The organism is Serratia sp. NCCP-200 (genome assembly GCF_059697885.1).
Genome location: NZ_BAAKUJ010000003.1, coordinates 398,919 through 514,261, shown reverse-complemented (window position 1 = coordinate 514,261; position 115,343 = coordinate 398,919). Strand labels below are relative to the sequence as shown.

Genomic DNA, 115,343 nt, shown 5'->3' with positions numbered 1-115,343 from the left:
TGATAAATTCGGGAGTATCTCCGTAATATTTATACCCATTGGGGTGCCTAGTTATCCCTTTGCAAAGCTCTAATTTATCCCCGGACACAGTCATTAAGACTGATGGCGTCACGCGATAATTAGGCTGACTACCAATACCTCGTAACCAGACAGCTACCTTACCTCCCGGAGCCAGACCAATTTGTATGTTGTCGTAATACCCGATATTACCATGATAATCCTTATACACGCTGGGGTTGCGCATTTTCTCTACAACGGCGTCAGACAGGGTCAGGCGAGTTTCATACACTCTTTTATCAATCACGGAGTCCCAGCAGAAAAGAATATGCCTGGGGGGATTTTTAACGTGATTCCAGTGCCCTCCGGGTGCTCGATCGGTATCATTCCAATTACCGATCACTTTATCGAGGTCTGGGGTGCTGTCCAGCGTATTAAACCGGTAATCAGTACCGTTAGCATCAAGGATAGCGACAAACGTTACCAGTGCGGGTAGCGCCTTGGGCGTGAAAAAATTAAATTTCCACTCAGTGGGCACATCGTTTTGGACTGAAGCCTCGGGCTGGCCCGCACTGTGACTGTGGCACGCCGTCAAAAGCAGTACCGGAAAAAGCCCCGCCAAACGGATTATTTTCATATTCTATTTCCCGCCATATCGTAAACTGTCCGCTGCCAGCGCTCATCCGGACGGTTGGTAAAGTTCACCATCTTCGCCGGTTTGACTGCCCCAGCGATCATTCCCTCACCGTCTCTGACCACGCTGTTCCAGTTGGCTGAACAATGGATATATTTCTCTGCCAGCATTTCGATTTCCTGACTGATGAATCCGAGATCCGATGCCCCATTCCGTACCGCGCGGCCCATCACAATCGCTTTTTCACAAAGGCAGTTTAGTTCTACTGGTAATGAAAAGTCTGGAACACTGTCATCAATAGGAGCAAAGACCACGCCTGCATCTTGCGCCGCATCGAGCATCACCCGTAGCACCACCCTCGACCAGTCGTTGCGCGTCGGGCGCTCAATGACCGCTGCCGCCCCGCTGCGTTTTTGCGGCATGCCGTAGCGATCGGCTGGCATCCGCTCGTCGTGCCAGGTATCAATGTTAATGTCCAATGCCTGCAACAAAGGGCCAATCGCTGGCCAGGTATCCATCGCACTGAGTTGCTCACAGGCCTGCTGATAAACCCGCGTTTTCGTATCAGGTGTGGAAAAGGGTACGGTTTCAAACTGCGGACGGGTGATGAAATAGGCTTCGTACTCGTCAGGGTTGTAACCGCCACCAATGTCAGAGTGCGCACCGGGCAAAGCCAGTTCCGGCCATGCAGGTTTCACGCTGTTCAACGCAAAGTTAAATCGGCATTCGTGCTGTGCGGTGATATGAAAAACCTTCTCGGCTACCCCCGGACGCAGCACTATATTCACCTCGCCCGTATCGGCGCTGTGCGGATTGAACCCGTTGACCGGCGTACCGATGCCAGCCACCGTATCAAATATCCCCAGAAAACGGGTTTTACCGCCGGGAGTGCCTGAGAACTCAATACTTCCCAGACCGGACTTGATAGCAGTGATAATCGCCTGGTCCTGACTGAAAACTCGGTTGGCAAAATGCCGTGCCGCAGCAGCTCCCCGGCTGAACCCGAAAATATCAAATTGCAATTCTTTGATGATCCAGGAACTGGCGTCAGGCAGGTTATCCAGATAACCTTTGATAGCAGCAACCAGCATAGCGACTGCCTTATCGGTTTTTCTCACCACTCCGGAGTTACCTCTGCCGGTGCCCATCCCGTAAGTACTGTCGCCTTCCCCGCTTTCCGTACCAATCCCCTCGATATAAATTGCACGCTGGCCGTATCCCGTATCGGCAGTGAGTTTTTGGTTATATAGAATATTGAGCCAGTGCACATTGGTGTAATACCCGAGATGACTTCCTGCCGCGAAGCCGCTGTGTCCGCTTTTTAGTTGAACGCATTGGAAATAAGCTGACTGAGCATCGGCATTGTTCATCCCAAAATGCTCTCCGGAGCAGGCATCAAGGCTGGCTGCGGTATTATCCGCATTATTGCCGGTGCCGTCGAAAAACACCCCGATGGTCAGGGTAATTTCCCGCTTCTGCCTTTCCTTTTTGGCCGCCTGCGCGTGCTGCTCTGGTTCTGCTGCCTGTTTCTTAGCGCTTTGAGCATACTGTGCTGGCGCCGCTGCCGGTCCGCTATTCATCGGCATTGAGCTCGGAGATATGGATGGGGCAACCGAGAGCGGCTGACTGCTCGCAACAAGACGATGGCTACCAGCCGTGCAACCACACGCCACACGGTGGCCGTCAAGTGCCGTTGGTACACCATAAAAACTTAAGTTTGCTTCCCCTTCGGCAATAACCCCAATTTTCCCGCAAGCCGGGCACGAAACCTTATGCCCTTTCAGAGCGACAGGAATACTATCACACGTGTAATGATTTCCCGGTACCCCCTCCAGTACCCGCCCCCCTGTGGTGGTCGTATCACCTTGGCAAATAACTGATATTCCCTGATAGTTCATCCCTCGGCTCATACCCTACGAACCTCTTTGTCAGCCTCTTCCATGACATTACTCCATGTTTTATTATGGGTTGCATCCGGAACCAGACTAAACTCTCTACGGCAAACTGTCAAAAATTGACCAACATGAAGAAGCAAAGGGACACCATCATGTTTAACGTCAATATCACGAAATTGACGCCAATGCGTATCATCGGCCTGCCTAACACAGGGGCTTACAGGTGGTTCTATCGGGCTTTCACTGAGCGATACCAACGGATAACCAAGGCAGGGAATCCCTGCCTTAAAACCTCCTGAAATTCATTACGGTGCTACAGGCTTACCATCGACGGTCACATTTCTGATCGCATTGAAATGCCAAGGTGTATCCCCACGTAATTGGCTAAAAGTCACGTGGTCAAACTGACTGTCTTCTAAATCGCTGATGGCAGTTGGGGGCACATTATTGAAATGCACATTGTTGAAGCGAATCTGCCGGTGCCAGGCATTCTTGTCGCTATTCCCTTTGATTTCGATTGCTGGCTTATCCCCCAACGTTCCCTGTACCGTGACGTTCTGCACCAGGAAATTATAAAATTGAGCCGGTTTTTTCGCCGCAGGGTAATCAATCTTGGCGTTAGGATCCGAATAATTCAACGTCAGGATCACCGGCTGGCGGAGAATATCCTTCATGGCATTATTGCGGAATGTGATGTTACGAGCACCACCGCCGATATCCGTGGTGCTCTTGGCGCGTAAACCTACATCGGTAAGGTAGATGACATTATTTTCGGCCAGAATATCCTCAATCCAGGCCCCAGTGTGGCTGCCCGTCACCACAGCGCCATGCCCCCGGCGTAGATAGTTGTTGAATAACCAAGCCCCTTTCATTGAAGGTTGCTCATCCGCTTTTTCCCCGGTTCCTGCCGCGAAGTTAATACAGTCATCACCCGTATCAAAGAAGTTATTCATGACTATCACATTCTGGCTGTTACCAAACTCAATGCCATCGCCATTGTTGGCATCAAAGGTTTGATGGATCAGGTTATTGGCCGTCACATTGTGATTCTCCAACAGCATAATGCCGTGGAAAGCCGGATTGCGTGCGGTGAAATCGGCCAGATACACATTCTCAACGCCACGCAATGTCACCAGGCTAGATCGGCGCTGCCCATAAGCGACTTGTAGCGGCACGCCTTCGGCCACCGCTTTAGCGACCTGATGCTTAGCCAAGATGCCATCTTTATGGACTTCACTATTTCTACTGGAAATATACTGTGGCAGACGGTTTCCCACCTCATCGACAATCTCAGCGGTTTTCTGGCGTAACCAGCCATTGCCGTCAATCACTCCTGGCCCAACAATGCGTATATTGCGGAAAGTTCCCGGCTCTACGTGTTCTGAATCGATGGCATTAAGCAGAGAGGCTGGCCGCATTTCGGTAGAATAGCTATACAACCGGTAAGCTGGCGGGTAATCAGCCGGGTCATCAGAACCCAGCAAGGTAGAACCCGCTTGCAGGTTAAGTGTCATATCACTTTTCAACCACAGCGCCCCGGTTTTATAAACTCCCGCAGGGACATCAAGCCGGCAGCCAGGTTGGCAAGCATCAATCGCCCGTTGAATCGCTTTCGTATTTAACGTGGTGCTATCCCCTATAGCGCCAAAATCCGTGATATTGACCACGGTCGGTAACGGGGTGGTTTTTATCGTAATGCTTTGGCTCGCATCTGATAGCGTACCATCGGCATAGAGCGCTTTAACGGTAAACGAATACTGACTCTCGGGCTTTAAATCCGTTACTTTGAAATTCTGGATCACAATCCGCTGCGAAAAAGTATCTTTGTCATTCGCATAAAAATGATTGATGTAAGGCTTGGCAGGTGAAAACCGATCGTTGTTTTCACTGGCTTTCCCCAGCAGTTTCCCTGCTGAATAAACCAGATAGTCAGCGATATCTCCGGTATCTTCTGGCGCTTTCCACACCAACATCAGGCTACTGTCGTCAGCAGACAGGGCTGGAACATGCAATTGCTGCGGTGCTTGTTTATTTAGTGGAGCGGCAGATACCTGCGGAGTGGTTGCAATCAAACTGGTTGCCATACACAGAAACATAGTCTTAATCGTTATAGAGGAAGGAGAGAGCTGTATTCTCATGGGGATCCCTTATCACTGGAAGAACAGTCAAGGTTGCTGTACCCAAAGAATCGCAAGTTGCAGGCAAACAACAGCTGAACGGCAAACCGCCCCGCCGGCTCAGTTTAGATAGCGTCTATAGCGACTAGAGCAAGGCAAACGAAAACTCGCAGATTGAAAGGCTAATAGGTATACAGCGCATTGAATACTAACCCTTTTGCTGTTAAATTCAAATAAAAGAAACGCTGTATTAAAATAGACACCATGGTTTATTTATTTGTGACAGGTGTCAAAAATGGATCACATAGTGTGAGTCCCCTCACCCCAAAAACCTATGTAGAGAAATATTGAAGTGGCATTCAGCACTGGAATGCCACGGAGTGAGCCCTAGCGATACCGGCTAGCCTACCTCAGCGCCAATTCGGATCCTTCATTACCGAATAGCGACCGCTGCCAAGGAAGGCGATGGCCAGCCCGGCAAAGAAATACACCGCCATATCTTCTGCTCCCCAAGCCCCTACCTTCGTCAGCATCAGCGCCTTGCCGGGATCGATCAGCAGGTAAGCCGCCAGCATGGTAAATGAAAACACCAACGCCGCCGGGCGGGTAAAAATCCCCAAAATAATCAACAGTGGAGCTACTAGCTCACCGACGAAAACGCCGTAACCGATAAATCCAGGCAACCCATGTTGAGTCAGCAATCCCTGGATATAATCGATGCCGCCGATCAGTTTATGCCACCCATGGAATATCATCATAATGCTGAACGCCAAGCGCAGTATCAGTTTGCCCAGATCCGGACGATCCATGACACGATTAAACCAATTCACCATGTTGCACCTACTGAGAGTTAATGATAATCGCAATCAATCTAATCCTAAGTTGCATTTTTACAACGAAATTCGTAGTAAACCTTGATCTAACACATTAAATAAACTTTCATAAAAACCGACGCCACCTGCATGCCCGCCTCCTTAGATCGCGGCGTTATAGTAAGCTTGAGAAGAATTATCTTTCTATCTATAGGAATTAAATGTTAATAATTGGCATTTTATGCTGACATTGGTTTTTTGGTAGCTAAACATATTGCCCTCGTGGGGATTATATATCATTAAATACTTTATTAATGCTTAAGCTTGCGGAATATGGCCTCTCATACCATATTTATTACACTCTGAAGAATGTGGTGGATTAAGTGAAATAAAAAACTTAGCCACGTACTTTAACCCGTAACATTCGGAACGAGCTTTTATTTTAATGAGATACCACGCGCCTGCGCAATGCTGGCCCGCTCTGTGTATTTCATTTTATTTAGCATAGCAATTCACCGCTAATATCATTAGCCCGGGAAGTAAACTTTGTGAGCCTCACGTAACTGTTCGCCACCAGCGGCGTTCTTGCTTGCGCGCAGCACACACTATTCGCTTAAATTCAAAAGGTTAACATGCATTAAATTACCGTTATTGTTTTTACAATAGCGTTATTTTTAGTGCATCTAAAAAACAAAAATCATGAACATCCACGTTACTGGAGGCTCAGGGATTAATACGCCCTATTAATCCATAGCAATAAATAAAATGACTAATGCAACCTGTTTTATTGATTTTTCCCGGTGGCAGTATTAAGGCCACCATCATAAAAACCTATACAGGCAGCACCTTATGAGCGATGAACAACTTGCATCCGATGCGGCACTACAGCAATTTATCGATCTTTCCCGTTTATTAACCGGTTTCGACCGCTTTGAGTTACTCGGTACGGGTCAGGCAGCCTTTTATTTTGACTGGGTACAAACGCACGCGGCAGAACGTTTTGCCACGTTGTTGGCAACGTACGGCGATCTCCCGGCAGATGCTGCACAGCACTCGTCCTTTGTAGAAACCCAACTGCTGGGTTCTGAGAAGTTGTCAACGCTGGTGCGCAGCATTATTAAACTGTGGTATCTGGGCCAGTGGTATTCGCCAGACAATCCCAATGATACGCAGATCCCCAGCGCTAACAGCTATCAGCAGGGCTTGGTGTGGGATGCGATCCATGCCCATCCGCAAGGTGCCAAACAACAAGGTTTTGGTGCCTGGGCTGAACCGCCAGTAACCACCTCCACAGTGGTGAAACTATGAATATCATCACTCCTGAACAAGCAGAGACAACCGAGTACGACGTGGTGATCGTGGGCGGAGGGATCTCTGGTGCCATCGTTGCCAAAACCCTGACGCAGGCGGGAAAACGCTGCCTGATCGTCGAAGCCGGTACCGGATTGGGGACGGACTATCAAGGCTATCTGGACTACCTCAACACCTTTTATACCGCAACCATCAAAATCCCCAATGCGCCCTACCCAAGCAATCCTAATGCCCCGGAACCGCTGGAAACCGAAGTCAGCAAAACGCCAAGCGATAAAGGTTACTTTGTCCAGCGTGGACCACTGCCCTTCAGTTCAACCTACACCCGCTATCTGGGGGGAACGACCTTGCACTGGCTCGGCACCTCGCTGCGCATGCTACCAGAGGATTTTCGCCTGAAGTCGCTGTATGGCGTGGGTATCGATTGGCCGATCGATTATCAAGAGCTGGAGCCGTGGTACCGTAAGGCGGAGCTGGAGCTTGGGGTTTCCGCCAATGTGGAAGAACAGTCCTACCTTGGTGTCACCTTCCCGCCTGGTTACGTCTACCCAATGCACGGCCTGCCCGCGAGCTGGAGCGACAAGCAACTGGCCAGCCGTATCGATGGCATGCAGGTGGAAGATGACGGCAAGTCTTACACCCTGAAAGTGCGCGGAACGCCCGCCTCACGCAATAGCGTTCCCAATAGTGCTTACGATCAAGGGCGGGGCTATACCCCAAAAGGTGCCGTGGGTAACGACAAAGTGGGCCACCGTTGCATGGGTAACTCCAGTTGCGTGCCTATCTGCCCTATTCAGGCCAAATATAATGCACTGAAAACGCTGAACACCGCCAACCACGAAATGCTCGATATCGTGTTGCAGAGCGTGGCGTTCCAATTGGATATCGACCCACACAGCAAGGCGATCAACAGCGTTCAGTTCAAACACTATCGATATCCTGGCGATGACTCCTACAGCCTGCATACGGTGAAGGGCAAACGCTATGTGCTCGCCGCCCACGCTGTCGCCAACGCGGTGCTATTACTGGCCTCCGGTGCCTGTAAAGGCAACGATCTGGTTGGCCGCCATCTGATGGATCACCCAGAGCTGTTGACATGGGGCCTAACCAAGAAAACGCCATTGTGGCCGCTACGTGGCCCATTAGCGACCTCCGGCATCGAGGATCTGCGCGGTGGCAGCTTCCGTAAACACCACGCACCGTATCGGTTTGAAATGGGCAACGACGGTTGGCTGTGGCCAGCTCAGGCGCCGTCGAAAGATGTGATCACTCTGGTAGACGATGAGCAACTGCACGGTAAAGAGTTACGTCAAAGGCTCAAAGACCAGGTTTCACGTCAATTCCGCTTTGGCATCTTGGTGGAACAGCTGCCGGAGTACGATAACCGCGTCACCATCGATCCGAATTATCTAGACATAATGGGTAACTATCGCCCGGTCATTCACTACGATTTATCGCCCTATACCCGAGCCGGTTTCGCCAGCGCCTACGATATGTCGATGAAAATCTTCGACCAGGCCGATATCAAGAATTACTCGTCCTACTCAAAAGAGGATGCCGGAGCCTTCGTCTGCCCAGACGGCAGAACCCTCACCTTTAACGGTGCCGGGCATTTTGCCGGAACCCACTGCATGGGCGGTTCACCAGAGAGCTCCGTGGTGAATAAATACCAGCGCACCTGGGAGCATCCCAACCTCTATCTGGTGGGCTGCGGCAACATGATCAACATGGGTACCTCAAACCCAACGTTAACCATGTCGGCGCTCACCTGTTGGGCTGCACACAATATCCTGCAGGATCTGAACGGGGGGCATCATGCGGCAGATTGATTGGCAGCAAGCCACCGCCCAACCCTATGATGCGGTGATCGTAGGTTCAGGATTTGCCGGTTGTATCATGGCCAAGCAGTTGACCCGCGCTGGTCGCCGGGTGCTGATCGTCGAAGCCGGGACGGGCAACGACAGCTTTGGCCAGCACCTGGATCATGTGCAAACCTTTATGCAGGCCGTGGCAAAAACACCTAACGCGCCCTATCCCGACTCCCCTAACGCGCCACAGCCGGAAGTGACTGACGTTGAACCCATCACGCCCGGTAAGCCTTCGCACAAAGGGTATTTCGTGCAGATGGGGCCCTATCCCTTTGAAAGTAACTATACCCGCCGGCTGGGTGGCACTTCGCTGCACTGGTTTGGCAGCTGTCCACGGATGCTGCCGGAGGATTTTGCCATGGCCACGCTGTTTGGTCGTGGCGTGGACTGGCCGCTGAGCTATGAAGAGTTACTGTCGTATTATCAACGCGCTGAACTGGAAATTGGCGTTTCCGCCGATGTGCAGGATCAGCAATACCACGGCATCCATTTTGCGCAGGGCTATCAGTACCCGATGCAAAAGATCCCCCAGAGCTATCTGGATCGCTGGATGATCGCCGGATTGGCCCAGGCCGAATTACCCGGTACGGCAGACAAAGCCCAGATCCGCTCTATCCCGCAAGGCAGAAACAGCGTGCCCAATGCAGGTTATACCCCGCGTGGTGCGGTGGGAAATCCGGCCGTGGGTCGCCGCTGCATGGGCAACTCCAGCTGTATTCCGATCTGCCCGATCCAGGCTCGTTACAACGCGTTAAAAACCCTGGTGGAAACGGATGCCGATTTGCTGACCCAGGCGGTTGCCTCTCGTCTGCATATCGCGCCAGAAACGGGGAAAATCAGCGCGTTGGACTGCAAGGTGTGGAAGAACGACAGCAGCCATGACTTTGAGCCGATCACCTTACACAGCGAGCTGTTTATTCTGGCCGCCAACGCCATCGAAAATGCCGTGTTATTACAGGCATCACAGGCCTGTCAGTCCAGCGGAGAGCTGGGACGTAACCTGATGGATCACCCCGCCATCTTGTCTTGGGGGTTAGCGCCAGAAGCGATAGGCGCATTTCGTGGGCCGGGTTTGACGTCAACGCTGGTGAACTACCGGGGTGGCGAATTCCGCCGCGATCGCGCCGCCTTTGTGCTGGAGATCGGCAACTGGGGCTGGAGCTGGCCACGCAACGAACCGGTGGACAGCACGCTGGATATGGTGGATGACGAGCGATTGTATGGCAAGGAGTTACGCCAGCAGCTTGGGCAGGTACTGCCCCGGCAAATCCGCCTGGACATGATGACCGAACAGCTGCCGGATGCCGCCAATCGCGTCACCATCGACGATCGCTGGCGTGATCCGCTCGGTAATTACCGGCCAGTAATCCACTACAACGTGGACGACTATAGCCAAGGCGGGATGGCGTTTGGTCGCGAAGTGGCCAGCAGCCTGTTCAGCCAACTGGGCATCAAGGATTTTACCCACTACCAGTCGGACAACCCCGGTTATTTCACCTGGCAAGGTAACGGTTACATCTGGGCGGGCGTTGGCCATGTGGCAGGCACCCACCGGATGGGAACGCGGCCAGAGAATTCGGTAGTCAACCGGCACCAGCAAAGCTGGGATCACCCCAACCTTTACGTTATTGGCTGCGGCAGCATGCCAACGCTGGGCACCTCAAACCCCACGCTCACCATGACGGCCCTGACCTTCGCCACTGCCGACCATATACTCGGACGGAAACATTGATATGAACATGACCGCAAAAGCCAAGACCTTCCAGCTTGCTGAAACCTCGTTTGCCCAACTCGGCTATGTGCAGTTTGCCGACGAAAAAAGCCTGGCGCAGGATCTGACCGAACTGCGCAATCTGCTGCAAAACGCCATGCAGTTGGAGCATGCGACCATTCCCCCCTATCTGACGATGCTCTATACCCTGGATGACGACGTTGACTGGCGCATCATCGAAACCCTGCGTTCGGTGGTGGTGGAGGAAATGCTGCACTTCACCCTGACGGCCAACCTGCTCAACGCCATCGGCGGGACACCCGCAGTCGATTCGCCCGATTTCCTGCCCAGCTATCCAGCGCGGCTGCCTTACGATATTGATGATATTGAAGTGAATCTGTACGGCTTCTCCAAAAACGGCATCTTCCAGGGCATGGTGATCGAGCATCCGAAAGATGTCCGGCCGCGCGCCATCGCCAATGAAGTCCCCAGCGATATGACCATCGGTGAGTTTTATCTTTACATCGAATCGCGGCTGCGGGCAGCGGTGGAAACCCATGGAGAACGGGCGATTTTCTGCGGCGATCCGCAGCGCCAGATCCCGCCGGATGTTTTCTACTACGGCGGCGGGGGCAACGTACTGAAAGTGAGCGATCTGAAATCCGCGATAGCCGCCATGAAACTGATCACCGATCAGGGCGAAGGTACAGAAAACGATATCTGGGTCGTGGATGAAGATGAGTTGGCCCACTATTTCCGTTTTAGCCAGATCTACAATGAACGGCTGTATCAAAAAGGCGATACCGTGGCCAGTGGCCCTACCGGCGCCCCCTTCCCGGTGCCGTGGAACAAAAGCGTGCTGATCGACAGCAATGCCAAGGTCAGTGATTATCCACCCGGTGAAGTTCGTGACGCCATCATCCGGTTTAACCAGCGTTATTGTCAGTTACTCGGCGATCTGCAAACTGCATTTACCGGTGCCCCAGACAAGTTGATGGCCGCCGTGGTGGCAATGTGCGCGCTGCGGGATGATTTCCGCGCCATAACCGCCAACCCGTTCCCCGGCAAGGAGTTATTCCACTGCGCCCCCACGTTTGAGTACAGCGTGGCTAACCACCAGCCGCTGGGTAAACAGGTGTTGATGGCTGCTCCGGCCAACGCAGCCGTAACCATAACCGACAGTGCTGATGCCAGTGCCAGTGCCAGTGCCAGTGCCAGTGCCAGCAATGAGGCCACTCTGGATAAACTGCAGCAAGCCTATTCCACCGGTAACCTGCAGTTGGCACTATCCTGCATGAGTGACGAGGTGATCTGGGATATCTCCGGCCCCAGCGAATGCCCCTATCTGGGCGTGTTCTACGGCCATGAAGGGTTTACCCGTTTTTGGACGCTGCTCGGTGCAACGGTTAATTTTGGCAGCGCGGGCGTCGAGAAATCCTTCTTTAGCGGCGATCAGGCAATGTCCTACGGAGGCGAACAAGGCACGACCAAATGCGGCCGCGTGCCCTATCGCTACGACTGGGCGATCCGTTATCAATTCAATGAACAGCATCAAATCACCCTGATGCGTCAGTACTTCAACCCACTGAACATTCTTTCGGCGCTGAAGGCCGCGCCTTATCCGGTACCGGCGGCTTGCCCACACTCGGCCAAACCTCAATCCCAACAACAGTAGGAACCACGCACATGTCTAATCAGCAAAATGATTTACCCAGCATCCCGTCGCCGTTCACCATGCCGTTCTACTACGCCTCACTGACCAACGTTGGCGTGTATTATCTGGTGCCGTTGAGCCGCGTGGAACCTTATTTGCAGGGAACCGGGCTTAGCCCGGCGCGGTTTGGCGATAAGGCGATGGTGAGCTTTAACTTCCAATTGTATGCCGGGCAGTTTGCCTCTGGCATCAATACCCCGCCGGAGCAATGGGGCAGCAGCGGTGCGGCGATCACCCAGGAGCTGGAGCTCAACATTGTCGCCTATCCCGAGCACCGTAAAGACCAGTTGGCCCCGATTGGCTATCAGGAGTTTATCCAGGACGGCGATCAAACCAAGCTGTACGGCAACCATCGCGTCTGGGTGCCTTGCGATGCCCCCATCGCTATCGCCGCCGGTGAGCAGCTGTTTGGCGAGCCTAAATTCCAGACCACTTTCAAGGTCAATTTGGCCTCGCAAAATCCGGTGCGGACCAACTCTGCGGTCTATCAACCCGAGTGGGTGGAAACCTGGGGCTTCCGGGTGGACGATCCCAAGGATGCCAACACCGCGATCTTCACCTGCATCGTCAACACCCTGGGCATCAAGGCGATCCCGGGCAACATCTCGCCAATCACCGAATACGGCGTTCACGACAACAAACTGATCGGTTGTCGCTGGAACATCCTGCAGGCGATGGATACCTATTTCCTCAACGGCGGCCACGCTGAGGCGGTAAAACTGGTGTTGGGGACCAGCAGCCACCCCATGCGTAAAGATCTGGATCAGTTGATCGGCGGTTGTGCCCCGGTGGCGGTACAAACCCTCAACTCAGCCCCGGCGGCCATCCAAAGCCGCGCCTATTACCCATAGCCGTTTGCCCCGCCGCCGGTTCGGGGCGGGGATGATTTTTCGCATGTCACGTTCCGGGAGCCAACTATGAGTGAAGTCGACAATATCTACTTTTCCCGCTTTGCCCAGATCAAGGGGCAGTCTTTTGACTATATCGTGATTGGTGGCGGTGCCTATGGCACCAGCTTTACCCACCGGGTGCTGCAACATAATCCCCAGGCCCGCATTCTAGTGCTGGAGAAAGGCGATTACCTGATCCCCGACCATATTCAGAACATTCCACCGGCCTACATCAAACTCAACACCAGCGTGGGTATCCGGCCATGGACCTATCATGGCTCTGCCGATATGAAACTCAGCCTCAACTTTATGCCGCAGATCCCTTATGTGGGCGGCCGCGCGCTGTTTTGGAACGCCTGGACCCCGCAACCCGATAGCAGCGAAATGCCGGACTGGCCACCACAGGCGATCGAACGTCTGGATAATCAGTGGTATCCCACCGGCGAATTTATGGGGAGGCGCTACTCCCTGGACATCCCCGGCAATCGCAACCAGTCGCTGAATCGTTTTATGGGTGAACGTCTATTCTCGCAGTTGGCCAATATCAGCGGAGCCAAGCCGCAACCAAGCCCGAGCGCGTTGGACTCCGCCATGGCAACTGGCCAGGGAGTGGCACCAGAGGATTGGGCCAAGTTCTCGCCTATTTCGGTACTGGTGAATGATGTGCAGGCTTACGCCTCACTCAAGGTAGTGGTTAATGCCGAAGTGGAAAAATTGATTACAAAAGGTGACGTTGTCACCGAGATCATCACTAAAGAAGGGTCACTCAGCGTCGGCAACGCCAAAGTGATTTTGGCCTGCAATACCCTGGAAGCCGGGTTTATCCTCACCAAGTCTTTCCCAGACGATAAGCTGGTGGGAAAAAACCTGTGCGGCCATATCCGTTCCTGGCTGGCCGCCCGTATCCCCGCCAGCAGCCTGCCGGCATTGACCAACCAGTTGCAAACCGTGGCCTATTACCTGCCCGGCATCGATAAAACCACTAACCGCCTGATGCACACCCACATCAGCGTGGTCCATAACCCGCAACCGGCAGAAAGCTACGACGTGTTGTACCGTATCCTGCCAGATGCTTCTTCACCAGAAGCCGTTGCCACTTATCAGGACCCTGACTACGTGGTGATCATGCTGCATTCCATGGGGGAGTTCCTGGGGGAACGTTCGGCAAACTCGTGGAATTACGTCACGACTAACCCGCTGGGTGAGGCCGAGGTGTATATCCAGATGAAAGAAACCGACCGTCAGTTCTGGGATGCGATGGATAAAACCACCTATGACGTGATGTACGCTCTTGCCGGAGATGCCCCTCTGGAGTACCAGCACAATAACCCGGACGGCAGCTTCACCTGGGAACCTTCACCGCCAGACAATATTCGCAATCAGGGATTGGTGCACGAAGCTGGCACCTTATGGATGGGGGATGATCCGGCCACCTCGGTCACCGCCCTCAACGGTCAGATGCACCGTTACCCGAACGTATATGGGCTAGGCAGCATGTTGTTCCCCCGCCCAGGCTCGTGGAATCCAACGCTGACCGGCGTAGCCCAGTCTTTCGCCCTGGCCGATGAACTCAGTGGCCCACATCAGGATCAAAATCAATGAAGCGACGTAAACTGAAAATTGATGTGCAGAAAGTCCCCAAATCCTACCGCGCCTATCTGGAACTGTTGGCCAGCAAGGGCGAAGTGGTGGCGATCCCTGACGAGGTGGATTGGTATCTGGAGATCGGTGCCATTCTGCGCCACTCCTGCGAAACGGAAAGCCCGATGCCGCTGTTTAGCAAGGTGAAGGGCGCACCCGGTTTTCGGGCAGCAGAAATGGGCCCGACGGTCAGCCGCGTGCCGGGTAAACGCTGGCAGCGTCTGGCGCTGATGCTCGGTTTGCCGGACGATGCCCAGTTGCTGGAGATCCAGGATGCCTTTCTGGATGCCATCGGTCAGGAGCCGCATCCACCAGTGATGGTCGACCCGGCCACCGCCCCGTGCAAGCAAAACAAATGGGTGGGCGATCAGGTGGATATGACCAAAATCCCGGCCCCTATCCTGCACGACGGCGACGGTGGCCGCTATTTCCAGACAGCCGGAGCCATCATGGTGCGTACCCCACCGGGTGAGCCTGTACCGGAAGACGCCTACACGGTAGATAAGGACGCCTGGACCAATTGGTCATTCAGCCGGGCGATGATCGCCGGTTCGCGGCCGCAGAATAACCCAACGCCAAAACCGCCTCACGCCAGTTCGGTCGGCGTACCACACGGTAATGGCCCGCATTATTCGAAGAACAATATTGTCGGCCTGTGGTTGCCTTTCCAGCATAACGGCATGATCTACAATATGTGGACGGCCCAGGGGAAAGACTGCCCGTTTGTGATTGCCCTTGGGGTGCCCCCGGCGGTCACCATGCTGCTTTCTGCGGCTCCGCCTGCCTGGCATGATGAATACAACTATGCTTCGGCGTTCCTTGGCCACGGCATCGAGATGGTGAAAGCGGAAACTTGCGATGTGCTGGTGCCTGCCGAATGTGAAATCATCATCGAAGGCTACGTCAGCGCGGATAAATCCGTGGCTGAAGGCCCGTTTGGCGAGTTCCCCGGCTACCTTTCCAACCAGTCCAGCCTGAAACCACTGGCGAAAATCACCTGTGTCACCTTCCGTGATGAGGCTATCTTGCCGATCTGCATTCCGGGTGTTCCGATCGACTCTACGTTGATGCTCGGCTGCTTCTGTTTATCTGCCACCGCCAGAGTGTATTTTGAAAAGTCCGGTTTGCCGATCATCGACTGTTTCAGCCCGCTGGAGGCCTCTTCCCATTGGCTGGTGATCCGGGTACGTGACGACTGGCATAAAATCACCGGCCTGACGGTCAAAGCCTTTATCGACAAGATTGCCGAAGTGTTCTGGACCAACCATATCGGTAAAACCACCGCCAAGTTGATCATCGTGGGCGAAGATATTCCCCCTGATGACAGCAACAAAGTGACCTGGGCATTGGCGACGCGCAATAATCCGGTGCAAGGCGTGTTTCACTATCCGCAATATGACTCCGACGGTACCGGGTTACAGATTTACCTGGATGTGGCCACCAAACTACGCGGGCGCGGCGGCTTGGTGGCCTACAGTTGCCTGCAGATCCAGCAGCAGGTTAACCAGCCGTTGGAGCAGGTATTGAGCTTTGCCACCAATTATCCGCTGCCGCTTCAGGAGAAAATCAAAAGCAAATGGTCCGAATGGGGATTTGATCGCTAAAAAACCGTCCCCGCACCTTTTAGGTGGTGCGGGGATCGCTGTGGCAAGTAGACTTACTGCACCACGCATTTGGCAGCCACTTTTGGGTAATCCTGCAGGGTGGCTACGTTGGCCGGTAAACGGTACTGCAGTGAACAACGCTGATTGGCTCCCTGCCCCCATTTCACAGTCAGTCGCCCCTCCTGTGCCAAACCGCGCGTAAAAATCAGGTCACCCTGGCCGACCATCGCCAGGTATTGGCCCTTGTCGTCCAGCACTTCGGCACCCAACGGGATCGGTTTCCCATCCGTACGGCTAGCCTGCAACATCACCGGCGCGCCGGTCTCAGTTTCGTACTTCAGCATGGTGATGGCCCCGGCGCTGGGAGCCACCTGCTGAGAACTGCCCTGGATCTCGACGTTCTGCGAAGTCCCTTTCGGATCGAGCGCAATTTCGTTCTGACGGTAAGGCATCAGCCCGGAGACGACCCCGAAGCCGTTACCCTGTACCGCAGCCCCGACGTTGCTGCTGATGGTTGCCCCTTGCGCACCTTTGGCCTCTACCACCGCCATGGTTTCCCCCTGATACTGCGTAAAATTGACACCCCCCGGGTGGGCGACCACGCTGCCGCTCAGCCCCAGATTCAACTGGCGGGCGTTATTGCCAGTGCTGGCCCCGCCGCTCATCACCGCATAGGGTGAGCTGTACTGCACATTGCCGCCCAGCGAGCTGGCGCTGTAGTTGTCCGCCCGGTTGTTGCTGCCAAACGCATTGTAGTTCAGTTGGTTATTTTCACCCATCGTTCCGCTCAGGGTCGTTTGCGCAGTGGTGTTCTTGCTGTCGCTGTAATTCAGCGACGTCGTCAGCATCGGCGCCCGCGACTGGTTGCCCAGTGGGATGCTGACGCTGGCCAGATATTGCGTATCCGACTGCCCCGCTGAACCGAGGGTCCGGCTGATGCCTACGTTGAAGTTACCCCACTTGTAGCTGTTGCCGTAACCGGCCTGGAACGTGGTGCTGGTACCCCCACCGTTATGCCAGTAGTTCTGCGCCGAACCGCTGAAGAACAGGCTGCCGTACCCGTCGGCCAACGGCTGGTTGACGTTCAGTTGATAACGGTTACGTGGCCGAGAGGTCTCTGAAATATCACCAGCCAGACCGGGCAGGCTCCCCGCCTCGTTAAACGTGGGCGTCTCGCTACTGCGCGCCCGGGCAAAATCACCGAAACTCAGGTAGCCGTCGCTCGAAAAACGGTAGGCCGCCAAGGTAAAGTTGGTACGCGTTTCAGGCAGCAACTTGCTGTAGGTCGCCCGGTAACTCTGCCCCTGCATATGCTCATCGATCCCGGCGGTATTGCCCTTTAAACCGCTAGCCCAGGACTGGGTGATATCTACCGCCACCGCGCCCAGACCGGTGTTCAACGCCAGCCCCCCCTGCAACGACTGATACTTATCGGCCACAATGCCGCCCGTGTAGGCCGTCACCAGGTTGGAAATCCCCTGCTGCCAGGTGCCCAGCAAGAAGCTGGGGGCTGCGTCGAGCGTGCTGTCACGATATTTTCCCGCTGACAGGTTGAAACGTGAAATCCCCGGGCGCAACATTTGTGGTACCGCCGCATAGGCCACGGTAAAGCTGCGGCTCTGGCCGTCGGCTTCGGTTACCGTCACCAGCAGATCGCCTGAGTAGCCGGTGCTATGGAGATCGTCGATAGCAAACGGGCCTGGCGGCACGCTGGTCTCATGGATCACGTTGTTGCCCTGGCGCACGGTGACCTTGGCATTGGAATTGGCGATCCCGCGGATCACCGGTGCAAAGCCGTTCTCGGTATCAGGATTCATACGGGAGTCACTGGTCAACTGCACGCCGGTGAACGGCACGCTGTCAAACTGGTCACCCGGCGTGAAGTATTGCCCCACCGAGAACTGCGCCCTGAGCGGTGCGATCGAGCGCTGAGCGTAACTACTGATAGCCTGATAGTGACCAGAATTGTTGCTCCCATCCGTCCGGGTATAGCTGCTGTTATGACGCAGCCGCCAGGCCCCAAGGTTCACTCCGCTGTTAAAACCACCGAAATACTGGGTGGTATTGTCCCCATCCCGGTTATCGGTGTGAAAAGCGTTGAGGTTATAGCCGACAAAACCGGCGGTGACGCCATGATCCCACAGTTCGGGCGCGACCACGCCACGGCGTGAACCGATAAAGGCTTGGGGTACGGTGATCTCCAGCATCAGTTCACCGGTATTGGCGTTTAACTTGAAACCGGGAATGAATTTCTCGGCGTCAAAGCACTTCTCGTTCTTCAGCGCCTGTTGCGCCAGCGCCGCCTCGGGGAGTTTGCTGGCATCCAGCCCCCATTGCAGTACCTGCTCAGGGGTAAAGCAATAGTTCACCCCCACCTCGGGGACAGTATGGGTTACCGCGATCTCCTGGCGGCCCACCCACAGCTCATTGACGTACACATCAAAGCGATAGTGGCCGGGGCTCAAGGTGTTACCTTTGCTGAAACGCGAGAGGTCGGCCGCCTGGCCGCTGAGCCCGCGGAAAAAACCTGGGTCGAACTCTGCCAACTCCGGAGAGTCCTGGTCTGTAGCATGGGCAGCCGTACTTACCGCCATCGCCAACAGGCTGGTCACAAAGATCTGACGAGTCTGGCGAGGAGTAAATACGTTTAAGAAGCCAGCAAACATGACTATTTCTCCGAAGTTGGGTGGTGCTAAAAGAGGTAATAAGCAGTAAATAATTGCTTTTTTTAAAGGTATCCATTGTGGATACCTTTAAAAAATCAGGGACACCGTGACTACCAGTATCCCCAAGGGGATTAGTTGTAGTTCATTGAGAGTTCAACGTGTGAGACCACCTGACCAGCAGACGCACCGCCATCCTTGGAGTAATACTGTGCGAAGAACTTCAAGGTCCCGGCTTCGCCGACGATTGGGGTCGTTACCGTGTCTGACGCCAGGTTGAGCGCGGTACCCGCAGCATCGAGCAACTGAACCTCCACGTTGGTGGCAGCGTTGGTGGCAGCCAGGTTTTTCATGTTGCCTTCGGCGCTGATGTTCGGGCCGTTTTCGAAAGTGGCGGTTGCACCGGTGGTGCCCACATCACAGCCAGTCAGCTCGAAGGTCACTGGCACACGGCCAGCCCATGAACCTGCACCGGTCAGGGCAGACTTGGACAGAGTTGGCAGAGTGACGTTCTTGACCGCTGGGCTGCTGGCACCATTGATCAGGCAAGTGCTTTCAGTCAGTTCACCGGTGATATTGATCTGCGCATCGTAGGCAAAAGCGTTGCTTGCCAGACCAGTCAGGATCAGAGTTGCCAGGACAGTTTTGATAGAGATTGCTTTCATGTTTTAAATTCCTTGGTTTAACTAGTGAGTATTCAGTACAACAAATTGTTGTTGATTCAAATTCAGTTAGCGGTAATTAACGCCATTGGGTCATGATTGAAAAACAGTTCTAAACTCGTATGCTTCACAATTTAAAATATATTGCCACATTGCCGTTCAAAATAAATAAGGATATCCTTATCTCATTACCATTCAGTGATGACTGGCTGTTCACTTAACGCCAGGAAATAATAACAATAGAATTATAAACAAAAACTAAACAGAAAATTCCCAATATGATTTAAATCAATTTTTAATTTAAATACAAATAAAATCAATTGGTTGATTAAATTAAAACCAAAGAAAAAAGGATATCAATCTATTAACACAATGCCAGCATCAGTCTGTTTGTTTAAATAAAGAAAATTGATATAAGGAAAACCTTATTAAGGCGGGATTATTGTTTTTGTTTGTTACTACTCACGGGGTCTAAATGCACTACGCGAAAAGTGGTCAGGCTGGGATCTTTTCCTCAGCTAATAAAAAAACCGGCAGTTCGCCGGTTTTTTTATGGCAACGATGCTGTTACTGGTAGGAGAAAGTCACGGTGGCCCTGCTCCTGATGTTTCCCGCCACCATGTTTGACTCTGTCTGAACGTATTTGGCCTCCAGCGGGATGTTAATGGTCTCTTTGCCTCCGCTGCCAGCGGTCCCGATATACCACTGGTTGGTATTTCCCGACGCCGCGGAGTCCGGACCAAACGCAATCGCCTGGTTATTCCTGAGTATCTGCACGCCCACGCCTGACGCCGTGCTACCCGCACCCAACGAAAGCGTATTGCCGGTATTGCTCGGGTCGTTGGCATCGGTCATGGTGGCATACAGCTTGACCCCGCTGTCGCATAGCGTTGACAGCGTGAAATTATACCCGACAGCTGATAATGAGCCCGGGCCGGAGAACTGGTTTTTGGTGACTCGCGGCAGCGGCACATTCTGCGTCGTTGCGCTGGTCATCTGACAGGTTCTGGCCGTAATGGTCACTGTAGTGGTGTTAAGCGTCATCACGCTTATACCGGTGGACGTATCCGGCAGAGAACCATTGGCATAAACACGGACCAGATTCTGACTGGGGATTTGATAAACACCGGTAGCCAGGCGCCCGGTCACGATCAGTTTGGCCTGCAGGGATACCCCCATGCCCTGTGACGGCACAGGGTTTGGTTCGAAGGTAGTGATTTGGTTTACCGGCGAGTAGTTCGCCGCCGACGTCGCCTTTATCCCGATAATGATGCCTATACCCGGTACATTAGTAGAAAATACCGGGTAAGTGAGTCCGCCCTCGGTATAGGTAATACCTGGGATTAGCTGCGACCCTCCCTGCGAGATCATCAATAATGTAATACCTGTGCGAATTAGACAGTCAGCACCGCCGCTAAACAAAGTGGGGTTGGTCGTGACGGCTCCCCAGCCGCTGCTTATAGGCTGACCGATGGTAGGGCCGTCTGCCCCGCCGTCAAACACCAGCGCAGGGAACGTGAGGGAGAGCGACGGCGGCACATTGCATATAGTAGTAGTAGCATACCCCTGAGAGATACCCAGCACCGCCAGCGCCAGGGTGCCTAGCGAGAGCGCAGCCAGTCTGGCGCGCGATGTCTTCTGCGTTACTGCTTTTTTTATCGTTTTCTGAATGTTGCTACTCATCATATGGATCCTGCGTTATTCGTGTTGGTCATGGCATGCTGCCCCCGTGCGTAAAACCCGACGTGTATTCTGTTCAGGGAACCAATGAGGTGGTCTGCTCAACGGCCGCGCCGTAGTCGTTGATCCAACTGTACGTTACGTTGGCTTGTCCTGCCGGTAACGCCCCCGTGCCTTTCAACGTGATATTCTGGGTACTGAACGGTGCCAAGGTTTTCCCTTCGGCATCTTTAAATGACGCGCTGCCACTTTTCAAGGTGACAGTGGACAACGAGACATAGAACGGGCTCTTGTTACGAACCTGTAGCTCAACACCACTCTTACCAGACGCTCCCCGTGACCAAGCAAGGGATTCGGCAGCCTTGACCGGGTTACCTGCCAGCCCTTCAGGGCGGTAAAAAAGTTTGATACGCGAACGATAAGCCACCTGCATCACGTTGGCATCAGCATCTTTTGGCAACGGTGGCACGTCGAGCAGGTTGAACCAGAAGATAGACTCCCGATCTTTAGGCAGTGCTGCGCCGGTAAACACCACGCGGAACGCTTGCCCTTTGTTGGGGTCAATACGCACCAGCGGTGGCGTTACCAGGAACGGGGCATTGGCGGTATCGGCACGGCTATTAGGGTCGCCCCGGTCAATCCACACCTGCACCATTGAGGGTTCTTTCCCCATATTGGTGGTTTTTACGGTGATTTCTCGATCTTTTGCCGGGTAAACCAGCCGGGTACCGGAAATGACCACGTTGGCTTGTACCTGAAACACCCAACTGCACAGTATGGCAAAAAGAAGGGCTATAATCCGCGATCTGTTCATGATTGATATCTTCCAAAAAGAGAGTAAGAGAAAAGCAGGTCTTGCAATAATCATAGCGCTTAAAAACAACTATGTAGGATAAGGTTTGCTGCCTAGCGTAGCCGGGCAGCAATCGTGTCTACAGCTCGCACTTCGCAGCGACTTTTGTGTAGCCCTGCATTTTGTCCAGATTAGCGGGTAAGCGATACGCCAGTGAACAACGCTGATTGGTGTCCTGCCCCCATTTCACCACCAGTCGCCCCTGAGGATCCAAACCGCGCACGAAGATCAGGTCGCCCTGACCCACCATCGCCAGATACTGTCCCTTGTCATTCAGCACTTCGGCACCCAACGGGATCGGTTTGCCATCGGTACGGCTAGCCTGCAACATCACCGGCGTGCCGCTCTCGGTCTGGTATTTCAGCATCGTGATGGCCCCGGCGCTGGGAGCCACCTGCTGAGAACTGCCCTGGATCTCCACGTTATGCGAAGTCCCTTTTGGATCGAGTGCGATTTCGTTCTGGCGGTATGGCATCAGCCCAGAGACCACCCCGAAACCGTTACCCTGAACCGCTGCGCCGACGTTGCTGCTGATGGTTGCCCCTTCTGCCCCTTTGGCCTGCACCACCGCCATGGTCTCACCTTGGTACTGTGTGAAGTTGACACCGCCCGGATGGGCAACCACGCTGCCGCTCAGCCCCAGGTTCAACTGCCGGGTGCTATTGCCGCTGCTGGCACCGCCGCTCATCACCGCATACGGTGAGCTGTACTGCACGTTGCCGCCCAGGGAATTGGCGCTGTGGCTGTCAGCCCGGCTGCTGCTGCCAAACGCGTTATAGCTCAGTTGGTTATTTTCGCCCATCGTACCGCTCAGGCTGGTTTGCGCCGTGGTGTTCTTGCTGTCACTGTAGTTCAACGAGGTGGTCAGCATCGGCGCACGCGCTCGGCTGCCGAGGGGTATGCTGATGCTGGCCAGGTACTGCGTATCCGACTGTCCAACCGAGCCGATAGTCCGGCTGATGCCTACGTTGAAGCTCCCCCAACGGTAGCTATTACCATAACCAGCCTGGAATGTGGTGCTGGTGCCCCCACGATTATGCCAGTAGTTCTGCGCCGAACCGCTGAAGAACAGGTTGCCGTATCCGTCGGCCAACGGCTGGTTGACGTTCAGTTGATAGCGATTACGCGGCCGGGCAGACTCTACAACGCTGCCTATCAGGCCGGGCAGACTGCTCATTTCATTAAACGTGGGCGTCTCGCTACTGCGTGCCCGGGCAAAATCGCTGAAACTCAGATAGCCCTCACTCGAAAAACGGTAGGCCGCCAGGGTAAAGTTGGTGCGCGTCTCATACAGCAGCTTGCTGTAGGTCGCTCGGTAACTCTGCCCCTGCATATGTTCATCGATCCCGGTGGCATTGCCCTTAAGGCCGCTGGCCCAGGACTGGGTGAGATCCAGTGCAAACGCTCCGATGCCGGTGTTCAATGCCAGCCCGCCCTGCAACGACAGATATTTCTCTGCCACAATGCCGCCCGTGTAGACGGTCACCAAGTTGGATATCCCGTGCTGCCAGGTGCCCAGCAACAGACTGGGGACACTGTCGAGCGTGCTGTCGCGGTATTTCCCCGCGGACAGGCTGAAGCGCGAAACACCTGGCCGCAACATCTGCGGCACCGCCGCATAAGCCACGGTAAAGATACGGGTCTGGCCGTCGGCTTCGGTTACAGTTACCTGCAGATCGCCGGAATAGCCGGTGCTGTGGAGATCGTCGATAGCAAATGGGCCAGGCGGCACGCTGGTCTCGTGGATCACGTTGTTGCCCTGGCGGATGGTGACTTTGGCGTTGGAATTGGCGATCCCACGGATCACCGGCGCAAAGCCGTTCTCGGTATCGGGGTTCATGCGGGTGTCGCTGGTCAACTGCACGCCGGTGAACGGCACGCTGTCAAACTGCTCCCCCGGCGTGAAGTATTGACCCACCGTGAGTTGTGCTTTGAGCGGTGCAATAGAACGCTGAGCATAGGTACTGATGGATTGATAGTGGCCGGAACTGCCGTTACCGTCAGTACGGGTGTAGCTGCTGTTATGACGTAATCGCCAGGCCCCCAGATTAACCCCGCTGTTAAAACCGCCAAAATACTGGGTGGTATTGCCCGCTTCCCGGTTACTGGTACGGAATGTGTTCAGGTTATAGCCGACGAAGCCTGCGGTGACGCCATGGTCCCATAGCTCGGGTGCGACCACGCCACGGCGTGAGCCGATAAACGCCTGGGGCACGGTGATATCCAGCATCAGTTCCCCGGTGTTGGCACTGAGCTTAAAGCCAGGAATGAATTTATCGGTATCAAAGCATTTTCCACTCTTTAACGCCTGTTGGGCCAGCGCCGCCTCGGGGAGTTTGCTGGCATCCAGACCCCATTGCCGTACCTGTTCAGGAGTAAAGCAATAACTCACCCGCGCCTCTGGGACGGCCAGGGTTACGGCAATTTCCTGGCGCCCCACCCACAGCTCATTAACGTACACATCAAAGCGATAGTGGCCGGGAGCCAAGGTGTTGCCTCTGCTGAAGCGAGAGAGATCGACCGCTTGGCCGCTGAGCCCACGGAAAAAGCCGGGGTCAAATTCTGCCGGTTCAGCAGCGTCATTGTTTGCAGCATGGACAGTCGAACTTACCGCCATCGCCAACAGGCTGGTCATAAAGATCCGCCGAGTCTGACGATGGGCCACTACGTGTAGGAAGCCTGCAAGCATGAATATTTCTCCAAAGATTGGTGGGGTCAAGAGATAACCAGCAATGACCAAATTCCATTTTTTTAAGGGCACCCTATTGCGGATGCCCTTAAAAAAAGAGGGGATACCAAAACCGCGGGTATCCCCCAGGGGAATTAGTTGTAATTCATTGAGAATTCAACGTGTGAGACCACCTTACCAGCAGTAGCCGCACCATCTTTAGAGTAATACTGGGCAAAGAACTTCAGGGCCCCGGTTTCGTTTACGATTGGAGTGGCTACGGTGTCTGATGCCAGGTTGATCACGGTACCCGCAGCATTCAATAACTGTACCTCGACGTTGGTTGCCGGGGTGGCAGTCGCCAAGTTTTTCATGTTGCCATCAGCGCTGATGTTGGTGCCGTTTTCAAAGGTCGCTGTCGCGTTGGTGGCATCACAATCGGTAAACGTGAAAGTGACAGGTACACGACCAGCCCAAGAGTCCGCACCGCTCAGTGAAGACTTGGACAGGGTTGGCAGAGTGATATTCTGGACTGCTGGGCCTGTTGTGTTACCGTTGATGACGCAGGTGGTTTCAGTCAGTTCACCGGTGATATTGATCTGCGCATCGTAAGCAAAGGCGTTGCTGGACAGACCGGCCAGGATCAGGGATGCCAGGGTAGTTTTGATGGAGATTGCTTTCATGTCTATATTCCTTGTGTACATAAAGTTAAATAAACACAGCAAATCATTTGCTGTGCCTTTTTCATTTTTTAAACTGGATTGCATTGTTAATGGTTAATTACATTAAACCATTAGTGCGCGGAAGCTTAGCTTCTTATATCGAGGAGAGATGGTTCAGTTATTTTAGTAAATAAGAATGGCCTTATTTTCACTTTACCACTTCCCTGTAGCAAGTTGCGATTCCGATAACGCAGGGAAATCCTAGCACGAGAAATAAAATAAAGTCCAAATAAAAAATCAAGATTAATCCTATTCATGAATTATTATAAAAAGGTAACAGGGGATTGCGTGGAAATTATATTTTATTATTGAATTTCAATAAACAAACTGAAGTTAATTACATTTTTTAATAAAAAAATAGCTCTATGTAAGATAACTCACAACAAGAATGCGGCTTTTATCTTGCCGTGTTAAAAGTACGTAAGTAAGAATGTGTCTACAAAAGTAAAGGCGAAGACATTAGATGGAGCATTTCGACAAGGTGCCTACCCCCATTTGCTGGCGTGATAGGCTCCTGGAGCTATTGACTGGCTTGGCCAGTAGCAAGGAAAATGAGGTTACTTGCCCTCACCGTTGCTGAAAAACGCATCAATATTGAGATCGTGATTAACCACCTCACCATTGAGCGATCGCACCAGCAACTCACTTCCTAACAGTTGCAGTGAGAGTACGGCATCGGGTTTGACGCGTTTGATCTTGTTCATATTCTGGCTTTCGTTGACCAACGTGATGGTTTTGGTGTCTGCCCCACCCACCTCTTTGGCAGCCAAGATGATGAAAGCGTTAACCGCATCGCTTTCGGTCAAGGCAACAATGTATTTCGCCTTTTCTGCCCCGGCTAATGCCAGCGTCGCAACGGCGGAAGGATCGCCTTCAACCACATCCGCATGGTCAGGGTAATGTTGCTTATTGCCTGGCTCGCAAACAATGGTCACGTTACCGCCGCTTTCAATCAATCCCTGATAGACATTTTGTGCCAATGAAGAGGTACCAACAATAATATAGTGATTTTTGCGAACCATGTGAGAGAACCGCCCTTTGATAATACGTTGAAGATTTTGGCTGATTAGCACGCCAGCAACCGATGCCAGAGAAGCGGCAAAAACCGTAATGCCAAAGATAATCACCGTGAGAGTGAACATTCGCGCAGCAGTAGTATGCGGAATGATATCGCCAAAGCCGACAGTAGACATGCAGACCACGGCAAAATAAAACGCCGTAGGCAGGTCGGTGACCGCGGGGGTGAATTGATCGCCAATGTACAGCGTTCCTAACATACTGTAGACAATCAATGAGGCTATGCTAGTGACAGCAAAAAAACTGGTACTCGCCAGCTTTCGTTGGTCGAAACGGCGCCAGTAGATGATCATCCCCAATAGGGTGAGCAGTGAATACCCTGCCAACACAGTGATTTGCCTATAGATAGCGATATCAACGATGACGATACAACTGAGCAACAGTAACGAGAAAAACCAGGCAATACGCGTTCTTAACAGCAACATCCCCGCCATAAAGAGCAGCACGGTGCCAATCATAAAGCGTGGAATATCCATCGCATCAAGAAAGCCCAGAGCCTGTTGCCAGGTGCTGAAATTTTCCACAAAATCATGAGAATGCTGCAACCCGTGCCACAGGATCGGGCTAAGTACCAAGTAGCCATTATGCGCAACCATCAACGCCAGGATAAACGTTGGTGGTACGTATTTTTCTATTGTTCTCACGATTTTCATAACTTTCATCATTTCAACACCATGACTTGGCCGATGGCCTATTTATAGCGGGCTGTGACTTAGCGTGCCCGATGGGTGAACAAAAAGTAGCACCTTGAATAATGAATAAACTTCCCAACGAATATGCCTGCAAAGAGTCCGCCAGAAACGATCGCCAAAGCGCGCCAACCTGGTTGCAGTAATGTGTCTGGCGATATGGAGGCGATGACACCAAGAATATACTTGGTAACGAACGCGATCATCATCAGAGGTAAAACCGAATAATCAGCAGGCCGGCTTATGCTGCGCGGCTCACCGCTCGCTTCGATTCGCGCCGGGTTTACCAGCTTGTAGCCGATGAAAGCCCCCAAAGCCAGCCCGCCGCACCACATCAATAGGGCGATAACGGTGAGTTGATGGCGTTCCACCAGATCATAAATATCCCAAAGCAGAAAAACGAGCGGGATGATAGCCAGTTTTTCGAGGGAAACTGTGGCGGGCTTTCGAGCTTTTAGCCCTCTGAGTAGCAGGAAGATGAAAAGCACATAAACCCACGCGGGAGTTTTAATCACGACGGCATAAACAAACTCAATCATCTAAGCTCTCCTTTCGTCAATCCGTTCCTAATCTCGCCCAATCGCACTAGCGGCGTTGCGCCAACCAGACGGTACGTCCACCACAGTCCGGATCTTCCACTACCATTTTCACCACGCAAAAGCCCTGCTCTTGCAATAGCTGCCGATATTCTTCGGGGGCCAGGCTGGAATGATAAAGGGCTTCGCCTTCAAATGTCCCTATCGCTTCACCATCGCTGGTACCGCTGGTGAACATCAATGCGGCCTGGCTATTGGCATGTTGCCGGAAAATGTTAAACATCTGGCGCTGATCTTCGCGCGTCAGATGGAAAAAACTGTCCCAGGCAATTAGCCCATCAAATTTGTCTGCTAGCGACAGGGTTCTCATATCGGCCACAGCCCAGCGCTGTTCCGGGAAGCGTTGGTGGCAACGGTCGATCATCGGCTGCGAACTGTCCACACCCGTTATCTGAGAGCCCTGGCGGATAAAATAGTCGGCGATCGGCATGCCGTTGCCGCAGCCAATATCCAGGATCCGTCCGTTGTTGGGCAACAGGCTCAGGAAGCGCTCCAGCCAGGGTTGCTCAAACAGCGTGGTGGACCGCTTCTGCTCAAACGCCCCGGCATGCCGTTGATAGATACCGATGATGTTATCGGCCATTGAGTTACTCATCCGCGTTCCTTCATCAAGATGAATGTTCTTCTTCATCAACCAGACTTTTTGCCCGTTGCTTCATAAACACCACCTCTTTCGGGCTGGACAGGTTGACGTTATGAGCACGCAGGAGCTTCAAAATATTGAACAGCAGATCGCTCTTAGTAGAGCCGACCATGCGTGGGCTGGCAACGTAACCGGTCACGCTGAGGATAATCCCATCTGGGCCGAGCTGGCTGAAACGAACGTACGGGGCAGGTGTTTCCAGAATGGATTCGTGTTCATGGTAGGCACTCAACAACACGTTACGTACCTGCTCGGGATCGATATCGGTGGGGAAAGTCAGCGCGACGGTGACCACCCCTTGAGCATTCCCCATGGTGGCGTTACGCACGTTCTGCGAAATTAGCTGAGAGTTTGGCACTATCATGGTCGAGCGATCGCTCAGTTGGATCTCGGTGGCGCGTACATTGATGCGCCGTACATCCCCTTCAACCCCACCGATACCAATCATATCCCCGACCTTAACCGGGCGCTCAGTTAACAGGATCAGGCCAGAGATAAAGTTCTTCACGATTTCCTGCAGGCCAAAACCGATACCTACCGATAGCGCACTCACGATCCAGGCCAGGTTATTCCACTGGATACCCAACGTCGCCAGCGTGATCAGGATCAACAACACATAGCCGACGTTGCTGAACAAGGTAACCAGCGAGGCGCGGATACCGATATCACTGATGGTTTTTGGCAGCAGCTCATGGCTTAGCCAACGTTGCGTGACCCGCAGCACATAGATACCGATCGCCAGGCAAACCACCGCATTGAGCAGGTTGCTTGGCACGATATTCAGCCGCTTCAGGCCTTCGCCGCTCAGGATGGCGACAATCTTTTGCAGCAAGGAGTTGGGCGTGGTGGTGCCAAAGGAGCCATTAATCAGGGCAACAATCATCAACAATATCAAAGAACATTTGGACAACGCCGTGAAGATGACGGTCAGTTGCTCAAGATGACGATCTTTAAAGTGGAGCGATTTTTTCAGTGCCCGCCCACTGGCAGTTTGGGGGGAAAAGATGGCCGTACAGAAATCGGTAGCAAAGATCACCAGGAAATAGAACGCCATCAGTACCAGTGCCCCCCAAATCAACTGATAGGTCAGGAAGCGAGCGAAAGCCACATAGCCAATCAACAGTGATAACAGGATCACGGTTGCCGATACCACAATAACGATATGGACTATCCCGGCAATCACCGAGCGTTTTTCCAGATGCATCCCCTGCTGCTCTAACTTATAGCGGATACGCCGTGCCCGAACCGGTATTGCGAACAAGATTAATGCCATCAATGCGGTAGCCAGACCATTACCTAGCACCGTGCTGCCAAGACTGGCACCAATCACGTTATTAACCAGTTCCACGGTGCCAAAAGCCATGGCCAATCCGGCCAATAACGGCGACAGGAAACGCATGCCGCTCGCAATGGCATCATCCATCTGCGCCAGACGCCATGATGGGCGGCTCAACGAAAGATACGCCCTGCCTAATCCCGCGATCAGCGCGCAGAAAATCCCCAACTGCATAAATCCATCGGCGAAATCCTGGACCTGAGACGTCAGCGGCTGAACACGAGCAAACGCTGAAATCAGCAGATTTAGCGCCAGCGTGGTGGCAAACAACGTGATCAGCACGGTCATTAATGCCATAAAACTGCGGCGCAAGCGGCCGTCGGGTAAATAGCGGATACACACCCAGGCAAAAAACTGCTCCACGAAATAACGCCCGAGAGACCAGCAAGCCGCAGCCAGGATCAGTAAAGCTATCGTCCCGTAGCGCCATTCGTCTTGCCAACTGGCTTCCAGGGTTTGCTCCAGTTGCTGCTTAAAGTCATTAAGACGAGCTAAATCCTCAACCTGTGAAGAAGACTCTGGTAACCAGAATTGCGAACTAAGAATACTGCCGGTATTCAACGCCAGCTGGGATTTGAAGGCCACGCGGCGAAGATCGGTAATTTGTTGTCCTAAGTCGAGCGCCCCCGTTCTAATGGCTTGCGAGCGTTTTACGGCATCGTCCAACTGTTTTTTGGCATTATTGAGCGTATTGCGTTGTTGCACCACACTGGCGGTTTCGGTCATTACTCCAGGTTCAGGCTGCGGGCCAAGCACGTCTAACTGTGCCTGTAACTTCACCTGCATGGGTTGCAGGTCGGTGGTCAGCTTTTCTGCGTCCGTGGCCAAGACCTGCGTGGCTTCAAACAGCTTGTTCAACTGACCATCTGAGCCCGCCTTTGAGACCTGCTGTTTAATCGTATCCAGTTGTTTTTGATAATTTTTCAGTGAGGCCGCTATTTCCTGCGGGCTGAGTTCAACCGCAGCCGCACTCTGCTGCGCTGCATTGGCTAACGGAGCCAGCGGTAAGCCGAACAACAAAAAGGTGAACAGGAAAATCTGTAATGACTTGCTCATAACGGTGAATGCTCAGCATGGGGTTGGCGATAAACGCAACAGGCGAAACGATGAATATCATTGCGCCTGAACAACAATAAGCGGTGAGTATAATAACAAGCTATTCAGTGAAAAAGCGCATTAATCCTAGAAGGTTAGTAGAAATTTTAGCTTACGCCTCACTTGCCCTTATTAATAGAGGGAATGAAAATGAGTGAACGGCCCAAAACGTAACCCAACCCATTGTTTCTCTAAGTGGGCGACGCATGCAGCGCCCCTACCTACTAAGTAGGTGGAGATCTGTTAGTAACCTCAAACTAAAGGTAGGCCAGTAGCAGAAACCGCAAATCCCCTTTATAATCCGTTCACCTATCAACCAAAAACTATGAAAAGGAGGTCCCCAATGCTGTCTTGTGAATTGTTTATACTTTCACATCACCTTGGCGATCGTCGCTGCTCAAGCATTACCGGTATCGTGCTCCGATAACCTAAGCTTGAGCGAAGTTTACTCACATCAAAGTTCTTCCCTCCGGCTTACCGGGTTATCGTCGGCAATTTTTTGACGATAGGCATCTGCATGCCTGTAACCTTGAGTAAGCACCATGACGACATTACTTTCTGCACAATCTGTTGGTATTGATACCGCTTTCGGCCCGCTGCTGGCTGAGGTTTCCTTTAGCCTGAAAAAAGGCGACCGCATCGGTTTAATCGGCCATAACGGCTGTGGCAAAAGCACCCTGCTTAAAATTCTCAGTGGCGATCTGCCTGCCAGCGCGGGTACCGTCACCCCATCACACCAATGCCTGATGGCTCGGGTGGAACAACACCTACCTGAAGCGCTGTATCACTGCACCCTGTTGGAGGCAGTGCTCACAGGCCTGGCTGATGGGCAACACCAGCCTGAACGTTGGCAAGGAGAAGTGTTACTCGCCGAACTGGGATTCGACCGAGCAGCATGGGATCTGACGGCCGGCACCCTGAGCGGTGGCCAGCATACCCGCTTGTTGTTAGCCCGGGCGCTGATCCACCAACCTGATTTGCTGCTGCTGGATGAACCCAGCAACCATCTGGATCTGCCGACGCTGCTGTGGCTAGAGCAATTCCTCAATGGTTGGAACGGTAGCTTCGTGCTGGTTTCCCACGACGGCCGGTTACTGGACAGCGTAACCAACTGTACCTGGATCCTGCGTGACAAAACGCTGCAGTATTTCCGTTTGCCTTGTTCGCAGGCGCGCATCGCCCTCCAAGAGCAGGACTTGGCTGATGAGCACCGCCATCAGGCTGAACAAAAGGAAATTGATCGCGTAGAGAAAAGTGCCAAACGCCTGGCTGTCTGGGGGCACGTATATGACAACGAAGACCTCTCGCGTAAAGCCAAGCAGATGGAGAAACAGGTGGTTCGATTAAAGGACCAGCAAACCACCTTGAGCGCTGGCAACCAGTGGCGGCTCCGGCTCAGTGGTGAAGCACTGCCTGCCGATCGACTGCTGGCGTTGGAGCAATTAGCCATTCGCCCTGCTCCTACCGCGCCGGTGCTGTTCTGTCTGGATCATCTCCAGGTAAAAAGTGGCGATCGCATCGCGTTAGTAGGCCGTAATGGCTGTGGTAAGTCTTCATTACTGCACTTCCTATGGCAGCAATACCAGCAAGCAAGCTGCCAAGGGGCGATTTTTCACCCTCGCGTGCGTATAGGTTATTACGACCAGAGTCTGCAACAGCTCAACGATGAGGACTCGTTAAGCGATGCTCTGTGCCACTTCGCGTCCCTGACCGAAGATCAACGGAAGATGGCGCTGATCGGTGCCGGTTTCCCTTACCTGCGCCATCAACAGAAAGTGTCTACGCTGAGCGGTGGCGAGCGTTCACGGTTGCTGTTTGTTGCGCTTACCCTGGCCAACTACTCATTGTTGCTGCTTGACGAACCGACCAACCATCTAGATATGGAAGGTAAGGAAGAGCTGGCCGAAACGCTGCAACAGTTTGCGGGAGCCGTACTGCTGGTTACCCACGATCGGACGTTGATGGAGCAAAGCTGTAATCGCTATTGGTTGATAGACGATCGCCAACTGAGCGAATGGCACGATCTTTTACCCATCTATACCATCCTGAGTGGTGGCGGTAATGCTGAGCTGGTGGTATCCCCTGCACGCGCTCCGCTCGCTGAAGCTGCGATATCCACCAATGAAGATCACCTGCTGGCGGCTCTGGTAGCCCTGGAGCACAAGCTTGAGGAGGATTTAACACGTAAACCCAAGCATCAAAAGCCGCAGTTGCAGCAGCAATGGCGGCGCGAGATCGCGCAGATTAATGACAAACTTGGCTTGATTTAACCCAACCAGAGGCGCGACTAGCGTATGAACCCAATTGAGTTCGGTCATCTGTTGGTCGCGCCATCCATGAGTGTTTTATCCAGACCCATGGAGTGTTAACAAATCACGATGGAGTTGATCATCAACGACATCTTGATAGAAAAATTCAGATAAATCGTTAGGCCTCCCCTCCACCTGCTTTTGGCTAGGAATAAACTCAGAAAGATCATTGTTATCCAAGAGTAACCTCACCTCAATATATTAAGATTATTCTTGATTTTGCTGTTGTGCATTATTTATTGCAATTAAGCAGGTTAGAAAAATATTTTTTATCGACAAACCCATATAAATTATTAATCAATTTCAGTATGCAACACACTAAGATCGTGGTGTTTGATCACGGTAAATACCACTAAGATACTGATTTTAGACAAATTTTTATTTTATTTTTTATGTTGACCCTGAGTGTATATTCATCCATCACCTAAGGTTATCTAATTAAAAAAACAGATCGATAAAATATCGCATATAACAGAAAAGTTTAATTCCTGTATTTAAAACTTTATGTTACGCTCTATCCTATAACAGTACCAACCTAATAATAGATATCCAGATACCCTTCACCTAGGAAGCCACACTTCATGGAGAACTGTACATTGACCAGTGTCAGAGAGTTTATATATAGAAAGCATGACGGAGATATTAAGACATTCGCACAACTGCACAGAACCAGTGTCTACAAAGTTAATGAGTGGATCCGCCGGGATGCGCACATTATTAACGGAAAAATCTGTATCCCTACCAGACATTCAGCCTGATCCTGTACTTCATCACGGGGCAGAATACTCTTAGTACAAATCGCAGTTCTGCCCCCTACTGGCATAACTTATACCCCCCCGGCCAGAACCTAGGTTTAGAACGCTACTGAGTCGTGTTTCTGTCAGCCTGGTGAAGGCACATATCATTACCCAAAGCCCCCCGCTCAACGGCAGATTTTATCCCGTCGTGGCTTTTTTGGACTCAATAGATAATCTACTACTACATCATCCACACAGCTGTCTACGCCCGTCAACGCCAGCGTATGCCCATCCCCTTCGCGGGTAATCAGCGGGCTTTTAAAACTCGAAGCCATTTCACGGGCGTTACGATATGGCGTAACCGGGTCATAGCGCTGGGTAATGAACAACAACGACGGGAGAGCGGTAGAAAGCACTGGAGCATGCGGTTCCACATGGCCAGGGTATGGCCAGAAATCACAGGTCTCGAGTGGATACTCATGCAGCGGTAAGTAATTGGGAAATGAGGCTGCGGTATTGATTTGTTGGCGCTGCCGGCGTAACAGCTGCTGGTCGGCATCTGGCTTCGCCATATCTGCACAGGTGATCACCATTCGCGCATCATCAGCGTCTGGGGTATAGCTTTCGTCGATAAGATCGGTCACCGCATCATCGGCTTTGCCCTCATCAATTTTACGCAAGGCCGTGGCCAGTTCGGGCCAACGCTCCCGCCAGGGCAACAGGTTACGCGTCAGAGTGATCACGTCATCGGCAGAGATTTCATAACCCGACGGAGTAACGAAAGGAGTATCGTGCAATTGGCGCAGCATCCTGTGGTACCGCTGGATCGCCAAGTTGGGTTCGCTGGTTAATGGGCATGAGCCGCTTTTCTCGCAGTCATCGGCAAAACGCAGGAAGCTTTGCTGAAAACCTCGCTCCTGATTGATGCGTTGGTTAAAGTCATCCTCTTTCAGGTTCACTACGCCATCGAGCACCAACGCGCGGGTTTTCTTAGGGAAACGCTCGGCATACAACTCCGCGACCTTGGTACCGTAAGAATACGCCACGGCGGTCAACGCGGGTTCACCCAACGCCCGGCGAACGGTATCAAGATCGTTAACGGCTTCGTGGGTGCCCATATGTTGCACCACGTCGGCCCCAGTCTGCTTGATGCAGGCCGCCACCCTATCCCGTGCCTGTTGCTCTGCGCCGGGAATGTCGTTTTCATCGGGTGAAGGTGTTTCCTCACTGGCTGTTGGTTGACAGGAAATTTTGGGTGTCGATTGCCCCACGCCGCGCGGATCATAGCCAATGATGTCGTAAGATTTTTGCAACCGCCAGGCAGGACCCTGCTCGGCAATTTTTGGATTGAGCCCTGGCGAGCCAGGTCCATCCGCGATGATCACCACACTGCCTTTTTTTGGGCCTACCGCTGGTAACCTCGTGAGAGCCAACCGAACGGTTTGTGCTGCATTCTGTTCACTCAGTGGCGCGTCGACATAGCCACATTGTAACCCAGCCGGAGGCGGCCCATCGCTGAACCAGTGCTGAAAGGCGGTGCTGTTGCAGGGTTGCCATTGAATAGAACCTGCGGATGGTTTAACCAAAGGCTTGGCATAGGCTGGCAGTTGGACCGCAACGGCCAGCAAAAACAGAACACGAAACGCAGACATGACGAGTCCTTTCAGCAAACGGTTATTCTGGATTTTAACGTCGATACATTAAACCGCCCACCAACAGATCATGGAAGGGGTATAGAGGGAACCGTATAGCAAACGGCAGGAAAGGTTCATTGAAAAAGAACGCATTTGAAGGAGGATAAAACCGGAACCGACGCGGGTAGCGGCGGCTCCGAGGTTTCGAGAAGGCCAGACCATTTTTACCGACAGTAATGGCGTAGTACTGTCCCCTTAAAACCCTTTAGAACATTTCTATCAGAAACGATAGCCAGCACCAACGGTCCAGGTACCGACTTTAAAATCACCCAGTTTTGAATACTCGTAATGAGCATCAAGAGCAATATTAGGGGTTACGTTAAACTGTAAGCCAGCACCGTAAGCGACGCTGGTCTTGCTTTCGTCGGTGTTAGAAGAGTAACCCCGCATAGAGATATTGGATGTCGCCTTACCGTGGCCAAAACCGATTAAACCGTAGGCGCTGATATAGTCATTAAAGCGATAGGCTGGGCCTGCAGTCAGTGAGTAATATTTTAAATCACCATCGCCTACTTTGTTACTGCCATAATAGAAATCATACGACTGCGTGGTGTAGGTGAATGAAGTGATAAAGCCTAAATTGCTATCGATTTCATAGCGATATTTGAGGTTAAAACCCTTTGGATTCTCATTCAGGTTGTTGCCATCAACCTTCACGTGGCTCTGAGCGTAACCTAAAGAAATGGTGCTTTCACCGGCGGCCTGAACGCCGAAAGACAACGCCATTGCGCCAGCCAGAAGTACTGATAAATATGTTTTTTGCATGTTAATCTCTTAATCCATGAGTCAATAAAATTCGCTCTGCAATAAAATAATTTGCTATTTGAGCGAATTCGGAATTTAACCATGAAGTTTGTGGAATGTCTCGCTCAACTTCACATAAACATCAATTCCTCTACAGAAAAATTTATAGCAATAAGCAAGTTAGCTTGTTTTTCAGGCAACCTGCGCGTTATTTATATGGCTTGCTGGAAATTTCTTGTATGACCGTTCAGTTTGCCCCCTTCACACCCTGGCAAGTGCCACCCGCAGAACAACCTTGTGGCCTGTAGTATTTGATTTTTAAACGACCTATCACAGTCATAGGTTAATAAAGGCAATACCATCAGCTACGATTACTCTGAGGCTGTCAAACGTTGTCGAGCATGGCCTGGCTGATAACCCATTGAGGGATATCATCATTACGTAAACTGTTAAAGCCGTACGCCACAAGGCTAAGAAAGGTTGATTATGGCACGCACTACCCCCATCGAACGCTACCGCAATATCGGCATCTCGGCGCACATTGATGCCGGCAAAACCACGACGACCGAGCGGATTCTGTTTTACACCGGGGTCAGTCACAAGCTGGGCGAAGTCCACGACGGCGCCGCTACCATGGACTGGATGGCGCAGGAACAGGAGCGCGGGATCACCATTACCTCCGCGGCCACCACCTGCTTCTGGAACGGCATGGAGCATAATTATCCTCAGCACCGGATCAATATCATCGATACCCCCGGGCACGTCGATTTTACCATTGAAGTGGAACGTTCGATGCGCGTCCTGGACGGTGCCGTGATGGTGTATGACTCGGTCGGCGGCGTGCAACCACAGTCTGAAACAGTATGGCGTCAGGCTAATAAGTACAAGGTGCCACGGTTGGCCTTCGTCAACAAAATGGACCGCATCGGCGCAGACTTTTTCCGCGTGCGCAATATGATGATCGAGCGCCTGAAAGCCAATCCGGTGCCGGTGGTGATCCCTATCGGTGCCGAAGACCATTTTGCTGGCGTCGTGGATTTGATCCGCATGCAGGCCATCTTCTGGGATGAAGCGACTCAGGGGATGACCTACCGCTTCGAGGCGATCCCAGCAGAGATGCTCGAGCAGGCCCAAAAGTGGCGCGACAAGATGATTGAAGCTGCGGCGGAAGGCTCCGAAGCGCTGATGGACAAATACCTCAATCAGGTCGAATTAACCAATGAGGAGATCGTTCAGGGGTTACGCGCCCGCACCGTTGCCGGTGAGATCCAGCCGATGCTGTGCGGTTCGGCATTCCGCAACAAGGGGATCCAGCGCATGCTGGACGCGGTGATCGAACTTATGCCCTCTCCGCTGGATGTGCCGCCGATGGAAGGCCATGACGAACGCGATAACATTATCACCCGTAAGGCCGATGATAATGAAAAATTCTCGGCGCTGGCATTCAAGCTGATGACCGATCCGTTCGTTGGCCAGTTGACCTTCGTGCGCGTCTATTCCGGCATCGTGGCCAAAGGCGATAGCGTCTATAACCCGGTAAAAGGCAAAAAAGAGCGTATTGGCCGTATCGTGCAGATGCATGCCAACGATCGTAAAGAAGTCGATGAGCTGCACGCCGGGGATATTGCCGCCTGTGTGGGTCTGAAGGATGTGACCACCGGCGATACGCTATGCGATCCCAATGCCATTATCACGTTGGAACGCATGGTGTTTCCAGAACCGGTTATCGCGCAGGCCATCGAACCAAAAACCAAGGCCGACCAGGAGAAAATGGGGATTGCACTGCAACGCCTGACTTCGGAAGATCCTTCGCTGCGCGTACGCACCGATGAAGACTCCGGCCAGACCATTATCTACGGCATGGGTGAATTGCACCTTGAGATCATAGTCGACCGGATGCGGCGCGAGTTTGGCGTTGAAACCAACACCGGCAAACCGCAGGTCTCTTACCGCGAAACCATCCGCCAGAAAGTGACCGACGTAGAAGGCAAATTTGTGCGTCAGTCCGGCGGTAAAGGCCAATATGGCCACGTGGTGTTGACGGTGGAACCCAATGAGCCCGGTAAAGGCTTTGAGTTCTTTGATGAGATCAAAGGCGGCGTGATCCCCGGTGAATATATTCCCGCGGTCAAAAAAGGCATTCTGGAGGCGCTGAATAATGGCGTGCTGGCGGGTTATCAGATGGTCGATGTCAAAGTGCATCTGACCTTCGGTTCCTACCACGATGTCGATTCCTCCGAGCAGGCATTCCGTATGGCGGCTATCTTTGGGTTTAAGGAGGCCTGTCGCCTGGCCAGCCCGGTGATCCTCGAGCCAATCATGGCGGTAGAAGTAGAAACGCCTGAGGATTACGCGGGTAACGTGATGGGCGATCTGTCGTCACGACGCGGAATGGTGCAAGGGATGGAGGATATCCCCGGTGGCGGAGGCAAAGAGATCCATGCCAAGGTGCCGCTGTCTGAGATGTTCGGTTATTCCACCACCCTGCGTTCCATGTCGCAAGGCCGCGCCACCTACACCATGGAGTTCAGCCACTACGCAGAGGCTCCACGCAATGTGGCCGAAGAGATTATCCACCACAGCAAACGTTAAATGATAACGGCTACGGAGAAACCCGTAGCCTCATTTTTTGACGGGCGCAGCATGCGGTGCCCTTGAGCCTTTAACGTGTCTCCTCTAACGCAACCACCATCGGTTCCAGCTTGATGCGCATGGCGTAAATCACCCCAACCGTCAGGCAGACAATACCGCATAGCGTCAGCAGTGGTGGCCAGCTATGGCGCAGCATAAAGGTATAGGCTAATCCTGCCAAGATCTCGAACACGATCAACGGCCCAAGCAGCACCGTCGGTAAACGCTGGCTCGCCTCGTTCCAACACAACATACCTAGCCAGGAACACAAAACGCCAATAGCGATCATTAACGGGATAAACACCTGTGGCCGGGGGCCAAACGGCAGCGAGAACTGCGGTTGTGTCAGCGCCAATTGTCCGCAAACCAGTAAATAGCCCACCAACGCCAAAGGTAAGGTCACAATCCCCTGCGCCGTGGCCCAGGTTGTGGGCCGTGTATCCGGGTTATCGCGTAACCAACGCGCGTTACGCAGAGGGAACCAGGTCCAGCACGCCACCGCTAACAGTGCTAATCCCAAGCCGCTGGTATGACGCCAGACATCAATAGGCTCGCTATTGCCCTGCAGTTCCGCAACGTTGACCAGCACCAGCCCGAGGGCAATCACCAGCAAGGCCGGAGTCAATTTTCGCCAGGAGAGACGGCCGTCGTGATGGCCATAAAACAGATTGGCAGCGACCGATATCACCACCGGTAGCGTGCCGATAATCATGGTTGATACCGGCGCTCCGGTACGTTGGATCGCACTGGCCAGGCACAGGTAATACAGTAGATTGCCGATCGCGGTCAGTTTTAACGCCTCTAGCCAATCTTTTGCCAGCAACTGACGCAGGCGGCGACGATCCAACCAGGCCAACGGCAGCACGACAAGCCCAAAAGCCAGATAGCGCCCGGTGGACTGCAACGCGGCTGGATAGTCCGGCACCAATACCGGGCCAATAAAGATCAGGCCCCACATCAACCCGGCAATCAGGGCAAACATCACACCGACAAACATAGTGACTCCATCATCAAAAGCAGTTCTCAAGTGGCGTCAGGATAGAGGGACGTGGAGGCAGAATATTGTACCAGGTTGCTGTTTTACGGCCGCTTTCGCGGCGGAAGTTAACGCAACACCTGCTTTTGGTAGCGCGCAGGCGTGACACCGTAACGATTAACCAGCGCTTTGGTGAGATGTGCCTGATCGCTTAACCCCACAGCTACGGCCACCTGGGCCGCCGGCATTCCCCGCCCGAGCATCTGCTTGGCCTTTTCGAGCCGGATCGCCATCAGCATCTGATGTGGGGTGACATGGAATTGCGCTTTGAATTTACGTTGGAAATGATACGGGCTGAGCGAGACCAGCGCCGCCAGATCGCTCAACGTAATAGGTAAAGCAAAGTTATCCCGCAGATACTCCTTAACTATCACCATACGGTGAGCGGCTTCATTCTGCTGCGGCTGAGCAATACGAGCATGAGGGCGCAAAATATCAACGACGGACAGCAGTAAACTATCGAGCGCCAACGTGTCCCGGGTTTGCCATAACGCCGCCAGCGTTTGTGAAAGCCGCTTGGCCGCCGCTGCATCATGGTGGATCACGTCGTTGAACCAACAGCCCTTCTCACCGGAAATCTGCTCCAGCGTCGCTGGCTCCAGATAGAGCATCCGATAGTTCCAACCGCCTGCCGTTTCCGCTTCACCGGTATGCAGCTCGTCCGGATTCATCAGCACCAAGGCACCCGGAGCGGCTAAATGCTGCGCCCCACGGTAGCGAAAGCGCTCCGCCCCGGTTTCCACCGTGCCGATGCCAAACGCATCATGGGCGTGTGGCTCAAACGCATAGCGATCGATATGAGCCTGATAAAGCTCCACACCCGGCAACTGCGGCAAATGCCGGAACTGGGCGCGATCTTTCTCAAACGGAAACTGTTCTGGCACACCTTGCAATTCCCTGGCTCCTGTTACGTTTTAGGGTTGGCATACGCCGGGCTGATAATGACTCGGCAACACTAGGTTTATCATTTTAATACCACGTTGTCCCGCCTTCCCTGGCGGTCAGCAAGAACTAAGGCAATTTCTCCAGCACAGTAAATAAAACCTGGGCAGCCGGGGTCAAACCCGTCATATGCATACAAGCGTGCACCATCCCGGATAAACGCTGGCAATTCACGTTAACGCCAGCTTCTTGCAATCGCTGCGCATAGCGTTCACCTTCATCCCGCAGCGGATCGTATTCGCACACCAGGATCGTCGCTGGTGGTAAGTCTGCCAGCGTTGACGTATACCAAGGAGAAGCGTAAGGCTCGCGAGGGTCAGTATCCTGCCCAAGGTAGTTTGCCCAGCACCAACCCATGATCTCCTGCGTCAGGTAGTAACCCTCACCATATGCGGCAAAGCTGGGCATTGCCATCTCGCTATCCAATGCAGGGTAAAGCAGGTATTGATGTTCTACGGCTGGCCCTGAACGATCCCTGGCCATCAGAGCTGCCGCAGCCGCCAGGTTGCCCCCCGCACTATCCCCGCCAAGCGCAATTCGCAGAGGGTCAATGCCGATTTGCGCTGCTTGCTCCGAGGCCCAACATAGCGCCTGATAAACATCATGCAACGGCGTCGGGAAAGGATATTCCGGTGCCAGGCGATAGTCGACAGACAGGATCACTCGCCCTGTGGCATTGGCCAACTCGCGGCAAGGTACATCGTAAACGTCAAGTGAGCCCAGACACCATCCGCCGCCATGAGCGAACACCATCGCCGGAAGCGGCATATCCTCCGGTGCATTTAGGGGAATATAACCACGCACGCTAATAGTTTGCCCGCCGCCAACCGGGATGTGGAACACCATTATTTTTTTGACGGGCTGGGGTGCCCCCTGCAAGCGCTGTAACCCAACTGCCGTTTGCGAACGTAGCTCTTCCAGTGAGGATGGTGCTGGTGCATCGGCCTGTTGCTGCAAAAATAGCGCGATCTGCTTATCGAGCGGCATGGGCTTTACCCTCCTGTAAAAAAGGCAGGATCAGGGCGATAAATTCCTCGTGGCACTCCTCGGTAATGAAATGCCCACAGCCAGGCACCACTTCTCCTTGGAGTTGACGAGCCTTGCCCTCCAGGGTAAGGAATGGGGCATCGCGTGTTGCATGTTCTGCACCAATCGTCATCACCGGCATCGTTAGGGGCGTTTTAGCCCGTTGTTGGTTTTGTCGAATGGTCTCAGGAATTGCCCGATAATAATCAAAACCGGCCCGCAAGCTACCAGGCACCGAGTAAGCCGCGATGTAGGTATCTGCGGCGACTCGATCGCGCCTGTAAGACCAGCGGTTGAAAATGTACCCCAGATACTCAGCCTCTCGGCCAGTGGTCAGGGCTTCGGGCAGGTCGGTTAGCTGGTTAAACATAAAATGCCACAGGAAGATGTTGTCCTCGGCAGGAACAAAGATCGGCGGTGCTTCTGCCAAACCGGGGATCACCGCTTCGGTCAGCACCAGCCTGCTAACCGCCTGAGGGTAATCACTGGCCAGCGCATAACCCAACCACATGCCAATATCATGGCCGATCACCGCATAGCGCTGATGTCCCAGTTGCGCCATGACCTGATGGAGTTTTTCGGCAACGCTGCCGGTGTCATAGGCTCCAAGAGGTTTGTCCGAGTCTCCTATACCAGGAGGATCTACAGCAATAGCCTGAAAGCCCGCATTGGCGAGCGCCTGCATGACGTAACGCCAGGTGTACCAGGTTTGTGGCCAGCCAGGGATCAGCAGCACCGGTTGCCCACTTCCGGCGATGGCGCAGTGAATACGCTGGCCGTTGATTTTAATATAGACGTGTTCGGCCTCGAGCCCATTGGATAATGGCCCGTGAGTCAGCATAGTCATAAGGTGCTCCAGAGGTTAGCGAATGCCCAACAAGGCGTTGATTTGTTGTTGGTTGACCGGCGCACCGGCAAAGTCATCGAACACTTTATCCGTGACCGGAATGATATGGTTGCGGATAAACGCGGCGCCTTCTTCAGCCCCGGTCTGTGGATGCTTCAGGCAGCATTCCCATTCTAGCGTGGCCCAACCGGCATAATCGTACTGGGTCAGTTTGGAGAAGATACCTTTGAAATCCACCTGCCCATCCCCTAATGAACGGAACCGCCCCGCACGATCCGCCCAGGACTGATAGCCACCATAAATCCCCTGCCGACCACTTGGATTGAACTCTGCGTCCTTAACGTGAAACATACGGATGTGATCTTTATAGATATCGATAAATTCCAGATAGTCGAGTTGTTGCAACACGAAATGGCTGGGATCGAACAGCATTTGGCAGCGTGGATGAGCCGCAACGCGCTGATGGAACATTTCAAAGGTAATGCCATCATGCAGATCTTCGCTGGGGTGGATCTCATAACACAGGTTGATGCCCTGCTCATCACAGGCGTCGAGCACCGGTAACCAACGCTTGGCCAACTCATCGAAGGCCGTTTCAATCAGCCCTGCTGGCCGTTGCGGAAATGGAAACAGGTAGGGCCAAGCCAATGAACCGGAGAAGGTGCCCATTTCAGTCAGACCTAAGCGGGCCGATGCTTTTGCCGCCAACAACAGGTTTTCTTTGGCCCAAAGCGTTCGCCCTTGCGGATCGCCACGCAGCCCCTCCGGTACAAAGCTATCGCATAGCGCATCATAAGCTGGATGCACTGCCATCAGTTGGCCAAAAATATGCGTGGTCAATTCGCTGATCACCAAGCCGTGCTGCGCCAGCATGCCGGTGATGTCATCGCAATAGCTTTGACTTTCCGCCGCTGTTTTCACATCAAACAAACGGCTATCCCACGCGGGGATCTGCAAAGCTTTAAAGCCGGTCTCTTTTGCCCAGGCGGCAATCGCTGGCAGGCTGTTGAACGGGGGAGCAGCATCACTAAATTGGGCTAGGTGCAGGCTGGGGCCTTTTATCGTTTTCATCGTCCTTCCTATTGTTTGTCGATTGACAAACAATAGACTTAAATCGAATCATCGGCAAGAGGATTTTGAAATTCGTTGGCGTTATCCGCCATTTAAGCGATCCTGTAGTCCGCAGATAAATCACCGGAGAAGATGACGATGGCAGGCAGACCCAGAGAGTTCGATCGTGAACAGGCCCTATTGCAAGCGCGGAACCTGTTTTGGCGGCAGGGATTTGAAGGCACCTCGATGTCCGATCTGGTGGCCGAACTGGGCATTGCTTCGGCACGGATCTACAAGGCCTTTGGTTCGAAAGAGCTACTGTTTCGTGAGGCGATAGCACATTACGAAGCCCACGAAGGCGGTTTTGCCGAGCGCGCTTTCGAAGAAAAGGCCAGCGTGCGTGAAGCCATCAAACAGATGCTGAACGACGCCGTTGCCCTGTACAGCCACGGTGAACTTCCCCAAGGATGCATGGTGGTTTCATCTGCGATCAGCGTCAGTGAAGAAAACCAGGGCGTCAGGTGCTGGTTGATGGAGCATCGCCAACAGCGCACCCAAGGCATTATCGACAGATTACAGGCTGCGATTCAGACTGGTGAACTGCCCGCCAACACCGATGCAGAGAGCCTTGGCGATTATTTTGCGGCATTCCTACATGGCTTGTCCGTGCAGGCTAGGGATGGCGTGAGCCGTGCCAGGCTGGAAAAAGCGGTGAATGTCGCCCTTACTATGCACGATCGTTCTCCGGCGTAAAGCCTTACCCACACTTTTAATGTGACAAGGTTAAAAAATACTCAACGAATCGGTTGAGTATTGACGCTGACGTTCTATATTTAACCATATGGTTAAATTATCTTCCTCACCGCTGGACGCCATTTTCCACGCACTGGCCGATCCGACAAGGCGCGCCATTCTGCGCACATTGGCCGAAGGCGAACACAGCATCGGTGAACTGGCTGCGCCGTTCGAGATGTCGTTTGCCGGAGCTTCCAAGCATATCAAAGCGCTGGAGCTTGCCGGGCTGGTGCAACGCACCGTGCAGGGAAGAAACCATATCTGCCGGCTCGCTCCCGAGCCAATGGTGCAGGCCATGCAGTGGCTGCAAACCTACGAACATTTCTGGAATGAGCGGCTAGACGCGCTAGAACAAGCGCTGCTGCAGGCCGACTCACATCCTCCGACGGAGTAAACCCATGAACGACTACGGTATGATTATTGAAACCGGTACGCTGCGGATCCAGCGGCTGCTGCCCGGCCCGCTCAAACGCGTCTGGGCCTACCTGATCGAATCGGATAAACGTGCCAGCTGGCTGGCCGCCGGTGAGATGCCCATGCAGGTCGGGGCCAAGATCGAGCTGCTGTTCTGCAATGCCGATTTGGCCGGTGTGGATGAAAAACCGCCGGCAAAATACAAATCCTGTGCTGGTAAAATTGCCCAGATGGGTCATATCACCTGCATTCTGCCACCACGCCTGGTGAGCTTTACCTGGGCAGAAACAGGGGAAGCCCGCCCTTCTGAAGTCACTATTGAACTGACCGAGCAAGAGGATAAGGTGCTGTTGACCCTTACCCATCGCCGCCTGGCCAACCGCGAGACCCTGCTCAGCGTCGCCAGCGGCTGGCACACCCATCTGGATCTGCTGGCCGATCGCCTGCTGGAGCGGACACCAAGCCCGTTCTGGGCCTCAATGAGCCGGTTGGAAGACGAGTACCGGGCCAAACTGTAAGCCTTCGGGATGAGGATCGGGTTCTCATCCCCGTTAACGCTCATGAGAATTAACAACTCCCACCTGCTGACTGGCGTATAATGCGTTGCACCAATATGATGCCCTTGAAACATGGAGTTACGATGCGTCAACGTATTATTGTTTGCCCGTTAATTGAAAACGATAACGCCTATCTGCTATGCAAAATGGCGGCCCATAAAGGGGTTTTCCCCGGCCAGTGGGCGCTATCCGGCGGTGGTACCGAGCCAGGAGAAACCATCGAGCAGGCGTTGCGTCGTGAAGTCAGTGAAGAATTGGGTAGCGATCTGGTGCTGGACCGCATTCAACCCTGGACGTTTCGCGATGACGTGCGAGTGAAGACCTACGAAGACGGCAGCAAAGAGCAGATCTATATGATTTACCTTATTTTTGACTGTCACGCGGCCAACCGCACCATCACGCTTAACGATGAGTTTGAAGAATATGCCTGGGTGCGAAAGGAAGAGCTGGCCAGTTACGATCTGAACGAAGCGACCCGATTCACGCTGCGCCAACGTGGACTGCTGGAGTAGTGATGCCCCTCACCCTAACCCTCTCCCAAAGGGAGAGGGAACCGATCGAGTGCGTTGATTGTCTTGAGTAATACCTAAAGGGAGAGGGAACCGATCGAGTACGTTAATTGTCTTGTGTTGTGGTCTAGCAATATCGAATACCGATTAAGGTTTTTTACGCCACAGGCCTTTCTGTTTTTTATTCCCTACTTTCCGAAGCAGCACAACCTCATCAAAAAAGCCGGGCAGCTCCCTCGCCCTACGGGAGAGGGTTGGGGTGAGGGGCAATCGAGGGCGGATTAACCTGCAATTGCCCCAGTTCTTCAAATCCCCCCTAACCCGATAAACAACCCGGCAATGGTGGCGCTCATCAGGTTGGACAGCGTCGCCGCCAACAGGGCCCGGAACCCTAACTGGGCAATTTCCGAGGCCCTTTCCGGTACCACCGCACTGAATGCCCCCACGACCACAGCAATCGAACCAAAATTGGCAAAACCGCACAGTGCGAACGAAATCACCGCGATGGTTTTCGAATCGAGCAGCATCGCGCTTTCTTTCAGGTAAGGAGAGAAGCTGAGATAGGCGACAAACTCGTTAATCGCCAGCTTCTGGCCAATCAGCCCCCCAGCCAGATCGGCATGTTCCCAGCTCACGCCCATGATGTAGGCTAACGGAGCAAACAGATAGCCCAGCAGACTTTGCAGGCTGACGCTTTCAATGCCAAACAGGCCGCCCACGCCACCGATGATGCCGTTGATCAACGCGATCAGCGCAACGAAGGCCATCACTACCGTGGCAACACCCACCGCAATCTTCAGCCCCAACATCGCGCCGTTGGCTGCCGCTTCGATAATGCTGGCGGGCCGTTTATCACTGAATGACATTTCGCTGAACTCAACACGGGAAGGCTCCGTCGCCGGGCTGAGCAAACGGGCAAACAGGATCCCTCCGGGGATAGCCATCAGGGAAGCCGCCAACAGATACTCGATGGGAACGCCCAAACCGGCATAACCGACCAGCATCGAACCGGCAATCGAGGCCATGCCGCTACAGATCACCGTGAACAGTTCATTGCGGTTCATGTGTTTAACAAACGGCTTCAATACCGCAGGCAGCTCATTTTGCCCCAGAAAAATGGTGGTGACGGCGGCAAAGGACTCCACCTTGCTGATATTCATAAGCCGCTGGAAGACATAGCCAAGAATATTGATCACCCACCTCATTACCCCAAGGTAATATAAAATAGAAATCAATGAGGTGATAAAGATGATGGCAGGTAGCACGTGAAAAGCGAACACAAAACCTGCCCCATCGAAAAGTTCATTCATTTTCGGCCCTACCAGGCCGCCAAAAATAAATGCACTCCCAGCATCGCTGTACGAAATCACGCGATTGACGCCGCTGGCAATGGCGTTAATTAACCATTTACCTGCGGGGACATACAGCATAATAGCACCAAGCAATACCTGAAGTAACAATGCCGCACCGACCGTGCGCAAGCTTATTTTTCTTTTATTGACGGAAAACACAAAGCCGATGAATAACAGGATCGACATACCTACCAAACTGCGCAACAACTCCATAAGGCCCCCTTCTATTTTGTTTATTTCCTTCTTTACTCGGCAAACGGCAATAGCCTGCCGCCTGCCGAGGCAGAAGTGATTTATCAAGGACAAACGTAGAGTGCTAATTTAAGCGTTAAGCGCAATTTCGCTGATAATGACCCGCGATCTTGGCTGCCAATTCGGCATTATTAAACACCAGCTGAATATTGGCCTGCAGGCTGTCGCCGCCGGTCAATTCAGCGACTCTGGCTAGCAAGAATGGCGTACTCTCCTTGCCGGAAACACCCTGCTCCACGGACTCTTGAACAGCCTGCTCAATCGCCTGGTTGATCTTCTCTTCAGGCATTGCGTACTGCTCTGGGATTGGGTTGGCAATAACCATCCCGCCCTGCAAGCCAGCAGCCCACTTGGCGGCCATTGCCCGTGCGATTTCCTGCGGTGTATCCAGGCGTACGCTAACGGAGTAAGGGCTGGTACGGCTGAAAAATGCGGGCAGGCTATCGGTGCAATAACCCACCAAAGGCACGCCGTGAGTTTCCAGATATTCGGTGGTCAAACCAAGATCCAGGATCGATTTGGCACCGGCGCAAATCACCGCCACGTTGGTTTGTGCCAATTCCTGTAAATCGGCTGAAATATCAAACGTCTGCTGCGCGCCACGGTGCACGCCGCCAATCCCGCCGGTGGCGAATACGCTGATCCCGGCCAGTTCGGCAATGATCATGGTAGAAGCCACGGTGGTTGCGCCGTTTTTGCCGCTGGCAATCACAAACGGCAAGTCGCGGCGGCTCACTTTGGCGACCCGGTGCCCTTCGCGGCCCAGCGTTTCTATCTCATCATGGGATAGCCCCGCCTTCATGCGCCCATTGATCACCGCAATGGTCGCTGGCACCGCCCCGTTGGCACGGATCTTTTCCTCTACCTGCAAGGCGGTTTCAACGTTCTGCGGGTAAGGCATGCCGTGGGAAATAATCGTCGATTCCAACGCCACCACCGGCCGATTTTCGGCCAAGGCAAGCGCCACTTCAGGAGCGATATCCAGATATTGATGGGTGATTAGGCTATTTTGCATGATTGTAATTCCAAAAGTTTTTGAACGCTGCCTTGCGACAGGTTCGGGTTATTGGTGAACTCAGAGGCCAGGGTCATTGCCGAACAGCCCTGGGCAAAACGGATACTGTGATCGAGTGGGAAATCCTCCAGCCAGCAACTCACCAACCCCGCCATCATGGCATCCCCGGCTCCGGTGACGTTGACTACCTGAGTCGGCAGCGGTGCCGACCAACCGTGCTGGCCATCTACTTCGCTGAAATAAACGCCGTGGCTCCCCATACTCAGCGCCAAACGCTGTACTCCTTGCTGGTGGAACCATTGGGCCACCGCCGGTGCGTCGCTAGCCTGGGCTATTTTCATCCCGCTGAGGATTTCTGCCTCAATCCGATTCGGCTTCAACGTATGGATATGCGATAGCCAGTTTTTGATTTTTGGCGCTTTAAAAGCGGAAACCGTATCGACAAATACCGGCACATTACCGGCATTGGTAAATAACCAGGCCAGCGCATCTTCGGTGAGGTTGCAGTCCAGTACCAATACACCACAGTGCTGAATTAACTCTTTAGAATGGGATAACAGCGCCGGGGTCAATTTTTCCAGGATGCGCATATCGTTGATAGCGACCAGCATTTCACCACTGCCATCCAACAACGAAACATAGGTCGAGGTATTTTCACCATGCAGTCTGTGGCAATTATCCACGTTGACGCCCGCCAGTTTTGCCTGTTCCAATAGCGTCGTGCCGTAGAAATCGTCACCAACCACGGAAACCAGGTGGCATTCGGCCCCTAATAACGCAATGTTCTGTGATATATTTCGCCCAACCCCGCCTGGGGTACATTTTATTTTCCCTGGATTGGAGTCTTCATAAACCAACTGCGTATTGGCATAACCACAAACGTCCATGTTTACCGAGCCAACGGTGACCACATAACGATGTTCGGAGAGAATATAGCCTTTACCTTTAATATAACCTTTATTCATCAAATTCATGATGTGGCCTGCCACACCAGAACGGCTAATACCTAGAATATCGGCGATTTCGTGTTGTTGAATCAACGGGTCCCGCCGAAGGAGTTGCAGTATCTGTTTTTCCCGGTTGGTCATAATTAACACTTGTTTGTTTTTGAACAGGTGTTTGTTTTAAATCGGAACCCGACAACAGTAAAGCGGCAACTATCGGAGTTGAGATTATGATCGTAACTTGTCGCCGCACCGTTTTCAGCGATTAATCTGTGACGTTAATCATATTAATCCAGGCGTTAAACACCTTTCCTTATGGTTTTTATACCAGGGGGAAATTTTATGCTGAAGATAAACTCATTAAAACAATAGGATGGATTTCGCGGTTATTTAAACAAACACGTGTTGGTAGCCCTGTTAATTACAAGGATTAATCTCACTACGGTTGATTTCGATTACATAGAAAAACGACCGGCCTCACACAATTCTCTTTCATGGCATCGATTATAGCCATCCGAGAGCAGTCACCTGCCCTCGGAGAGCGTTAAACGTAGTTACTTATCCTTCAGCCCGCGGTTGATCAGCATCGGTTCAATACTCGGCTCCTGCCCACGCCATTTAACATACAGCTTTTCCAGATCCTGACTGTTGCCCTGTGACAACACCTGCTCGCGGAAACGCTGGCCATTCTCTGCCGTTAATCCGCCGTTATCGCTGAACCATTGGAAGGCATCATCTGCCAACATCTCCGTCCACAGATAGGCGTAATAACCGGCGGCATAGCCGTTGCCCCAGATATGCTGGAAATAGTTGGAGCGATAGCGTGGTGGCACATAGCTGAGATCGATCTTGTCCTGGCGCAGCGATGCGGCCTCGAACTTGTCCACGTCCTGCTGCGGTTGATCGGCGCCCAGCATGTGCCAATGCATATCCAGCAGCGCGGCGGCCAACAGCTCGGTCATGGCGTAGCCCTTGTTGAACTTGTCGGCCTTGTTGATTTTATCGACCAACGCCTGCGGCATCGCTTCACCCGTTTGGTAATGCTTGGCAAAGTGGGCAAATACCTGCGGATCGCTGGCCCAGTGCTCGTTAAACTGCGACGGGAACTCGACAAAATCGCGGGCAGTGTTGGTGCCGGACAGGCTTGGATATTGCTGATCGGCAAACATGCCGTGCAGCGCATGGCCAAACTCGTGGAACATGGTGATCACGTCATCATAGGACAGCAACGCTGGTTGGCCCGCTGCGGGTTTGGTGAAGTTGGAGACGTTATAAATCACCGGCTTGGTGCCGTTGAGTTTGGATTGCTCAACGAAGTTGCTCATCCAGGCGCCGCCGCCCTTGTTGTCTCGCTTAAAGAAATCTGTGTAGAACAGCGCCAGAGACTGGCCGTCTTTATCAAATACCTCGTATACCCGCACGTCAGGATGATAAACCGGGAGATCTTTACGTTCTTTAAAGCTGATGCCATACAGCAAATTGGCGGCATAGAATACGCCGTTATGCAGCACGTTGTTCATCTCAAAGTAAGGCTTGATCTGTGATTCATCCAGATCGTACTTCTCTTTACGCACCTGCTCGGCATAGAACTGCCAATCCCAGGCGGCCAGCTGAAAACCGCCGTTTTGCCGATCGATCACTGCCTGAATGTCTTTGGCCTCACGCTCTGCCCGGGCCGTAGCGGCAGGCACGATATTACGCATAAACGCCAACGCCGCATCCGGGGTTTTCGCCATCTGATTTTGCAACTTCCAGGCGGCATAGTTCGGGAAGCCCAGCAGTTTAGCCTGCTCGGCACGCACTTTAGCTAACCGCGCCAACGTTTGGCGGGTATCGTTGGCGTCATTTTTTTCTGCGCGGTTGATCGAAGCTTCGAACAACTTTTGGCGAGTATCGCGATCTTGCAGGTTTTGCAAATCAGGTTGTTGCGTGGTGTTCTGCAACACCAACAACCATTGCTTATCCAGCTTACGCTCACTGGCCGCCTGCGCTGCTGCCGCCAACTCGCCCTCTGAAAGACCGGCCAGCAGGTTTTTATCACCCATCGCCAACGCGCCGTTTTTGCTGGCAGCCAGTAATTTATTGGTGAACTGGGTACTCAGCGTCGCCGCTTCCTGGTTCAACGCTTTCAGTTGGGTTTTATCCGCGTCAGAAAGATTGGCCCCGGCCAGCACATAGTTCTTGTAGGTAACCTCTACCAGCCGCAAGGACTCGGGGTCCAAGTTGAGGCTATCACGCCGATCGTATATCGCCTTGATGCGCGCAAACAGTTTGCTGTTGAGCATGATGGCATCGTCTAACGCCGCCAGCTTCGGTGAGGTTTCTTCATCCAGCTTTTGCAGTGTGTCGCTGGTGTTGGCTGAGGTCATCTCGCCGAACACGTTCATGGTGCGCGTCAGCAGTGCGCCACTTTTTTCCAGCGCCACGAAGGTATTGTCAAACGTAGGCTCAGCCGGGTTATTGGCGATCTTTTCGACTTCTGCCAGTTTCTGCTGGATACCGGCGGCAATGGCCGGGGCATAATCGCTTTCGCTGATGACATCAAAACGAGGGGCTTGGAATGGCAACTGACTGGCGGCAAAGAACGGGTTTTCTCCCTGCTTATCCTGTTTAACTTCTCCGGCCACTTTCGCCTCCTTTGTCTGGGTATGGGTTTCTGCCAGCGCGGGCATGCTTAACGCAACGCCGATCGCCAGTACCAGGGTTGATAAACGCATCAAATTGAAACTCCTCCATGCCTTAATCTAGGGACGCTGCGTCCACTTGGATAGAAGCTGCAAATTCAGCAACATAGCCTAGCTTAGGCTCAGATGGTCGTTTGAGCAAAAATAACTGGAAATGGCTAAACAGGCTAGCAGGGGAAAGAATAAAGAAAAAACGCGGCCACAAGGCCGCGTTAGCTGACTTATTTCGCTGTCATCAGAACTGATAAACCAGGCCGACAGCAACCACGTCGTCGGTATTGATACCGGCCGATTTGGTGAAGTCGTTTTCATCCAACAGGTTGATTTTATAATCCACATAGGTGGACATGTTTTTGTTGAGGTAATAGGTCGCACCCAAGTCAACAAACTTGACCAGGTTTTCACTGCCGTAGGTATTGCCGTTGGCCGCTTGCCCCAGATTCTTGCCGTTGGTTTGGTTATAACCTACAAATGGGCGCAGGCCAAAATCAAACAGATAGTGTGCATAAGCCTCAAAACTTTGCGCTTTATTGGCGTAGCCATAAGCCTCACTGTTTGAGCTACCGAAGCGCGCTGCATTATAGGACTGGGTAAACATGACGGCTACATAGGTACTGCTGTCGTCATATTTCAGACCGCCAGAATAACCTTCCGCATGGTCACCACGCCCCATGATGCCGCTATATGCGCCACCGCCATTTTGCTCGCTGGTACGTTTGGAATTAAAGAAGGCACCCGCGGCACTAATGCCATAGCCAATATCATAATTCACCGACATACCATAGCCATCACCATTCTGACCCAGAACGTCGCGACCATTATTAGTTTCTTCCGCACTGCCGTTTTTACCCTGATATTGCACAGCAAAATGCAGGCCATCAACCAGGCCAAAGAAGTCGTTGTTACGATAGGTTGCCAGACCGTTTGAGCGTTGGAACATGAACTGGTCGGCACCATAGGTGGAACCGTCAAATTCCGGCTGCATGTCGGTATAAGCCGCCACGTCATACAAGACACCATTGTTACGGCCATAGTCGAATGAGCCATAATCAACGGCCTTCAGCCCTGCAAAACCATAACGGGTGAAGGCATTGTTTTCGCTTTCCGGGGTATTGACGTTGACCTGGTATTCCCACGTGCCATAGCCGGTGAGCTGATCGTTAATCTGCGTTTCACCACGCAACCCCATACGCATGTAGGACTGGTCGCCATCAACGCTATTGTTATCAGAGAAATAGTGCAGGCCATCGACTAAACCGTACAAATCCAGTTTATTTCCGTCTTTGTTGTAGATTTCAGCGGCGCCTGCGCTGCCAACCATCAGCAAAGCAGGCACCATCAGAGAGAGTACTCGAAGTTTCATCGTGATTATCCTCTATTATTATGTCGTGCTATAGCCACTGCTGTTACGAGCATGATTAGCTCGTGGGTCTATTACCGTTTTAATGGCGGTAATGATATTAATTTATACCGCCATGCCTTGAATGCAAGGTCGACTGGTTGTTTTTTGATTGTGCATGAGTGTCTAAGACCGGGTTAAACTGGCGTAATGGATAAAGGAGAGTTATGTCAGGATAAAAAACATAATTGATGCAACAGGTTGGAATTTTGATAATTCATTACCGATACACCAATTAATAAAGTGAATAGCTCACGTTGACTTTATATAAGCTTATGCTACTCACTCCATGAGTGTAATAAAACGATTTCAAAACATTGCCAATCATTTCTTTAATAAAGACATAAAATGAAATACATCCGTTCCGTCCCTGCTTCAACTACAAAAAAAGCGTCATAAATCTGCTGTTTGGATCAGGCTGATACTCTGCGAACGGTTCGCAATCCACAAAACCATGCTTGCGGTAAAGCTGATGACAGGCGGCAAATCCCGGTTGTGTCCCCGTTTCCAGGCTAAGACGCGAAATGCCCCGCGCGCGCGCGACTTGCAGGATGTGCTGCAAGAATTTATTCGCCACGCCACGACGTAAAAACGCCTCCGCCGTGCGCATTGATTTCAGCTCGCCATGCTCTGCGTCCAACATTTTCAATGCACCAATCCCGGCTAATTGATCCCCTTCCCACGCAGACCAAAATGTCACGGCAGGGTCACGAAGTTTTTGAACGTTCAACGCATGGCTGCTCTCTGGAGGAGATTGTTCCAGCATGCCAGAAATATGATAAGCCACTAATGTTTGCACGGCATGGTGGGTAAGATCGTCAATTTTGATGGTGAACATACTCATTTCCAAAGGTTGGTTTTAATTGTTTGCACTATTAAAGCGAACGACCGATTATTCGTCCAATATCGATTTCTTATGTTGGCAGCAAAGCCGTCAGGCTTGATGACTAACGTAAGTGTTGACGCCCAGAGCAGGCAGAAAGTTAATTCGGTAAGGTACAACCTGGGCCGCATTTTTTCACTTTCCGGCGGTGGTTCAGGCCATCACTTGATTTCCGTCAACAAGACCTTAGCGCCACTCTGTTGTTATTGGGAAACCGAGGCTTTAAATCATAAGGGATTTATGAACGCTATCGCTTGCAAGGCAGTACTGTTTGACCTGGACGGCACCCTGGTGGACTCAGGAGCCTGTATTGAGACATTGTGGGCTGAATGGGCAACCCGGCATCATCTGGATGTGGACTATGTCCTGGCCAATATTCACGGGCGCACCATCGAGGAAACGCTGCGGCTCGTCTCCCCTTACTTTGACAACCCACAGTGCGTTGATGAAGTCAAAACGCTCGCCATCGAGGCTCTCAGCAAGGTGCGTGCCATTACCGGTGCCGTTGAGCTGGTGCGCCAGTTGCCGCCGCAATGCTGGGCAATTGTTACCTCCGGCGCCAAGAAAGTGTCGATGCAAAGCATGATCAGTGCTGGCATCCCACACCCGCACATGATGGTCACTTCGGAAGATATCGTGTACGGCAAACCCCATCCAGAACCCTATCTGATGGCGGCAGCCGGATTTGGCCTGCCGGTGCAGAAATGCGTGATTTTTGAAGATGCGATTTCTGGCGTGAACTCCGCCATTGCCGCAGGAGGGCAAGTGATCGTCATCGGTGACGGCGTGCCGATTTCCTCCCCGCAAATCAAGGCTACCGTGGCTGACCTGAGTAGTTTTAAAGTCGAGTTTATCGACAGTATCATCCATTTATCCTGGTAATTACCGCACGCTGGCGGATACATGATGCATCTAGATGGGCACACTTGCTGTGCCCGCTAATAATCACCTTATTAACTTCTTTTTAACCTCCCCGTGATGCGTTATGCTCAAAAATCCGACGTGGTGATTTTGAAACGGGATTTCTGTTATGTCAGCCTATTTACCGTACTCCAGCCGGAGCCGTCCATGAGTTGGTTCTCGCGCGCTAGCGCGCTTCCCCTGCTGGTTGCCGGGGCATTCTTTATGGAAAACCTGGACGGTACGGTGATCGTTACCGCGATGCCGCAAATGGCGGCGGCCTTTGGCGTACAGCCGGTAGATATGAACATCGGGGTTTCGGCCTATATTCTTACCCTGACGGTATTTATCCCCGCCAGCGGCTGGATCGCCAACCGCTTTGGTGCCCGCAATATTTTCACCGCCGCCATCGTTATTTTTACCCTGGCCTCGGTGCTATGCGCCCTCAGTACCAGCTTGCCGCAGTTTACCGCGGCTCGTATCCTGCAAGGCTTTGGCGGTGCGCTGATGGTGCCGGTTGGCCGCCTGGTAGTGCTGCGCAATACCGCCAAACCCGATCTGATCAACGCCATTGCCACTATCACCTGGCCGGGGTTAGCCGCCCCGGTCCTGGGGCCACCGGTTGGCGGTTTCATCACCACCTACGCTTCCTGGCACTGGATTTTTATCCTCAACGTGCCGCTTGGCCTGTTGGCCCTGTTCTTCGCCTGGCGTTTGATCCCTCATGAACCCGCGCAGAAAGGCGTTCCCTTTGATGGGCTAGGTTTTGCACTCACCGGAGTCGCCTGCTTTGGGCTGATGTTTGGGTTGGATCTGATCAACAGTCCGCAACTTTCCTGGCTGGTACCTCTGCTATGTCTGGCTGCCAGCCTGGCGCTGGGAAGCCTGGCGATACGTCACGCCAAACACCACACCTATCCCTTGATGGATCTCTGGGCGATGCGGATAAAAAGTTACGCTGTCACTATTAAGGGCGGCACTCTGTTTCGCATCGCCATCGGTGCCGTGCCGTTCCTGCTGCCCTTGCTGTTCCAAATCGGCTTTGGGCTGAATGCCTTCGATGCGGGGTTGCTGGTACTGGCGGTGTTTGCCGGTAACCTGGTGATGAAGCCGTTCACCTCACCCATCCTCTACCGGTTCCGCTTTCGTACCACGCTGGTGGTCAACGGCTTGCTCAATGCCGCCACCATTTTTGCCTGCGCGTTGCTAACGCCGCAGACCCCCACCTGGCTGATCCTGACGCTGCTGTTTGTCAGTGGCTTGACGCGTTCAATGCAGTTCACTGCGCTGAATACGCTGGCGTTTTCCGAAGTGCCGCAACCGCGCATGAGCGGTGCCAACACGCTGTTCAATATGGCCCAGCAGATGGGCAGCGGATTGGGTATCGCCATCGGCGCGTTGGCGCTGCGGTTGGCGGAGATGCTGATGCCGCAGCAACAGGGCGCAGTGCCGCTGGCCGACTTCCAACTGGCCTTTATCGTGATTGGCGTGATCGCCCTGGTGGCGGTGCTGGATAGCTTTACGCTGGGCGCAGAGGCGGGCAATGAAATCCGCCAGAGGAAAAGCGCCCCTACGTCTGAAAAATCTATGGCAACCAAAGTAAGGAGTTAAACGATGCAATACCGTCAACTTGGCCGGTCCGGCCTGAAAGTTTCGGCTCTAAGTTTAGGCACCATGACCTTTGGAGGACAAGGCAAGTTCGCCAAAACCGGCGCGACAGACGTTAACGAGGCGCGCAATCAAATCGCCATGTGTATTGATGCGGGGATCAACCTGTTCGATACCGCCGACGTCTATTCAGCAGGCCAATCGGAGGAGATCCTCGGCCAGGCATTGGGCAGTAAACGCCACGAAGTGCTGGTCGCCAGCAAGGCCCGTTTCCCCATGGGCAACGGCCCGAACGATGCGGGCCTGTCACGCCACCACCTGATCCGCGCCTGCGAAGCCAGCCTGAAACGCCTGAATACCGACTATCTCGATCTCTATCAGCTACACGAGTGGGACGGCATCACCCCGGTAGAGGAAACGCTGCGGGCGCTGGAGGATCTGGTGAGTAGCGGCAAGGTGCGCTACACCGGTTTGTCCAACTTCTCCGGTTGGCACCTGATGAAACACCTAGGCAGTGCCGAACGGTTGGGATTGGTGCGCCCGGTCAGCCAACAGATCCATTACAGCCTGCAGGCGCGCGAAGCGGAATATGAACTGCTGCCTGTTGCTCAGGATCAGGGGCTTGGTGTGCTGGTCTGGAGCCCTCTGGCCGGTGGCCTGCTCTCGGGCAAATACCGCCGTAATCAACCCACACCGGAAGGCACGCGCCATCTGGCCAACTGGGGTGAGCCGCCGGTGCGCGATCAAGATGCGCTGTTTGATATTGTCGAGGTGCTGGTGGATATCGCCCACTCACGTGGTATCTCTGCGGCACAAATCGCGCTGGCCTGGCTGTTGGCCCGCCCAACGATAACCTCGGTGGTCATCGGTGCCCGTAATGCGGAACAGCTCAAAGATAACCTGCACGCTGCCAACCTGATCCTCAACGAAGAAGAGCTGCAGCGCTTGGAAGAAGTGAGCCGCCCGCCGCTGATTTATCCTTACTGGCACCAAGCCTCAACCGCGCCGGATCGTCTCTCTGCGGCCGACCTTTTGCTCCTTGCCCCTCACCTGGTAAAAAAATAAGTCGCATCTGCCGCTAATCAACGTAATATCGATGATCCGCCCCGTTTTAACGGGAGCGGATTTTTGCCGTTTTAGGCCTGAAAAGCGAGGTAATAATAATGATGCACAGTGACCTTACTCAGTGCCGTGTGAACACCGATCGGTTGTTGATTGCCCCCTTTACCGCAGCAGACGCCGACGATGTTTACCAGGCGATCACCCCTACGCTAACGCGTTTTATGACCTTTGAACCAGAAGAGTCTCCCGAGGCGTTTGCCAACGTCTGGGAAGGCTGGCTGCCGTTGATCCGCGAAGGTGAAGAAGTCATCTTTGTGGCCCGGTTACGTGATAGCAAGCAGTTCGTTGGCATGGGCGGCGTGCATAATCTGCACCAGCAAAAACCAGAACTCGGGATCTGGGTGAAAGAGAGCCTGCACGGTAACGGCTACGGCCGCGAAATCGTCCATGCCATGGCGAAATGGGCCAGCGAACGCTACCATCCGCCGTATTTCATTTATCCGGTCGCCGAGCAGAACACGCCAAGCCGCCGCATTGCCGAATCGCTGGGGGGCACCGTGCAAGGCCGCCGCGAAAATATCAAATACGACTGTGTGGTTTACCACGTACCGGCCATCACCGGTTAAAATTGCAGGGTTAACGCAACCGCGTTAGAGTGGATGCAGGCTAAAAACAGTTAAGGAACAGCAGCATGATTATTTTTGTCACGGGCGCTACCTCCGGTTTTGGTGAAGCTATTGCCCGCAAGTTTATCGGTGAAGGCCATCAGGTGATTGCCACTGGCCGTCGTTTGGAGCGCCTCGAGGCGCTGCAGGCAGAATTAGGTGAGGCACTGCATATCGTGCGTTTGGATGTCCGCAACCGTGCGGCGATCCAGCAAGCCATCGAAGAGTTACCCGCAGCGCTGCGCAACGTCGACGTGCTGGTGAATAACGCCGGTCTGGCGTTAGGCCTGGAACCTGCACACAAAGCCAATGCGGACGATTGGGAAACCATGATCGATACCAACACCAAAGGGTTGGTCAACATGACCCGTGCGCTGCTGCCCGCCATGGTGGAACGCAACGTTGGCCACGTGATCAACATCGGCTCCACCGCCGCCAACTGGCCTTATGCCGGTGGTAACGTTTACGGCGCTACCAAGGCCTTCGTTAAACAGTTCAGCCTGGGTCTGCGCGCCGATCTGCACGGCACCCATATCCGCGTTACCGATATTGAGCCAGGCATGGTTGGCGGCACCGAGTTCTCCAACGTGCGTTTCAAAGGGGATGACGGCAAGGTAGATAAAACCTATCAAGGGGTAGATGCCCTGACGCCGGATGATGTTGCTGAAGCGGTATTCTGGGTAGCAACGCTGCCTGCCCGCGTCAATATCAATACCTTGGAAATGATGCCGGTCAGCCAGTCCTTTGCCGGGCTGAGCATTCATCGCGGTTAATTGTTTTTCTCTGTGGCAGGGCAGCCAGCCTTGCCATCTCAGCTCACGCAGTTCGCCAGCCAGAAACAATAATCAGCATCCCCAACAGAGCCACCCCGGCCCCCAGCCAATCCATAGTCGACAACTTCACGCCATCTACCACCCGTAGCCAAAGCAGCGCCGTTGCCACATAAACGCCGCCATAGGCGGCATAGACTCGCCCACTGGCCGCAGGATGCAGCGTCAACAACCAGACAAACAGCATCAGGCTGAGGGCCGCAGGCAGCAAGAGCCAGGCGCTGGCGTTTTTCTTTAGCCACAGATACGGCAAGAAACAGCCAATGATTTCGGCCAATGCCGTGGCAAAAAACAGTAAAGTGGTTTTTAACATTACCGCTATTCTCTCAGTAAATTAAACGAACAAGGCGATGCGCTGGTGCAATATAACAGCACAGTGATATATTTAACTCATGCAAGAGCCAGTGTTGCTGGTGGATGCAGCACTCACTTATAAGGATGAAACGATGAAATTACTTTCCCTTCCGCGCCTGATGTTACCCGTCGCCATGTTATTGCTGGCCGGTGCCTGGCAAACCCCTGCCTTGGCAGCCACTTGCACCCAAGGCAGCACCTGCGTCACGGTTGATGGCAGCGGCGGCGCAGCCATGAGCAATGAGCAGGCTCGCCAAAGCAAAGAGCAGTGGAACGAAACCAAATCGCTGCGCAGCAAGGTGAACACCCGTGTCGAGAAAGAGTTTGACAAGGTTGACCGTGCCATTGATGACGAAGATCGTTGTGATAACAGCTACAACGTCAATGCTTATTGGGAGCCTTCTACCCGTAAGTGTCTGGATCGCACCACTGGCCGCCCAGTCACTCAGTAATGGCCAATGAGGGTAAACTATTCAACCAGATGCTGCTATCCTGACAAAGAACATTCGTCTCAAATAAGGATCCAATGATGAAAAAAGCGCTTGTAGTAGGTGTACTGCTGTTAGCCACCGCGCCGCTGGCCGCTTTTGCCTCATGTGAGAGCATAAAGGCGGATATTGCCCAGAAGATTGTCAATAACGGCGTACCGGAATCCGGCTTCAAGCTGGAGATCGTGCCTAACGATCAGGCGAACCTTGCCGGTGGACAGGTGGTCGGCCATTGTGGCCAAGACACGCAGAAAATCGTCTATACCCGCCTGATTAACGGCGACGACAGCGGCGACGCGGCGCAAACTGGCACCAGCCAGGATACCCAAGCCCCGCAGTAACCGCCTTCAGGGCGCGGTTTGTTACTGCGCCCCTCCTCTTTATTACGCCTGTTTAACCTCTTCACCTTCGCCCTGCGGCCGATGACGCGCCGGGATCAGCATAGCCGCGCCCAAGGCAAACAGCGATATCAACGCCGAGACCAGGAATACCCAATGCATTGAGGCGGCGACATGCCCAATGAGATCCGCCAGCGCCTCTGGCCGCATGGTGTTGCGAACCTCTGGCTCCATCAACTGCTGCACCGGATCAACCGTGTGTGGTAGGCGCAAATGCAGGTTGATATTCAACGTGGCCCCCAGAATGGCGGTGCCGATGGCCGATCCGACCATCCTGGTGAATACCGTGCAGGCAGTTGCGATACCGCGAATACTGTAATGTGCCGCATTCTGTACCGAGACCAGAAAGGTGGTATTGCACAACCCCATGCCGACCCCGATGATAAACGCCGCAACCCGCCCCCACAGTAACCCACCCGAAGGCTGTAACAGCAGCAGGATAAAGCCACCGGCCGCCAACAGCAGCGCACCAAGCAGAGCTGTAGTGCGATAAGAAGTCAGCAGCATCAAACGCCCGCTCAGCATACTGGCCAGCGGCCAGCCAATCGACATCAAGGCCAACGTGGTTCCGGCTTCCAGCGGGGTTCCGCCCTTCACACCCTGGATAAAGGTTGGCAAGAAGGCGCTGATGCCCATCATGGCAGCACCGATCACCACGCCGCCAATATTGCCAGCCACAATCACGCGGTTTTGCCACAGGGCCAATGGGAACAACGGTTCAGGAGCACGGCGCTCCTGACGAATTAACAGGTTGAGCGCCACTAACGCCAACGCCAGCAACGGTATGACCCACCATCCCAGCATTTCCGCCTGCAAGAGTGAAAGCAGCAATGCAGCGACAAAGATCGTCAGCCAGGCCGTTCCCGCCAGATCCAGCGCATGTTTGCGCCCCTGTTTAAGGTCTGGCAGGTAGCGCCCCAGGAAATACATCGCCAGCAGGCCAATGGGCAGGTTGACCCAAAATACCAAAGCCCAAGACGAGTGTTGCACGATAAATGCACCCAGTAACGGGCCAAGAATAGCCGAAACACCCCAGACGCTAGAGAGATACCCCATCACTTTTGGCCGTTCGGTGGCGCTGTAAATATCACCGATCACGGTGGTGGCGATCGGCATGATCGCCCCGGCGCCCAGTCCTTGCAGCAGGCGGAAGGCAATCAGCCAATACATATTCGATGAGAAACCGCACAGGACCGACCCCAACAGGAACAGCGTGGCGCCAAAGAAAAAGATCGGTTTCCGGCCGTATAAATCTGCCAGACGCCCGTAGATCGGGATGGTAATGGCCTGTGCCAGCAAATAGACCGAAAACACCCAGCCCAGCAACGAAAAACCACCCAGATCGCCAATAATCGTCGGCATCGCGGTGGCGACGATGGTCGCTTCGATGGCAGACATGAACATCGCCAGCATGCAGGCAATCAGAATCAACGGCCGATGGGCTATCTGGGCGGTGCTCGCAGAAGTGTTAGTGGTCATCAGTTTAAAATGTGTCCCTATGTCTTTTATTTTCCCCGGATTATAACAGCCAAGGCATATTCTGTAGTTTGTCTGGGGATGTTGTGCACCAAATTCCCGCAACAACGCACCAATCGAACAAATTGTGACGGTGTCACCTATAAATCGTCACCTAATTGAATAATAAGGTATTTCTTAGAAATGGCCTGTGAGCCTCGCCACGCCTGCCTCATCGTTAAAACCTATCCGAACGATAGCGTACACCAATGATAGTGATTGATTTTAATCAAGTTGCCAACCGCTCCTGGCCGTGACAATCCGATTGCCCAATTTATTACCTCTTTATATGTAGGGTTATCTGGCAGTCAACTCATTGGAGCGAGAACATGATTAAAAAAATTATTCTGGGATGTGCCGTTACCGCCGTCGTCGGCTACTTGGGGACCGTCGGCTATGTCTACCATTACGATCAACAGCGTAACCCCGTCGTTGCCAGCAATCAAATCGATACCCTGTTAACTCGCAATGGCTGCGACTATTGCCACTCTAACTCGGCCAAGCTTCCCTTCTATGCCGAGTTGCCGATCGCCAAACAAATTATGGCGCAGGATATCCTCAATGGAAATCAGCATTTCAACCTCGATGCTACCCGCACTGCTCTGCAACAAAAAACCGCGGTACCTGAAGTCGATCTGGCCAAGCTGGAAGCCGTGCTGCAAAACCAGGAGATGCCACCGCCAATGTACAAAATGGTCCACTGGGCGGGAAACGTCAGCGACGGCGATCGTAATGAACTACTGAGATGGGTCCGTCAGCAGCGCGAACAGTTCTACACTTTGCCAGATACGCCAGCCGAACTGCGCGGTGCCGCTTTACAGCCGGTGCCAGCCTCGCTACCTACCGATCCGCAGAAAGTGGCGCTGGGCTTTCGGCTGTTCCACGATCCGCGCCTGTCGAAAGATGACAGCATCTCATGTGCCCACTGCCATAAGCTGGGCGAAGGTGGCGTGGATGGCCGCGTCTCATCATTGGGGGTTGGCGATCAGGTTGGGCCAATCAACGCCCCGACGGTGTTTAATGCGGCCTTCAATATGGCGCAGTTCTGGGATGGCCGAGCAGCAGATTTACAGGCCCAGGCCGGTGGCCCGCCGATGAACCCGATCGAGATGGCCTCTGAGTCCTGGGATGAAATCATCGCTAAACTGGATCAGGACGCCTTGCTGAAGGCCGATTTCCGGCGCGTCTATGCTAACGGCTTCACCGGCGATAACATTACCGACGCCATTGCCGAGTTCGAAAAGACGCTGATCACGCCAGATAGCCCGTTTGACCGTTACCTGAAAGGCGATAGCGACGCCCTGACGGCGCAGCAAAAACACGGGTATCAACTGTTCCAGCAAAACAAATGTGGTACCTGCCATACCGGGGTCAACCTTGGGGGCCAATCCTATGAGGTCATGGGGCTGAAAGCGGATTACTTTGCCGCTCGCGGCAACCCCACTGAGGCCGACCTTGGGCGTTACAACGTCACTAAAAATGATAGCGATCGCCACCGCTTCAAAACCCCAACGTTACGAAACATCGCCCAAACCGCCCCTTACTTCCACGACGGCAGCGTGACTTCGCTGCACCAGGCGGTCAAGGATATGCTGACCTATCAGGTCGGCGTTACCCTACCAGAAAGCGATATCAAGGATCTGGTCGCGCTGCTGGAAGGCATGAGCGGTAAATATCAGCCTGCCACGCCTCCGGGCGGTTGATACTGTAGCCACAACGCCAGGTTTCTGATAAAGATTCTCTGGTTTTCAGGTGGGTAGACAAGCACAATGCCCACCTGAACCTCTTATTCTTCATCATCTGCCGACACATGAATCAATTGGTCCCTCTGCACCACTATCGCGCCCTGCTGCGCCATCTGTTTATTGCCATCCTGCTCGGCATTTGTGCTGCGCTGGCCGTATGGTTATTTCACCGCGCCATGTACGGGCTTGAATGGTTGTTGCTGGATCACGAGGAAGGCAGTTTGGTGGCCGCTGCCGCTGCACTGCCCGGATGGCGCAGAGCGTTGACGCCAGCATTGGGTGGATTAGCCGCTGGCTTTTTGTTGTGGATCTACCAGCGTTACCAACATCAAAAACCCATCGCGCCAACGGATTATATGGAAGCGATTGAAGCCGGTGACGGACGGCTAGCCGTTAATGCCAGCCTGATAAAATGCCTGGCCTCACTGTTGGTGGTTTCCAGCGGCAGCACCATTGGCCGCGAGGGGGCGATGATCCTGCTGGGGGCGTTGGTGGGGTCGGTATTTGCCCAGCGCTTTACCCCGGCGAAAGAATGGAAATTGTGGGTGGCTTGCGCTGCCGCAGCCGGGATGGCTAGCGCCTATCATGCCCCGTTGGCGGGTAGCCTGTTTATCGCGGAAATCCTGTTTGGCTCGCTGATGCTGGCCTCGCTTGGCCCAGTAGTGATCGCCGCCGTGAGCGCGCTGCTGATGACCAATCTGCTGAATGGTGGCCAGGCTCCGCTCTACCTCGTGGAGCCGCTTGCTGCTCCCTGGCCGGTGCAGTATCTGTTAATGGCCTTGGTGGGCATACTGGCAGGAGTTTGTGGCCCGCTGTTTCTGTGGGCGATGGCGGCCAGCGGCCGGGCATTTCGCTCGCTCAACCTCATACCGCCATTACAGCTGGCGCTTGGCGGGCTGATCGTCGGATTACTTTCCCTGTTGTATCCCGAAGTCTGGGGAAATGGCTATAGCGTGGTGCAGTCTCTACTCTCGGCACCACCAGGGATGCTGCTGGTCAGTGCGATCCTGATTTGCAAACTGTTAGCCCTGTTGGCCAGTAGTGGCTCAGGTGCACCTGGGGGCGTGTTCACGCCGACATTATTCGTGGGGGCCGCATTGGGCTCGGTAGTGGGCCAGATGTTTGGCCTATGGCCAGAGTTGGGTACTGCAGTGCCCATTCTGCTGGCACTGACCGGTATGGCGACATTGCTGGCTGCCACCACTCATGCGCCCATTATGGCAGCATTAATGGTGTTTGAGATGACCGGGGAATATACCCTGCTGCCAGGCATTCTGTTGGCTTGCGTTATCGCCACTACCATTGCTCGCGGGCTACGCCCACAGTCGGTTTATCACAACGCGTAACGGTCAACCAGCTGCGAAACGTCCAGATATTGTGCCAGCTCACGTTGTTCTGCGCGCGGCAGATACGGGATCTCACCCAGCAATGGAGCCGGAATACGCTGCTGCATCGCATCGATAGTTTCTGCATAGTGAGCTAAACCAGGGTTGATACGATTAGCCACCCAGCCCAGCAATGGTAAGCCATCGTTAATAATTGCCTGTGCAGTTAATAGCGCATGACTGACACAGCCCAGTTTGATCCCGACCACCAGGATAACCGGCAGTTGTTCCTGTACCACCCACTCGGCATAAGGACGGAGATCGTTCATCAATACCCGCCAGCCGCCGCTGCCCTCCACCACTACCGTATCGGCCTTGGCGGCGAGATGGTGCAAACCACGGCTCATCAGTCCGTAATCAATATCCTGAGTTGCATGGGCATGAAACACCTCATCCAGACAGGTGATCGGATTGATTTCATCATAGGACAGCGGCAGTGAGGAAGAGGCCTGTAAAACTAAAGCGTCTCTATTGCGGATGCCTTCACCGGTTTCATGGCAGCGCGCCGCAATGGGCTTATAACCCGCCACTGAGCGACCTTGCGCGGCGAAAGCCTGCAATAAACCGCGGGAAACCACTGTCTTACCTACGTCGGTATCCGTGCCTGTAACAAATAAACGCTTTAACATGAATAGATTGCCTTGAAATGCCTCGTTAACCTAAAAAACCGCCGTAAATCACGACGAGAGTCGTCCTACGGGAAAAGTCTAGGGGATGCAACTCAACGGGGGCTTGAGGTAGCTCAATCTTTTGGCGGTAAATAATAAGAAACTCTGATAAGGGGTATCAAGGTCAAAGGAACGAAAACGTACCCAGGTTTTTGTGGCGCCGAGTGCCTCGTATCGGCATGATCCAGGGAGCTAACGGTCGTTGAACCTAACCCCTATTTTCTTTTTGTCCACACTGGTGGAGAGGTTTTCTGGGTGAATAACTTTCCCGATGGGGGTATAGCGGTAGGATGATTCAAATGACTCATAGAACAACACCAACGTTTGCGTACCGTACAACATGAGATCGCCTGCCTGAATAGTCCCAGGCCGTACAGGGCTTGAAGGCAACTTATGGGGAAGTTCGGCAAATATCTCATTACCATTCAACTCTTCCATACCAAGTTGCAATGGTAAAGAATTAACAAATGCTTTAGCCGCTGGATTGTCGTGAAGTTTGACCTCAAATTGTTGGTCATCAATATTCATTTTAACCATCATCGGGCTCTCCTTAAGGGGCGGGTTAATGATCATCTCGGCATGGCCTGCCAAAGTACAAGCCAGCAGCAGACCCGGTATTAATGTGTTCTGATATTTCATGCGATAAACCCAAAAAAATTAGCCACACCCGTCAGGATGCGGCTTTTGACATTATTTGAGATTAGCTTTAAAGAACGACGTCAGCTTGGCAAATGGGATCATGTCGCTACGGTCATAAAGATCGACATGGCCTGCCCCCGGCACGATGTACAACTCTTTCGGCTGTCCGGCACGTTTGTAAGCATCTTCACTAAATTCTTTCGAATGCGCCCGATCGCCGGTGATGAACAGCATCGCGCGTGGCGAGATCGTTTCAATATCGTTGAACGGATAGAAGTTCATGAACTTCCCAATGCTGCTCAACATAGGTTTTGTTGTCAGCTCTTCTTTCTCACCCTGTGGTGTATAACTTCCTCGATGTGTGCGATAGAAATCGAAGAATTCTCGTTGAATTGCTGGCGTTGAATCATCAAGCTGGTTAACGGTACCTGGGATATAAGCAATGTCTCCGCCATTAAACTCAACAGCTCGTTGTTCTATTGCAGATTTAATGAATGCTTTACGCTGTTCAGGCGTAACGGAATGATGAAGACCATGGCGGAAAGCCGCACCCATGTCATACATACTAACCGTGGCCACGGCCTTCATTCTCGGGTCAATTTTGGCAGCACTGATAACGAAACTCCCGCTACCGCAAATACCCAGCACGCCAATTTTCTCCGGATTAACGTTAGGTTGAGTATTCAGATAATCGACCGCGGCACTGAAATCATCCGCATAAATTTCCGGAGAAATAAGATGGCCGGGTTTTCCTTCACTTTCTCCCCAGAAGGAAAGATCAATTGCCAACGTCACAAACCCTTGTTCTGCCAGTTTCTGGGCATACAGATTTGAGCTTTGTTCTTTTACCGCCCCCATCGGATGGCCAATGACAATCGCCGGGTTTTGCGCATTCTGATCCATCCCTTTCGGTATAAACAGATTGCCAACCACATTCATCCGATACTGGTTTTTAAAGGTCACCTTTTGCTGGGTGACCTTATCGCTTTGGTAAAAATTATCGGCTCCGTTAGACATATCGGCGCCAACTGCCGCAAATGAACTGATTAACAGCCCTAACAGCATGGTAAATTTTCTCATCAGAGAACTCCTCATTGGGTTTGGTGGATATCTTTACGTGACGTCAATAACGCCAGGGCGGCCGCTATCACTAACAAAATGCCGCTGATGGTGAAGGTGCTTTGATAACCGCTGTGGTCAAATGCTAACCCGCCGATTGTGGAGCCTAATGCGATGGACAGTTGCACTATGGCAACCATCAGGCCACCGCCAGCCTCCGCATCTTCCGGCAGTGTTCTAGCGATCCACGTCCACCAACCGGTGGGTGCAGCAGTGGCGATTAAGCCCCATAAACCAAGCAGTGTTGCAACGATCCAGATACTGTGACCAAAAGCGATCAGTGCTCCGGCAATAGCGGCCATTAGCAAAGGGATGGCAATGAGTGTGGGGTAAAAACCTGATGCCAAAAATGCGCTAATCACCAGGGTTCCGATAAAGCCAGCAACTCCTATTGCCATTAAAATAAGCGACAACGTAGTGATATCTACCTGCGTTACCCTCTCAAGGAACGGACGTAGATAAGTAAACAAAGCAAATTGGCCCATAAAGAACAATCCGCAGGCCGCAAGCCCCATTGCCACAAACGGGTTAGCCAAAAGACGAAAAACAGTACCGTTACGCTTATCGCTTTTATCAGCCTTCATTGCAGGCAGGCTGAACCACTGCCAGATAAAAACAATCACTCCAACCGGAACAAGGCAAAAGAATGCGCCTCGCCAACCGATAATCGAGCCCAGATAACTGCCAAGTGGTGCGGCGATAACGGTTGCCAAGGCGTTACCCCCGTTAAAGATGGCCAGCGCACTTGGAACCTGGTGTTGCGGAACCAGGCGAAGAGCAGTAGCGGCTGATAAGGACCAGAACCCACCAATAGCAATACCAATCAGGGCACGGCCAACCATGTAAATCAGGTAACTGGGTGCTAACGCGAGAATGGATCCGGAGAACGCCATCAACGCAGTCATGCTCAACAGTAATGTCTTGCGATCGAGACCTCCGGCCAGTGTAGAAATGGAGAGACTCGTCAGTACCGCAAATACGCCCGAAATAGCGATCCCCTGCCCAACCAACCCTTCACTGACGCCTAGATCTCCCGATATGGGTGTCAGCAGGCTGACAGGCATAAACTCCGAAGCAATGAGCGCAAAGACACACAACGTCATGGCAAATACTCCGCTCCAGTATGCGCGTTCTTTATGAGGTGATAGATCGTTCGACAAGATGGGCATAAATTGCTGACTCCGAATAACCCCCGGCAGTTTTCAGGTAAACCGCGGCCAAACGCTATTCGCAGGAATAACGCCAGGAAAGTAAAAATGGAAAGAGCAACAGCGTTTATCCGCCATCGCTTAATAATCTCTTGCTGGAAATTTTACACTCAGGGTGCATCATTACTAGCTAATGAATACTTAATAGGTTTATAACTGTAGCTTATTAATGAGACGGGCCATACCTGATGAAACGCAACCTGAACGACCTGCTCTATTTTGTCACGGTCGCACGTGAAAGCAGCTTTACCCGTGCCGCAGCACAGCTGGGTGTAACGCAGCCTGCACTCAGCCAGGCGATTTCTGCACTTGAAGATCGTATGCAAATTCGCCTGCTGACGCGTACCACCCGTAGCGTATCGCCGACTTCCGCCGGAGAGCGGTTGCTACTGGCTATTGGTAATCGCATCGATGAGATTGAAGCCGAACTGGATATGCTGACCGAGCTGCGCGATAAGCCTGCAGGTACGGTCCGTATCACCTGCGGGCCAAATGTTTTACACAGTACCCTGCTGCCAAAATTGACCCCGCTGTTGCATGAGTACCCGGATATTAATATCGAGTTCGACGCAAACCATGGTTTTCGCGATATCGTGGCAGATCGGTTTGATGCGGGCGTTCGACTGGGTGACACCATTGATAAAGACATGATAGCGGTACCCATCGGGCCCAAATTACGTATGGCCGCAGTGGCATCTCCGGGCTATTTTTCACGTTATCCTATCCCCAACACCCCCCATGAGTTGACGCAGCACAGGTGCATAAATCAACGTATGGTCAGGTCTGGGGGGTTGTATATCTGGGATTTCGATCAGGATGAGGGGGATCTTAATGTTCGCGTCAGCGGACAGCTCATTTTCAATACCTCTGAACATATTGTTGCTGCGGCGCTTGCAGGACACGGGATTGCTTTTTTGCCAGAAGAAGAGTTTGGATCACATATTAAAGAAGGTAATCTGGTGCGTGTGCTGGAGCAATGGTGCAAGCCCTTCCCCGGCTACTATCTGTATTATCCCAGTCGCAAACAGCCTTCTCCAGCATTCTCGTTGGTCCTTGAAGCACTTAGGATCGGTCGAAAGCGTAGCCCTGCCAACGAGACAGTGGAAGCGTAGTTTTTGGGTTCAATTCCCGGGTAGTTAATGCCACAGGCTAAATCAACCTTGTAGCAACTTCACCAACAAAGAACCGTTATACATGGCTTCTTTCACCAGTGCAGCTCCCGGCATGGTGCCTTGGTTGAAGAACTGGGTGGATTCAACTTGAACATGCTCGCTGTACGCAGGCAAAGATTGCTGACGAATGCAGGAAGCAATCGCCGGATGCAGAATTTCAGCGGCCCGGTTCAACGGTGAACCTACCAGGATTTTTTCCGGATTGAACAGGTTGACCATGATCGCCACAATGCGCCCGACGCTGTGCCCGACGCCAAGAATAATATCCTTGGCTAACTGATCGCCAGCCATTGCCGCATCGCATAGCGATTCCACGGTCAATGGTGCGCCATGCAGCATGGAAGACATCGAGCCTCCCAAACGTTGCTGGGCAATTTCCAGCATGTTTTCAATACTGGCGACCGTTTCCAGGCAACCATGGTTGCCGCAATAGCAGCGTTTACCGTACGGATCGACCTGTGTGTGCCCTATCTCCACAACGCTGCTGCTACCCGCGTGTAGTACGCGTCCGTTAGTGATCACCCCTGCACCAACGTTATGATCGATGACGACCTGAATGACGTTGTGGCTGCCACGGGATGCGCCATACAGCGCCTCTGCCATCGTCCAGGCGCAGATGTCATGCTGAACATAAACCGGCAGGCCCGTCAGTGCCTCTAGCGCTGGCCCCAACGCCATTTCGTTGACGTCATAAAACGGCATGCGGTGAACAATACCCGCGGCGGTATCAATCATGCCGGGCAGTGTGATTGCGATGGCGGTTAAACGTTCCAGTTTGCTTTGGTGACGGATAAAGAACTGATCGACTTCACTAACGATGCGCTGTAATAACGGTTCGGGATGTTCGGCTTTTAACGGCAGCAGTTCTTCAACCACCATCTTGCTACTGAGATCGCGCAGTGCCAGGGTAATGGTGCCACGGCTGATACGTGCAGAGAGGTAATGCCAGGCTTCGGTGTCAAGCACCAGGCCAACGGCCGGTCGGCCACGGCTGCCCACTTCCTGATATTCGGTTTCTTTAACCAGATGCGCTTCGAGCAGCTCACGCACTATCTTGGTGATACTGGCAGGTGCCAGCTGTGCCCGCTTGGATAATTCGATGCGCGAAATCGGTCCCAGCCGATCTATCAGCCGGTAAACTGCCCCTGCATTGGTTTGCTTGATCTGATCAATATGCCCAGGCTGCCCATCCGCAATCACACACCCGCTCCTGCTATTTTTCGCGCTTCTAAATAAAGATTAGGGGCTATGGTGGGGCTTTTGGAATACAGCGTCAACTATTTGATTCGTTATGTGATTAACAGCACAAATTCACCGAGCTTTCCGCCAAAAACGCCTCTTATTTACCCAGCTTTGGGTTCGAGCATCAGCGCCATTAACGCCTTGGCCGCTGCCGTTAACGGCCTGCTGCGATGATGCACCAACCAGACTTCAGTCATCGCCTCCGGCTCGGCTAAGGGGAGATAGGTCACCCCATCGATCTTCACTCTGCCAAATGACATCGGCAAAATGGAAATCCCCAACCCGGCCGCGACCAGACCGATAATAGTCATCGCTTCCCCTACTTCTTGCGTGATGTAAGGGGCGATCCCGGCATTGGCCAGTAAAGCCAGAATTTCGTCATACAGCGCGGTGCCCACTTCGCGGGAAAAGAACACGAAGGGTTCCTGGGCCAAATCGCTGAAACGCAGCGTGCCTGATGCCTTTAGGGTTAACGGGTGGCCATTCGGCACTACGGCAAGCAAGGGCTCGCGTAATAACAACTGATGCTGCAGCGCATCCGGCAAGCGGGTATTGCGCATCACGCCCAGATCAAGGTCACCGTTGAGCAGCGGTTCAAGCTGTTGCTTGGTGTTCACCTCACGCATTTTGATATGCACATCCGGTGATAACTGGCGAAAGGCTCGCAAGCTACGGGAAACCACGCTGATAAACGGAGCCGAAGAGGTAAAACCAATCGTCAGTTCACCCAGTTCACCACGCTCCAGGCGCGCCGCCTTCTCTGCTGCCCGGTTGACCTGGGCAAGCACCTGATAGGCTTCTTTCAAGAACATCTCCCCCGCCTGAGTCAGGCTGACATTACGGTTATTGCGCGCCAGCAAACGCGCACCCACCATATCCTCGAGTGCCTGGATCTGTTGGCTAAGGGGGGGTTGGGAAATACGTAGCCGCTCCGCCGCCCGGCCAAAATGCAGTTCTTCAGCGACGGCCACAAAGTAACGCAAATGTCTGAGCTCGATATTCATACTTTAAACGTCTTAATTAGGATGATTAATATATTAGACAAAAAACTGGCCGCTCCCTATGATTTTGTGACTCAAGACGTATTTTTTATCTCCCGAACCCGGTAAGGAACCGCTGTGACAACCGCTTCGCGTTCTGCGGCCAGTACGCCAAAAACGCTGCCTGCCCCTGACAGTGCCCCAACAACCAAACGCACCACGCTGAATAAACTCCCCTACATCGAACGCGGTACACCGCAGTTTATGCGCGTGACCTTGGCGCTGTTCTCTGCCGGGCTGGCTACCTTTGCGTTGCTGTACTGTGTGCAACCGATCTTGCCGGTGCTTTCGCAAGATTTTGGCATCTCCCCAGCGGAGAGCAGCCTCTCTCTTTCCTTCTCCACTGGGATGTTGGCCATCGGCCTGATGTTTACCGGCCCGCTGTCAGATGCTATCGGCCGCAAGTCGGTGATGGTGGTAGCCCTACTGTTGGCGGCGATTTGTACTCTGATCTGTGCCTTTATGACCAGTTGGCACGATATCTTGCTGATGCGGGCGCTGATTGGGCTTTCGCTGAGCGGGGTTGCGGCAGTCGGTATGACCTATCTGAGCGAAGAGATCCATCCGAGCTTCGTGGCCTTTTCTATGGGCCTTTATATCAGCGGCAACTCGATCGGTGGGATGAGTGGGCGCCTGGTGACTGGGGTACTCACCGATTTCTTCTCCTGGCGGATCTCACTGGCGGTGATCGGGGTGTTCGCCTTGGCGGCGGCCTGCATGTTCTGGCGCATTTTGCCCGCGTCCAAGCACTTCCGCGCCAGTTCATTGCGGCCAAGAACGTTGCTGATTAACTTTAAGCTGCATTGGCACGATAAGGGGCTGCCGCTGCTGTTTGCCGAAGGGTTCCTGCTGATGGGTAGCTTTGTGACAATGTTCAACTACATTGGCTACCGCCTGCTGAGCGATCCTTATCATCTTAGCCAGGCAATTGTGGGCCTGTTGTCGGTGGTGTATCTCACCGGTTCTTACAGTTCACCCAAAGCGGGTGCCCTGACCTCCAAATTTGGCCGCGGCCCGGTGCTGCTGGCGTCCATTATCATTATGCTGATCGGGATACTGATCACCGCCCTGACCCCTGTCACTGTGATCTTTATTGGCATGATGCTGTTCACCGCCGGTTTCTTTGCCGCCCACTCGGTTGCCAGCAGTTGGATTGGCCGCCGCGCACGCCGGGCCAAAGGCCAGGCCTCTTCGCTCTATCTGTTCTGTTATTACGTGGGTTCCAGCGTTGCCGGTACGCTGGGCGGCGTGTTCTGGCATAACTTTGGCTGGGGCGGCGTAGTCGCCTTTATCAGCGTGATGCTGTTGCTGGCCCTGCTGGTTGGCCATTACCTGAAGAAATTGCCGGAAGCCGCGCGTATCTAACCTCCAGACCCTTTCCGCTCAGGGAAGGGTCCACCTTAGCTCCCTGTTCAGCCAGGTTCACTTATTGCTAATGACGATGATGCGGCTGAAGTTGCCACCCTGGTTACATTGCCCTACAATGTATGTTGTAACTAAAATGAGAGGTGATGATGGATAAGTACAGCCTGATCGGCAGAATGAATGCGCGTTTTAGCGAGCTGGAACAGGCATTGGCGCAACTCCACCAGCAGATCCAGCCGTTGCGGTTGCTGGCAGCGAGGGTGTTCAGCCTGCCAGAAATCGAGAAAGGCAAGGAACATACCGCCATAGAACAGATCAGCGTGGAGCAACATGTGGGCCAGGCTGCCCGTGACCTTGCACTGGAACACTACCAACGGCTGTTTATCCACCACAACCGCCAGCATATCAGCAGCAAGGCGGCGGTGAGATTGCCCGGTGTCATTTGCCTTGAAACTGAAAGAGCCGAGTATCTGGCACTACAACAGCAGATCGCCCTGATCAACCGCCTGAAGGCGGAGTTAGAACAGATCATTACCGTCGAGTCTGGCCTGGCTCCTGAGCAACGTTTTGAGTTTGTGCACACCCACCTGCATGGTTTGATCACCCTTAGCGCCTATCGCTCCATTACCCTGCTCACCAACCCGGACTCGGTGCGTTTTGGCTGGGCCAACAAGCACATCATCAAGAAGGTGAAGCGCGACGATATCCTGGCGCAATTAGAGAAAAGCCAGAAAGCCGGACGCGCCGTCCCGCCCTACAACCGCGAACAGTGGGCCGAGTTGGTGGGCCGCGAAATTGACGACGTCAGCCACCTGCCGCAAAACGCCACGCTGAAAATCAAACGGCCGGTAAAGGTGCAGCCAATCGCGCGCGTATGGTATCAACCGCAGCAAAAACAGGTACAGCACCCCTGCCCGCTGCCGCTGATTGCCCTGTGCCAACCAGAGATGGGCGCACAGGTGCCGAAGATCGGTGAACTGCTCAATTACGACGTGACGGCGGTAAAACACAAATATAAGCCGGAGGCTAAGCCTCTGCGCCTGCTGGTGAAACGCCTGCATCTGTATACCGATATTGCGGGATGATTAACGGGCGTAAAATCAGCTTATCGGGGTATTTGGTTGAACGGGCACAGCATGTGTGCCCTGCATGGTGAATCGAGCAGTGAAAGCCGTTACTCGTCGTTAAGCTGGTAAACTCGCAGACGATGGCCATCAAGATCGGCCGCAACAAAGGTGTAGCCGAAGTCCAGCTCGACCGGAGATTGCACGATAGTTAATCCTTTATCCCGCCACTGTTGATAGAGCGTATCGACCTGTTGCGGTTGTTCACACATAAAGCAGATTTCTGTACCGCCACCGGTCGCCGCTGGCGCAGGTTCAACGGTATGTTTTGACCACATGCCCAGCTTGAAACCGTTATTCAAGATAAACAAGGCAAAGGTGGGAGACTGCTCGACAGGTTCAGTTCCCAACAGCTGGCGATAAAATTCGGCACTTTTTTCTGGGCTATCGACATAAATCATGGTCATACTTGGGGTAGTCATCACGTTATCCTCTGAATGGGAACCGTCTGGCTCCTGATAACGTCACTCTAGTGCACCCTACTGTCAGTTTATGGCAGCAGGATCATTGGGCAATACCCTCACTTTCACGCCACAGCTTCATCAATGCCCGGCGGCCGCGCGGGTAACGTAGCTCCAATAGCGTTAACCCGCCAATACGGTCAAGGCGGAAATGGCGTATCGAGCCACGCAATTCACACCAGGCCATCAGGATCTGCACCTGTTCAAAGTAGCCCATGGCAAACGGCCACAAGATACGCTCACTGCCATTACCGGCATAATCCCGATACTCCACCTTGATCTTACGCTCCAAACGGATGGCTTCACGGATCGCCACCAGGGTCTCATCAGCCACATAGGCAGTAGGCACCGGGCCGATCAGCAGCGTATTGGCATCCAGCTCTTCACGCAGTTCCGCAGGCAACACGGCGGCAATTTTTGCCAACGCATTGGTCGCCGCCCCGGCAAGCTGGCTGTCACCCCGGCGTTCCACCCAGCGCATACCCAGAACCAGCGCTTCGATCTCAGTTTGCGAGAACATCAGCGGCGGCAGCATAAATCCCGGTCGTAATACATAACCGATCCCCACTTCGCCAACAATATCTGCCCCCTGCTGCTGCAAGGTGGCGATATCCCGGTATAAAGTGCGCATGCTGATCCCCAGCTCTTCGGCCAGAGAATGCCCAGCGACCGGGTAACGATGGCGGCGCAGGATCTGCATCAGATCGAGCAGGCGTTGAGTGCGGGACATGGGTTACTCATTGTTGAATAAAATCGCTGCAAACATAAAAAGGGATTATACACCGACTCCATGAAAAATTTGGTCATTCAGCTGCCGTCATTACATGCCACTAATTACCTAACCAGCCTGGCGACATCAATCTAATAATGCAAAACAGAACCAGTTGAGAGCAAGGAGCATTTATGAGCATTGATTTGAACTTTGAAAATCTTGAGCAGCGAGCAATTCAATATAATGCCCGCGCGTCAGTAAGCGATTTTTCTGGTTGTATGACGCAATACGCCGCGCTGGCCGAACGCGCCAAGTCCTCAACGGCTGGTATTTACGATCTGCAATATGGGATGGGCATAGCGGAGCGTCTGGATATCTTTCCGGCAGCCAGGCAACCCGCCCCGCTGTTTGTCTTTATTCACGGCGGCTACTGGCATTCGCAAACCAAGGAGGATGCATGCTCGATGGCGCATTCTTTTACCCAGCACAATGTGGCATTGGCTACGTTGGAATACACACTGCTGCCGGAGGCAACGCTGGCAGAAACTGTCCGTGAGGTGCGCAGCGCCATTGCCTGGCTCTATCACCATAGCGCGCAGTTTGGCATCGACCCCGAGCGGATTTTCATCGGTGGCAGCTCTGCGGGTGGCCATCTAACAGGCATGTTGATTGCCGACGATTGGCAGACATCGTATCGGGTGCCTCCCCAGGTCATCAAGGGAGCGCTAGCATTAAGCGGGCTGTTTGATATACGTCCACTGTGTGATATTTATATCAACGACTGGATGCGCCAGACGCCTGAGCAGGCCAAATTACTGAGTCCCATGTTTCTGCTGCCCGAAAAACGCCATGCTCCACAGATTTTACTCAGCGTCGGAGCCAAAGAAACCACTGGGTTTAAGCATCAAACTCAAGCCTATTACGCCGCCTGTAAAGAAAAAGGATTAGACGTCCAGATAATTGAGGACCAGGAAAATAATCATTTCACGCTGGTTAATGAGTTGGCAGATACACAGAGCAACATGTTTAAACATGTAATGGCGATGATCCACCCGCAGGGTCAATGAACATCCTGCAGTCAAGTCACCTAGATATCGGCACCTTGCCAATATTCATCCTGCGAAGCCGATCTCAGGCGCAGCTTGGTACGCCTGAGATTTTCTTGGCCTTATTTCCTCATGCTGCCGACCATCTCTTCTGGCCGTACCCATTCGTCAAACTGCTGCTCGGTCAGGTAGCCCAACTTCAGCGCCGAGGCTTTCAGGGTTAATCCTTCCTTGTGGGCCTGTTTGGCGATTTCCGCCGCCTTGTCATAACCGATATGGGTATTCAAGGCGGTAACCAACATCAGCGACTCGTTAAGCAACTGGCCGATGCGTTCGCGGTTCGGTTCAATCCCCACCGCACAGTGCTCATTGAAGCCGCTCATGCCGTCTGCCAGCAAACGAATAGATTGCAGATAGTTGTGAATAACCAGCGGTCGGAATACGTTCAGCTCAAAGTTACCGGACGCGCCGCCAATGTTCACCGCCACGTCGTTGCCCATCACCTGCGCACAGAGCATGGTCATGGCTTCACACTGCGTTGGGTTGACCTTCCCCGGCATAATTGAGCTGCCTGGTTCGTTTTCAGGGATAGAAATTTCACCGATGCCGCAACGTGGGCCAGAGGCCAGCCAGCGCACATCGTTGGCGATCTTCATCAACGAGGCGGCCAAGCCCTTCAAGGCACCGTGGCCATGCACCAGCGCATCGCAGGTTGCCAAGGCTTCGAACTTGTTCGGCGCGGTGACAAAAGGCTGCCCGGTCAGTTCTGCCAAAGCCTTCGCCACCCGCACCGCGTATTCGGGATGAGTGTTCAGCCCGGTCCCCACAGCCGTGCCGCCCAAGGCCAACTCACTGAGATGCGGGATGCTGGCTTCGATATGTTTGAGGTTATATTCCAACATCGCCGCCCAGCCGGAGATTTCCTGGCCCAGCGTCAGCGGCGTAGCATCTTGTAGGTGGGTGCGGCCGATTTTAACGATATCGTGGAAAGCTTCCGCCTTGGCATGCAGCGTGCGGTGCAGCGCCTTCAGCTCTGGGATCAGATGCTCGCGCACCGCGATCACTGCCGCTACATGCATTGCGGTAGGGAAAACGTCGTTGGAGCTCTGGCTTTTGTTGACGTCGTCGTTGGGGTGGACCCGCCGCGCTTCACCGCGTTCGCCCCCTAGTAACTCGCTGGCACGGTTGGCCAGCACTTCGTTCATGTTCATGTTGGTCTGGGTGCCGGAACCGGTTTGCCAGATCGACAATGGGAATTCATTGGGGTGCTTGTCCGCCAGCACTTCATCGGCAGCCTGGATAATCGCCTTGCCCCGCTCTGCTGGCAGCAACCCCAGATCCATATTGACGCTGGCTGCCGCACGCTTGGTCATCGCTAACGCATGGATCAGCGCTGGGGGCATTTTTTCTGACGAGATACGGAAATGTTCCAACGAACGCTGAGTCTGCGCGCCCCACAGTTGGTCGGCGGGTACTTCGATGGGGCCCATTGAGTCTTTTTCAATCCGAACGCCTGCCATCACTTTCTCCTTAGCACAATTCCTAAAATGAAGGGGAAATGCCAACGAGTGATAGCCCGTTGGCGAGCCTCCTCAGTATAGCCAGATAATAACTATTCGCATTAACGTCCTGCGCAAACAGCATTTTTAGCCATCTTGGCTTGCATGCGCCTGCGCCACATTGTTTACTTAGCGCAATTTTCTTGAGAAAGCAGGGATACGATCATGCAAAAAATGACTAATGCCATCCAAAACTACGCCTGGGGCAGCGTTGATGCGTTAACCAAGCTGTATGGCATTGCCAACCCGACAGGCAAGCCAATGGCCGAACTGTGGATGGGTGCCCACCCTAAAAGCAGCTCACAGGTCACCGATCAGGCAGGAAACCTGCGTTCTTTGCGTGAGGTGATTGATACCGACCAGCCTAAACAGCTGGGTGCCGAAGTGGCACAACGCTTTGGTGAACTGCCGTTCCTGTTTAAGGTGCTGTGTGCCGACCAGCCGCTCTCCATCCAGGTCCACCCAAGCAAGAGTGCTGCAGAGGTGGGCTTTGCCAAAGAAAATGCCGCCGGTATTCCGTTTGATGCCGCTGAGCGCAACTATAAGGATCCGAATCACAAACCGGAGCTGGTATTTGCCCTGACGCCGTTCCTGGCGATGAATGGCTTCCGCGAACTGGACGATATCGTTGCGCTGTTACAACCCCTTTCCGGCGCACATCACGATATCGCCGCCTTCCTGCAGCAGCCGGATACCGCCCACCTGGCGACCCTGTTTGCCAGCCTGCTGGGGATGAACGGTGAGCAAAAAACGCTGGCGCTTGGCGTGCTGAAAGCCGCCTTGAACAACCAGCAGGGTGAGCCCTGGGACACCATCCGCTTTATCGCTCGTTTCTATGCCGACGACAGCGGCCTGTTCTCTCCGCTGCTGTTGAACGTGGTCAAACTGGCACCGGGTGAAGCCATGTTCCTGTATGCCGAGACCCCACATGCCTATCTGAACGGTGTCGCGCTGGAAGTGATGGCAAACTCGGATAACGTGCTGCGCGCGGGTCTGACGCCAAAATTCATCGATATTCCTGAACTGCTGGCCAATCTGCAGTTCCGCCCACAACCGGCATCTGGCCTGCTGACTCAGCCAGAGCAACGTGGCAAAGAACTGTTCTTCCCGATCCCCGTTGAGGACTTTGCCTTCGCGTTACACGATCTCGATGCCATACCGCAGCCACTGGCGCAAAACAGCGCGGCGATCGTGTTCTGCGTAGAAGGTGAAGCAACGCTGGAGAAACAGGGCCAACAGGTCATCTTGCAGCCAGGTGAATCCTGCTTTATTGCCGCCTTTGAATCCCCGGTTAACGTCACCGGAAGCGGCCGTATCGCCCGCGTTTATAATCAGTTGTCCTAATTGACGGTAAAATATAGGTAAATAAGTTGCTAAGATGATTAGTTTACCTACACAATAAAACGCCTACGGGCGTTTTTTCGCAGGCCCAATTGGTCGCCCTGCCCTCTACCGGCTTAACAAAGGAATAACAGAACTATGAAAAAATCGTTAGTCGCTGTCAGCGTCATTGTGGTGCTCGGCGCAGCATGGACTGGAGCCTCTTGGTACACCGGCAAGCTTATCGAGCAACGGATGGGGGAAATGGTAGACACCGCCAATAGCCAGTTGAAATCCATACTGCCTAAGGCCGGGGTCAAGATGAGCTATGAAAACTACCAACGCGGGATTTTCAGCAGCCAGGCCCGTTTTGTGCTGCGTGCCGATGGTAGCATCACCACCGACGATGCCCTGCTGAAATCCGGCGAAGAAGTGGCCTTTATTGAAACCGTCGATCACGGCCCATTCCCGCTGGCCCAGTTGAAAAAATTCAACCTGATCCCAAGCATGGCTTCGGTACATACCGAGCTGGAAAACACGCCAAAAGTCAAAACCCTGTTTGAAATCACCAAAGGTAAGTCGCTGTTCAGCGCCGATTCACGCATTGCTTACAGCGGCGATGTCGCCAGCTCCATCGATGTGATCCCGGTGGAATACCAGAAAGACAAGTCCTCACTGAAATTCAGCGGTGCAAAAATTGACGCGGATATCGGCAAGGATATGCAAACCGCTGTCCTGGACGCCAGCAGTGATAGCCTTGTGATCAGTGGCCCGAATCAGTCCGGCCAGAACGAACAGATGACGATGCAAGGGCTGACGCTCAAAAGCAACACGCATCTGGGCCAATACGGTCTGAGCCTGGGTGAGCAAGCGCTGGGCATGAAGCAACTGACCATGGCTATCGACGGTAAAGACGCCATGACGATGGAAGGCTTCAACCTGGCCAGCCAGTTCGGCGAGAAAGGCAACAGCCTCGCAGGCCAGTTGGATTACACCATGGCAGCGTTGAAAATTCAGGGCACCGATTTTGGCGCAGGTAAACTGCTGCTGAAAATCGATAACCTGGATGCTAAAGGGCTGAAAGAGTTTGCCGATCGTTACAACCAGCAGGCCATGGCCTTGCTGCAACAGGCAGAAACGCTGTCACCAGAAGCCTACCAACAACAAACGGCTGAGATGCTGGTGCAAAACCTGCCGCTGTTGCTGAAAGGCAACCCAACCATCAGCATCGCACCACTGAGCTGGAAAAATGCCAAGGGTGAAAGTGCCTTTACCCTTAACCTCGATCTGCTGGATCCTTCAAAGGCTGGCGCTGCAGCCGAATCACCGGACCAACAGCTTGCCCGTTCGGTCAAGAAAATCGACGCGCAGTTGACTATTCCGGTCGCTATGGCGCAGGAAACCATGGCTCAAGCGGCACAGCTGCAAGGTGCCAGTGCACAACAAGCACAGCAGCAGGCCGAGCAGCAGGTGAAAAGCCTGGCGGCAATGGGCGAGATGTTCAAGATCACCACGCTGAAAGATAACGTGATAAGCAGCAGCTTCAAGTATGCCGATAACCAGATTGAGCTGAACGGCAGCAAAATGTCGCTGCCGGAGTTCGTGGGTATGTTCGGGATGCTGGGCGGCGCTTCCGCACCAGAAGAAGATAGTGCTCCAGAGCCCGATCAGCAGGATGCCGCTCCGGCACCTGAGCAGCCAACTCTGCAAGGGCAATAAAAGCCTTCTAGGGCCAGACGATATCTGGCCCTTTATTTTTAACCATAAACCGCATCGCGGATCTGCATGGGATATAAACCGCTCATACCCTCAATTGCGGTGTTGGTCAGCGCTACCACGCTCAACTGCGCAACCGGATCGTAAAACCAGCTGTGCCCATATACGCCGCCCCACTGCATAGTGCCATTATTCTGCGGCGTTGCTGCCAATGCAGCATCCACCAGCACCGCGCCACCAAAACCAAATCCCCAACCCGGCCCCTGAATTTCTGCCTGCGCTGCTACATGGGGTTGACGCATCAACGCGGCGGTTTCTGGCTGCAAAACTGCGTCGCTACCATTACGCAGCGTCTCCACCAGGCGCAGCACATCGTCAGCGTCGCCAACCATTCCCGCGCCAGCCGAAGGATAAGCGTGGCGGTCAAGCGCTCGCGAAGGCGCAAACTCCACGTCAAAACCAAACTCCTCAGGAAGCTTCAGCAGAAAACCGTCATACATCGCTGCCGGTTGCGGTTCAGCATTGTAATAGGCCGTAGCCAGCTTATTGGCGTTCAACGTATAAAAACCGGTATTCCCCAGCCCTAGCGGTTGGCCAACCCAGCGCTCGAATAGCTGTGGCAAAGGCATACCAGCCACCTGCTCTAGCACCGCACCCAATACGTCAATGGCCAGTGAATAGCTGAATTCGCTCCCCGGCTCTGTCTGCAATGGTGCCTGCGACAACCGACGCAGATTTTGCTCCAGCGTTAACGAGGACATCTCCAGGCCGTCGTGGATCCCTAACCGCTGATAGATCCCGCCCTCTGGTTGCTTGAAACGGTAGTCCAGCCCGGCGGTGTGGGTTAACAGGTGGCGAATAGCGATCGCTGGCCGACGTCCATCGGGCAACGCCGGAGTAAACCACGGTAGCCAACGGCTCACGGCATCATCCAGACTCAGCAATTGCTGTTCTATCATGCGCATCGCTGCCAGCGTGATGTAGGGTTTAGAGACCGAAGATAGCCGGAATTGGCTGTTACGCTGCATGGGTTGCCGCTGCTCGCGATCGGCATAGCCGCTGGCACCGGCGTAAATCACCGCCCCCTGTTGAGCCACCAGCACCACGCTACCTACGATCCGCCCTTCGGCGATCGCCTGCTGATTAACTGCCTCTATCCGTTGTGTCAATGCCTGAGCCATAACTGTGATCCTCTTAAGGTAATCAGGCCAGTCTACGGTTTCGATCATTAAATAAAATAGGCTAAAATTTAATGAATCATTAAGTTGGAATTATTAATAGATGAGCTCACTGCTGCAATTACTGCCATTTTTCGACGCCGTTGCCAAATTGGGCAGCTTTACCCAGGCGGCCAATCATCTGGGCGTCACACCGCCTGCGGTTTCACAAAATATCCGCGCGCTAGAGGCCCACCTGGGAGTTCGTCTGTTCAATCGTACCAGCCGTTCAGTCAGGTTAAGCGATGAAGGGCTGGCATTTTATGAAAAAATCGCCCCCGCTATGGGCCAGATTGAGATCGCGGCAGAGAATGCCAGCAGCCAACGTGGTGAGCCAAGCGGCTTATTACGAATTACCTTGCCGCAGTTGGCCGCATCGATGCTGGTCATGCCCTATCTGCCGGAGTTCCATGCGCGCTATCCTGAACTTAAGCTGGAGCTGTTTACCGACGATCGTTTTGCCGATCTGGTGCTGGATAATTTTGATGCGGGCATCCGCATGCAGCGGATGTTGCAAAAAGACATGGTGGCCGTCCCTATCGACCACGGCCAACAACATGTGGTCGTGGCTTCTCCAGGTTATTTGGCACAACACGGCCGGCCCGAAACGCCACAGGAGTTGCAGCAGCATGACTGCATGCGCTACCGCTTTCCCGGCAGTGGCAAACTGGAACCCTGGTATTTCAGCAACGGCACTGAGCATTTGACGCTGGAGGTCAACGGGCGGCCGATCTTCAATGAAAACCAGCTGCTTAAAGACGCGGCGATAGCGGGATTAGGGATCACCCAACGCTTTCGGGCCGCCGTACACCAGGAGTTGCAGAGCGGGCAGCTGCGAGAGGTTCTGCAGGATTTTAGCCACGTCGCACCGGGCTTCTTTATCTACTTTCCGGCGGGCCGCCATATGCCGCTCAAGCTGCGCGTCTTTATCGATTTTATGCGGGAAAAACGCGAGCAGCAGATCAGGCCGATCCGCGCTTGAGCTACTGGGTCATTGAAGACCTGGGAGGGATTTTTCACTTTTTGCTTTCAGCGTGGTATCAGAATGCGGTTCACTCATGGCATTGCTGATTAAGTATCCATGCAGAAATAGCACTTAAGGAACCCGGCGAGTAAGCCTGTTGTCCGGCCAGCAGAAATCCGCCCTGCTTCCACCAAGGCCACTGAGAGGATAGCTGGTAGTCAAACCATTCGCTCCGTAAAAGCCCGTGGGTAGCATCAGCGACCCGTCTGATACAGCGAGGTGTTTTGGCCGGTAGTTCTTCGCTCCAGACAGCGATCGTTTCGTGAGGATCGACATTCCGATCGTCCGCCCCCATCAGGATCATTACCGGCGTTTGCATCGCTGAAATAGCTTTCCTTGCATCGGCCTGTGAGTTTCGACGCTCAAAGTCCTGCCGGGTACAACGAGAAATACAGGGAGATGCGGCTGCCTCCTGCGTAAATTGCCTGTCAAAAGCGGCGGCTTCACGTTCTTGTGCCTTCACGATATTTTCAGCTGACAGGCCCTCAGATTGCAGACGTTGCCCCGTATAATAAATCCCCTGAGCTCGCCAATTTATCGCCGCCCCCACCAGAATGACAAAGTCGGTTTTTACCTGTTGGCTAGCCTTTGGCACAACCCAACCCGCCTGAGAAAAACCAAGAAAACCTATATCGCTGTGGTTAAACTCCGGTTCCTGTTTCAGTTTTCTCAGAGCAGATGCTGCTTCTTCTGCACGATCTGACAGGGTTTGTGCCAGCCAGTTACCACTGCTAGCCCCAACGCCGGGTTTATCTCATGAAAAAACCGCTACTCCTTGGGCAACCAGGAAATTCACCAACGGAATATAGCCGCCTTCAGACCAGCGGTCTTGAGCGCCATCGCCATGAACCAGCAGGACAAGCGGTGGCGATATCTTCCCAGAAGGGAGGATTAATGTGCCTTCCAGAATGTCCTGATGATGCTCAAAGCTGATAGTTCGTTGGTGCGCATCATCGGAAAGTTCAAATTCAGATAACCGAATCAGCGAAAAAACGACCAGGAAGCTCACCATGCAGAAACCAAATATCCCATATCTGTTCATAGCTGCTCCCAAATTAAATCTCATATCGTGTCGGTTATATCAAAAATTGCGCTTTAATTTAATCAAGCATCAGAGCAAGGCTGTTTAGAGACACCTGAGAATTTATAATACTGGGACAACGGCAAGATTGGAGATATAGCTGCGGATCAGGCCGATCCGCGCTTGATCAGCTCTGGGGACAGGATCACATTCTGCGGTGCTAATGAATCATCGCCAATACGTTGTAACAACCGCAGAGCAGCACTGCGTCCAACTTCTCGAGCCGAGCTGGAGATAAAGGTCAGCGGGGGTTCGGTCAGTTCGGCCTCCGGCACATCGCCAAAACCGATCAACGCCACCTGTTGACCATAGAAACTGTCCATCCCTTCCGAGCCAATACTACGGCCACTGCGCACGATACCAAAATAGGCACCCAACGCCACCGAGGCCTTATGGCACACCAACGCACTGATATTGGGATACTGACGCAACAGGTTTTCAGCAGCTTCAGCCGCTGCCCGTTGATGACAATCGCATTCAACGATCCACTCTGAGCGGAATGGCAGGCCGTATTGCACCAGGGTGGCACAGAATCCCCCCAGGCGTTCGGCGCGGGTGAGTGAATCGCTTTGTCCACCAAGGTAGGCGATCTGGCTATGCCCCCGTTTGATCAGAAATTCGGTGGCCATTTTCGCGGCCTGCATATTATCTGGCCGCACCACGTCTACACCTTCCAGCCCATTGGAACGCGCGGCACACACCAGCGGCACCCCCTGAGCTTCGGCTTTCTCTTTCAGCCCTTTCGCGGTTCGTACCCCACCCGCCAGTACCATGCCGTCGACGCCGTGCTCCAGAAGCATATCAAAACAGCGCATCAGCCCTTTGCCTTCGCGCCCGCTTTGGGTCAGAAACAGCACTTTGCCATTGGCTTCCAGTATCTCACTCACCCCGGCGGTCATCTCGGCATAAAACGGCTCACAGATATCACGCAGGATCAGCCCTACCACCCCCGATTCGCCACCGCGCAGCGTCGCGGCCTGACGGTTGCGAACATAGCCAAGCTGCTCGATCGCCTGATTCACACGGCTCATGGTGGTGGGAGAAATACGCCCTTTACCGCTCAGCACCAGGGAAACGGTGGTCACGGATACGCCTGCCAACTGTGCGACATCAGTGATAGTGATCTTTTTAATGGTAATAACCTCTGCAATGCCCTATCAGGGCGAGTTTCACCCTGATAGCAAATGGTATACCGAATCTCTCAATGCAGTAAAACGATTTACCCACATAAGTATTGTCACCGCAAAGCACCGTTCATAATTGTGATTAGGGACGCATTTTTACTAGGTAAAACGTTTTATCTTATTTTTACCTAATCAGGTACACACAACATTGCATGCTTTTTCGCCAGGAGTCGTCGGTTATGCCAGCGTCTAAAAAACAAAAAATTACGCTTTGGGAGTTTTTCCAAAGCCTGGGCAAGACATTTATGCTGCCCGTCGCACTGCTTTCATTCTGCGGCATCATGCTGGGGATCGGTAGCTCACTAAGCAGCCGTGACGTGATCACGTTGCTGCCTTTCATTGGTCATCCGGCTTTCCAGCTGCTGTTCACCTGGATGAGCAAGATCGGTTCCTTTGCTTTCAGCTTCCTGCCGGTGATGTTCGCCATTGCCATTCCTTTGGGCATGGCGCGTGAGAACAAAGGCGTAGCCGCCTTCTCTGGTTTTGTCGGCTTTGCCGTGCTGAATCTGGCGACCAACTTCTACCTGACCACGTCAGGCGTGCTGCCTACCGTCGATCCGCTGGTGCTGAAAGCCAATAACATCCAGAACATCCTGGGCATTCAGTCTATCGATACCGGTATCCTCGGTGCGGTGATCGTCGGGATCATCGTTTATCTGCTGCACGAGCGTTTCAACACCATCCGGCTGCCGGATGCGCTGGCGTTCTTCGGCGGTACTCGCTTTGTCCCAATCGTCACCACTGTGGTACTGGGCCTGTGCGGCCTGATTATCCCGCTGATCTGGCCTTGGTTCGCTGCAGGTATTAACGGGTTGGGCCGTATGATTAACGGCGCTGGCATGTTTGGGCCGATGATTTTCGGCTCCGGCGAGCGTCTGCTGCTGCCGTTCGGGCTGCACCACATTCTGGTAGCGCTGATCCGCTTTACCGAAGCGGGCGGTACGCTGGACGTTTGTGGCCGTGAAGTCAGCGGTGCCTTGACCATCTTCCAGGCACAGCTCTCTTGTCCAACCACCCACGGCTTTGCCGAAAGCGCTACCCGCTTCCTGTCCCAGGGTAAAATGCCTGCCTTCCTCGGTGGCCTGCCGGGTGCGGCGTTAGCCATGTACCACTGTGCCAAACCGGAGAACCGCCACAAGATCAAAGGGCTGCTGATTTCCGGCGTGGTGGCTTGTGTGGTCGGTGGTACCACCGAACCGATCGAGTTCCTGTTCCTGTTTGTGGCTCCGTTCCTGTATCTAATCCACGCTATTCTGACCGGTCTGGGCTTCACCGTGATGGCCTTGCTGGGCGTCACTATCGGTAACACCGACGGCAACATTATCGACTTCGTGGTGTTCGGTATCCTGCACGGCACCGCAACCAAGTGGTATCTGGTGCCATTGGTGGCCGCCATCTGGTTTGTTGCCTACTATGCGATCTTCCGCTTCGCCATCCAGCGCTGGAACATTAAAACTCCAGGCCGTGAGGCGGAAACCACCGCTACACAGAGCGCCCCTGTCGGTGCCGTGGGTAAATCCGGCTATAACGTGCCTGCTATCCTGGCGGCGTTGGGCGGTAAAGAGAATATCGTTTCGTTGGATAACTGCATTACCCGCCTGCGTATGTCAGTTAACGATATGAGCAAGGTGGATGATGCGGTGCTGAAAGCCAACCGGGCTATCGGCGTGGTGCACCTTAATGACCATAACCTGCAAGTGGTGATTGGCCCGCAGGTGCAATCGGTGAAAGATGAGTTAGAATCACTGATGGCCAACGCATAACCTTCCCCCCCGGGCGCAGCCTGCTGCGCCCTTGTTCGGAGTTTCACATGTTTGATTTTTCTACCCCGGTAGATCGTCACGGTACCTGGTGCACCCAGTGGGACTACATCGCCGACCGTTTTGGCACCGCAGATCTGCTGCCTTTCACCATCTCCGATATGGATTTCGCCACCGCCCCCTGCATTCTTGAAGCCCTGCAACAGCGTCTGCAACACGGCGTGTTGGGCTACAGCCGCTGGCAGCATGAAGACTTTCTTGGCGCGGTGCGGCATTGGTATCAACAACGCTTCAATGCCCCCATCGATACGACCAAGGCGGTCTATGGCCCCTCGGTGATTTACATGGTGGCGCAGCTGGTGCGTATCTGGTCGGCTCCGGGGGAATATGTGGTCACCCATACACCAGCCTATGATGCGTTCTATAAGGTGATCCTGGGTAATCAGCGTCAGGTGTTACCTTGCCCGCTGCACAAAGTGGATAACGATTGGCAATGCGATATGGCCCATCTGGAAGCCCTGCTGGCCCGTCCACAAACCAAGATCCTGCTACTGTGCAGCCCACAGAACCCCACTGGTAAGGTGTGGACGCAGCAAGAACTGGAGCAGATGGCAGAGCTGTGCGAACGCCATGACGTGAAAGTGATCAGCGATGAGATCCATATGGATATGGTTTGGGGAGAACATCGTCATACGCCATGGAGCCAGGTGGCCACCACCCCGTGGGCGTTGCTGACTTCCGGCTCTAAAACCTTCAACATTCCGGCGCTCACCGGGGCCTATGGCATTATCAGCGATGATAGCGCGCGGGATAGCTATGTTCAGGCACTAAAAAGCCGCGATGGATTATCCTCCCCTGCGGTGCTGGCAGTAGTAGCCCATATTGCCGCCTACCGCCACGGCGAGCCTTGGCTAGACGCCCTGCGCGACTATCTACAAGATAACCTGACCTACGTGGCCGAACGGCTCAACCAGGCGTTACCGCAGCTAAACTGGCAGCCACCGCAGGCCACCTATTTGGCGTGGATTGATATACGCCCGTTAGGCATTGACGACCGCGAATTGCAGCAGGTGCTGATCGAACGAGAGAAAGTCGCCATCATGCCAGGCTTTACCTATGGCGAAGAGGGCCGCGGTTTCCTGCGCCTGAACGTCGGCTGCCCGCGCAGCAAGGTTGAGGCCGGGATGGATAAGCTGATCGCCGCGTTGCAATTTGTCCTGGACGCAAAATAGGTCATATCGCCAGGGGCATAGTGCCCCTGGTTTTTCATTGAGCGCCAACTCCCCTCAGCATTGTCATGCTACCCTTTAAAAACAGAGCCATTGCGATTGACCTGATTTCATCGACTCATGACCTGAGAGCATGCCTCTGCTTACCCGCCTTATACATCTTCCCCCTATCCTGAACGGCGAATTTGCGATTTAACGTGATGAACATCACTTTTTTATGCAACTCAATAGCTATTTTCATTCGTTTGTTTTTATACTGTTCTGCACTTTACCTATACAAAAATAATGAGTGCCGCCATGATTGACTCCCGCTTGCCCCTTACCGATATTCACCGTCATCTGGACGGTAACATCCGCGCGCAAACCATTCTTGAACTCGGTCGCCAGTTCAATCTAGCCCTGCCCGCCAACGAGCTGGCTGCCCTGCTTCCCCATGTGCAAATCACCCATACCGAACCCGACCTGATGAGCTTTTTGCAAAAGCTTGACTGGGGCGTGGCGGTGCTGGGCGATCTGGATGCCTGCCGTCGCGTGGCCTATGAAAACGTGGAAGATGCGGCAAATGCCGGGTTGCACTACGCCGAGCTGCGTTTCTCCCCCTACTACATGGCGATGAAGCACCAGTTACCGGTGGCTGGCGTGGTGGAAGCGGTGATTGACGGCATTCGCTCTGGTTGCCGCGACCGCGATATTGACGTACGCCTGATTGGCATCATGAGCCGTACCTTCGGCGAAGCGGCCTGCCTGCAAGAGCTAGACGCCCTACTGACCCATCGCGACGGCATCACCGCGTTGGATCTAGCTGGCGATGAGCTAGGCTTCCCTGGCAGCCTGTTCCTTAGCCATTTCAACCGTGCACGTGACGCTGGCCTGCGCATTACCGTTCATGCCGGTGAAGCCGCTGGCCCGGAAAGCATCTGGCAGGCAATCCGTGAGTTGGGTGCAGAGCGCATTGGGCACGGGGTTAAAGCGGTGGAGGATCCGGCACTGATGGATTACCTGGCGCAGCATGACATCGGCATTGAGTCGTGCCTGACTTCAAATATACAAACCAGCACTGTAGCTTCGTTGGCACAACATCCGCTGGCCACCTTCCTGCGCCATGGCGTGGTAGCTTCCATCAATACCGACGATCCAGCTGTGCAAGGCATTGAGATTGAACACGAATACCGCGTAGCGGCACCGCAGGCCGGATTAACGCCGCAAGAAATCCGCACCGCACAGGAAAACGGCCTGAAGATGGCGTTCCTCAGCGAGCAGGAAAAACAGGCTCTACGCGCGAAAGTGCTTGGCTGATCCCTTGCTGCAGGCTCAGCGGCACTGGCCGTTGGGTCTGCTCTCAGGACCTTGTCTTGGCAGTTCTGGATATTTCCATCTCAAAACGCAAAACTCAGTAATCATGAGTTTTCGCTCCATAAGTATCAGACTATAGCCCCAGAATAAAATGTGCTATGGTTGATTTTTGAACTTGTCATTTATCCTCAACAGTATAAACGTCAGAAACTAAAGTTATAAATGGTGCGCATATGGATTTGTACAGATATACGGAAAACTTATCGCTATTTATTGATATTGCCAGAAATGGTTCATTTTCTTCTGTTGCACGCAGGCACGGGGTGAACCCATCCTCGATCATGCGAAAAATAAACAGGCTTGAAGATGTAATGGGGATAAAGTTATTTATCCGTTCGCCCCGTGGTCTAATGCTTACCGATGCCGGAGAGGCCTTATATCTTCGATCAATAAAAATTCTTGATGCTCTCAGTGATATGTATAGTGAAATTGGCTCAATGAATACAGGGCTGAAAGGAATTTTACGTGTTAGCTGTTTGCCTACCTTCGCCAAACTTCATATATTCCCATGGCTAGCTGAGTTCAAGAAAAATTTCCCTGATATTGATCTTGCGCTGGATTTGACTGAACGGTTGACCAATCCTTCGATCGAACGGCTTGATGCCGTCATCAGAATTGGTCCCCTAAAAGACAGCGCACTGTATGCCACGCATATTGCAGACCAGTATTGGATCGCATGTGCAAGCCCGTTTTATCTGCAGAACCATGGTCATCCAAGCGGGCTTGATGAACTTGAAGGGCATCATCTGCTAGATAAATTTCAGGATCCCTATTCGATATGTTGGCGGAGAGTGATCTATCAGGATCCCGCAAGGAAGCACCATATCTATCTACGCTGCAATGATTTTGACGCACTGCGCATTTCGGCTGTCCATGGATTAGGTATTGCATTCCTGCCTAACTGGGTGGTCGGTACTGATATTAACGCAGGACGACTCGTGAAAGTCTTTGATGATCCTCAACGGCAGACTCAGGAAATCCACCTTCTACGTGCCGAACCAAAAATTTCCCCTAGGTTGACAGTGTTTCTTCAGGCGCTACATAAACACTTGGCCAACGAATTGGGGAAACCTTAGGAATAATTCTCATATTATAACGAAGGGGGAGATGGTCGCCGGAACAAAGACAGCATCCCTTTGAAGTTGAAGAACATGACGATCAGGGAGGTGATAACGCCAAGCAACGCAATGCCAAACCATCCAAATCGCAGGCTTAGCTCTGCGCCTATACGTGTGCCAAAGGCTCCGCCGAGAAAGTAGCAAAACATAAAAACAGTATTGAGCCGACTGCGGGCGGCTTCCGACAATGCCAGTGCGCGTAACTGATTGCCAACTAGGCCTGCCCGTCCCCCAACATCTAGAAAAATGACGCTGATGATGAGTGCGGTCAAATAGTGTCCTGACATTGCCAAGAGTAAAAAACCGACTATAGCGCAGAGGCTGCCTAAAAAAACAATCGCCTGTGGTGTATATCTGTCCGCCAAATTACCGATGATCGGTGTCATCAGGATCCCTGCGATTCCAGCAAAACCGAAAGCTCCAACAATATCACTACCGAAATGATAAGGAGGACGAGACAGAAGCAAAGCCAAAGCCCCCCATAATGCACTGAAAGAGCCAAACATTAAGGCTCCAGACAGACAGGCTTTGCGTAACTCGCTCTCTTGCCGGAAATAGGTTAAAAGCGATACGATTAACTGCCGGTAAGGCATCGGATTTTTTGATGGGCAGTTATGAGGCAGTAAGCGATAGATTATCGCGATCATTATCGCATTGATGGCCGCTGCTATGATGTACATAGCACGCCATCCCCAGTGCTCACCAATAACGCCTGAAAGGATACGAGCAAACAGCACTCCGGCCATCAGTCCACCCATCACTATTCCGACAGCCCGCCCCCGTTGTTCCGAGGGTGCCAACAAAGTCGCCATTGGAATAATTATTTGTGCACCTACTGCGGTCATACCAATGGCGATATGACTTATCAGTAGTTGTGCAATATCTTGAGCCATAGCAGCGAACAGTGAAGCAGCGGCATTAATCCCCAGTAAAATACCCAGTAGCCTTCGCCGCACAACGCGATCGCCCAAGGGGACAAAAAAGACCAATCCTGCAGCGTAAGACAACTGAACAACCATCGCAATTGAGCCTACCGTCTTGGCATCAGCGCTGAATTCCCTGGAAAATAACTCCAGTAACGGTTGGTTATAATAAATATTCGCCACAGACAGGGCACACAAACAGGCTAACGAAAAGTAAACCCTTGTATCTATCATAGTAAACTCACCATTGTCATTAACTGTTTCAGTAGAATTAAAATGAATCAAAAAATAATAAACACCCTGCTTTCATTTTATTTACTGGTGACAATAGTGGAATACCATTAAATCAGATAATGGCTTTGCAGGTATCGCAAAGCTCATGCAAGAAAATAAGAGATTTATCCAAAGTCTGAAATCCGTTTGCCAGTTGGAGACGGCACCGATCCCGATATCCACCAGTGCCAAATCCCCGACCGGACAATTCAGTTAAGCCCACAACCCACGGCATGTCAGGGCTGATACGGCAGCACCACCCGGTAGCTCTCCTCGATCAGGTCTACAATCTCGGTACGTGGCCCCTCCAACCAGGCTTGGCTGCGGTAGAAATCCTGCAATACCTGTTCCATTTCCGCCATACCGTCAAACTGCCGCAACAGATAATAGGCATCGGGATCGTGAAGTGAAATACCGTACTCCAGCACGGTGATCCCTGCGGCCTTATGCAGCGGCACGCTATCATGCTGCATGAGGTGGTGAAAACGCCTGCCACTGCCCGCTTGTAAACGATATTGCAAAATCTCGACTACCTTGCTCATGCTACGTCCTTGTTATCTAGTTACGGCAACTTCGCGTTGCTGTGCTGTTTTACGCGCATAGCGCTGTGCCAGTACTGCACATACCATCAACTGTACCTGATGGAAAATCATCAAGGGTAATACCATCGCCCCAACGGCGGCAGCAGGAAATAGCACGTTGGCCATCGGAATGCCGTTGGCCAGGCTCTTTTTCGAACCACAAAACACGATAGTGATCTCATCGGCGGTATCAAAGCCCAGCCAACGTGCGGCATAGGTGTTGATAATCAGTACCACAGCCAACAGCACCAGCGACATCACCAGGATCGTCAGCAGCGACCAACCGTCAATGGTGTGCCAAATCCCCTCAACCACCGCCGCGCTGAACGCGGTATAGACCACCAGCAGGATCGAGGAGCGGTCGGTGAGGTTAATCAGTTTGCGATGGCGATCGATCCATTTGCCAATCAGCGGGCGCGCCAGATGGCCAATAACAAACGGCACCATCAGTTGCAGAATAATAGAGCCAATGGCATGCAGTACGTCAGTATTGCCTCCTTGCGTATGCATCAATGCCCCCACCAGCAGCGGAGACAGGAATACCCCAAGAATGCTGGATGCCGAAGCGCTGCAGATCGCCGCCGCCACGTTTCCTCCTGCTGCGGAGGTGAAGGCGATTGCCGATTGAACCGTGGCAGGCAAAGCACACAGATAGAGGAAACCCAGATAAACGGTAGGCGTCATTAAGCCCGGCACCAGCAGGTTCATCGACAACCCTAACAAGGGGAAGAGCGCAAAGGTACTGAGAAACACCACCAGGTGCAGCTTCCAGTGGCTCATGCCGGCAACGATCGCCTCACGGGAGAGTTTCGCCCCGTGCATGAAGAACAACAAGGCTATCGCGGCGGTAGTTAAATGTTCGAAGAAAGTCTGCCAAATCCCTTCACAGGGTAGCAATGAGGCCAACAGCACCACCATCAGCAGTACCAGTAAAAACTTGTCGATACGTAGACGTTGTAACCAGGACATCCTGCAAAATTCCTTGCTATTTAATACGTAAAAAGGGTTCAGAAGCGCTCTGAACCCTACTGTTGTTATTGATATTAGCTGAGCGGTAGCGCTTTTTGCTGTTTAGCCGACTCAATGCCCAGCTCGATCATTTCCATAACCTGTATCGCCTCGCTGGCCGGAACTGGGTTGGTACCGGCACCGGAAATTGCGTCACGAATGGCGGCGTAATAGGCCGGATAATTGCCCGGAATGGTCAACAGCGGCTGTTCCGCCAGCATACCGTCACGTGACAACGTCACCACTCCGTCGCGCATGTCGTAACCCCAGTCGGCCTGCGGCAAACGCTCACCGGCTTTCAGGCGGTCTTCCTGGGGATCCTGACCATACTTGATAAAGCTGCCCTGTGTACCGTGCACAATGTAACGGGCGGTTTCTGCCGCTGCCAGTACCGTGCCATGCAGCACCACACGCCGATGGCCGTAATTAAGCACCGCATGGAAGTAATCTACCGATTGTGAACCCGGGCGTAGCTCGCCGAGATCGACAAAAAGCGTTTGTGGCTTGCCAAACAGCTGCAACGCCTGGTCGATCAGATGCGGCCCCAGATCGTACCAAATACCGCTGCCAGCCCCACCTTGCTCACGCCAGCGCTGGCGGACTTCCGGGCGGAAACGATCGAAATGGGATTCAAAATAGACCACTTCTCCTAACGCGCCGTCTTTTAGCAAGGCTTTTAAGGTCAGGAAATCGCTGTCCCAGCGGCGGTTGTGAAACACTGAAAGCAGTTGTCCACTCTGCGCTGCCTGCTGTTGTAGCTGCTGCGCCTGTGACAATGTCACGGTAAACGGTTTATCCACCACCACATTTTTGCCCGCCGCCATCGCCTGTTGTGCCAGCGGGAAATGGGTATCGTTCGGGGTTGGAATGACAATCAGGTCAATCGAGGGATCGTTAAACAGCGCCTGCGGGTCGCTGACCACCGTCATCATCGGCCAGTCAGCGTGGACTTTACCGGCGTCGCTGCTGGAAACGGCGGCCAACTCCATGCCAGGGGTTCCTGCGATCAGCGGAGCATGAAAGGTCTTGCTGGCGTAACCATAGCCCACCAGGCCAACGCGGATTGTTTCAGACATCTTGTTTCCTCATACAGGGCGATATACGCATCAATTCCAGGCAGTTGAAATGCTACGTCCGTGTAAGTTGGGGCAAGAAAGCCACCCCTGAGTGTTGCCGCTAGAAAAAATGAAGTAGGGATTGATGCGATTTGACACCATCATGCGGACTGGAACAAGAGCTAAATGCAAATCGATAATAAACTGGCAATACAACAAAGCGGGCGCTGCACGCGGCGCCCCCAACAACGATCGTATCCGTTGGCCGATTAACGGGATGCGGCAATCAGTGGCCGATCCCGGGAATGGTTCACCGGGTAGTTGATCTCCAGGCTACGGCGGCGAAAATCGCTGGGGCTGACGCCAACTCGCTTACGAAACACCCGGGAAAAATAGAGTTGATCGTCATAGCCAACCACCCGGCCAATGGTGGCAATCGATTCCTGGGTAGTTTGCAGCAGCAATTTGGCGCGGATCACTCGCTGATCTTCACGCCAGCGCAAGATATTTATCCCGACCTGGTCACGGAACAGATGTGCCAGCCGCGATGGCGAAAGACAAACGTGGCGGGCCACTTCATCGATACGCAGCTCCCCTGCCAGATTGCCGGTAATGAACTGGCAAGCCTCAATCACCCGTGGGTCCATAATCTTCTGTGGGCTGAGGGGATCCTCCTCCATCGCGCGCAGCAACAGCCGTTCCAGCAGGTTCATGCCAATTTCTTCGGCAAAACGGCGGCCGGAACGTTGTGTCTGCTCAATGTTGGCAAACAGCCGGTCAAACTCGGTCAGTAACTGGTTGTTGGGCAACGTCAGACGACCCACCTGATGCGCCTTGCTGTGCCATTCCAGCCAGTCGGCCCAATAGGCCCGCGGGCGGAAATACACCCAACGGTGATACCAGCAGTCACTATCCGGTGATCGGCCATAGTTATGCGCCGCCTTGGGAGGAAACAGCAGGAGATCGCCGGGGTTACAGTAAAACGTCTCCTCACCGTCAAACACCTTGCCTTGGCCTTTTATGGTCAGATTGAGGATGTAGCCCTTCATGCCGCCGGGGCGGTCGATAAAGAAATCCAGCGGCCCATCTGCCATAATCGGCGTCAGCCCGGCAACCAGGTAGGCGTTAAAGGTGTAACCCGGCAACAGCGGGTTCGGTTGGGGTTCCTGAACCATGCGATGATACATCTGGCCTCCGAATGTGTCGTTTCTTTATCCCAAAACTTGGCAAGATGAGTGGTCTGCTTCCCTCACCCTAACCCTCTCCCACAGGGAGAGGGAACCGATCGAGTTCGTTGATTTTTCTGCGTAATACCTGCCTTTCCTCTTGCTACCTACTTACCGAAGCTGCACGGGCCAACCACGCGCTCCGTGCAGCTCCCTCTCCTTTGGGGAGAGGGGAAAATAGAGATTGCTGAATAAACGACAAAACACTATCCACCTATAGCAAGTTTATCCATTCGGCAAAATGCTGCTCATAGCAATCGCAAAATTGTGATGGGTCTTCACGCCCTGCTCTTCGCCTGTTGCTTGTAGCGGTCAAAAATTACCGCAGCCAGCAAGATCACGCCGCGCACCACATACTGCGAGAACGGCGAGATGTTCAGCAGGTTCATGGCGTTCTCCACCGTGCCCAGGATCAGGATCCCGGCGATAACGTAGGAAATTTTGCCAATCCCCCCTTTGAGCGAAACGCCACCCAGCACGCAGGCGGAAATCACGATCAACTCATAGCCGATGGAGGTCATCGGCTGGCCGCTGGTCATACGCGAAGCCAAAATGATGCCCGCAGCGGCAGATACCAGCCCGGAAAGCACAAAGATGATGATCTTGGTACGCACTACCGGCACCCCGGCCAACCGAGCCGCCTCCTCGTTGCCGCCGATAGCCAGAGTATTGCGGCCAAAGGTGGTTTTATTGAGCAGGAAACCAAACAGGATCAGGCAGCCAATGGTGATCCAAATCGGTGCAGGCAGCCCCCACCAGTTGGCATAGCCGAGCGCAAAGAAACGCTCATCTTCGATCCCCACCGCTTTCCCATCGGAAATGATATAGGCCAGGCCGCGGAAGATCTGCATGGTGGCCAACGTGGTGATCAGCGCGTTAATCTTCAGCCGGGCGATCACAAAACCATTGATCAGCCCAGAGAGCACACCTAACAGCAAACCTGCAGCCACGCCGATCCACAGGCTCTCGGTCATGTTGATCACCACTGCCGCGGTGACACCCGCACAGGCAATAACCGACGCCACCGACAGGTCAAAATCACCCGAGGCCAGGCAGAACAGCATGCCGCACGCCACCATCCCGGACATAGAGATCGCCAGCCCCAGGCCTTTCATATTGATAAAACTGCCAAAATTCGGCACAAACGCCACGCAGGCGACAAACAGCACGGCGAATACCACCAGCATGCCATAGCTGTCCCAGATACGCGCCAACCCAAGGCCACCGCGGTTTTTCACAGAATTGGTTGTCATGCTCGACATCTCTTGCTCCTTCGCAATCAGGCCATCGCCGCTGCAATATCGGGGGTACGTAACATCGCCAGGCTGAGGGCTTTTTCCTCAGTGGCCTCGCTATGGGTCAACTCGCCAGAGATCGCCCCTTCACGCATCACGATGATGCGATCCGCCAGCCCCAGTACTTCGGGCAAATCGCTGGAGGCGAACAGCACCGCAATGCCCTGCTGCGCCAGCTGATAAATCACGTGGTAGATTTCGTGTTTTGCGCCAACGTCGATACCGCGTGTCGGCTCATCCAGCAGGATCACCTTCATCTCTTCCGACAGCCAGCGGCCCAGGATCGCCTTCTGTTGATTGCCACCGGAGAGGTTCATGATCAGCTGTTCGGCGGTGGGGGTTTTGATATTCAGCGCGCGGATGTGGTGATCGGCATTGCTGGTTTCCCAGGCGTTATCAATCAGGCAGCCCGCCTTGATGCTTTTGCGGCGTGCGCTGATGTTGATATTGTCGCGTACCGAGTGCACAGGAATGATGCCGTCGGCCTTACGATCTTCCGGGCACAGCATTACGCCTGCACGGATAGCATCGATCGGTGAACGGACATCAAGCCGCTTGCCATCGAGCATCAATTGGCCCGCAGTGACCCGCGTAGCGCCAAAAATCCCTTTCATCAATTCGCTGCGCCCTGCACCCACCAGACCAAACAGGCCAACAATTTCTCCAGCGCGTACGTTAAGGCTGATAGGCGTTTTCACACCAACGGCCTGCAGTTCGGTCAGTTGCAACCGCAGTTCTCCCAGCTCTCGTGGCTGATAGCCATAAACATCGCCAAGATCGCGGCCCACCATCGCCTGCACCAGCACTTCATTGTTTACCTGTTGCATATCGTCGAAGGTGCGCACATAGCGGCCATCCTTAAACACGGTGATGGCGTCACTCAGCGCAAAGATTTCCTCCATCCGGTGTGAGACATACAGGATCACTCGCCCTTCGGCCCGCAGCTCGCGGATCACCCGGAACAGCTGCTCAATTTCACGTGCCGACAACGAACTGGTCGGCTCATCAAACGCAATCACTTTGGCGTTACGCGCCAGAGCCTTGGCAATCTCCACCATCTGCCACTGGCCAATCGACAGGTACTTCAACGGAGTATCCGGATCGATGTCCAAACCGAGGTGTTCCAGCTGTAAGCGGGATTCATAACGCAGCAGTTTGCGATCCACCAGGCCATGTTTGGTCGGCAACTGGCCCAGGTAGATGTTCTCTGCCACTGTCATTTCCGGTACCAGATGCAGTTCCTGGTAAATAATCGCCACCCCGGCGTTCAGCGCGTCGGTGGTATTGGCAAACTGTACGGCTTGCCCCTGGAGGTGGATCTCCCCTTTGCTTGGGGCGTAATTGCCGCTGAGAATTTTCAGCAGCGTCGATTTCCCGGCGCCGTTTTCCCCCATCAGGGCGTGGATCTGCCCGGCCTGACAGCTGAAACTGATATCATCCAGCGCTTTGACGCCAGGGAAGCTTTTACCGATGCCTTTAAAAGCCAGATAGGGCGTGACGGCAGTCATAGTGCTTTCCTCAATGCTGTGCGATAAATGGCCGCCCGCTTGGTACAGGCGGCACGCTCCTTACATCAGGCCTTTTTTCTGCAGTTCCACCTGGAAGTTGTCGCGGGTGATCAGCACCACGTCGGTCACTTCGGTGAATTTCTCTGGTTCCACGCCTTTCTCTACCCAGTCATGCAGCATCTGAATGCTCTTGTAGCCATGAATATCCGGGCTTGGCAGCAGTGAACCGTAGAAGCCGGTTGCCTGTTTCTTGGAAAGCTCGCTTACCGCGTCAACGCCGTTGATACCAATGCCGATCACGTTAGGCGCTTTAAAGCCCTGACCTTCGGTGGCACGCACGCCGCCCAGCACGGTATTGTCGTTCATCCCGACGATCAGCCAGTTTTTCACTTCAGGATGCTGCACCAGCATCGAGTTGGCGGCATCAAACGCCCCTGGGATATCGTTGGATTTGGTTGGTACCTTGTAGATCTGCTGTTCTGGGAAACCCGCAGTTTTCAATGCATCCATCGAGCCACCGGTACGGCGGCGTGCCGTGTCCAGTTCATCGGAGGTGATCGCCATTACGCCGGTCTCTGCCACTTTCCAGCCACGCTTGTTCATCTCTTTCCACAGCTCGGCACCTTGGCGCTCACCTATCTTGGTGGCCGCCATCATCACTAGCGGCACGCTCTCCATCGGCTTGCCTTTGGCATTAACAAACTGGTCGTCAACCGCGATCACTTTCAGATCGTAGCTGCGTGCCTTGGCGACAATCGCCGAGCCGAGTTTTGGGTCTGGGGTGCAGATAACAAATCCCTTGGCCCCGCTGGCCGCCAGGCTGTCGATGGCATTGAGGGTTTTCTCGCCGTCCGGCACGGCAATCTTGATCACTTCAAACCCCAGGTCTTTACCCGCTTTGTCAGCAAATTTCCATTCGGTCTGGAACCAGGGCTCTTCTGGCTGTTTAACCAAAAAACCCAGTTTCATGGTCTCTGCGATAGCTGAATGTGACATAACCGCCGTCAGACCGATCACTGCCAACGCCTTAGTGAATTTATGCATGGTACTCTCCGCTGTTTTGCTTTCATCGGCAGAAAAATCGGGCCGCCGTGAAAACGTTATCATTATGAGATCCTGTCACGGCAATGGCCTTGTATCTCGCTTCTTGCCGTCGACTCAGGTAAGACGCAAACAGTTTTAGCCGGTATTTGTTAGTTAAATGTAGAGCGCTATCACATCCCGAGATAACAGCAGATATGTGCATACATTTAGCAAATTTAACCAAGTGATAACTTTTGACCCCCATCACAAAATCACTGTAGCAAGCAGAAAAGTGCATACTTCCAGCCAATGCTTCCTCACCTGCCTCCCCGTCCCGCTCCTATCGTTAACCTCAACCTAACAAGTAAGGAGTCCGCATCATGACGGCAGGTGCTATTGCCCTGGGATTAGACTTCGGCAGCGATTCAGTGCGGGTGCTGGCTGTCGACTGTCAAAACGGTAACGAACTGGATACCGAGGTGGTCTACTACCCTCGCTGGCAGCGTGGTGATTTCTGTAATGCCGCGCAGAACCAGTTCCGCCACCATCCACTCGACTATATCGAAGCCATGGAGCAAGCCATCGTCGCCGTGGTGCAGCGCATGAGCCAGGAACAGCGGCAGAGCGTGGTCGGGATTGGGGTTGATTCCACCGGCTCCACTCCCGCCCCGATTGATGAATATGGCGACGTGTTGGCGTTGCGGCCAGAGTTTGCCAGCAATCCCAATGCCATGTTTGTGTTGTGGAAAGACCACACCGCCATCGAGGAGGCGGAGGAAATTAACCAGCTTTGTCGCCGTGGTGATTTCCCCGATTATTCGCGCTATATCGGCGGCGTTTATTCCTCTGAGTGGTTCTGGGCCAAAATCTTGCACGTTTCACGCCAGGACGAGGCGGTACGCCACGCAGCCGCCTCTTGGGTTGAGCTATGCGACTGGGTACCGGCACTGCTTTCTGGCACTACTGCACCGGATCGGTTAAAGCGCGGACGTTGCAGCGTTGGGCATAAAACGCTGTGGCATCCGGATTGGGACGGTTTGCCACCGAAAGCCTTCTTTGCGGCCTTGGATCCGATGCTGGTGGAAGATTTGCCCTATCCACTGTTCAACGGATCCTACACTGCCGATTTGCCGGTAGGGACACTGAGCAAAGAGTGGGCCACACGGCTTGGGCTATCAGAAAGCGTGGTGCTGTCCGGTGGCGCCTTTGACTGTCATATGGGGGCAGTGGGAGCCGGTGCGCAGCCTTATACGCTGGTGAAGGTGATTGGCACGTCGACCTGCGACATTCTGATCGCCGATCGTGAGCGCGTGGGCGATCGTGCCATCAGCGGTATCTGCGGCCAGGTGGACGGCAGCGTGGTGCCGCAAACCATCGGGATGGAGGCCGGGCAATCCGCTTTTGGCGATATGTACGCCTGGTTCAGCCGCCTGCTGAGCTGGCCGCTGCGTGAAGCCGCCAAGACGCAACCGCAACTCCAGACACAGCTGCAACAAATTGAGCATGACATGCTGGCCGCCCTGACCGCCGCCTGGGCCAAAAACCCGTCTCTTGACCATCTGCCAGTGGTATTGGACTGGTTCAATGGCCGCCGCACCCCCTACGCCAACCAACGCCTGAAAGGGGTGATCACCGATCTCAACCTCGGCACCGATGCGCCCACGCTGTTTGGTGGCTTTATCGCCGCAACGGCATTTGGCGCCCGCGCCATCATGGAGTGCTTCGAACAGCAGGACATTCCCGTCGATAACGTGCTGGCTTTGGGCGGTATTGCCCGCAAGTCACCGGTGATTATGCAGGTTTGCGCCGATGTGATGGATCGTCCGCTACAGATTGTCGCCTCCGACCAGTGCTGCGCGTTGGGTGCAGCCATCTTCGCCGCCGTGGCCGCCGGGCATTTCAGCGACGTTCCGCAAGCTCAGCAGCATATGGCTTGCAGTATTGAACGTACTTTGCAGCCCGATCCCGCAAACGTCGCGCGCTACCAACAACTTTATGAACGCTATCAACAGTGGTGCCAGGCCGCAGAGCCTCGCTTTGCCGCAACCACCAAAAATTAATACGCCGGGGCAGCTCCCTCGGCTCAATAAAACCTCTAGATCCAGGAGTTTTTGATGAACATCTTTAAGCAACGTGAAGTGTGGTTCGTGATCGGTAGCCAGCATCTTTATGGCCCCAAAACCCTGCAACAGGTGATGGAAAATGCCGAGCAGGTCGTGAACAGCCTGAACCGTGACGCAGGTTTACCGGTAAAGATGGTGCTGAAACCGCTGGTCACCACGCCGGACGAAATCACCACCGTCTGCCGTGATGCCAACTATCACCAGGACTGTGTCGGCATCATCACCTGGCTGCATACTTTCTCACCGGCCAAAATGTGGATTGCCGGCCTGTCTATCCTCGATAAACCGCTGCTCCAGTTCCATACCCAATTTAATGCCGAGGTTCCATGGGACAGCATGGATATGGACTTTATGAACCTGAACCAGACCGCCCACGGTGGCCGCGAGTTCGGGTTTATCGGTGCCCGTATGCGCCAGCAGCACAGCGTGATTGCAGGCCACTGGCAAGACAAAAATGCCCAGGAGCGAATCGCTCAATGGATGCGTGTTGCCTGCGCCAAACAGGAAAGCCAACAGCTGAAAGTGGCGCGTTTTGGTGACAACATGCGCCAGGTCGCCGTGACCGATGGCGATAAAGTGGCCGCGCAGATCCAGTTTGGTTATTCCGTGGATGCTTATGGCATCGGCGATTTGGTCAGCGTGATCGATGAAGTGAGCAAGGGTGATATCGATGCTCTGATCGAAGAGTACGAAGCCAGCTATGAGCTGAGCGACGTAGCAAAAGTTAACGGGGCCAAACGGCAGAACCTGATTGATGCAGCCGCCATCGAACTGGGCATGAAACGTTTCCTCGAACAGGGCAAGTTCCACGCCTTCACCACCAACTTTGAAACGCTGCATGGCATGAAGCAGTTGCCAGGTTTAGCGGTACAGCGTCTGATGCAGCAAGGCTACGGCTTTGCCGGTGAGGGTGATTGGAAAACCGCGGCCCTGCTGCGCATTATGAAAGTGATGGGCAGCGGCTTAAACGGCGGCACCTCGTTTATGGAGGATTACACCTATAACTTCCAGCCGGGCAACGATCTGGTGGTGGGATCCCATATGCTGGAAGTCTGCCCTTCCATTGCCAAAGAACAGAAACCACTGCTGGATATTCAATATCTGGGCATCGGTGGCAAGGCCGATCCGGCCCGCCTGATCTTCTCTACCCCGGCAGGGCCAGCGGTGAATGCCAGCCTGATCGATATGGGCGATCGTTTCCGCCTGCTGGTCAATCAGGTTGATACTATTGAGCAGCCTAAACCATTACCTAAGCTGCCGGTGGCTAGGGCGATCTGGCGCGCTCAACCTTCCCTGGCTACGGCGGCGGAAGCCTGGATCCTGGCAGGTGGCGCACACCACACGGTGTTCTCGCAGTCACTAAATGCCGACTACCTGCGCCTGTATGCCGAGATGCACAACATCGAATTCCTGCTGATCGACAACGACACCACCCTGCCAGCGTTCAAGAACGAAATCCGCTGGAATGAAACCTACTACCAAATCAACCGTCGCTAAACGCTCCCGCAAAAACTGCAACCGGTTTCAGAAACCGGTTGCAAACTCATTTCAACTCGACCTAAACTAGACTCAATATTTAACGTATAGAGAGAATAGTTATGTCTGCTTTCCCGAAAGAGTTCCTCTGGGGCGCGGCTAGCGCGGCGTATCAGGTTGAAGGCGCACACGATGCCGACGGCAAAGGCCCATCCATCTGGGATACCTTCTCCCACCTGCCAGGTACCACTTACCAAGGCACTAACGGCGACGTTGCCGTCGATCACTATCACCGCTTCCGTGAGGACGTGGCGCTGATGGCCGAAATGGGGATGCAGAGCTACCGGTTCTCAATCTCCTGGCCGCGCCTACTGCCACAGGGCCGGGGCACCATCAATGAGGCCGGGGTCAAATTCTACAGCGATCTGATTGATGCCCTGTTGGAACACAACATTGAGCCGATGATCACCCTGTACCACTGGGATCTGCCGCAGGCATTGCAAGATGAAGGCGGTTGGGAAGCACGTAGCACTGCGGAGGCTTTTGAAGAGTATGCCCGCCTGTGTTACCAGCGTTACGGCGATCGCGTCAAACTGTGGTCTACCTTCAATGAGACCGTGTGCTTTATCGGCTTCGGTTACATCACCGGCGGCCACCCACCAGGCGTACAGAACCCGGCGCGTGCGATCCAGGCCTGCCACCACGTCTTTGTGGCCCACGCTAAAGCGGTAGCCGCATTCCGCACCAGCGGCATTGCCGGCCAAATCGGCTTCGTTAACGTGTTGCAAACCCATACCCCGCTCAGCCAGTCAGCGGAAGATCTGGCGGCCTATCAGTTAGCCGAAGGGATCTTTACCCACTGGCTGTACGATCCTGTGCTGAAAGGGGAATATCCGGCTGAACTGCTAGAACAGACTCAGGCGCTGTGGGGCGTGCCGCAATTCGCCCCTGGTGATGAGCAACTGCTGCGTGACAATATCTGTGACTTTATTGGCCTGAACTATTACAAACGTGAAACCATCGCGGCCAATAATCAAGAGTCACATCTGACCATCAACACCACCGGTGAGAAAGGCAGCGGCCACCAGCAGGGTAACGAATTCGGCTTTAAGGGGCTGTTCAAGTTCGTCCGCAACCCGAACGGCGTGTATACCGATTGGGACTGGGAGATTTATCCGCAGGGCCTCACCGAAGGCATCATGAATATCAAGGCGCGTTACGGCGATATTCCGATCTACATTACCGAGAACGGTCTGGGTGCCAAAGACCCGATTATCGACGGTGAGGTGGTTGATGACGATCGCATCGACTATCTGCGCCAGCACATTGGTGCCATTGAAGACGCCATCAAACAGGGTGCCGACGTACGCGGTTATTATCCATGGTCGTTTATCGATCTGCTGAGCTGGCTCAACGGTTTCCAGAAACAGTACGGCTTTATCTACGTTGACCACAACAAGGATCTGGCACGCCAGCGTAAGAAAAGCTTCTTCTGGTACCAAAAGCTGATCGCCAGCAACGGTGCGGAACGTTAATCACATTCCCATTGTTACTGGACATAATACTGCAACACCCGAGCTTGAGGCAGGTGGGAGTCATTGCAGGTTAGCCGACCGTTGAGCGCAGGGATGCGCGATACGAGCCTCCAGGGATGGATTCATGGCGTGTCGGCGTTCTGTATGACTCTCACCTGTTGCACCATTACCTGCAGCGACCCAACCTGACTAACATTTTTATAGGTTAGGCCAACGAAATCGCCTTCTCCTCGCGCAATCGCGCATATTTGAGTAAGCTATGCCGCTTACTTCGTTGGAATACCACTCAGGATCTCGTATGACCCAAGCTGAATATTCGCGCATCGGCGGTTGGCTGCTAGCCCCGATGGCCTATCTGATCGTTACCCTGCTCAGCGCCAGCCTGATGTTGGCCCTGTACGGTATGGCCATTTTTATGCCGGAATCACGCGAGTATCTGAGCACCAATGCTCACGCCTTCTCCACGCAGTGGTATTTATCGGTGCTCACCACGCTGGTAATGTGGTGCTTTACGCTGTACCTGCTGTGGCTGTTCTGCCAGCGTTCACAACGTTTTCCAAAGCTGTTCCTGGTCTGGTTGCTGATCACCGTGCTATTGGCAATCAAGGCGTTCGCCTTTGCCCCCGTGCCCGATGAGCTTGCCGTGCGTAGCCTGCTATGGCCGTTGGTGATGGCCGCACTGCTGGTGCCCTATTTTAAGCGTTCCCAGCGCGTGAAAGGCACCTTCACCGAGAAGTAACCACGGCAAGGCACGATTTGATCGCCCTGCTGTGTAAATTTTCAACAAAACAGGCAAAAAAGCGCAATACCCTTGCGATTAGTATGTTGTCGTTATGCCGCCGATTACCGATAATAGGCGGCTTTTATTTTTTTAGGCATTGCAATGACCGAATACCTGCTCTTGTTTGTTGGCACCGTACTGGTGAACAACTTTGTCCTGGTGAAATTCCTGGGCCTGTGCCCCTTTATGGGCGTTTCCAAGAAACTGGAAAGTGCCATCGGCATGGGCATGGCGACCACATTCGTGATGACGCTGGCCTCGGTCTGCGCCTGGCTAATCAACAGCTTTATCCTAATCCCGTTGGATCTGGTTTATCTGCGCACGCTGTCCTTTATTCTGGTGATCGCCGTCGTGGTGCAATTCACCGAAATGGTGGTGCGTAAAACCAGCCCGGCGCTGTATCGCCTGTTGGGGATTTTCCTGCCGCTGATCACCACCAACTGCGCCGTGTTAGGCGTGGCGTTGCTCAACGTCAACCTTGGCTACAACTTCCTGCAGTCTGCGGTTTATGGCTTTAGTGCCGCCGCAGGTTTCTCATTGGTGATGGTGCTGTTTGCCGCCATCCGTGAACGCCTGGCGGTCGCCGATGTGCCCGCGCCGTTTCGCGGTTCCTCTATCGCCTTGATCACCGCTGGCCTGATGTCTCTGGCCTTTATGGGCTTTACCGGGCTGGTGAGATTCTAATGACTGCGTTGTGGATTGCGGTGGCGGCATTAAGCGCCTTGGGATTGCTGTTTGGCCTGGTGCTGGGCTTTGCCGCGCGCCGCTTTGAAGTGGAAGAAGATCCGGTTGCCGAACAGATCGACGAAATTCTGCCGCAGAGCCAATGTGGCCAATGCGGGTATCCCGGCTGCCGCCCCTATGCCGAAGCGGTTGCCAATGGCGAGATGATCAACAAATGTGCCCCGGGTGGCGAGCAGGTGATGCTCAAGCTGGCCGAATTACTCAACGTCGAGCCACAGCCGCTGGACGGCGGTGCCGCCGTGGCCGAGCCGGTGCGTAAGGTCGCCTTTATTGACGAAGCCAACTGCATCGGCTGCACCAAGTGCATTCAGGCCTGCCCGGTAGACGCCATCGTGGGTGCCACCCGCGCCATGCACACTGTTATTACCGATCTCTGTACCGGCTGTGATCTGTGTGTTGCGCCCTGCCCAACCGATTGTATTGAAATGAAACCGGTCGCCACCACGACCGCCAGCTGGAAATGGGATATGCAAACCATTCCGGTGCAAGTGATCCCCGTGGAGCAACATGTTTAATCTGTTCGCCGCTTTGAAAAAAGATCGGATTTGGGATTTTGACGGTGGCATTCATCCACCCGAAATGAAGACCCAGTCCAGCGGTGTGCCACTGCGCGTGGCTCCCCTGCCCGACATTTTTATCGTCCCCTTGCAACAGCATCTGGGACCAGAAGGTGAGCTGTGCGTCAAAGCCGGTGACCACGTACTGAAAGGCCAACCGCTGACCTTTGGCCGAGGCCGCACTTTGCCAGTACATGCACCAACCTCAGGCACCATCCGCGCTATTGAACCTCACGTTACCGCCCATCCTTCAGGGCTGGCGGAACTGTGCGTGATTATCGATCCAGACGGTGAAGATCGCTGGTGTGAACTGACGCCGGTCGCCGATTACCGCCAACTGGATGCGGCAGAGCTGATCCAACGCATTCATCAGGCAGGGATTGCCGGACTGGGGGGCGCGGGTTTCCCAACGGCCAGTAAGCTGCAAGGTGGCCGTGAAGAGGTGGAAACTCTGATCCTCAACGCTGCCGAATGCGAGCCCTATATCACCGCCGACGACCGGCTGATGCAGGAACAGGCCGCCCAAATTATCGAAGGCACCCAGATCCTGCGCCACCTGCTACAACCCAAAGTGACGTTGATCGGCATCGAAGATAACAAGCCGGAAGCCATCGCCGCTCTGAAAGTCGCTTTGCGCGGGCAGGATGGCATCGCCCTGCGGGTAATCCCCACCAAATATCCTTCGGGCGGAGCCAAGCAGTTAACCAAAATTCTGACGGGCAAAGAAGTGCCTCACGGCAAGCGTTCGTCCACCATCGGCGTGCTGATGCAGAACGTGGGCACCGCCTTTGCCATCAAGCGGGCGATTGTCGATGGCGAGCCGTTGATTGAACGCGTCGTCACCTTAACCGGTGAGGCCATGAGCCAACCGGGCAACGTCTGGGCGCGCCTCGGCACGCCGGTGCAACACCTGCTGGCCTTTGGCGGCTATCAACCCCAATCCCAACAGATGGTGGTAATGGGTGGCCCGCTGATGGGCTTTACGTTGCCAACGTTAGACGTGCCGATCGTCAAAATCAGCAACTGCTTACTGGCCCCGACGGTTGACGAAATGGCCGTACAAGAACCAGAGCAGTCCTGTATCCGCTGTGGGCTGTGCGTTGATGCCTGCCCTGCCGGGCTGTTGCCGCAGCAGCTTTACTGGTTCAGCCGTGGTGAAGAGCACGAGAAGGCGCGTAAGCACAATCTGTTCGACTGTATCGAATGTGGTGCCTGTGCCTACGTCTGCCCCAGCAATATTCCTCTGGTGCAATATTATCGCCAAGAGAAGGCCGAGATTAACGCGTTGGATCAGGAAGCGGCACGTACCGCCGAAGCCAAGGCACGTTATGAAGCCAAGCTGGCCCGCTTAGAGCGTGAGAAGCTGGCGCGCGAAGAGCGTCATAAAAAGGCCGCGGTGAAACTGACCGACAGCGATCAAGATGCCGTTCAGGCGGCTTTGGCTCGCGTGCGCAGCAAAAACAGTGAGGCTGCTGGCATTGCTATCACCGGCCAGGAGCCGGATAACAGCGCAGCCATAGCTGCCCGCGAAGCGCGTAAGGCACAGGCCAGAGAGCGTAAGCGCGAGCAAGCAAACGAAATGCCTGCGGCGGCAGCGGTGCAAGAGGAAGACCCACGTAAAGCGGCCGTGGCTGCGGCGTTAGCACGCGTCAAAGCCAAGAAAGCGGCGCAGGCGCAAGACGCAGAGAGCGTGGAGGAAACGGTAGCTTCAGAGGATCCTCGTAAGGCTGCAGTAGCGGCAGCATTAGCCCGCGTGAAGGCAAAAAAGGCGGCGCAGCAAGCCGAGCTTTCACCACCGCAAGTAGACGAGGAACCTATCCCTACGGCTGAGCCGGAGGATCAACGCAAGGCTGCCGTTGCTGCCGCGCTGGCTCGAGTCAAAGCCAAAAAAGCGGCGCAGCAAGCAGAGCGTTCTCAACCACTAGTTGACGAGGAACCCATCCCTACGGCTGAACAGGAAGATCCGCGCAAGGCTGCGGTTGCCGCAGCGCTGGCCCGGGTCAAAGCTAAAAAGGCCGCACAACAGCTAGCTACGGTAGATAAAGAGTAAGCGGTATGGGGTCTTGCCAAACGCAAGCCCCCACTTAATCGATAGAAATCAGGTAGGTGTAATTGACATCGATCTGCCGCAGTTTGGCATCCTGGTTCCACGCCTTAGCTTCGATCATCTCCATCTCTACACTTCCGCGTACTTCATTGCGCAGCCCTGGCATCACGTGCGAGATCAGGTAAGAGATAAATTTCACGCACTCTTTGGCCGTCCCCTGATGGGTAATGGCGATGTACTCGCGTGCTGGCAAGCGAATATCTTCAATCTTGTGGCCAGAAAGGATGTCCTTCTTGAATTCCGGCTCCACCGCCATGGTATGCGTGACTGAACACTCGCCTTCGCCGCGCTCATTGGCAGAATGGATGCTGTAAACCTTGTGGCACTCCATATTCAGCCCTTTGAAGAAGTCATTAAAGATTTCCCCCTTCATGGCGATACAGGAAGAAATTGCCATCTCTTGGGCAGTATCAAACTCCATCTCGCGCGTAAAACCGACCAGGTGCGTATCAGGTAACGTCAGCCGTTGTATCTCCGGATAAAAACCTGCCTCATACACGGCTTCGAAGTCGAAGCGCGGCATCAGGCTCTTCACGTCCCATTTATCCATGGTACGGTAGCGGTTTGGCGTAATGCCAAAACGTTGCTTAAACATCCGGGTAAAGGTCTGCTGTGAATCAAACCCCAACTCATCGGAGATATCGATAATCGTACGATTGCTGATACGCAGCGCGACCGCCGCACGGGTAAGGATGCGTGAGCGAATATAGGTGGCGAGCTGGATACCGGTGATTCGCTTGAACTTACGCTGCAGGTGCCACTTGGAGTAGCCGGAGATACGCGCAACTTCATCCAGATTTGGCCGAGTCTCCAGATGAATTTCGACCCATTCAATCAGTTCTTCAATAAATAAAATATCTTCATTAGTCATTATTAATTGTTCGCTACTTCAAAAATGCTCAGGATAGTAACCTACGTTAATTATATGAAAGTTGTTATTCCGTGCGCAAAGCAGTCCAAAAATAGCAGCTCGATCATCAGTATGACAACCCATACTGCACGTTTTACATCCAGCCTGGCTTTTTCTCACCGCAAAAGCTGAATATCCTTATGGTTAGCACGTATTACCCGGCATATGATTGAGGTAGAATGCAGCGCTGTAATTTCCCCCGGTGCCCGCACCGTGAATGCACTGATTAACATGGCAACGAAATGGTAGTTATTCTATGAAGTTCAGGCCGGTACAACAGGCAGCCCCCAAGGGCTTACACATCGCCAGCTCTCCCTTTACCCATAACCAGCAAAGCACCAGCCGCATCATGCTTTGGGTTATGCTGGCCTGCATTCCCGGCATGGCCGCACAGGTGTGGTTCTTTGGCTATGGCAACCTTATTCAGACCGCGCTGGCCATGGTGACCGCTCTCGGGGCCGAAGCCGCCATTCTTGCGCTACGTAAACAGCCAGTCAAGGCTCGGCTGGCAGATAATTCCGCCCTGCTCACTGCGCTGTTGCTGGGCATTAGCCTGCCACCTCTAGCTCCCTGGTGGATGATCGTTATCGGCACCTTTTTCGCCATTGTGATCGCCAAACAGCTATACGGCGGACTGGGGCAAAACCCATTCAATCCGGCCATGGTAGGTTACGTGGTGCTGTTAATCTCCTTCCCGGTACAGATGACCAGTTGGTTACCGCCGGAAGAGCTGCGCGCAACCGCCCTGACTCTACCGGATACCCTGCTAGCTATTTTCAGCGGCCACACCGCCCAGGGGGCCACTCTGCACGAATTGCAGATGGGCGTCGATGGCATCAGCCAGGCCACGCCATTAGACGGTTTTAAAACCGGCCTACGCAGCGGCCACTCGGTCGAGCAAGTGCTCCAGCAACCGCTGTTCGGTGGCACCCTGGCCGGTATCGGCTGGCAGTGGATTAACCTGGGCTTCCTGCTCGGCGGCCTGTTTATGCTGGGCCGTAAGCTGATCCACTGGCAAATCCCGTTCAGCATGTTGGCCGTCATTGCCCTGTGCTCAGGATTGGCCTGGACGTTGGATCCGGCCCATCAGGCTTCCCCGTTGATCCACCTGTTTTCCGGGGCCACTATGCTAGGGGCTTTCTTTATTGCCACCGACCCGGTCAGTGCCTCTACTACGCCCAAAGGTCGGCTGATATACGGCGGCCTGGTTGGCTTGCTGGTCTGGCTGATCCGCGTGTATGGCGGTTATCCCGACGGGGTAGCCTTTGCCGTACTGCTGGCCAACATTACCGTACCGTTGATCGATCACTACACGCAGCCACGCGTGTATGGCCACCGTTGAGGAGTCATTATGCTTAATTCCATGAGAAAGCATGGCACCACACTGGCCGTGTTTGCCGCGGTCACCACCGGCCTGACCGCCGTGGTGTACCAGTTAACCAAAACCACCATTGCCCACCAGGCGGCGTTGCAACAAAAAGCGCTGCTGGACCAGGTCGTCCCACCGGAACATTATGACAACGATATGCAGAGCGAATGCCTGCTGGTCAGCGATCCGGCGTTAGGCAACGGCGCGCCGCACCATCTGTATCTGGCCCGCAAAAATGGTCAACTGGTGGCAGCCGCGTTAGAAACGACCGCGCCAGACGGTTATTCTGGGGCGATCCAACTGCTGGTCGGGGCCGATTTTAACGGCACGGTATTGGGAACCCGCGTGATAGAACATCACGAAACGCCTGGGCTGGGCGACAAAATCGAATTACGTATTACCGACTGGATCACCTTCTTCAGCGGTAAAAAGATCGACGGCCCGGATGATAAACGTTGGGCAGTGAAGAAAGACGGCGGCATGTTTGATCAGTTCACAGGGGCCACCATCACCCCGAGAGCCGTGGTCAATGCCGTGCGTCGTACAGCGTTGTTTATGGAAACGCTGCCGCCTAAACTGGATACCTTGCCTGCCTGCGGAGCCAGCGAATGAGTGAAGCCAAAGAGTTAATCGTACAGGGGTTGTGGAAAAACAACTCTGCGTTAGTGCAATTATTGGGGCTGTGTCCGCTGCTGGCGGTAACGTCAACTGCCACCAACGCCTTGGGGCTTGGGCTGGCCACCACGCTGGTACTGACCATTACCAACGGTTCCATCTCCGCCCTGCGCCGTTGGATCCCGAGCGAGGTCCGCATTCCGATTTATGTGATGATCATTGCCGCCGCGGTGAGTATCGTGCAGATGCTGATCAACGCCTACGCTTTCGGCCTGTATCAGTCGTTGGGGATTTTTATCCCGCTGATCGTCACCAACTGCATCGTGGTGGGCCGGGCTGAAGCAGTAGCGGCGCGAAAACCGGTAGGACTGGCATTGATCGACGGTATGGCTATCGGCCTTGGTGCCACCAGTGCCATGTTTGTGCTGGGCTCGCTACGCGAGCTGATTGGTAACGGTACGCTATTTGATGGCGCTGACCTGCTGCTAGGCAGTTGGGCCAAGGTGTTGCGCATTGAGATTGTCCATTTCGACACCCCTTTCCTGCTGGCCATGCTGCCACCAGGTGCCTTTATCGGTCTGGGCTTGATGCTGGCAACCAAATATCTGATTGACGAAAAAATGAAGGCGCGTAAAGCCAAGGCCTTGGCAGTTGAAGCTAACATGGAACAGGGACACGCAGAGAAAGCGCTATGAATAAAGAGAAACGCCTGGAGATCCTGACCCGTTTGCGGGATAACGACCCGCATCCGACCACCGAGCTGGTGTATAGCACACCTTTTGAGCTGTTGATTTCCGTGCTGCTCTCCGCTCAGGCAACCGACGTCAGCGTTAACAAGGCCACGGCCAAACTCTACCCGGTTGCCAACACGCCAGCGGCCTTGCTGGCGTTAGGGGTAGACGGCTTAAAGGTGTACATCAAAACCATCGGCCTGTTTAACAGCAAAGCAGAGAACGTGATTAAAACCTGCCGTATCCTGCTGGAAAAGCATGACGGTGAAGTGCCGGAAGATCGCGCAGCACTCGAAGCCCTGCCCGGCGTGGGGCGTAAAACGGCCAATGTAGTGTTGAACACGGCCTTCGGTTGGCCGACCATTGCCGTTGATACCCATATCTTCCGCGTCTGTAACCGCACCCACTTCGCCCCAGGGAAAAACGTGGAGCAGGTAGAGGAAAAGCTGCTGAAAGTGGTTCCCGCCGAGTTTAAAGTCGACTGCCATCACTGGTTTATCCTGCATGGCCGCTATACCTGTATCGCCCGTAAACCGCGCTGCGGTTCATGCATTATCGAAGACCTGTGCGAGTTTAAAGAGAAGGTCTATCCGCTTGATTGAGAGTACCGGGCACGGCGATCCGTGTCCGCGACTCTTCCCTCCGGTTTTTTATCAAAAATGTGACGTCGGGCAGCATTAACCTTGGTGGAACCCGGGATTGCCCTACAAACTCGCTGTTTCAGATATTTTCAACCGTAAAATTAGTCAAAAATCGTGGTTAACTTCACGTCTTGACGATCACATCTCATTTACAAACCTCACTACCGATCTGTCCATTTTCAGAAATTTTGCATAAGCCAACTTATGCACAACAAACCAAGGCCTAATCAATCATGAGCATTGGTATGGACTGGATATGACTTAAATAGCAGAAGATATAACTAAATTAATTCAGGATAGCTTTTAATCAAAACAAAAACTCGGCAAATTTAAAAATGGCAAACGTTAATACTGCATAACATTTGCAACATAGTTGTATAGCGTTGTCTATGTTATATGTAACAGAACATGTCAAAAAGCTTGCCACGTTGACAAAGATAGTGAACATTAACCGCCGGCATTCATCCTATAACAATGCAGAAGTGTGCAGCCCTGCATCACATTCTGCTATTTCCCGTCCTGACAATACGGGTAGTGAAAAAACCAGAGGTACCAGTGTCAACTGCAAACAACAATTCTTCGGAAAACATTAGCCTTAACGCGTTTAAGCAACCTAAGGCCTTCTACCTGATCTTCTCGATTGAACTCTGGGAACGTTTCGGCTACTACGGCCTGCAAGGCATCATGGCAGTCTATCTGGTCAAGATGCTTGGCCTGAGTGAAGCCGACTCGATTACGCTGTTCTCCTCATTCAGTGCGCTGGTGTACGGTTTCGTGGCCATTGGTGGCTGGTTGGGGGATAAAGTTCTTGGCTCCAAGCGTGTGATCGTCTTGGGGGCCATCGTGCTGGCCGC

Annotated in this window: 95 protein-coding genes and 1 pseudogene (2 of these 96 cut by a window edge); 45 read left to right on the top strand and 51 right to left on the bottom strand. The window is 53.5% G+C overall.

Features of this window, described 5'->3' with window-relative positions; all coding sequences use genetic code 11:
- The 4 genes from AC6HVW_RS12525 to AC6HVW_RS12510 all read right to left on the bottom strand — a co-directional run.
- Window positions 1–634, bottom strand: partial view of a DUF2931 family protein gene (locus AC6HVW_RS12525; protein ID WP_447889077.1) — the 5' portion only. It extends 32 nt beyond the left edge of the window; 634 of the gene's 666 nt are visible here — the first part of the coding sequence; its start codon is at window positions 632–634; its stop codon lies off the left edge, out of view.
- Window positions 631–2,529 carry a type VI secretion system family protein gene (locus AC6HVW_RS12520; RefSeq protein WP_497569453.1) on the bottom strand — a complete coding sequence of 633 codons (1,899 nt, stop codon included), beginning with the start codon at window positions 2,527–2,529 and terminating at the stop codon, window positions 631–633. The genes AC6HVW_RS12525 and AC6HVW_RS12520 overlap by 4 nt, the downstream gene beginning before the upstream one ends.
- Window positions 2,530–2,831: 302 nt before the next feature.
- Window positions 2,832–4,610: a glycosyl hydrolase family 28 protein gene (locus AC6HVW_RS12515; RefSeq protein ID WP_497569452.1), complete on the bottom strand. Its 1,779-nt coding sequence runs from the start codon at window positions 4,608–4,610 to the stop codon at window positions 2,832–2,834.
- Window positions 4,611–5,053: 443 nt separating this feature from the next.
- Window positions 5,054–5,476, bottom strand: coding sequence for a DoxX family protein (locus tag AC6HVW_RS12510; protein WP_021806367.1), 423 nt, complete (start codon window positions 5,474–5,476; stop codon window positions 5,054–5,056).
- Between the two features lie 828 nt (window positions 5,477–6,304).
- On the opposite strand from AC6HVW_RS12510, the gene AC6HVW_RS12505 reads away from it, so the two are divergent.
- The 7 genes from AC6HVW_RS12505 to AC6HVW_RS12475 all read left to right on the top strand — a co-directional run bounded on the left by AC6HVW_RS12505 (window position 6,305) and on the right by AC6HVW_RS12475 (window position 16,194).
- Window positions 6,305–6,763 (top strand): sugar dehydrogenase complex small subunit, encoded by a 459-nt coding sequence (locus tag AC6HVW_RS12505; protein ID WP_071683564.1) that lies wholly within the window; start codon window positions 6,305–6,307, stop codon window positions 6,761–6,763.
- Window positions 6,760–8,595 (top strand): GMC family oxidoreductase, encoded by a 1,836-nt coding sequence (locus tag AC6HVW_RS12500; protein WP_071683565.1) that lies wholly within the window; start codon window positions 6,760–6,762, stop codon window positions 8,593–8,595. The genes AC6HVW_RS12505 and AC6HVW_RS12500 overlap by 4 nt, the downstream gene beginning before the upstream one ends.
- Window positions 8,582–10,366 carry a GMC family oxidoreductase gene (locus AC6HVW_RS12495; RefSeq protein WP_071683566.1) on the top strand — a complete coding sequence of 595 codons (1,785 nt, stop codon included), beginning with the start codon at window positions 8,582–8,584 and terminating at the stop codon, window positions 10,364–10,366. Before AC6HVW_RS12500 ends, AC6HVW_RS12495 begins: the two co-directional genes overlap by 14 nt.
- Window position 10,367: 1 nt before the next feature.
- The gene (locus AC6HVW_RS12490) at window positions 10,368–12,020 is read left to right on the top strand and encodes a ferritin-like domain-containing protein (protein ID WP_497569451.1); all 1,653 of its coding nucleotides are present in this window, start codon (window positions 10,368–10,370) and stop codon (window positions 12,018–12,020) included.
- Window positions 12,021–12,031: 11 nt separating this feature from the next.
- On the top strand, window positions 12,032–12,910 hold the full coding sequence (locus AC6HVW_RS12485) for a hypothetical protein (RefSeq protein WP_071683568.1): 879 nt from the start codon (window positions 12,032–12,034) through the stop codon (window positions 12,908–12,910).
- 66 nt (window positions 12,911–12,976) lie between these two features.
- Window positions 12,977–14,551, top strand: a complete 1,575-nt coding sequence (locus AC6HVW_RS12480) for a GMC oxidoreductase (protein ID WP_071683569.1) — start codon at window positions 12,977–12,979, stop codon at window positions 14,549–14,551.
- Complete coding sequence (locus tag AC6HVW_RS12475; protein WP_071683570.1) at window positions 14,548–16,194, top strand: UbiD family decarboxylase; 1,647 nt, start codon at window positions 14,548–14,550, stop codon at window positions 16,192–16,194. Before AC6HVW_RS12480 ends, AC6HVW_RS12475 begins: the two co-directional genes overlap by 4 nt.
- A gap of 53 nt (window positions 16,195–16,247) precedes the next feature.
- On the opposite strand, the gene AC6HVW_RS12470 is transcribed toward AC6HVW_RS12475, so the two are convergent.
- The 10 genes from AC6HVW_RS12470 to AC6HVW_RS12425 form a co-directional block, all read right to left on the bottom strand.
- Window positions 16,248–18,860 (bottom strand): fimbria/pilus outer membrane usher protein, encoded by a 2,613-nt coding sequence (locus tag AC6HVW_RS12470; RefSeq protein WP_222436362.1) that lies wholly within the window; start codon window positions 18,858–18,860, stop codon window positions 16,248–16,250.
- 131 nt (window positions 18,861–18,991) lie between these two features.
- Window positions 18,992–19,522, bottom strand: coding sequence for a fimbrial protein (locus AC6HVW_RS12465; protein ID WP_071683571.1), 531 nt, complete (start codon window positions 19,520–19,522; stop codon window positions 18,992–18,994).
- Window positions 19,523–20,086: 564 nt separating this feature from the next.
- Window positions 20,087–21,202, bottom strand: a complete 1,116-nt coding sequence (locus AC6HVW_RS12460; RefSeq protein ID WP_071683572.1) for a fimbrial protein — start codon at window positions 21,200–21,202, stop codon at window positions 20,087–20,089.
- 73 nt (window positions 21,203–21,275) lie between these two features.
- Window positions 21,276–22,013: a fimbrial biogenesis chaperone gene (locus AC6HVW_RS12455; RefSeq protein WP_071683573.1), complete on the bottom strand. Its 738-nt coding sequence runs from the start codon at window positions 22,011–22,013 to the stop codon at window positions 21,276–21,278.
- A gap of 118 nt (window positions 22,014–22,131) precedes the next feature.
- The gene (locus AC6HVW_RS12450) at window positions 22,132–24,741 is read right to left on the bottom strand and encodes a fimbria/pilus outer membrane usher protein (protein WP_261397456.1); all 2,610 of its coding nucleotides are present in this window, start codon (window positions 24,739–24,741) and stop codon (window positions 22,132–22,134) included.
- A 134-nt stretch (window positions 24,742–24,875) separates the two neighbouring features.
- Window positions 24,876–25,403, bottom strand: a complete 528-nt coding sequence (locus tag AC6HVW_RS12445) for a fimbrial protein (protein WP_059200781.1) — start codon at window positions 25,401–25,403, stop codon at window positions 24,876–24,878.
- 596 nt (window positions 25,404–25,999) lie between these two features.
- Window positions 26,000–27,172 carry a voltage-gated potassium channel protein gene (gene kch / locus AC6HVW_RS12440; protein WP_186486827.1) on the bottom strand — a complete coding sequence of 391 codons (1,173 nt, stop codon included), beginning with the start codon at window positions 27,170–27,172 and terminating at the stop codon, window positions 26,000–26,002.
- A gap of 59 nt (window positions 27,173–27,231) precedes the next feature.
- Complete coding sequence (locus tag AC6HVW_RS12435; protein ID WP_186486800.1) at window positions 27,232–27,747, bottom strand: hypothetical protein; 516 nt, start codon at window positions 27,745–27,747, stop codon at window positions 27,232–27,234.
- Window positions 27,748–27,793: 46 nt separating this feature from the next.
- Window positions 27,794–28,399, bottom strand: coding sequence for a class I SAM-dependent DNA methyltransferase (locus AC6HVW_RS12430; RefSeq protein ID WP_186486801.1), 606 nt, complete (start codon window positions 28,397–28,399; stop codon window positions 27,794–27,796).
- Between the two features lie 13 nt (window positions 28,400–28,412).
- A complete protein-coding gene (locus tag AC6HVW_RS12425) occupies window positions 28,413–30,839 on the bottom strand; it encodes a DUF3772 domain-containing protein (RefSeq protein WP_186486802.1) in 2,427 nt (808 codons plus the stop codon).
- 581 nt (window positions 30,840–31,420) lie between these two features.
- On the opposite strand from AC6HVW_RS12425, the gene AC6HVW_RS12420 reads away from it, so the two are divergent.
- Window positions 31,421–33,148: an ABC-F family ATP-binding cassette domain-containing protein gene (locus AC6HVW_RS12420; protein WP_497569450.1), complete on the top strand. Its 1,728-nt coding sequence runs from the start codon at window positions 31,421–31,423 to the stop codon at window positions 33,146–33,148.
- 961 nt (window positions 33,149–34,109) lie between these two features.
- Here the strand turns inward: AC6HVW_RS12420 and AC6HVW_RS12415 are convergent.
- Together AC6HVW_RS12415 and AC6HVW_RS12410 are read right to left on the bottom strand one after the other, a co-directional pair.
- Window positions 34,110–35,576, bottom strand: a complete 1,467-nt coding sequence (locus AC6HVW_RS12415; RefSeq protein ID WP_071683579.1) for an alpha/beta fold hydrolase — start codon at window positions 35,574–35,576, stop codon at window positions 34,110–34,112.
- Window positions 35,577–35,837: 261 nt separating this feature from the next.
- Window positions 35,838–36,383, bottom strand: coding sequence for an Ail/Lom family outer membrane beta-barrel protein (locus AC6HVW_RS12410; RefSeq protein ID WP_071683580.1), 546 nt, complete (start codon window positions 36,381–36,383; stop codon window positions 35,838–35,840).
- Window positions 36,384–36,848: 465 nt separating this feature from the next.
- Here AC6HVW_RS12410 and fusA point away from each other — a divergent pair, with 465 nt between their 5' ends.
- Window positions 36,849–38,954, top strand: coding sequence for an elongation factor G (fusA, locus tag AC6HVW_RS12405; RefSeq protein ID WP_071683581.1), 2,106 nt, complete (start codon window positions 36,849–36,851; stop codon window positions 38,952–38,954).
- Between the two features lie 70 nt (window positions 38,955–39,024).
- Here fusA and AC6HVW_RS12400 read toward each other — a convergent pair whose 3' ends face one another.
- The 5 genes from AC6HVW_RS12400 to AC6HVW_RS12380 all read right to left on the bottom strand — a co-directional run bounded on the left by AC6HVW_RS12400 (window position 39,025) and on the right by AC6HVW_RS12380 (window position 43,915).
- Window positions 39,025–39,990 (bottom strand): DMT family transporter, encoded by a 966-nt coding sequence (locus AC6HVW_RS12400; protein WP_071683582.1) that lies wholly within the window; start codon window positions 39,988–39,990, stop codon window positions 39,025–39,027.
- Window positions 39,991–40,097: 107 nt separating this feature from the next.
- Entirely contained in the window at window positions 40,098–40,922 is an 825-nt protein-coding gene (locus AC6HVW_RS12395; RefSeq protein WP_071683583.1) for an AraC family transcriptional regulator, read from the bottom strand.
- A gap of 118 nt (window positions 40,923–41,040) precedes the next feature.
- Window positions 41,041–41,958, bottom strand: coding sequence for an alpha/beta hydrolase (locus AC6HVW_RS12390; protein ID WP_497569449.1), 918 nt, complete (start codon window positions 41,956–41,958; stop codon window positions 41,041–41,043).
- Window positions 41,945–42,844, bottom strand: a complete 900-nt coding sequence (locus AC6HVW_RS12385) for an alpha/beta fold hydrolase (RefSeq protein ID WP_071683585.1) — start codon at window positions 42,842–42,844, stop codon at window positions 41,945–41,947. Before AC6HVW_RS12385 ends, AC6HVW_RS12390 begins: the two co-directional genes overlap by 14 nt.
- 15 nt (window positions 42,845–42,859) lie before the next feature.
- Window positions 42,860–43,915: a sugar phosphate isomerase/epimerase family protein gene (locus tag AC6HVW_RS12380; RefSeq protein ID WP_368436483.1), complete on the bottom strand. Its 1,056-nt coding sequence runs from the start codon at window positions 43,913–43,915 to the stop codon at window positions 42,860–42,862.
- A 138-nt stretch (window positions 43,916–44,053) separates the two neighbouring features.
- Here AC6HVW_RS12380 and AC6HVW_RS12375 point away from each other — a divergent pair, with 138 nt between their 5' ends.
- From AC6HVW_RS12375 to nudI, 4 genes are all read left to right on the top strand, one after another.
- Window positions 44,054–44,650: a TetR/AcrR family transcriptional regulator gene (locus tag AC6HVW_RS12375; protein WP_497569448.1), complete on the top strand. Its 597-nt coding sequence runs from the start codon at window positions 44,054–44,056 to the stop codon at window positions 44,648–44,650.
- An 88-nt stretch (window positions 44,651–44,738) separates the two neighbouring features.
- Window positions 44,739–45,086 carry an ArsR/SmtB family transcription factor gene (locus tag AC6HVW_RS12370; RefSeq protein WP_021178010.1) on the top strand — a complete coding sequence of 116 codons (348 nt, stop codon included), beginning with the start codon at window positions 44,739–44,741 and terminating at the stop codon, window positions 45,084–45,086.
- A gap of 4 nt (window positions 45,087–45,090) precedes the next feature.
- A complete protein-coding gene (locus AC6HVW_RS12365) occupies window positions 45,091–45,624 on the top strand; it encodes an SRPBCC family protein (protein ID WP_021178011.1) in 534 nt (177 codons plus the stop codon).
- Between the two features lie 122 nt (window positions 45,625–45,746).
- A complete protein-coding gene (nudI, locus tag AC6HVW_RS12360; RefSeq protein ID WP_024486752.1) occupies window positions 45,747–46,175 on the top strand; it encodes a nucleoside triphosphatase NudI in 429 nt (142 codons plus the stop codon).
- Between the two features lie 302 nt (window positions 46,176–46,477).
- Here the strand turns inward: nudI and AC6HVW_RS12355 are convergent, their stop codons facing one another.
- The 6 genes from AC6HVW_RS12355 to AC6HVW_RS12330 all read right to left on the bottom strand — a co-directional run bounded on the left by AC6HVW_RS12355 (window position 46,478) and on the right by AC6HVW_RS12330 (window position 54,656).
- Window positions 46,478–47,737 (bottom strand): NupC/NupG family nucleoside CNT transporter, encoded by a 1,260-nt coding sequence (locus AC6HVW_RS12355; RefSeq protein ID WP_497569447.1) that lies wholly within the window; start codon window positions 47,735–47,737, stop codon window positions 46,478–46,480.
- Window positions 47,738–47,852: 115 nt separating this feature from the next.
- Entirely contained in the window at window positions 47,853–48,791 is a 939-nt protein-coding gene (locus tag AC6HVW_RS12350) for a pseudouridine-5'-phosphate glycosidase (RefSeq protein WP_071683589.1), read from the bottom strand.
- Window positions 48,776–49,879, bottom strand: coding sequence for a PfkB family carbohydrate kinase (locus tag AC6HVW_RS12345; protein WP_186486811.1), 1,104 nt, complete (start codon window positions 49,877–49,879; stop codon window positions 48,776–48,778). The genes AC6HVW_RS12350 and AC6HVW_RS12345 overlap by 16 nt, the downstream gene beginning before the upstream one ends.
- A gap of 410 nt (window positions 49,880–50,289) precedes the next feature.
- Window positions 50,290–52,452: a peptidyl-dipeptidase Dcp gene (dcp, locus tag AC6HVW_RS12340; protein WP_497569446.1), complete on the bottom strand. Its 2,163-nt coding sequence runs from the start codon at window positions 52,450–52,452 to the stop codon at window positions 50,290–50,292.
- Window positions 52,453–52,654: 202 nt separating this feature from the next.
- Window positions 52,655–53,782 carry a porin OmpC gene (ompC, locus tag AC6HVW_RS12335; protein WP_179245729.1) on the bottom strand — a complete coding sequence of 376 codons (1,128 nt, stop codon included), beginning with the start codon at window positions 53,780–53,782 and terminating at the stop codon, window positions 52,655–52,657.
- A 415-nt stretch (window positions 53,783–54,197) separates the two neighbouring features.
- On the bottom strand, window positions 54,198–54,656 hold the full coding sequence (locus AC6HVW_RS12330; protein WP_186486812.1) for a GNAT family N-acetyltransferase: 459 nt from the start codon (window positions 54,654–54,656) through the stop codon (window positions 54,198–54,200).
- Window positions 54,657–54,941: 285 nt separating this feature from the next.
- On the opposite strand from AC6HVW_RS12330, the gene AC6HVW_RS12325 reads away from it, so the two are divergent.
- From AC6HVW_RS12325 to ydfG, 5 genes are all read left to right on the top strand, one after another.
- A complete protein-coding gene (locus AC6HVW_RS12325) occupies window positions 54,942–55,583 on the top strand; it encodes an HAD-IA family hydrolase (protein ID WP_186486813.1) in 642 nt (213 codons plus the stop codon).
- A 186-nt stretch (window positions 55,584–55,769) separates the two neighbouring features.
- A complete protein-coding gene (locus AC6HVW_RS12320) occupies window positions 55,770–57,212 on the top strand; it encodes an MFS transporter (protein ID WP_186486814.1) in 1,443 nt (480 codons plus the stop codon).
- Between the two features lie 3 nt (window positions 57,213–57,215).
- A complete protein-coding gene (locus tag AC6HVW_RS12315) occupies window positions 57,216–58,274 on the top strand; it encodes an aldo/keto reductase (protein ID WP_368436495.1) in 1,059 nt (352 codons plus the stop codon).
- A 98-nt stretch (window positions 58,275–58,372) separates the two neighbouring features.
- Entirely contained in the window at window positions 58,373–58,897 is a 525-nt protein-coding gene (locus tag AC6HVW_RS12310; protein WP_021804471.1) for a GNAT family N-acetyltransferase, read from the top strand.
- 65 nt (window positions 58,898–58,962) lie between these two features.
- Window positions 58,963–59,709 (top strand): bifunctional NADP-dependent 3-hydroxy acid dehydrogenase/3-hydroxypropionate dehydrogenase YdfG, encoded by a 747-nt coding sequence (gene ydfG, locus AC6HVW_RS12305; RefSeq protein ID WP_071683595.1) that lies wholly within the window; start codon window positions 58,963–58,965, stop codon window positions 59,707–59,709.
- A 43-nt stretch (window positions 59,710–59,752) separates the two neighbouring features.
- Here ydfG and AC6HVW_RS12300 read toward each other — a convergent pair whose 3' ends face one another.
- The gene (locus tag AC6HVW_RS12300) at window positions 59,753–60,079 is read right to left on the bottom strand and encodes a YnfA family protein (protein ID WP_065686170.1); all 327 of its coding nucleotides are present in this window, start codon (window positions 60,077–60,079) and stop codon (window positions 59,753–59,755) included.
- A 160-nt stretch (window positions 60,080–60,239) separates the two neighbouring features.
- On the opposite strand from AC6HVW_RS12300, the gene AC6HVW_RS12295 reads away from it, so the two are divergent.
- Together AC6HVW_RS12295 and AC6HVW_RS12290 are read left to right on the top strand one after the other, a co-directional pair.
- Window positions 60,240–60,572 (top strand): DUF1283 family protein, encoded by a 333-nt coding sequence (locus AC6HVW_RS12295; protein ID WP_254698914.1) that lies wholly within the window; start codon window positions 60,240–60,242, stop codon window positions 60,570–60,572.
- 77 nt (window positions 60,573–60,649) lie between these two features.
- Window positions 60,650–60,949 carry a DUF1161 domain-containing protein gene (locus AC6HVW_RS12290; protein WP_021804475.1) on the top strand — a complete coding sequence of 100 codons (300 nt, stop codon included), beginning with the start codon at window positions 60,650–60,652 and terminating at the stop codon, window positions 60,947–60,949.
- A gap of 42 nt (window positions 60,950–60,991) precedes the next feature.
- Here the strand turns inward: AC6HVW_RS12290 and AC6HVW_RS12285 are convergent, their stop codons facing one another.
- Entirely contained in the window at window positions 60,992–62,485 is a 1,494-nt protein-coding gene (locus AC6HVW_RS12285) for an MDR family MFS transporter (protein ID WP_071683596.1), read from the bottom strand.
- Window positions 62,486–62,853: 368 nt separating this feature from the next.
- Here AC6HVW_RS12285 and AC6HVW_RS12280 point away from each other — a divergent pair, with 368 nt between their 5' ends.
- The gene (locus tag AC6HVW_RS12280) at window positions 62,854–64,224 is read left to right on the top strand and encodes a cytochrome-c peroxidase (protein ID WP_390900634.1); all 1,371 of its coding nucleotides are present in this window, start codon (window positions 62,854–62,856) and stop codon (window positions 64,222–64,224) included.
- A 107-nt stretch (window positions 64,225–64,331) separates the two neighbouring features.
- Window positions 64,332–65,612, top strand: a complete 1,281-nt coding sequence (clcB, locus tag AC6HVW_RS12275; protein WP_071683598.1) for a voltage-gated ClC-type chloride channel ClcB — start codon at window positions 64,332–64,334, stop codon at window positions 65,610–65,612.
- Here the strand turns inward: clcB and bioD are convergent.
- From bioD to AC6HVW_RS12255, 4 genes are all read right to left on the bottom strand, one after another.
- On the bottom strand, window positions 65,600–66,280 hold the full coding sequence (gene bioD / locus AC6HVW_RS12270) for a dethiobiotin synthase (RefSeq protein WP_021804479.1): 681 nt from the start codon (window positions 66,278–66,280) through the stop codon (window positions 65,600–65,602). The two genes, clcB and bioD, sit on opposite strands and share 13 nt — an antisense overlap.
- A 231-nt stretch (window positions 66,281–66,511) precedes the next feature.
- The gene (locus tag AC6HVW_RS12265) at window positions 66,512–66,958 is read right to left on the bottom strand and encodes a cyclophilin-like fold protein (protein WP_254698839.1); all 447 of its coding nucleotides are present in this window, start codon (window positions 66,956–66,958) and stop codon (window positions 66,512–66,514) included.
- Window positions 66,959–67,009: 51 nt separating this feature from the next.
- Window positions 67,010–68,038, bottom strand: a complete 1,029-nt coding sequence (locus AC6HVW_RS12260; RefSeq protein ID WP_071683600.1) for an alpha/beta hydrolase — start codon at window positions 68,036–68,038, stop codon at window positions 67,010–67,012.
- An 11-nt stretch (window positions 68,039–68,049) separates the two neighbouring features.
- On the bottom strand, window positions 68,050–69,246 hold the full coding sequence (locus tag AC6HVW_RS12255; RefSeq protein WP_186486816.1) for an MFS transporter: 1,197 nt from the start codon (window positions 69,244–69,246) through the stop codon (window positions 68,050–68,052).
- Window positions 69,247–69,473: 227 nt separating this feature from the next.
- Between AC6HVW_RS12255 and AC6HVW_RS12250 the strand changes: the two genes are divergently transcribed.
- Window positions 69,474–70,397 (top strand): LysR family transcriptional regulator, encoded by a 924-nt coding sequence (locus AC6HVW_RS12250; RefSeq protein ID WP_021804483.1) that lies wholly within the window; start codon window positions 69,474–69,476, stop codon window positions 70,395–70,397.
- A gap of 42 nt (window positions 70,398–70,439) precedes the next feature.
- Here AC6HVW_RS12250 and mlc read toward each other — a convergent pair whose 3' ends face one another.
- Both mlc and AC6HVW_RS12240 read right to left on the bottom strand, forming a co-directional pair.
- A complete protein-coding gene (gene mlc, locus AC6HVW_RS12245) occupies window positions 70,440–71,657 on the bottom strand; it encodes a sugar metabolism global transcriptional regulator Mlc (protein WP_021804484.1) in 1,218 nt (405 codons plus the stop codon).
- A 143-nt stretch (window positions 71,658–71,800) separates the two neighbouring features.
- Window positions 71,801–72,703 (bottom strand): LysR family transcriptional regulator, encoded by a 903-nt coding sequence (locus AC6HVW_RS12240; protein WP_021804485.1) that lies wholly within the window; start codon window positions 72,701–72,703, stop codon window positions 71,801–71,803.
- Between the two features lie 114 nt (window positions 72,704–72,817).
- Here AC6HVW_RS12240 and AC6HVW_RS12235 point away from each other — a divergent pair, with 114 nt between their 5' ends.
- Entirely contained in the window at window positions 72,818–74,104 is a 1,287-nt protein-coding gene (locus AC6HVW_RS12235) for an MFS transporter (RefSeq protein WP_497569445.1), read from the top strand.
- Between the two features lie 149 nt (window positions 74,105–74,253).
- The gene (gene tus, locus AC6HVW_RS12230; protein WP_071683712.1) at window positions 74,254–75,189 is read left to right on the top strand and encodes a DNA replication terminus site-binding protein; all 936 of its coding nucleotides are present in this window, start codon (window positions 74,254–74,256) and stop codon (window positions 75,187–75,189) included.
- Window positions 75,190–75,278: 89 nt separating this feature from the next.
- Here the strand turns inward: tus and AC6HVW_RS12225 are convergent, their stop codons facing one another.
- Both AC6HVW_RS12225 and AC6HVW_RS12220 read right to left on the bottom strand, forming a co-directional pair.
- Window positions 75,279–75,650 carry a VOC family protein gene (locus AC6HVW_RS12225; RefSeq protein WP_071683607.1) on the bottom strand — a complete coding sequence of 124 codons (372 nt, stop codon included), beginning with the start codon at window positions 75,648–75,650 and terminating at the stop codon, window positions 75,279–75,281.
- A gap of 82 nt (window positions 75,651–75,732) precedes the next feature.
- On the bottom strand, window positions 75,733–76,419 hold the full coding sequence (locus tag AC6HVW_RS12220; protein WP_071683608.1) for a helix-turn-helix transcriptional regulator: 687 nt from the start codon (window positions 76,417–76,419) through the stop codon (window positions 75,733–75,735).
- A gap of 173 nt (window positions 76,420–76,592) precedes the next feature.
- Between AC6HVW_RS12220 and AC6HVW_RS12215 the strand changes: the two genes are divergently transcribed.
- A complete protein-coding gene (locus AC6HVW_RS12215) occupies window positions 76,593–77,468 on the top strand; it encodes an alpha/beta hydrolase (RefSeq protein ID WP_071683609.1) in 876 nt (291 codons plus the stop codon).
- A 101-nt stretch (window positions 77,469–77,569) separates the two neighbouring features.
- Here AC6HVW_RS12215 and fumC read toward each other — a convergent pair whose 3' ends face one another.
- Window positions 77,570–78,967, bottom strand: a complete 1,398-nt coding sequence (gene fumC, locus AC6HVW_RS12210; RefSeq protein WP_071683610.1) for a class II fumarate hydratase — start codon at window positions 78,965–78,967, stop codon at window positions 77,570–77,572.
- A gap of 204 nt (window positions 78,968–79,171) precedes the next feature.
- On the opposite strand from fumC, the gene manA reads away from it, so the two are divergent.
- Window positions 79,172–80,350, top strand: a complete 1,179-nt coding sequence (manA, locus tag AC6HVW_RS12205) for a mannose-6-phosphate isomerase (RefSeq protein ID WP_071683611.1) — start codon at window positions 79,172–79,174, stop codon at window positions 80,348–80,350.
- Between the two features lie 135 nt (window positions 80,351–80,485).
- The gene (locus tag AC6HVW_RS12200) at window positions 80,486–82,045 is read left to right on the top strand and encodes a YdgA family protein (RefSeq protein ID WP_071683612.1); all 1,560 of its coding nucleotides are present in this window, start codon (window positions 80,486–80,488) and stop codon (window positions 82,043–82,045) included.
- A 38-nt stretch (window positions 82,046–82,083) separates the two neighbouring features.
- On the opposite strand, the gene AC6HVW_RS12195 is transcribed toward AC6HVW_RS12200, so the two are convergent.
- Window positions 82,084–83,223 (bottom strand): serine hydrolase domain-containing protein, encoded by a 1,140-nt coding sequence (locus AC6HVW_RS12195; RefSeq protein ID WP_437437119.1) that lies wholly within the window; start codon window positions 83,221–83,223, stop codon window positions 82,084–82,086.
- Between the two features lie 100 nt (window positions 83,224–83,323).
- On the opposite strand from AC6HVW_RS12195, the gene AC6HVW_RS12190 reads away from it, so the two are divergent.
- On the top strand, window positions 83,324–84,241 hold the full coding sequence (locus AC6HVW_RS12190; protein WP_071683613.1) for a LysR family transcriptional regulator: 918 nt from the start codon (window positions 83,324–83,326) through the stop codon (window positions 84,239–84,241).
- A gap of 70 nt (window positions 84,242–84,311) precedes the next feature.
- Here the strand turns inward: AC6HVW_RS12190 and AC6HVW_RS12185 are convergent.
- The 3 genes and pseudogenes from AC6HVW_RS12185 to AC6HVW_RS12175 all read right to left on the bottom strand — a co-directional run.
- Window positions 84,312–85,019: pseudogene (locus AC6HVW_RS12185) on the bottom strand (alpha/beta hydrolase family protein); the annotation flags it as partial.
- An 18-nt stretch (window positions 85,020–85,037) separates the two neighbouring features.
- Window positions 85,038–85,325, bottom strand: a complete 288-nt coding sequence (locus AC6HVW_RS12180) for an alpha/beta hydrolase family protein (protein WP_254698838.1) — start codon at window positions 85,323–85,325, stop codon at window positions 85,038–85,040.
- A gap of 146 nt (window positions 85,326–85,471) precedes the next feature.
- Window positions 85,472–86,503 carry a Mal regulon transcriptional regulator MalI gene (locus AC6HVW_RS12175; protein WP_071683614.1) on the bottom strand — a complete coding sequence of 344 codons (1,032 nt, stop codon included), beginning with the start codon at window positions 86,501–86,503 and terminating at the stop codon, window positions 85,472–85,474.
- A 224-nt stretch (window positions 86,504–86,727) separates the two neighbouring features.
- Between AC6HVW_RS12175 and malX the strand changes: the two genes are divergently transcribed.
- The 4 genes from malX to AC6HVW_RS12155 all read left to right on the top strand — a co-directional run bounded on the left by malX (window position 86,728) and on the right by AC6HVW_RS12155 (window position 91,966).
- Window positions 86,728–88,311: a maltose/glucose-specific PTS transporter subunit IIBC gene (malX, locus tag AC6HVW_RS12170; RefSeq protein WP_021178042.1), complete on the top strand. Its 1,584-nt coding sequence runs from the start codon at window positions 86,728–86,730 to the stop codon at window positions 88,309–88,311.
- Between the two features lie 47 nt (window positions 88,312–88,358).
- Entirely contained in the window at window positions 88,359–89,540 is a 1,182-nt protein-coding gene (locus AC6HVW_RS12165; RefSeq protein WP_071683615.1) for a MalY/PatB family protein, read from the top strand.
- A 294-nt stretch (window positions 89,541–89,834) separates the two neighbouring features.
- Window positions 89,835–90,833 (top strand): adenosine deaminase, encoded by a 999-nt coding sequence (add, locus tag AC6HVW_RS12160; protein WP_071683616.1) that lies wholly within the window; start codon window positions 89,835–89,837, stop codon window positions 90,831–90,833.
- A 230-nt stretch (window positions 90,834–91,063) separates the two neighbouring features.
- The gene (locus AC6HVW_RS12155; RefSeq protein WP_071683617.1) at window positions 91,064–91,966 is read left to right on the top strand and encodes a LysR family transcriptional regulator; all 903 of its coding nucleotides are present in this window, start codon (window positions 91,064–91,066) and stop codon (window positions 91,964–91,966) included.
- Between the two features lie 14 nt (window positions 91,967–91,980).
- Here AC6HVW_RS12155 and AC6HVW_RS12150 read toward each other — a convergent pair whose 3' ends face one another.
- The 8 genes from AC6HVW_RS12150 to AC6HVW_RS12115 all read right to left on the bottom strand — a co-directional run bounded on the left by AC6HVW_RS12150 (window position 91,981) and on the right by AC6HVW_RS12115 (window position 100,921).
- Window positions 91,981–93,216: an MFS transporter gene (locus AC6HVW_RS12150; protein WP_254698837.1), complete on the bottom strand. Its 1,236-nt coding sequence runs from the start codon at window positions 93,214–93,216 to the stop codon at window positions 91,981–91,983.
- A gap of 224 nt (window positions 93,217–93,440) precedes the next feature.
- Window positions 93,441–93,746, bottom strand: coding sequence for an NIPSNAP family protein (locus tag AC6HVW_RS12145; RefSeq protein ID WP_497569444.1), 306 nt, complete (start codon window positions 93,744–93,746; stop codon window positions 93,441–93,443).
- 12 nt (window positions 93,747–93,758) lie between these two features.
- Window positions 93,759–94,754 carry a bile acid:sodium symporter family protein gene (locus AC6HVW_RS12140; protein ID WP_186486823.1) on the bottom strand — a complete coding sequence of 332 codons (996 nt, stop codon included), beginning with the start codon at window positions 94,752–94,754 and terminating at the stop codon, window positions 93,759–93,761.
- A gap of 74 nt (window positions 94,755–94,828) precedes the next feature.
- Window positions 94,829–95,869 carry an oxidoreductase gene (locus AC6HVW_RS12135; RefSeq protein WP_186486824.1) on the bottom strand — a complete coding sequence of 347 codons (1,041 nt, stop codon included), beginning with the start codon at window positions 95,867–95,869 and terminating at the stop codon, window positions 94,829–94,831.
- A gap of 248 nt (window positions 95,870–96,117) precedes the next feature.
- Window positions 96,118–97,035, bottom strand: a complete 918-nt coding sequence (gene araC, locus AC6HVW_RS12130; protein WP_071683621.1) for an arabinose operon transcriptional regulator AraC — start codon at window positions 97,033–97,035, stop codon at window positions 96,118–96,120.
- Window positions 97,036–97,352: 317 nt separating this feature from the next.
- Complete coding sequence (gene araH / locus AC6HVW_RS12125; RefSeq protein WP_021178049.1) at window positions 97,353–98,336, bottom strand: L-arabinose ABC transporter permease AraH; 984 nt, start codon at window positions 98,334–98,336, stop codon at window positions 97,353–97,355.
- A gap of 17 nt (window positions 98,337–98,353) precedes the next feature.
- Window positions 98,354–99,877: an L-arabinose ABC transporter ATP-binding protein AraG gene (gene araG, locus AC6HVW_RS12120; RefSeq protein ID WP_071683622.1), complete on the bottom strand. Its 1,524-nt coding sequence runs from the start codon at window positions 99,875–99,877 to the stop codon at window positions 98,354–98,356.
- 60 nt (window positions 99,878–99,937) lie between these two features.
- Complete coding sequence (locus AC6HVW_RS12115) at window positions 99,938–100,921, bottom strand: arabinose ABC transporter substrate-binding protein (RefSeq protein ID WP_037374918.1); 984 nt, start codon at window positions 100,919–100,921, stop codon at window positions 99,938–99,940.
- A gap of 359 nt (window positions 100,922–101,280) precedes the next feature.
- Between AC6HVW_RS12115 and AC6HVW_RS12110 the strand changes: the two genes are divergently transcribed.
- From AC6HVW_RS12110 to rsxC, 7 genes are all read left to right on the top strand, one after another.
- The gene (locus AC6HVW_RS12110) at window positions 101,281–102,960 is read left to right on the top strand and encodes a ribulokinase (RefSeq protein ID WP_071683623.1); all 1,680 of its coding nucleotides are present in this window, start codon (window positions 101,281–101,283) and stop codon (window positions 102,958–102,960) included.
- A gap of 54 nt (window positions 102,961–103,014) precedes the next feature.
- Window positions 103,015–104,520 carry an L-arabinose isomerase gene (gene araA, locus AC6HVW_RS12105; RefSeq protein ID WP_065686136.1) on the top strand — a complete coding sequence of 502 codons (1,506 nt, stop codon included), beginning with the start codon at window positions 103,015–103,017 and terminating at the stop codon, window positions 104,518–104,520.
- A gap of 101 nt (window positions 104,521–104,621) precedes the next feature.
- Window positions 104,622–106,034 carry a glycoside hydrolase family 1 protein gene (locus tag AC6HVW_RS12100; protein WP_071683624.1) on the top strand — a complete coding sequence of 471 codons (1,413 nt, stop codon included), beginning with the start codon at window positions 104,622–104,624 and terminating at the stop codon, window positions 106,032–106,034.
- Between the two features lie 298 nt (window positions 106,035–106,332).
- Window positions 106,333–106,773, top strand: a complete 441-nt coding sequence (locus AC6HVW_RS12095) for a DUF2569 domain-containing protein (RefSeq protein ID WP_071683625.1) — start codon at window positions 106,333–106,335, stop codon at window positions 106,771–106,773.
- 144 nt (window positions 106,774–106,917) lie between these two features.
- Complete coding sequence (rsxA, locus tag AC6HVW_RS12090; RefSeq protein WP_021178056.1) at window positions 106,918–107,499, top strand: electron transport complex subunit RsxA; 582 nt, start codon at window positions 106,918–106,920, stop codon at window positions 107,497–107,499.
- Window positions 107,499–108,074, top strand: a complete 576-nt coding sequence (gene rsxB / locus AC6HVW_RS12085; protein WP_021804523.1) for an electron transport complex subunit RsxB — start codon at window positions 107,499–107,501, stop codon at window positions 108,072–108,074. Before rsxA ends, rsxB begins: the two co-directional genes overlap by 1 nt.
- Window positions 108,067–110,166, top strand: a complete 2,100-nt coding sequence (gene rsxC / locus AC6HVW_RS12080) for an electron transport complex subunit RsxC (protein ID WP_497569443.1) — start codon at window positions 108,067–108,069, stop codon at window positions 110,164–110,166. Before rsxB ends, rsxC begins: the two co-directional genes overlap by 8 nt.
- 34 nt (window positions 110,167–110,200) lie before the next feature.
- Here the strand turns inward: rsxC and AC6HVW_RS12075 are convergent, their stop codons facing one another.
- Window positions 110,201–111,094 carry a helix-turn-helix domain-containing protein gene (locus tag AC6HVW_RS12075; protein WP_071683627.1) on the bottom strand — a complete coding sequence of 298 codons (894 nt, stop codon included), beginning with the start codon at window positions 111,092–111,094 and terminating at the stop codon, window positions 110,201–110,203.
- Between the two features lie 295 nt (window positions 111,095–111,389).
- Here AC6HVW_RS12075 and rsxD point away from each other — a divergent pair, with 295 nt between their 5' ends.
- From rsxD to dtpA, 5 genes are all read left to right on the top strand, one after another.
- On the top strand, window positions 111,390–112,475 hold the full coding sequence (gene rsxD, locus AC6HVW_RS12070) for an electron transport complex subunit RsxD (RefSeq protein WP_071683628.1): 1,086 nt from the start codon (window positions 111,390–111,392) through the stop codon (window positions 112,473–112,475).
- 9 nt (window positions 112,476–112,484) lie between these two features.
- Window positions 112,485–113,114, top strand: a complete 630-nt coding sequence (gene rsxG, locus AC6HVW_RS12065; protein WP_021804527.1) for an electron transport complex subunit RsxG — start codon at window positions 112,485–112,487, stop codon at window positions 113,112–113,114.
- Complete coding sequence (locus AC6HVW_RS12060) at window positions 113,111–113,812, top strand: electron transport complex subunit E (RefSeq protein WP_059200728.1); 702 nt, start codon at window positions 113,111–113,113, stop codon at window positions 113,810–113,812. Before rsxG ends, AC6HVW_RS12060 begins: the two co-directional genes overlap by 4 nt.
- On the top strand, window positions 113,809–114,450 hold the full coding sequence (nth, locus tag AC6HVW_RS12055) for an endonuclease III (RefSeq protein ID WP_071683629.1): 642 nt from the start codon (window positions 113,809–113,811) through the stop codon (window positions 114,448–114,450). The genes AC6HVW_RS12060 and nth overlap by 4 nt, the downstream gene beginning before the upstream one ends.
- Before the next feature lie 594 nt (window positions 114,451–115,044).
- On the top strand, window positions 115,045–115,343 hold the 5' end (the start) of the coding sequence (gene dtpA / locus AC6HVW_RS12050; RefSeq protein ID WP_071683630.1) for a dipeptide/tripeptide permease DtpA. 1,210 nt of this gene lie beyond the right edge of the window; 299 of the gene's 1,509 nt are visible here — the first part of the coding sequence; it begins with the start codon at window positions 115,045–115,047; the stop codon falls past the right edge of the window.

Bases quoted from the DNA above. Each gene is read 5' to 3' on its own strand.
- AC6HVW_RS12475 (WP_071683570.1), top strand. From the start codon at position 14,548: ATGAAGCGACGTAAACTGAAAATTGATGTGCAGAAAGTCCCCAAATCC.
- AC6HVW_RS12145 (WP_497569444.1), bottom strand. From the start codon at position 93,746: ATGAGCAAGGTAGTCGAGATTTTGCAATATCGTTTACAAGCGGGCAGT.
- AC6HVW_RS12215 (WP_071683609.1), top strand. From the start codon at position 76,593: ATGAGCATTGATTTGAACTTTGAAAATCTTGAGCAGCGAGCAATTCAA.
- AC6HVW_RS12365 (WP_021178011.1), top strand. From the start codon at position 45,091: ATGAACGACTACGGTATGATTATTGAAACCGGTACGCTGCGGATCCAG.
- AC6HVW_RS12520 (WP_497569453.1), bottom strand. From the start codon at position 2,529: ATGAACTATCAGGGAATATCAGTTATTTGCCAAGGTGATACGACCACC.
- malX (WP_021178042.1), top strand. From the start codon at position 86,728: ATGCCAGCGTCTAAAAAACAAAAAATTACGCTTTGGGAGTTTTTCCAA.
- AC6HVW_RS12180 (WP_254698838.1), bottom strand. From the start codon at position 85,325: ATGAACAGATATGGGATATTTGGTTTCTGCATGGTGAGCTTCCTGGTC.
- AC6HVW_RS12300 (WP_065686170.1), bottom strand. From the start codon at position 60,079: ATGTTAAAAACCACTTTACTGTTTTTTGCCACGGCATTGGCCGAAATC.
- AC6HVW_RS12430 (WP_186486801.1), bottom strand. From the start codon at position 28,399: ATGAGTAACTCAATGGCCGATAACATCATCGGTATCTATCAACGGCAT.
- AC6HVW_RS12285 (WP_071683596.1), bottom strand. From the start codon at position 62,485: ATGACCACTAACACTTCTGCGAGCACCGCCCAGATAGCCCATCGGCCG.
- AC6HVW_RS12165 (WP_071683615.1), top strand. From the start codon at position 88,359: ATGTTTGATTTTTCTACCCCGGTAGATCGTCACGGTACCTGGTGCACC.
- AC6HVW_RS12225 (WP_071683607.1), bottom strand. From the start codon at position 75,650: ATGACTACCCCAAGTATGACCATGATTTATGTCGATAGCCCAGAAAAA.
- AC6HVW_RS12355 (WP_497569447.1), bottom strand. From the start codon at position 47,737: ATGGAGTTGTTGCGCAGTTTGGTAGGTATGTCGATCCTGTTATTCATC.
- araA (WP_065686136.1), top strand. From the start codon at position 103,015: ATGAACATCTTTAAGCAACGTGAAGTGTGGTTCGTGATCGGTAGCCAG.
- dcp (WP_497569446.1), bottom strand. From the start codon at position 52,452: ATGCGTTTATCAACCCTGGTACTGGCGATCGGCGTTGCGTTAAGCATG.
- araG (WP_071683622.1), bottom strand. From the start codon at position 99,877: ATGACTGCCGTCACGCCCTATCTGGCTTTTAAAGGCATCGGTAAAAGC.
- rsxC (WP_497569443.1), top strand. From the start codon at position 108,067: ATGTTTAATCTGTTCGCCGCTTTGAAAAAAGATCGGATTTGGGATTTT.
- AC6HVW_RS12345 (WP_186486811.1), bottom strand. From the start codon at position 49,879: ATGACCAACCGGGAAAAACAGATACTGCAACTCCTTCGGCGGGACCCG.
- ompC (WP_179245729.1), bottom strand. From the start codon at position 53,782: ATGAAACTTCGAGTACTCTCTCTGATGGTGCCTGCTTTGCTGATGGTT.
- AC6HVW_RS12135 (WP_186486824.1), bottom strand. From the start codon at position 95,869: ATGTCTGAAACAATCCGCGTTGGCCTGGTGGGCTATGGTTACGCCAGC.
- AC6HVW_RS12220 (WP_071683608.1), bottom strand. From the start codon at position 76,419: ATGTCCCGCACTCAACGCCTGCTCGATCTGATGCAGATCCTGCGCCGC.
- AC6HVW_RS12445 (WP_059200781.1), bottom strand. From the start codon at position 25,403: ATGAAAGCAATCTCCATCAAAACTACCCTGGCATCCCTGATCCTGGCC.
- fusA (WP_071683581.1), top strand. From the start codon at position 36,849: ATGGCACGCACTACCCCCATCGAACGCTACCGCAATATCGGCATCTCG.
- AC6HVW_RS12315 (WP_368436495.1), top strand. From the start codon at position 57,216: ATGCAATACCGTCAACTTGGCCGGTCCGGCCTGAAAGTTTCGGCTCTA.
- AC6HVW_RS12450 (WP_261397456.1), bottom strand. From the start codon at position 24,741: ATGCTTGCAGGCTTCCTACACGTAGTGGCCCATCGTCAGACTCGGCGG.
- AC6HVW_RS12200 (WP_071683612.1), top strand. From the start codon at position 80,486: ATGAAAAAATCGTTAGTCGCTGTCAGCGTCATTGTGGTGCTCGGCGCA.
- AC6HVW_RS12155 (WP_071683617.1), top strand. From the start codon at position 91,064: ATGGATTTGTACAGATATACGGAAAACTTATCGCTATTTATTGATATT.
- AC6HVW_RS12255 (WP_186486816.1), bottom strand. From the start codon at position 69,246: ATGCCCATCTTGTCGAACGATCTATCACCTCATAAAGAACGCGCATAC.
- bioD (WP_021804479.1), bottom strand. From the start codon at position 66,280: ATGTTAAAGCGTTTATTTGTTACAGGCACGGATACCGACGTAGGTAAG.
- AC6HVW_RS12075 (WP_071683627.1), bottom strand. From the start codon at position 111,094: ATGACTAATGAAGATATTTTATTTATTGAAGAACTGATTGAATGGGTC.
- araC (WP_071683621.1), bottom strand. From the start codon at position 97,035: ATGTATCATCGCATGGTTCAGGAACCCCAACCGAACCCGCTGTTGCCG.
- AC6HVW_RS12470 (WP_222436362.1), bottom strand. From the start codon at position 18,860: ATGTTTGCTGGCTTCTTAAACGTATTTACTCCTCGCCAGACTCGTCAG.
- AC6HVW_RS12500 (WP_071683565.1), top strand. From the start codon at position 6,760: ATGAATATCATCACTCCTGAACAAGCAGAGACAACCGAGTACGACGTG.
- AC6HVW_RS12380 (WP_368436483.1), bottom strand. From the start codon at position 43,915: ATGAAAACGATAAAAGGCCCCAGCCTGCACCTAGCCCAATTTAGTGAT.
- manA (WP_071683611.1), top strand. From the start codon at position 79,172: ATGCAAAAAATGACTAATGCCATCCAAAACTACGCCTGGGGCAGCGTT.
- AC6HVW_RS12515 (WP_497569452.1), bottom strand. From the start codon at position 4,610: ATGGCAACCAGTTTGATTGCAACCACTCCGCAGGTATCTGCCGCTCCA.
- AC6HVW_RS12460 (WP_071683572.1), bottom strand. From the start codon at position 21,202: ATGAGTAGCAACATTCAGAAAACGATAAAAAAAGCAGTAACGCAGAAG.
- AC6HVW_RS12455 (WP_071683573.1), bottom strand. From the start codon at position 22,013: ATGAACAGATCGCGGATTATAGCCCTTCTTTTTGCCATACTGTGCAGT.
- AC6HVW_RS12310 (WP_021804471.1), top strand. From the start codon at position 58,373: ATGATGCACAGTGACCTTACTCAGTGCCGTGTGAACACCGATCGGTTG.
- AC6HVW_RS12375 (WP_497569448.1), top strand. From the start codon at position 44,054: ATGGCAGGCAGACCCAGAGAGTTCGATCGTGAACAGGCCCTATTGCAA.
- AC6HVW_RS12510 (WP_021806367.1), bottom strand. From the start codon at position 5,476: ATGGTGAATTGGTTTAATCGTGTCATGGATCGTCCGGATCTGGGCAAA.
- AC6HVW_RS12495 (WP_071683566.1), top strand. From the start codon at position 8,582: ATGCGGCAGATTGATTGGCAGCAAGCCACCGCCCAACCCTATGATGCG.
- AC6HVW_RS12415 (WP_071683579.1), bottom strand. From the start codon at position 35,576: ATGTCTGCGTTTCGTGTTCTGTTTTTGCTGGCCGTTGCGGTCCAACTG.
- AC6HVW_RS12190 (WP_071683613.1), top strand. From the start codon at position 83,324: ATGAGCTCACTGCTGCAATTACTGCCATTTTTCGACGCCGTTGCCAAA.
- AC6HVW_RS12390 (WP_497569449.1), bottom strand. From the start codon at position 41,958: ATGCCGCTCGATAAGCAGATCGCGCTATTTTTGCAGCAACAGGCCGAT.
- rsxB (WP_021804523.1), top strand. From the start codon at position 107,499: ATGACTGCGTTGTGGATTGCGGTGGCGGCATTAAGCGCCTTGGGATTG.
- rsxG (WP_021804527.1), top strand. From the start codon at position 112,485: ATGCTTAATTCCATGAGAAAGCATGGCACCACACTGGCCGTGTTTGCC.
- AC6HVW_RS12330 (WP_186486812.1), bottom strand. From the start codon at position 54,656: ATGTTCACCATCAAAATTGACGATCTTACCCACCATGCCGTGCAAACA.
- AC6HVW_RS12465 (WP_071683571.1), bottom strand. From the start codon at position 19,522: ATGAAAGCAATCTCTATCAAAACTGTCCTGGCAACTCTGATCCTGACT.
- clcB (WP_071683598.1), top strand. From the start codon at position 64,332: ATGAATCAATTGGTCCCTCTGCACCACTATCGCGCCCTGCTGCGCCAT.
- AC6HVW_RS12140 (WP_186486823.1), bottom strand. From the start codon at position 94,754: ATGTCCTGGTTACAACGTCTACGTATCGACAAGTTTTTACTGGTACTG.
- ydfG (WP_071683595.1), top strand. From the start codon at position 58,963: ATGATTATTTTTGTCACGGGCGCTACCTCCGGTTTTGGTGAAGCTATT.
- AC6HVW_RS12060 (WP_059200728.1), top strand. From the start codon at position 113,111: ATGAGTGAAGCCAAAGAGTTAATCGTACAGGGGTTGTGGAAAAACAAC.
- AC6HVW_RS12265 (WP_254698839.1), bottom strand. From the start codon at position 66,958: ATGAAATATCAGAACACATTAATACCGGGTCTGCTGCTGGCTTGTACT.
- fumC (WP_071683610.1), bottom strand. From the start codon at position 78,967: ATGGCAGGCGTTCGGATTGAAAAAGACTCAATGGGCCCCATCGAAGTA.
- araH (WP_021178049.1), bottom strand. From the start codon at position 98,336: ATGTCGAGCATGACAACCAATTCTGTGAAAAACCGCGGTGGCCTTGGG.
- AC6HVW_RS12240 (WP_021804485.1), bottom strand. From the start codon at position 72,703: ATGAATATCGAGCTCAGACATTTGCGTTACTTTGTGGCCGTCGCTGAA.
- AC6HVW_RS12095 (WP_071683625.1), top strand. From the start codon at position 106,333: ATGACCCAAGCTGAATATTCGCGCATCGGCGGTTGGCTGCTAGCCCCG.
- AC6HVW_RS12195 (WP_437437119.1), bottom strand. From the start codon at position 83,223: ATGGCTCAGGCATTGACACAACGGATAGAGGCAGTTAATCAGCAGGCG.
- AC6HVW_RS12260 (WP_071683600.1), bottom strand. From the start codon at position 68,038: ATGAGAAAATTTACCATGCTGTTAGGGCTGTTAATCAGTTCATTTGCG.
- tus (WP_071683712.1), top strand. From the start codon at position 74,254: ATGGATAAGTACAGCCTGATCGGCAGAATGAATGCGCGTTTTAGCGAG.
- nudI (WP_024486752.1), top strand. From the start codon at position 45,747: ATGCGTCAACGTATTATTGTTTGCCCGTTAATTGAAAACGATAACGCC.
- AC6HVW_RS12410 (WP_071683580.1), bottom strand. From the start codon at position 36,383: ATGCAAAAAACATATTTATCAGTACTTCTGGCTGGCGCAATGGCGTTG.
- AC6HVW_RS12370 (WP_021178010.1), top strand. From the start codon at position 44,739: ATGGTTAAATTATCTTCCTCACCGCTGGACGCCATTTTCCACGCACTG.
- kch (WP_186486827.1), bottom strand. From the start codon at position 27,172: ATGAAAATCGTGAGAACAATAGAAAAATACGTACCACCAACGTTTATC.
- AC6HVW_RS12490 (WP_497569451.1), top strand. From the start codon at position 10,368: ATGAACATGACCGCAAAAGCCAAGACCTTCCAGCTTGCTGAAACCTCG.
- AC6HVW_RS12295 (WP_254698914.1), top strand. From the start codon at position 60,240: ATGTTACCCGTCGCCATGTTATTGCTGGCCGGTGCCTGGCAAACCCCT.
- AC6HVW_RS12505 (WP_071683564.1), top strand. From the start codon at position 6,305: ATGAGCGATGAACAACTTGCATCCGATGCGGCACTACAGCAATTTATC.
- AC6HVW_RS12110 (WP_071683623.1), top strand. From the start codon at position 101,281: ATGACGGCAGGTGCTATTGCCCTGGGATTAGACTTCGGCAGCGATTCA.
- AC6HVW_RS12320 (WP_186486814.1), top strand. From the start codon at position 55,770: ATGAGTTGGTTCTCGCGCGCTAGCGCGCTTCCCCTGCTGGTTGCCGGG.
- AC6HVW_RS12115 (WP_037374918.1), bottom strand. From the start codon at position 100,921: ATGCATAAATTCACTAAGGCGTTGGCAGTGATCGGTCTGACGGCGGTT.
- AC6HVW_RS12420 (WP_497569450.1), top strand. From the start codon at position 31,421: ATGACGACATTACTTTCTGCACAATCTGTTGGTATTGATACCGCTTTC.
- AC6HVW_RS12100 (WP_071683624.1), top strand. From the start codon at position 104,622: ATGTCTGCTTTCCCGAAAGAGTTCCTCTGGGGCGCGGCTAGCGCGGCG.
- AC6HVW_RS12425 (WP_186486802.1), bottom strand. From the start codon at position 30,839: ATGAGCAAGTCATTACAGATTTTCCTGTTCACCTTTTTGTTGTTCGGC.
- AC6HVW_RS12435 (WP_186486800.1), bottom strand. From the start codon at position 27,747: ATGATTGAGTTTGTTTATGCCGTCGTGATTAAAACTCCCGCGTGGGTT.
- AC6HVW_RS12250 (WP_021804483.1), top strand. From the start codon at position 69,474: ATGAAACGCAACCTGAACGACCTGCTCTATTTTGTCACGGTCGCACGT.
- AC6HVW_RS12480 (WP_071683569.1), top strand. From the start codon at position 12,977: ATGAGTGAAGTCGACAATATCTACTTTTCCCGCTTTGCCCAGATCAAG.
- AC6HVW_RS12385 (WP_071683585.1), bottom strand. From the start codon at position 42,844: ATGACTATGCTGACTCACGGGCCATTATCCAATGGGCTCGAGGCCGAA.
- AC6HVW_RS12290 (WP_021804475.1), top strand. From the start codon at position 60,650: ATGAAAAAAGCGCTTGTAGTAGGTGTACTGCTGTTAGCCACCGCGCCG.
- AC6HVW_RS12325 (WP_186486813.1), top strand. From the start codon at position 54,942: ATGAACGCTATCGCTTGCAAGGCAGTACTGTTTGACCTGGACGGCACC.
- rsxD (WP_071683628.1), top strand. From the start codon at position 111,390: ATGAAGTTCAGGCCGGTACAACAGGCAGCCCCCAAGGGCTTACACATC.
- rsxA (WP_021178056.1), top strand. From the start codon at position 106,918: ATGACCGAATACCTGCTCTTGTTTGTTGGCACCGTACTGGTGAACAAC.
- nth (WP_071683629.1), top strand. From the start codon at position 113,809: ATGAATAAAGAGAAACGCCTGGAGATCCTGACCCGTTTGCGGGATAAC.
- AC6HVW_RS12485 (WP_071683568.1), top strand. From the start codon at position 12,032: ATGTCTAATCAGCAAAATGATTTACCCAGCATCCCGTCGCCGTTCACC.
- add (WP_071683616.1), top strand. From the start codon at position 89,835: ATGATTGACTCCCGCTTGCCCCTTACCGATATTCACCGTCATCTGGAC.
- AC6HVW_RS12350 (WP_071683589.1), bottom strand. From the start codon at position 48,791: ATGCAAAATAGCCTAATCACCCATCAATATCTGGATATCGCTCCTGAA.
- AC6HVW_RS12400 (WP_071683582.1), bottom strand. From the start codon at position 39,990: ATGTTTGTCGGTGTGATGTTTGCCCTGATTGCCGGGTTGATGTGGGGC.